Source organism: Yinghuangia seranimata, from assembly GCF_029953285.1.
In the GTDB taxonomy this organism is placed as follows: domain Bacteria; phylum Actinomycetota; class Actinomycetes; order Streptomycetales; family Streptomycetaceae; genus Yinghuangia; species Yinghuangia seranimata.
This window is the reverse complement of sequence record NZ_JASAOI010000002.1, coordinates 284,759-400,101: the sequence shown is the minus strand read 5'-3', so window position 1 is coordinate 400,101 and position 115,343 is coordinate 284,759. Positions and strand designations below refer to the sequence as shown.

Here is a 115,343-nt window from a genome sequence, read left to right as displayed (position 1 = left end):
GTACCAGAGTGTGGCCAGTATCGAGTTCCGGCAGTTCCTGGGGTTCGAGTCGTCGGCGTCGATCATCCGCAACTTCGAACCCCTGGTCGTCCCGGGCCTGCTCCAGACGCGTGAATACGCGAGGGAGGTCCTGGTCGCCGAGGGCAATGGCCCCCGGGTCGACGAGATGGTCGAACTCCGCATGGAGCGCCAGGAGTTGCTGACCCGCGAGGACGCTCCCGAGCTGCACTTCATCCTCGGGCAGGGGGTCGTCGAGCGCGCCGTCGGCGGTCCGCAGCTGATGCGCCGGCAATTGCGGCACATCATGGGCATCGCGGAGTACCCGAACGTCTCCGTGCGGGTGGTCCCGTGGTCGGCGGGGCTGTACCCGAACTACCGGCTGGCGTACGTGGTGTTCGAGTTCCCGGACGCCGCGGACCCGGCCGTGCTGTACGTCGAGGGCGCCAGCGAGATGATCAGTCGCGAGGGCGCCCAGGACACCGACCCCAACGACTTCCTCGCCGCGTTCTGGGAGGTGGAGCAGCTGGCGCCGAAGCACCTCACGGCCGAAAGGGTGCAGGCCGCGTTCGACCGGATGGGGGAGAACGAGTTCCGTGATCAGGAAGTGGACGCGGCCCAGGGGGACTGAGCTCGGCGGAACGCGTCCCAGCTGACGGTGGCGAAACCCAGTACGGGGCTGAACGGATTCTTCGAGTCCCGCACCACAATGCCCTGGACGCGCGCGACCTCGACGCAATTCCCCGAGCCGCTCGCCGAGCTCTTGCGCCATTGCGGCTGCGACCCGACAGAGTTCTCCACCGTGCGCCACTCCCTTGCCGATGCCCGCCGCAAGACGGCGGCCGATACACGCGCAGATTCAACCACAGACTGGACCGCGCCATGACGCAGCAAGCGAACATGTCCCCTGCTTGTGCGCTGTCTGGGTGGTACCTGCTTGCCACCCGTCCGGATGACACATCCGCGTAGGCACTTGGCTACCTGCCACATAGCACTTATGCTGACAGTCGAGGAACATATCCACATGGCGATCGGCTACCGCCATGTGATCGCAAATTGCCCCGCACCGCCGAGGCGGCATATCGGGGCAATTTGCACATTCCGCCACAGGGTTGCGATTTTGCCTATCTCGCCCTTCATTCCGATGTGCCATAATTTCCGCACGGGTTGTTTTCCGCCCGACCGCCGGAAATGATCTCGGGGGCGCTTATGGCGCACTGATCCAGGCACTCGTTCCACCGCGTTCACGCAGGACCGCCGCACCCGGCACTCACCGGGTCGGGCCGCGCATGCCCGTAGTAGCCGACGCAGCATTCGCGGCGGTGGTCCCCCGCTCCGCCGCCCGTACCGATGTCCGGGCGGCGGGCGACCTCATCCCCGCGCACGGGCGCGGGATCCACCTTGCCGAGGCCCGGCGGGTGTCCGGGGCGGGCAAGCGCACGGTTCGGATTACGCGAATGCATTCACACAAGGAAAGGTTCGACTACCGGGGACGGGACTCCGTCGTGGTCTACGTGCCCCGCCGTACGACGTCCGGCGGCGCGTGGATCGGGCTCGCGGCCGTCGTGTTGGCGATCGTCGCCGGCGGGACGACCGACGTGGGCGCCGGATCCAGCGGCGTGCCCGCCGTGGTCCACTCCCCCGGCGGGCTGGCGCTGCGCACGCAGGCCGACGAGGCCTCGGGCGCGGTCGGGCAGCTGGCCGACAACACCACGGTCACCCTGGCGTGCAAGGTCGACGGCCGCGCGGTCGTCGGCCGTACCGGCACCGCCGACACGACGTGGTACCGGGTGACGAAGCAGGGCGCGACGGGGTACGTACCAGGCGCATGGCTGAGCCTGCACGGCGCGGACACGCTCGTGCACGCCTGTTCCGGTGCCTGACGTGCGATAGCTGAAGTACAGCGCGGGCAAGCGGTATCAGCGGGTACGGGCCGCCAGGGACCGGGCACGGCTCCTGGCGGCCTTCGACACGCCGACGTCGGGTCGCGGTCAGTTCGCGGTCAGATCGCGGCCAGGTCGAGCTCAGGCCGGCGGGCGGCCGTGCAGGGCCGCGGTGATGCGGTCGGCAGCGGCCCGCACCTGCTCGCCGAGGGCGGTGACCTCGCGGCCGGCGAGCGGCGCGGGGTGGTCGATGAGGCACAGGACCACCGCGACGGTGCCGTCCACATCGAAGACGGGCGCGTTGACCGACGACGCGCGGTAGGAGGCGTCCGGGTCGATGGCGGCCGGGAGTCCGTCGGCGAGGTCGAAGGCCTTGCCGACCTCGGCCATGGCGCGGCGCAGCGCGGCGGCGCGCCCGCTGGGATCCCAGTCGCCGGTGCCCAGTTCGATCTCCAGGTCACGCACGAGGGTGTCGAGGCGGTCGCGCAGGTGGTCCTGGGTCTCCAGGGCCCAGCCGCGGTCGCGGACGCCGGCGACGGCGGCGGTGAGGCGGACGCGGGCGTCGCCCACAGGGGCGTCGGGGCCGAGGCGGGCGAGCCACGCGTCGACCGCGCGGTCGTCGGCCCACGCGACCGTGACGGCGGCGAGCGGAGGCCGGGGGCTGACGCGGTCGCCGAGGCGGAGCCCGAACGCGCCGTCGCGGCCGGCGGCGGGGCGGATGAGTTCGCCGACCCGCAGGTCGTCCACGTCGGCGGCGTCGCCGCAGGGCACGAGCGCGAGGACGCCGAGCCCGGTGTCGTCGGCGAGCGCGCGCATGACCGGCCTGGCCGTCTCCAGCGGCGTGTCGCCGAGCGCGGCGGCGCGCCCGGCGGCGACGACCGCGGGCCCGAGCCGGTAGGTGCGGCGCACGGGGTGGCGGAGCAGCCAGCCGGCGCGGGTGAGGGTGGTCAGCATCGGGTGCACGGTGGCCTTGCCGACGCCGAGCCCGCGCGCGATCTCGGCGAGGGTGAAATCGTCGGCGGGGCGGGCGGCGAGCAGGTCGACCAGGGCGATCAGGCGGTCGGTCTGCGGGGACGGTCGGCTCATGGTGTGCGGCAGCGTAGCGCACATCCGCCATGTGTTCGCATAGTGCGACTCTTGATTCGCGTATCGCGGCCTGTCAGGGTGACGCTTCGTCAGAACAGCACCGCCCGCGACGACCGGGCGGCGCGCCAGGCAGTTCGCACCATCAGGAGGCGGCCGGTGTCGGCAGTCGACGGTCAGGGTCAGGCCCAGAGCCACGGGATATCCACGGAGGTCGCCGCGGGCGCGCGGTGGCCGCTCAAGTTCGGGGTGTTCCTGGCCCCGTTCCACAAGGCGGGCCGCAACCCGACGCTGATGCTGGAGCAGGACCTGGCGCTGCTGGAGCACCTGGACCGGCTGGGCTACGACGAGGCGTGGGTCGGCGAGCACCACTCGGGCGGCTGGGAGATCGTCGCGTCGCCGGAGCTGTTCATCGCGGCGGCCGCGGCGCGGACCCGGCACCTGCGGCTCGGCACCGGCGTGGTGTCGCTGCCGTACCACCACCCGCTGCACGTCGCCGACCGGATGGTGCTGCTCGACCACCTGACGCGCGGCCGCGTGATGCTCGGCGTGGGCCCGGGCCAGCTGGCGTCGGACGCGCACATGCTCGGCATCGACACCGCGCGGCAGCGGGAGATGATGGAGGAGTCGCTGGACGCGGTCACCGCGCTGCTGGCGGGCCGTGGGCCGGTGACCCGCAAGACCGACTGGTTCACGCTCCAGGACGCGCAGTTGCAGCTGCGCCCCTACCAGGAGCAGCTGGAGATCGCGGTGGCGGCGACGTTCTCGCCGGCCGGGCCGCGCACGGCGGGCCGGTTCGGCGCGGGGATGCTGTCGATCGCGGCGAGCCAGGAGGGCGGCTTCGACGCGCTGGGCTACCACTGGAGCGTCGCCAACGAGGTCGCGGCGCAGCACGGCCAGAGCGTCGACCGCCGCAAGTGGCGGCTCATGGGCATGATGCACATCGCGGAGACCGAGGAGCAGGCCCGCCGCGAAGTGGCGTACGGGCTGCGGGACATCCAGGACTACCAGGCGAAGGTGCTGCCGATCCCGTACGACGCGGACACCCCGCTGGACGCGCGCCTGGACCACGGCAACGCGACCGGCTCGTTCATCTGCGGCACCCCGGAGATGGCGGTGCGTCAGATCGAGCGGCTGTGGCAGAAGTCGGGCGGCTTCGGCACGTACCTGTTCATGGGCGCGGACTTCGCCGACGCGGAGGCGACGCGGCGTTCGTACGAGCTGATCGCCCGCGAGGTGGTCCCGCACTTCACCGGCCAGTCGGCGGGCCCGCTCGGGTCGCAGGACTGGCAGGTCGGCCTGTCGGAGACGTGGCGCGACCAGACCGCGCAGGCGGTCGGCAAGGCGATGAAGGACTACGAGGCCGACAAGGCCGCGGGCAAGGGAGCGGGCGCGTGAGCACGGTCGGCACCACGGGGCGGATCGCGGGCAAGGTCGCGCTCGTGACCGGTGCCGGCGCGGGCATCGGCCGGGCGGTCGCCGAGCGGTTCCTCGCCGAGGGCGCGTCGGTGGTGGCGGGAGACATCGACGCGGCCGCGCTGGACAAGCTCGTGGACGAGCTGGGCGGCACGTACGGCGCGGACCGGATCGCGGCGCTGCAGGGCGACGTGACGGTCGAGGCGGACGTCGAGGCGCTGGTCGCGCTCGCGGTCGAGCGGTTCGGCGGCGTGGACGTCGCGGTGGCCAACGCGGGCGGCGGCGCGGCGGCCGAGCTGGTCGACCACGACTACGCGGTCTGGCAGCGCGTGGTGAACCTGTGCCTGAACGGGGTGTTCCTCACGGTCAAGCACGCCGGGCGCGCCATGAAGCAGGCCGGCAACGGCGGTTCGATCATCAACATGGCGAGCCTCAACGCGGTGCAGCCGGGCCGCGGCATGGGCGCGTACTGCTCGGCGAAGGCCGGGGTGCTGTCACTGACGGAGGTGGCGGCGCTCGAGCTGGGTCCGCACGGGGTACGCGTGAACGCGGTCACGCCCGGCCTGGTCCGCACGCAGGCGACGTCCGGCATGTGGCATGTTCCGGGCGTGGTCGAGGAGTACGTGGAGAACGCCCCGCTGGGTCGGTTCGCCGAGCCGGAGGAGGTGGCCTCGGTGGTGCTGTTCCTGGCGTCGGACGAGGCCGGGTTCGTGTCGGGCAGCGTCTACGGCATGGACGGCGGCGCGCGGACCCGCCGGTACCCGGACCTGATCGGCGCGATCGAGCGGCTGTCGCAGGGCTGATCGGGCGGGGCCCGACCGGCACGGCCGAACCACGACGAGAGGAGCACCCGGATGCGGGCGGCTGTTCTGTACGACGCGCACGACCTGCGGATCGAGGAGGTGCCGGACCCGGCGCCGGGCCCCGGCGAGGTGCTGCTGCGGCCCCGGTTCACCGGGCTGTGCGGGTCGGACCTGCACTTCTGGGAGGGCGGGCTGCGGCAGGTGCTCGCCGACCCGGTGATCCTCGGGCACGAGTTCTCGGCCGAGGTCGTCGAGGTCGGGCCCGAGGTGGCCGATCCCCGGCTGCGCCCGGGGGCGTTGGTCGCCGTCGAGCCGATGTGGACGTGCGGGCGGTGCGCGCCGTGCCTGCGCGGCACGTACAACCTGTGCCGGAACCTGACGTGGCACGGGCTGTCGGCGAAGGGCGGCGGCATGTCGGGCCTGACGGTGGTGCGCGCGGACATGGTCCACGTGCTGCCGGAGGGTCTGACCGCGGAGCAGGGCGCGCTGGTGGAGCCGGTCTCGGTCGCGCACCAGGCCGTGACGCGGGCCCAGATCGCGCCGGGCGGAACGGCGTTGGTGCTGGGCGCGGGTCCGATCGGCATCGCGACGTTCCTGGACCTGCGGGCGCGGGGCGTCGAGCGGGTGGTCGTGTCGGAGCCGTCCGCGCAGCGCCGTGAGGCGATCGCGGCGCTGGCCGAAAAGACGGGCGGCGGCGCGGAGTTGGTGCTGGACCCGGCGGCGGTGGACGTCGTCGCCGCGGTGCGGGAGCTGACCGGCGGGGACGGCGCGGACGCGTCGATCGACGCGGCGGGCGTGGAGCCGGCGTTCCACGCGGGCCTGGCGGCGACCCGGCCCGGGGGCCGCATGGTGACGGTCGCGGTGTACATGAAGCCGGTCACGTTCCATCCGATGGCGGCGTTCCTCGGCGGCGTGGACGTCGTGGCAAGTTGCGCGTACTGCAACGATTTTCCGGCGGTCATCGACGGGATGGTGAACGGTTCGTACCCGCTCGACGGCTGGGTCCGACCGATCCCGCTGAGCGGCGCGGCGGAGGGTTTCACCGCTCTCGCGGCGGGCAGAGAACTCAAGCTGCTGGTCGACGTCCAGGGCTCCTGACACCCGGACGTCGCGGCCCCGAGCGGCGACGTGCGCCGACGGCCGGGATACTCCCCCGTGCCCGGTCGTCGGCCCCGCCGTCACGATGATCAACAGCTGTCCGGATAGTGTGGCGGCATGTCCGCACATGTCACCCCGTACGCCCGTGTCGCCCTCGTCACCTGCGCCGAGCTGCCGCAGCTCGACGACGACGAGGTCGTGCCGATCGCCCCGCTCGCCGAGCGCGGCGTGGCCGCGGAGCCGGTGGTGTGGAACGACCGCGGTGTCGACTGGGACCGGTACGACCTGGCGGTCATCCGCTCGACGTGGGACTACATCGACCACCACCCCGAGTTCCTGGCGTGGGCGGAGACGGTGCCCCGGCTGGCCAACCCGGCGGACGTCGTGCGGTGGAACACCGACAAGACCTACCTGCGCGACCTCGCCGCCACGGGCGCCCGGGTCGTGCCGACGACGTGGCTGGAGCCGGAGAGCACCGTCACGCTTCCGACGAGCGGCGTCTACGTCGTCAAGCCGTCCATAAGCTGCGGGTCGCGCGACACCGGCCGGTACGACATGGCCGACGGCCAGCAGCGCGCGCTCGCCGCCGGGCTGGCCACGCGCCTGCTCTCCGAGGGCCGCACGGTCATGGTCCAGCCCTACCTCGAGGCGGTCGACACCGCGGGCGAGACGGCGGTGCTGTTCTTCGGCGGCCACTACAGCCACGCGATCCGCAAGGGCGCGATGCTTGAGGGCCCGGCGGGCGACGTCGAGCTCTACAAGGAGGAGCGGATCGCGGCGCGCACCGCGACGGACAGCGAGCTGCACGTCGCCCAGCAGGTCCTCGCCGCGGTCCCGGGCGGCGCGGAGCGGCTGCTCTACGCGCGCGTCGACCTCATCCCGGACGCGGACGGCCATCCCACCCTGCTGGAACTGGAGCTGACCGAGCCGTCGTTGTTCCTCCGCTACGACGAGGGCGCGCCGGAGCGGTTCGCGGACGCCGTCGTCGCGTACCTCAAGCGCTGAAAGGCCTCCATGACCGGCACGCCTCCGGAGCCCGCGGGCTCGATCGTCCTGATGTCCGACCCGCGGATCGCCGCTACGCCGGTGGTCGAGTGCGGCGAGCCGATGGTGGACGTGCCCGGGGACGGCCTGCTGCTGGTCGACGAGCGCAAGCGCGACGACGCGGGCGCCTTCGGGCATCTGCGCCGGGGCGTGTACGAGCGGCTGCTCGCTGCCGAGGCCGCGCTGCCGGACGGGCTGTGCCTGCTGTTCGTCGAGGGCTACCGCCCGCCGGCCCTGCAACGGGCGTACTTCGAGGAGTACGGGGACGAGCTGCGTGCCGCCCACCCGGAGTGGTCGCCTGCTGAACTGCGCGCCGCGACCAGCCGCTACGTCTCCCCGCCCGAGATCGCCCCGCACAGCGCGGGCGCCGCGGTCGACCTCACCCTCGCGGACGCCGACGGCCGCGAGCTGGACCTCGGCTGCCCCATGAACGCGGGCCCGGAGGAGAGCGACGGCGCCTGCTACACGGACGCGCCGAACATCACCCCGGAGGCCCGCGCGAACCGCGCGGTGCTGGGCCGCGCGCTGGAAGCGGCCGGCCTGGTGAACTACCCGACCGAGTGGTGGCACTGGTCGTACGGCGACCGGTACTGGGCGCTGGGCACGGGTGCGCCCGCCGCGCGGTACGCCGCCGTCGAGCTCGGCTGACCGCCCGTCCGCCCGGATCCGCGAACCCCCTTGCCCGACAAGGGGGTTCGCGGATCATGATCGTCATCACCGGATGTCTGCATCCGGTGTCATCAGGCATTGACGAGCGGTGTGCAGGGTGGGACGGTGGGAGCGTCCAACCGGTTTCGCGGTCGGCGAGGAGGCCGTGCGCGCGGCGTTCACCCCCGCCGCCGCCCGTCGGCGCATTTCACGCGACCCCCGCACCGGAATTCGTAATACCCGCCCGGAATTACCGGAGAATTCCGCTCGCAAATTGACACGTGTCACCACCGGGCAGGTATTGACCGGCTTTTTCTGGGGATCACGCCGCGCGCTTTCGGCCGACCTCCGCGCGAAATACGACACCACGCCCGCGCAGCTGCGTCCGGGAAACTCCCCGCGCATTCCAAAGCGCCCCGGGCCCCGTCCGGAGACGGCACCCGGGGCACCCCCGCGCGCACCCGGCGCCGAGCCGGATGTTGTAGCGTCATGCCCCCGTGTCACCCGGCCGGCGCGCGACGCCGGTGCGGCGTGCGGGGGCCGAGAGCGCCCGCCGTTCTGTCCGTATTAGGCGTACGGACAGCCCGTGCGGGCGCTCGAGGCCCCGCCCCGCACCGCCGTCAGATGCCGCCGCCCGGCCACGACGACGACACCTTGGTGCAGGTGATGGTGACGCCCGGCGGGGTGACGACCAGGACGACGGTGGACGGCGCGCTGGGCAGCGCCGGGCTGTTGGCCTTCTCCACCACGACCGGGGCGCCCGGCCCCTGTGGGCTGGTGTTGCTGACGCTGCCGATGTCGGCGGGCGTGCCGCCCCACTTGAGCGTGGCCACCAGGCCACCGGTGCCGATGGTGGTGCCCGGGGCGATGTCCGCCGTGACGGTGAGGTAGTTGGCGCCGTTGCGCTGGAACTCCACGTCGACGTTGGGGAACGAGAACCCGCCGCCGCTGCAGTTGTAGACGCCCGTGCCGGTGCCGGCCGCCGCGGCCGGGCCCGCGACGGCCACGAGGCCCGCCGTCACGCCGGCGGCGCAGGCCGCCGCGAGGGCGGCCCGTCTGGTCTTGCGCATCCGCTACTCCTTTTCGGTCCGGAGGCATGGCCGCACCACCGGATGTGGCAATGCGGCTTCCCAAGAATTCCCCGAGAGAGGCCCGTCGCGTCAAGAGCTACCGGCGAGAAACATTCCACTCCCGGGAAATTCACGGCGCCCCGCATGTCATTGATCACGAGCCCGCCGGGTGACACGTGTCGAGCGAATTAGCGGAGCGCGCCCTATTGATTTTCTCGGGATTAGCGGCCAAATTCCGGGAGGGCTCTCGGCCCCCGTGCCGCGCCGCCACCGGTGCTCGACGTCCGGCGAGGCGGTCCCCCAAGGCGGTTGCGGGCGACCTCACGCGCCCCCGACGCACGTGGGGTCCGTTCACGTCAGTTCACGTCAGTTCATGTCTGCTCACGAAGGAGCACAGTGCTGTCATTTCGAAGAGGCGTGCCGCGGCGGCCGCGCACGCGGGCAAGGTGACCCCGACGGTGTCGTGTGTGCTGCCCGCCGGGCAGGGCACGTTCACCGGCCCCCAGGACGTCACTATGGCGCTCGACAAGGCGACCGTCGCGCCCGGCGGCGCGCTCACGGGGACGGTGACACTGGGGGCCAGCCCGGCGGTCAGCAACTTCTCGCTGTCGATCTGGGCGACGCCCTCGATCACGCTGAACATGCGCGGCGCGGCGACGGGTTCGGTGACGATCACCGGGCCCGAGCAGAAGATCGACGTGGTGGCGGGCCAGTCGCCGCCGATCCAGCCGTACCAGGGCGCGTTCAACGTCCCGGTGGGCGCGACGGCCGGCGGCAAGGTCGAGTTCACGGTCGTCAAGATGGTCACCGACGCGCGGCTCGCGCCGGGGTCCGACCCGCTGCCGACGGTGTGCACGGTCACGGCGGGCGGCGACGCCGCGGTCGCGGACGTGTCGGTCGAGGGCTCGGCGGGGCAGCCGGCCACGGTCAACGCCCCCGACGGGGACGTGCGTCCGGGCCAACCGCTCACCCTGACGGGCTCCGGGTTCACCCCGAACGCGGCGGCGCAGGCGGCGTTGTGCGACGCCGACGGCGGCAACTGCCTGACGGAACGATTCGTCTCGCAGGCGCTGTCGGTCGACGGCCAGGGCAACCTGTCCGGCACGGCCAAGCTCGCCACCGCCGGCCTGCCCGACGGCGCGTACGTGCTGCGGGTGACCGGCGGTGACAAGGAGGGCCGCGACGGGCTGTCCGTCAAGGCGTTCGTGCCCACCGACCCGCGTGCGGCGCAGGCGGTCCCGAACACCGGGCCGCTCGGCACCGTCACCGCGGTCTCGGGCACGAACTGGACGCCGAACGCCAGCGTCAACCTCGTGCAGGTCGACAAGGACGGGCTGGCCGGCAGCGGCACCATCACGGTCGCCACGGACTACAACGGCGCGTTCACCACGCCGTACACGGTGACCGACGCCGCGACGACGCAGATCCGGGTGCGCGAGGGCATCTCGTCCAGCAAGCGCGTGTTCGTGCCGTTCACGGTGGCGACGGGTCCCCCGCCGCTGCCGCAGCCGACCACCGTCACCATGGCGCCGGGCGCGCTGACGATGACGCAGGCCGGCGGCGGGATCAGCTTCGGCACGGTCACGCTGAACGGCACCGTTCAGCAGGTCAAGGCGCCGCTCAACCAGATCACCGTGGTCGACGCCCGCGGCGGCACCCTCGGGTGGTCGCTGACCGGCACGATGACGGACCTGGTCGCGGCGAACGGCGTCGACAAGATCCCGGCGGGGAACATCAGTTGGGTCCCGGCGTGCGCCGCGGCCCCGACCAGCCTCTCGCCGGTCACCACCGGTTCGCCCGGACCGCTGGGCACCACCGCGGTGACCCTGTGCGGCCAGAACCCCGACACGGGGAAGGCCACCGGCGGAAGGTTCACGGCGGATGCCGAACTCACTTTGAGCACCCCTGAGTTCGCCGCCGCCGGCACCTACGGCGGAACGCTCACGATCACCCTGGTCTGACGTTCCGCCGACGCCGCAGCTCAGAGGTTCCACCGGCCCCCGGCACACGGTCCCGGATCCGCCCCGATCGACGGATCCACGCCGGGGGCCGGCCCGCCCCACCCCACGACGCGCAGCCCTGAACTCCCCAATTCCGCAAGCACATTGCCCGCGCCCAGGAGGAGCGACGTGTCCACTACCGCCAGGCCAGGAACCAGACGTCCCGCACGCCGCGCCACCGGCTCACTCACGGCCGCCGCCCTGCTCGCCGCCGGTCTCGGCACGGCCCTGCTACCGACGGCGGCGCACGCGGGGACGGTCACGCCGAGCGTGCACTGCGTGCTACCCGCCGGCCAGGGCGAGGCCACCGGCCCGCAGTCGATGAACGTCGTGCTGACCCCCGCGAGCGCGGCCCCGGGCTCCAGCGTGCACGCCGTCGTCACCCTCGGCACCGGCCCGGCGAACAGCACCGTGTCGCTCAGCCAGGTGCCCACAACCCCGTCCCTCGACCTGGCGATGAGCGGCGGCGCGACCGGCAGCGTCACGGTGACCGGGCCCACCGTCAACCTCGACACCGTGGCCGGGCAGCCGGTGCAGATCCCGGTCTACGAGGGCGACTTCATGGTGCCGGCGAACGCGTCCGGGCTGGTGTCGTTCGCTCCCACGCGCACCGTGACCAAGACCGTCGTGTTCGGCAGCACGTACACCACGCCGTGCGACGTCGTCTCCGGCGGCGGCGCCATCGGCACCGTCGACGTGCAGGGCCCCGGCTCGGGCTCGCCCACGCTGTCGTCGCCCACGGGCACCGTCCGCCCCGGGTACACGCTGCCGTTCGCGGGCCTCGGTTTCCCCGCCGGTGCGGCCGCGACGCCGTCGTTGTGTCCGGCGGACGGTTCGGCGTGCCTCCCGGCCGCCTTCGGCGCGTCCAATCTGAGTGTGTCCGCGTCGGGCGAGCTGTCGGGCACGGCCACGCTGGCGACCACCGGCGTCCCGGACGGGTCCTACCTGGTCAAGGCCTCGGCGGGCGGCAAGGAGGCGTCGTCGCCGCTGACCGTCGAGGCGTTCGTGCAGAGCGGCGACCGGGTGGCGACGGCGACGCCGTCGTCGGGACCGCTCGGCACCGTGGTCACCGTGACCGGCTCGAACTGGACCGCCAACACCACCGTCAACATCGTGCAGACCGACGCGGGAGGCCTCGCGGGACCGGGCACGGTCAGCGCGACCACCTCGCCGGACGGCACCTTCACCGTCCAGTACCCCGTGACCGACGCCGCGACCACGCAGATCCGCGTGCGCGAGGGCATCTCGTCGACGAAGCGGGTGTTCCTGCCGTTCACCGTGACCGTGGACCCGCCGTCGGTGGTCGCCGCGCCGGCCGTGACGCACCGCGGCGGCGTGGTCGCCGTGTCCGGCGCGCACTACCCGGCGGGCGCGGCCGCGACCGCGGTGCTGTGCGACGCCTCCGGCGGCAGCTGCGGGGCGGCGGCGCTGTCCGGCACCGCCCTCTCCGTGGCGGCCGACGGCACGCTCAGCGGCACCGTGACCGTGGCCGGGAACGCGGCGTTCGGCTCGTACCTGCTCAAGGTCACCGCGGGCGGCGCGGCCGCGACGACGCCGCTGACGATCCAGCAGCGGTGGATCACGCTGACGCCCGACGCGGGCCCGGTCGGCACCTGGACGACCATCACGGGCACGGACTACGCCGACTGGGCGTGGATCAAGCTGGTCGGCGTCGACGCGACCGGCAAGGCGACCTCCGACTACAGCTACGCGGCCGCCGACGGCGCGGGCAACTGGCTGACGTGGATGGAGGTCAAGGACCCGCGTACGACGGCGATCGTCGCCTCCGAGACGTTCCACCCGAGCAAGTCCGCGCGGGCCCCGTTCACCGTGACGCCGTAACCGCCGCGACCCGCACCACGTCAGGCCGCGACGCCGGGGGCCGCCGGGGGGCCTTCGGCGTCGCGTGGTGCGGGGCGGCGGGCGTGCGTCCTCCCCGTCCGGGCCAGGCCGCGAAGGGCCCGGACACGGCGGCGGCCGGCCCCCCGACGAGGGGCCGGCCGCCGTCACGGCGAGAACACCGAGCCGGACGAGACGATCGCGGACCGCCGCGCGCCGCAACGGACGAGGCGATCGCGAACCTCGCCGTCACCTACGCCGATCGGACCGAGCGCGATGCCTGGGCGTGCTCGCCTCGACACCGGTCAGGCCAGGGCCGCTATGCCGGCCTCGGCGACCGCACATCGTCCGACCAGTGGCCGCCGCTCACGCCGATCGCACCGATCGTCCGGCCGTCGACGGTGATCGGGAGGCCGCCGCCGAAGGCGACCAGCCGGTCGATGCCCGTCAACGCGCCCACCGCCAGCGGCGCGTCGTCCTTGATGAAGTCGTGCCAGCCGTCGGTCGGCAGCCCGAACCCGGCGGCGGTGTAGGCCTTGTCCTGCGCGATCTGGCTGGCCGGCAGCGGCGCCGTCCATGCGGGCGAACGCGTTGAGGTGGCCCGCCGCGTCGACGACCGCGACCGCGAACACCCCTCCGGAGGCGGCGGCTTCGGCGACGGCGGCCGCGACGACGGCGCTCGCGGCGGCGTTGGTGATGGTCGCGGTGTGCTGGACGGGGGCGGCAGTCATGGTGGTGTCCACGGTGGCGGGTGTCCTTCCGGTCGTTCGTTGTCGGGACGGCACGGCTCAACGGACCGCAGCGGCCCCGGTGTTGTGGGTCGCGGCTCGATCGGGGACGGCGGTCCCGTCCTTCGACCGCGCGGTGTCTTGCGGCGTCACCTCTCCGGTGCGGCGTTCGCCCCGCACCGGTATGACGGTCATCGCGATCAGGCGGAAAGCGGCGGCCACGGCGAAGGCGATGCTGTAGCCGGCGCGCCCGATGACGACCGCCATGACCGCCGGTGTCGCGGCGGCGGCGACGGCGTTCTGCGCGGTGTTCTGGATGCCCAGGGCCTTGCCGGCCCAGGAGCGCCCGGCGTACTCGGCGACGGCTGCGTCCCGCCGCTGACGGAGCGGGTCCGCGATCGCCGCCGCGCTTCGCCGAAGGCTTCAGGTGCCGCGCGACACCGTGCCGTCGGCGTCCAGGCCGAAGCGCAGCACCTGCTCCCAGTGGCGCGCGTCAGCGGTGTTCCGGATGCGCACCAGGTACCGCGCGACGCCGTCGTCGCCGCCGTCCAGGGCCGCATGGGCCAGCCGGTCGGCGGCGTCCAGGTCCCCTGCGTCCTCGCACATGCCCGCCCAGTCGTGCAGCGCGCCGGCGTGCCCGGCCTCGAGCGCGGACTGGTACAGCCGTGCGGCGCCGCCCAGGTCGCCGACCCGCTCGCGCAGCCGTGCGAGGTCCCGCAGGACGTCGGTGTCCCCGGCGTCGACCGCGGCCTGGTAGAGCCGTCGCGCGGCGCCGAACTCCCCCGCGAGCTCACGCATCTGTGCGAGCACTCGTGCCGCGAACGGGTCCGCCGTCGGGTCGGCGAGCAGTGTGGCCGGGGCGGACGGGTAGGTTCCCGTCCCCGCGAACTCGGTCGGCCACGCCGTCTCCGCGGCGGCGTGCGCGGTCACGTCGTCGTCCGCCGCGTCGGTCGCCGACGCGAACGGCTCACCGCGCAGCCGGAGCATGTGGCGTGCGGCGTACGGGTCGCCCGCGTCCACCGCGGCCTGGTACAGCAGTTCGGCGCTTCCGGTGTCCCCCGCATCCTCGCGGCTCCACGCCAGGGCGCGCAGGACGTCGGGCAGTCCCCGCTCGGCGGCGGACCGGGCCAGCCGCTCGGCGCCGTCACGGTCACCGACGTCCTCTCGCATCCAGACCAGCGCGGGCAGCGCGTTGACGTCGCCGGCCTCCGCGGCGGCCGCGTACAGCCGCTCGGCGTCGTCCCGCCGCCCGGCCTTCTCACGCAGTCGGCCCAGGCGCCGCAGCACCATGCCGTCGCCGTTCTCGGCGGCGAGCCGCGCCGCGCGCTCGGCCCCGGCGTGGTCGCCTCGTTCCTCGCGCCCCTCGGCGAGGACGCGCAGTGCCGGAACACCGGCCGCCACAGCCGCGCACGCCCAGCGTTCCGCCTCCGCGTGGTCGCCCAACGCCTCGCGCACCCGCGCGAGGTCGTGGTTCGCGAAGGAATGGCCCGCGTCGACCGCAGCCTGGTAGCAGCGCGCGGCGTGGCGCAGGCGCAGGCGCGTTTCGGCCTCGAACCCGAGGGCCCGCAGCACGGCGCCGCCGGCGTGGCCGAGCGGGGCGTCCCAGAAGGACGCGGGAGGGCAGCTGAACCGCCGGGTGGCCCGCCCGTGCTGTTCGAGGTAGTCCGCCAGCACGTAGCCGGGTTGCGCGGCGGGCTTGCGGCGGCCCCCGCGCGTGGGCCGCGGACGGGTCCTGGTCAGCGGCCCCCGGACGCCGTGCCGCGTCTCGGCGCAGTAGGCGAGCGCCTGTTCGAGCCAGTCGTCGCCCAAGGCGTCCCATTCGCGGTCGGTGAAGTAGCCCTCGGCCGCCTCCGCCAGCAGGTCGAGGGGCAGCGCCGGGGGATGCCCCATGCGGCGGTAGTCCATCGCGGCCTGGAGCAGCGCGCGGGCGCCAGGGGACGCGTGCTCGTATCTGGCCAGCAGGTAGGGGGCGCCGGCGAGGAACTGGGCGATCTCGCCTTCGCTCGCGTGCGCCGCGGCGAGGCGCAGGCGCGCGTCGTGCGCGCCCGCGCCGTTGAGGACCGCGAGGTCGGCCGTGTCGAACGTGCGCGGGACCGCCTTGTGCACGCCCACCCCGGTGAGGAGTTCGCGTTGCAGGCCGTACACGTCGCCGTCCTCGTGCGCGGTGAGGGTGTTCCAGTGCTCGGGCCAGAGCGTCGCCAGCACCAGCACGGGGCCGGAGCCCGAACGGGCGCGCGACAGCAGGCCGCGCAGGGCGACGGCCACCTCGCGGCCGGTCCCGACGGCGGGTTCGAGCAGGTACCGCTGGGCTTCGTTGAGCCAGACCACGGTCCGCGGACCGACGACGTCGACCGCGTCGAGGAGCGCGCGGGCCGGGTCGGCGGCCAAGGGGTGCCAGACGTGCCAGCCCTCGGGCAGCGCGGTCACCGCCTCCCAGCAGGCGCGTGTCTTGCCGGTGGAGGAGTCGCCCACCAGCGTCGCCATGGCGCAGGTTCCGGCCACGGCCTCGGTCACGACGCCTGACAGCCAGCGGTCGTGCTCGCGTGCCACGTACGGCGGCAGCGTGCGCGCTCCCGGCGAGGCGTCGCCAGGGGCGGCCACCGCGGGGTGCACTTCGAGTTCGAACGGGTCGGCGTCCGCGATCGGCACACCGATCCGGGTGCCGCCCCATGCGTCGCCGCCGTCGAGAAACGCCGCCCCCGTGATCGTCATCCACCTATCGTCTCTCCCGCAGGTCGCGGGCGGCACCGAACCCGGGACCGCGCCGCCGCTGTTGGGCGATCACACTACGAGGGGGACGCCGTGGACGAATGGGTGACCGCGACAATCGGCGCCGTCGGCGCGTTGGTCGGGGCGCTGCTCGGCGGCGTGTTCGCCGTGCGCGGCGCGCGGCGTCAGGCGGAGGCCACCGTCGACGCGGCCGTGCGGCAGGTCACGGGCCAACTCGTCGTCATGCAGGAGACGTTCCGCGACCAGGCCGCCGTCGCGCAGCGCGAGGTGCGGCGTGCCGCGTACGTGGCGTTCCTGGCGCGCGTCGACCGGGCCCGGCGGGCGCAGACGGCGTACGCGTCCGCCGCACCGCCCACCACCGCACTGCGCGACGCCTGGGTCGCGGCGGCGGACGGGATGGACGAGGCGCTCAACGTCGTCCTGCTCGAAGGCCCCGACGCGGCGGCCGGGAAGGCAGCGGGACTCGCCGACCGGGTGCGACCCGGCGCGCCCACCGGCGGGTATCCGCAGGCGCATGCGGATTTCCTCGCCGCGGCACGCGACGCTTTGCGTCCCGCGGTGTGAGCCGGGCCCGACCGCGGGCGGCCCCGGGGCGCGGGTGGTCGGGTCGGCGCGCCCCGGGGGTGTTGGGTCAGTGGGACGCGCGCAGGGCCTTGTCCATGAATTCGGCCAGGCGGCGTGGTAGTTCGTCGGTAGGGAGGCGGACGACCAGCATCCACGAGAGCACGGTGCCGCCGAACATCGCGTGGAACAGGTCGATGTCCGGGAGGCGCGCCAACTCGCCGCGTCTGACGGCGCGTTCGAGGACGGCGGCGTTGCCTTCGCGTTCGACCTCGATGAGGGCCGAGCACAGGGCGTGGCCGAGGGACGTGTCGGCGCCGGCCTCGGCGAGGAGTCCCATGAGGGCGGGGGCGGCGGCTGGGTTGCCCAGGTGGGCGACGATCACGCGGGCCAGCGCCTCGAGGTCGCCGAGGAGGGAACCGGTGTCGGGCGGCGGCTCGAGTTCGACGCCGTGGACGGCGGCCGCGAACACCAGGGCCTGCTTGGTGGCGTGCCGCCGGTAAATGGCGGCCTTGCCGACGCCGGCGCGCGCGGCGACGGCGTCCATGGTGAGCCCGGCGTAGCCGACCTCGGCGAGCAGGGCGCGGGCGGCGTCGAGGACCGCCTGGTCGACGCGGGTGTCCCGGGGGCGCCCCACGGGTTGCCTGTTCTCGTTCACGCTGGCAGCATACGAGACTCACAGTTCCGGAACTCTTAGTCTCGTAAGTCGCGCCGGTTCGTCGTTGTGTCGCGTCGGCGTCTCGCCGTTCCGTCCCGCCGTTCTGTTTCGCCGTCTCGTCATGGGGGCTCGATGCACACGACCCTGCTCCACCGCACGCCCGACACCGCCGACCGCCGCACCGCGCTCACCGCCGACGCCGTGCCGCGTTGGGCCGAGGCCGTCGCGTGGGCGACCGTGGTGTGCACCGTCCCGTCCGGCCTGTGGCGGGTCGCGGCGGGCTTCGGCGTGGACGTCGGATTCCGCGGCGAACTCGGAGAGCTGTACCGGGGACCGCAGTTCATCGGGTACGTGTGGATCCTGACCGTGCTCTCGCAGGCCGCCGCCATGCTGACGCTCGGCCTCGTACGGCCGTGGGGCGAGGTCGTGCCGGCCTGGGTCCCGCGCATCGGCGGGCGCGTCGTCCCCGCGTGGCTGGTGGTGGCCGTGGCGAGCGTCGGCGCGGTCGCCGTCACGGCGCTGTGCGCCGCCGTCGCGCTCGCGCCGCACGGGCCGCTGGAGAACCCGGACTTCCCGCACGGCACGGCGGCGAAGGTGATGGTCGCCTGCTACGCGCCGCTGCTGGCGTGGGGGCCGATGGTGCTGCTGCTGACGACGGCGTACGCCCGCCGCCGGGCCCGGCAGGCGGCGCGCGAGCGCGGGCTGTGACGCGCGGGTGCGGCGGGCTGTATGGGTGTCAGGTCTGCGGTGTCGGCGCCGCCAGCAGCGCGCCGCGGACCGCGTCCGCTATCTCGGCCATCGCCGCGCCCGACGTCCGCTCGACGCACCCGAAGCTCGCGAAGCCGTGGAACAGCTCCGCGAAGCGCCGCACCGTCACCTCGACGCCCGCCTCGCGCAGCCGCTCGCCGTACGCCTCGCCCTCGTCGCGCAGCGGGTCGAAGCCGCCGGTGGCGATGTACGTCGGCGGCAGGCCCGCGACGTCCGGGTCGCGCAGCACCGACATCCGCGGGTCCTCGGCGTGCGGCATCATCGACGCGATCAGCCCGCCGGGGCCGGTCCACGTCTCGGTGTCGATGACGAACCCCTTGCCGTACACGCGGCGCGAGGCGTACTCCCCCGCGACGTCCGTCGCCGGATAGATCAGCAGCGTCCACGCGGGCACGGCGGCCTCGCCGCGCAGCGCCGCGTGCGCCACCGCCGCGGCCAGGTTGCCGCCCGCGCTGTCGCCGCCGACCGCGATCCGGCCCTGCTCGGCGCCGAACCGTGCCGGGTCGCCGACCACGTGCCGGTACGCCGCGAGCGCGTCCTCGAACTGCGCCGGGAACGGGTGTTCGGGCGCGAGCCGGTACTCGCACGACAGCACCCGCACCCCGGCCCGCTCGGCGAGGAACAGGCACACCGGGTCGTGGCTCTCCACCCCGCCGAGGACCCAGCCGCCGCCGTGGAAGAACACCAGCAGCGGACCGGGCTCCGCGGCCGCCCCACCCGGCTCGTACAGCCGTGCCCGGACCGGGCCTTCGGCCCCGGGCACCGTCAGGTCCGTGACCCGCAGCGTCCGCCCGACCCGCCCGCTGAGGATCGGCCCGCCCCGCTCGCTGTCGGCCCGCAGCCGGCCGAGCTGGTCGAGGCTCGTGGGCATCTGCTTGCGGATCAGCCGCATCACGGCCCGCGCGGACGCGGGCATCTCGACCGTGCCGTCCTCCGACCGGATCACCGGCCCGGCCATCGGCCTCAGCAGCGGCCGGGGCAGCGCCAACGCGCCGCGCAGCAGTGCCGACACGGCGAGCGCGCCGCGGTGACCGAGCCGGGGTGCGGCCAACGGGCCCTCCGAGACAACGAGGGCTGACACGCTGTCGGCCCGGGTGCGGGCACGGTACCGGACCGGGCGGAAGGAAGGCAGACCGCCCGGCGGGATCGGTGCCGCGCCACAATCGGCCCGGTGGGAGGCGACGGGCCGCGTCGTCGAGCACGTACGCGGCTCTCGACGCCCGGAGGCTCCCGAAGGGTGCCGAACGGCCGCCGCCCGAGCGGCGCTTCCGGGGTACGGGCCGGTCGGCGGCGGACCGGCTCGTCGGCGTACATGTCACGTTCGCTGCGCGCGGCTCACGGCCGCAGGCGTGTCCGGGCGGCTACGCTCGCGGACGTGACCGGAGATTACCTGCCGCCCGAGCAGTGGTACGCCCAGCTCCCCTCCGCGTACGTCGCGGCGTGCGCCTTCTTCACCGACGAACGCGGCCACGTCCTCCTCGTGAAGCCGAACTACCGCGACCGCTGGCTGTTTCCCGGCGGGCACGCGGAGGAGGACGAGTTCCCGCACGTCGCGTGCGCGCGCGAGGTCCGCGAGGAACTCGGCCTGGACGTGCCGATCGGCGACCTGCTCGTGGTGCACTGGTCGCCGTCCGCGCCGCCGCGGCCCCGGCCGATGGTGACGTGGGTGTTCGACGGCGGCGTGCTCGACGCCGCCCGCAGTCCGGAGATCCGGCTGCAGGAGGACGAGCTCGACGCGTCGGCGTTCTTCGAGCCGAAGGAGGCTGCCGACCTCCTCGGCTACACCGGGGTGCGGGTCGCGGCGGCGTTCGAGGCGCGGGCGACCGGGCGGACGGTGTACGTCACCCACGACGAGGTCTACCGGGGCGGCGCGCCGAGCTGACCGGGCCGGCACACCCGCGGCCGCGACGGGGTCAGCCCTGCCGGAGCAGCCACCGCGTCCGCGGGATCGCGAACGCCAGGTGCAGCACGTTGAGCGCGGCCAGGACCACGGCCAGGACGACCGCCCCGGCGGCGGCGAGCAGCACGCAGGCCCCGCCGAAGACCGCGTACTCGACGACGAGCCGCAGCCAACCGGGCACCGGGACCGGCGCCTTGCCGCTGCGGCTCGGGTCGCCGACGACCGCGAACGTCCCCCACGCGGCCATCGCCGCGACGGGCAGCACGACCGCGAGCAGCACGCCCACGATCCCGCCGCCGGCCAGCTCCCAGCCGGCCCAGCCGAACGCCGCGAACGACGCGAGTTCGAGGAACAGGCGCAGGGCGAGGTTCCAGCCCGGAATCGCGGCCTCGTGGTTGATCATCCGCGCAAGCTAGCGGACCGCGGCCGACGGGACCAGAGCGCCCCGGCGTCACGCGACACCGTGCAACCGGCGTGGCCGGGTCACCCGCCGTCCGGCAACCGACGCGAGGCGATCGGCCGTCAGCCGGCCGGGCCCGGAGCGGTCAGGCCGTCAGCCGGTCGAGTTCGGCGGTGATCGCCGCGCGCAGCCCGTCGTGCCGGGGGCCGAGCGCGGTGGCCGGGTCGGACCAGCGTTCGCGCGGGTGGCGCCACACCGGCATCCGCACGAGGTCGTCCGGCTCCCACCCGTACCGCGGCCAGATGTGGGCGTGCAGGAACGGGTCGGTGTTGCCGAGGATCTCGAGGTTGATCCGCCGGAACGCCGGATCGAGGCGCGCACAGGCCCGTTCGACGGCCTCGCCGAGCGCGTCCATGTCCGACAGGAAGGCCGCCCGGCGGCTCCGCGGCAGGTCGGACAGCCGCGTCACGGCGGGGTCGTCCGCGAGCAGGACGCAGTAGCCGGGCAGGAACTGCACGTCGCCGACCACCGCGAAGCCCGCGGCCGTCCTTCGCAGGACGGTCGGGTTCTCGCCTCGGAGCGCGCTGCCGATGCGGTCGTTCCGCCAGTCGTCCGTCATGCGCCACGACCCTAACGACCTTTTCCTGTCGGAGCTGATCCTGGGACCAACAGAGCCAGGATCCGGACCCGCCGGTGACCCGATACTGAACGACGTGGATCGACGAACCGAACTCGGCGCGTTCCTGCGCGGCAGGCGGGCCGGCATACGGCCGACCGACGTCGGCCTGCCGGACGGCGGGCGACGGCGGGTGCCCGGGCTGCGCCGCGAGGAACTGGCGGCACTCGCCGGGATCTCGGCGGACTACTACGCCCGGCTGGAACAAGGCCGCGAGGCGAACGTGTCGCCGCGCACCCTCGACGACCTGGCCCGCGCGCTGCGGCTCGACGAGGACTCGCACGCCCAGCTGTACCGGCTCGCGGCCTCCGCGCGCCCGCCCGGCGCACGCGGCCCGGCCCGGGCGCCGCGCCGACCGGTCCGGCAGGTACGGCCGGGGCTGCGCCGCGTCCTCGACGCGCTCGACCTCGCCCCGGCGCTGGTGATCGGCCGCCGCCTGGACGTCCAGGCCTGGAACCCGCTCGCGGCCGCACTGCTCACGGACTTCGGCGCACTGCCGCCCGCGCGCCGCAACCTGGCCTCGGTCGTCTTCCGCGACCCCCACATGGGCTGCCTGTACGCCGACTGGCACCGCGTCGCCCGCGAGGTCACCGCCCGCCTGCGGGCCGACGCCGAGCAGCACCCCGACGACCCGACACTGGCCGAACTCGTCGGCGAACTGGCTTTGCACAGCGAGGAGTTCCGCACATGGTGGGCGGACCCCGACGTACCCGCGCCGACCCCGTACGGCGTCCACGCGCTACGCCACCCGGTCGTGGGCGAACTGACGCTCGCGTACGAGGTCTTCCACCCTCCGGGCGACCTCGACCAGACGGTGCTGGTGTACACGGCGGAGGAGGACTCGCCGTCGGCGGACGGTCTGCGGCTGCTGGAGATGGTGTCAGGCGGAGCCCCGGCCCGGAAGCGGTAGGCGGGCGTGTGCCGAGGCCCTGATCGATGGCGCGCGACGTCGGCAGCGAGGCGCATCGCGGCCGCCGCCTGTGCCGGTCGCCGTGGCGGCGCTCGCTCGGCACAGTGTGCCCGGGCGGGAACAGTGGCGCGTGCGTGAGTCGCTCGTTCCCCCTCCCGACGAAGCCTGGTTGCGCGCCCGGCACACGAGCTCCGAGCATGAACGCAGCTGCGGTCGCGCGTGTCGCGGCGGCGCCGGCTCGTCGACCGCGCTCGTCCGGGGTGGGAGGCCCGCGAGGCGCGGCCTCGTGCAGTCGCGCGGCCCGCATGGCACCGGGCAGCGGGGGCACGTGGTCGGCCTGGGCCTTGCCCGGTCGGTGAGGCGTCGACGTTCAAGGACGCCGACGTGATCGCGGACCTCCTCGACACCGAGGCCGTCGACTGTCCCGCGTCACATCCTCCTCTCCCGCCCCTCCGCGCGCCCTCGCCGGCCTCCGCCGTGGCCTGCGCCACCCCGGCGGGCCACTGGCGGCGTCCCGAACCGGGTACACCCCACCTGTGGACCACGAACCCGTTGGGGGACCCTACGCGCGGCCGGACGGCCCCGATCCGGCGCGGTTGCGGCGGCGGCTGCTCGACGCGCTGCGTGCGGGCGGCCAGTTGACCGTCCCCGCGGTCTACGCGGCGATGGACGCCGTGCCGCGGGAGGCGTTCATGCCGCCCGGCACCGACCCGCGCGACGCGTACGCCGACCGGGTGATCGTGCTGGCCTCCGACGAGTCCGGTGCGGCACTGAGCACCGTCAGCCAGCCCGCCATAGTCGCGCTGATGCTTGAGCAGTTGGACGTCCGGCCGGGCGACCGCGTCCTCGAAATCGGTACGGGGAGCGGCTACAACACCGCGCTGCTCGCCGAACTCGCGGGCCCGACCGGCCGCGTGACGAGCATCGAGGTCGACGCCGACCTCGTCGGCGGCGCCGCCGCCCGGCTGGCCGAGCTCGCGCCGGGCGGGGGTGCGCCGTTGGACCTGCGGCGCGGCGACGGCTGGCAGGGGGTGCCTGACGGCGCCCCGTACGACCGGGTCGAGTCGACGGTCGGCGTGGACGACGTACCCCCTGCCTGGCGCACGCAACTGGCGGACGGGGGCCTGCTCGTCGCCCCGCTGTGGCTGTGCCCCGGGCTCGAACTGTCGGTCGCGTTCCGCCGCGCGGGCGATCTCCTGACCAGCGAGTCGGTGACCCCGTGCGGGTTCCTGCAGTTGCGCGGCCCGCACGGCGCCGAGCAGCGGGGGCACGTGGTCGGCCTGGACCTTGCCGCGGTCGGCGAGGCGCTGACGCTCAAGGACGCCGACGTGATCGCGGACCTCCTCGACACCGAGGCCGTCGACCTGGGTCCCGCACCGCACCTGACGGAGCGCCGCTGGTGGGGTTTCAGTCTGTCCGACCCGCGGGCGCTGCTGTTCGTGGGACGCCACGGTGGCAACGTCGCGTGGGGCCTGTTCGACTCTGACGGCCCGACCCCGGCGGGCACCGCCGGCCCGGGCCTGGCCCTCGCGTACGACGGCCGCCTGCTGTCCTACGGCTCCCCCACCGCCGCCTACGACCTGCTGACCCGCCTGGAGGCGGCCCCGGCCGTCGACCCGTCGCGCCTCGAGGTGACGGTCTACCCGTCGGACCACCCGGTCCCGCCCCCGCCCCGCGGCGGTGCGACGTGGCGCGTGACGCGGACGCATCACCGCTACCGCGTCCACTGGAGTCCGGCCTGAACCGACCGCGCGGCGGCCGACAGCCGACGGCGTGTCTCAGCCAACCAGCTTGACAACACCCGCGCGTGCGGGCGTCAATGACACGTTTGGTTTTGAAACAGGTTCCACCCGCGTGGCGGCCGCCTCGGCCGTGTGCGACGGAAATACGAGGCGTCCGTCCCAGGACGGCACCGGAAGATCCGAACGCGGACGACCAGACACGCCTTCGGAAGCACGCTCCGGTGCGGTGTTCGACTGCCCCGCTCCCCGGCGGCGGCAGCAGCCCCTGGAAGGGAGCCGCACCATTGAAATTCGTGTCCCGTAAAAGGATCGCCGCGGGCCTCGGCGCCGCGGTGGTCGCAAGTGCTGTGGGCCTGGTGGCGGTCGCCCCGGCGGCCCATGCCGGGACCGGCCGGTACAAAATGCACTGCAATCTGCCCATCCTGGCGGTCGTCATAGACAGCGACCAGGACATCACCGTGTCCCTGGACCCGGCCGTCCAGGCACCAGGCGGCACGATCAGCGCGATGTTCGACCTGGGGCCGATTGCGGTGTCCACCGTCCCGTTCCCGGTCAACGACGTCCAGACGAGCACGTCGGTCACGTTCGATCAGATCGGCGGCGCGTCGGGCCAGGTGACGGTGACGAGCGGGCCGGTCGTCGTGAACGTCCCGGCGAACACGCCCATCGACCCGCCGCCGTCTACGGGCACGTTCACCGTCCCGGCGAACGCGGCCGGCGTCGTGGACCTGGTCCCGGTCCGGACGGTCATACACGCCGTGTCGCCTTACGGCGTGTTCGACGCCGTCTGCGACGTCGTCGGCGGTGCGAACCCCGTGGCGTCGTACACCGCCGCGCCGAGGCCGCGGCAGGCCTCCGTCAATCCGGCGTCCGGCAAGCCCGGCACCGTGGTCACTGCCCACGGCGCCGACTTCACGCCGAACGCGGCGGTCGCGATCGCGGGCGTCGTGGGCGCCGGCCGGTCCACCGACCCGCCGACCATCGTCCAAACCGACGCACAGGGCTCGTTCACCGGCACCTTCACGGTAAACGACCCGAACACGACCGGGATCGCCCTGGCGGAGGTCGCGGACCAGACCAAGGTCGTGGTGACGGGATTCCGTGTCGTCCACGACGCGTCGGACCCCCTGACCCAGTCGCCGACCGGCAACATCAAGCCCGGTGTGCTGAACATGACCCAGACGACCCCGGGGATCACCCTCTCCGAGATCACCCTGAACGGCACCGCGCAGACGATGAACGGCAAGCTGAACCAGGTTGCCGTCGTCGACTTCCGCGGCAGCACCCTGGGTTGGTCGCTCACCGGCCAGATCACGGACTTCACGTCCAACACCGGTGGCACCCTCACCAAGGACAAGTTCAGCTGGACCCCGAAGTGCCAGGTCACCGACCCGGACTCGCCGAGCGCGGTGACCGCCGGTGCGGCCGCCGACTTCGGTGCCACCGCGTCGAAGCTGTGCACCCAGGCGGCGAGCACCGACAACACCGTGACCGGTGGTCAGTTCACCGCTGACGCCGACGTCAAGCTGGCGGTGCCGAAGTACGTCCTCGCCGGCAACTACTCCGCGACGCTGACCCTGTCCCTCTCCTGACGGACAGCCACGCCGCGGAACCGAGGAACGGAGCGAACGTCCGCGAAGCCCGGCCGGGTGCCCGACCCGGCCGGGCTTCCGGCGTGTTCAGGGGTCCGCGCGTGCTCAGCGGCGCGCACGCATCGTCACGGCGTCCGCGGCAGCAGCACCGTCACCACCAGCCCGCCCTCGGCCCGCGCCTCCGCCGTCACCGTTCCGCCGTGCGAGTCCACCACCGCGCGGACGATCGACAGTCCCAGCCCCGCGCCCGCGCCGGGCCCCGCGAGGCGGGCCGCCTCGCCGCGGTGGAAGGGCTCGAACAGCTGCTCCACCGAGGCCGCCTCCAGCTTCGGCCCCGAGTTCAGCACGCGCAGCTCCGCGCCGTGTGCCGTCGTCGACGTGCTGACCTGAAGGTATCCGCGGCCGTCCGCGCCCGGGGTGTTGTGGCGGACGGCGTTCTGGACGAGGTTCACCGCGACCTGTTCCAGCAGCACCGGGTCCCCCGAAGTGCGGGCCTGCACCAGGTCGGTGGTGACGACGACGCCGGCCGCCGCGGCCTGGGCCCGGTACATGTCGACGGCCTCGTCGGCGAGCGCGGCGAGGTCGGTCTCGCGGTAGCTCTCCGGGCCCTGCTGGCCCTTGGAGAGCAACAGCAGGCTGCCGACGAGGCGTTCGCTGCGTTCGGTGGCCCGCAGCGCGCGTTCGATCGACGGCTTGAGGTCGTCGGGCACGCGGCCTTCCGCGAGCGGGATCTCCAGCGCGGTGCGCTGCAACGCGAGCGGTGTGCGCAGTTCGTGGGACGCGTTGGCCGCGAAGCGCCGGTTGGCGGCGAAGGCGCGGTCGAGGCGGCCGAGCATGGCGTCGATGGTGTCGCCGAGTTCCTTGATCTCGTCCTGGGGGCCGACGAGCGCGAGGCGGTCGTGCAGGTTGCGCTCGGAGATCTGGCGCGCGGCGACGGTGACCGCGTGGAGGCGGGCGACGGAGCGTCCGGCCGTCCACCAGCCGAGCGCGGCGGCGACCACGGTGAGGAGGCCGAGGGTGATCAGCGACTGTCCGACCAGCGAGTCGAGGACGACGGACTTGAAGCTCACGAACCGTGCGGTCGCGACCGTCGCGGCCTGGGCGATCTGTATCGGCGTCAGCGGCTGCGCGGGGCTGCTGCCGCTCATCCCCGGCGCGGGCTGCGCCGGGACCACGGGCTGCATCTGTTCGTAGTCGGGGGCGGTGGGCAGCGTCGCCGTGTTCGCCGGGACCGTGGTGACCACCGCGCTGTGGTCGCCCAGGATCCGGGTGACCGCGATGTACTGGACGATCAGCAGCGCGGCGCCGCACAGCACGAACAGCCCGGCGTGCAGCAGGGCGAGCCGGGTGCGGATCCGCAGCGTGTACGGCGGCAGACGGTGCCACCAGCGGGCGCCCCGCGCGCCGTCGCGCCCGCCGACCCCGGCCCCGGCCCCGGCCGCCGTCGCCGCCTTGTCCGTCCCCCCGCTCACAGCCGGTACCCGATCCCCGGGACCGCCTCGATCAGCGGCGGGTCGCCGAGCTTGCGGCGCAGCCCGTGGATGGCGACCTTGACCACCGAGCTGCGCGGGTCGACGGCCTCCTCCCACGCCTCGTCGAGCAGGTCGGCGTGGGTCACGACGCCTCCGTCGGCGGCGAGCAGGAGTTCGAGGATGAGCATCTCCTTGGGGCTGAGCCGCAGCAGCCGTCCGTCGCGCTCGGCGAGGTGGCGCTGGGTGTCGAGGACGACGCCGTGCCGTTCGAGGACGGTCGCGACCGCCGTTCCGCCGCCGCGCCGGGCGAGCGCGTGGATGCGGGCGACGAGCTCGGTGTACGCGAAGGGCTTGGCCAGGTAGTCGTCGGCACCGAGGTTGAGCCCGTCGACGCGGTCGGCCAGCGCCCCGGAGGCGGTCAGCATGAGGATGCGGGCGCCGTTGCGGGTGGCGACCAGGGTGCGGCACACCGCGTCGCCGTGGAGCACCGGCAGGTCGCGGTCGAGGACGACGACGTCGTAGGCGGACGCGGCCGCGCATTCGAGCGCGCGGGCGCCGTCCCGGGCGACGTCGACGGAGAAGCCCTGGCGCCGCAGTCCGTCGGACAGCAGCTCGGCCATCTCCTCCTCGTCCTCGACGATGAGCACCTTCATCCGGCGCGGGCTCCTTCCGTACACACACGCGACGTCGTCCGACGACTGTGCCTGATCCCGGCATACCACCACAAACTCCATACCAGGGCGCCCCCTGCCGCGCCCGACCCGAACCAGGTTCCGTCCCGGCCGGTTAGGACCCGGTTAGCACGGCGCGAACCGGGCGCCAACCGCGCGGCTCGTAGACATGTCCCCTGGCCGGGCGGCAAGGGGCCGCCCCACGGCGAAGGGACCGCGCGATGCGCAACCTGCCTCTGCTCCACCGCACCCGGATGGCGCGCACGATCACGGGGACGGCCGCGCTGGCGATGGCGTCGGCCCTGATGCTGACCGCGTGCGGCGGCGGCGACTCCGGCGGCAAGAAGGACGACAAGGTCGCCTCGCTGGGTGACAAGGGCGGATCCCAGTCCCCGGGCGCGGTCGAGAAGGCCGCCGGCGAGAAGGGCGACATGGTCAAGTACGCCGGCTGCATGCGCGACCACGGGATCGACATGCCCGACCCCTCCTCGGACGGCAGCATGATGGCGCAGGCCATCCCCGCGGACAGCGGCGACAACAAGAAGATGGAGGACGCCTCCAACGCCTGCCGCAAGTGGCTCCCCAACGGCGGCGAGGTCAGCGAGAAGGACAAGGCCGAGCAGCGCGAGCAGAGTCTCAAGATGGCGCGCTGCCTGCGCGAGCACGGCATGAACGTCCCGGACCCGGGCTCCGGCGAGGGCCTGGCCATCGACATGGGGGCGGACAAGGACAAGGCCGACGCGGCGTTCAAGGCGTGCGCCCCGAACGGCGCCGGTGGCGTGACGGTGACCCGCTGATGCGCACACGCACGGTCAGGACGGTGTCGGTGGCCGGGGTCGCCGCGGTCGTCGCGCTCGGCGTGACGGGCACGGTGGTGTTCGGCCCCGACCACGACGGCAAGGCGTCCTCGCAGTCCAAGCAGCAGCCCTCGGGGGCGACGGTGCCGATCGTCCAGGGCGACCTGACGGTGTCGGACGACGTCGACGGCACGCTCGGGTTCGGCGGGACGGGGACGGTGTACGCGCAGGCGAAGGACCCGGGCGGCACAGGCGGTGGCGCGGGGGCGCCCGGCGGGAACGGGGCCGGCGCCGGGTCGGGCTCGGGCGGCGCGGGCAACCCCGCGCCCGGCGGCAGCCCGTCCCAGCCCCCCGGCGGCGGGAAGGACAACGCCAACAAGGACAACAAGCAGGACTCCGGCAACCGGATCTACACCGGCCTGCCCAAGGTCGGCGACATCGTCAAACAGGGCGAGGCGATCTACCAGGTCAACGGCCGCTCGGTCCCGCTGTTCTACGGCGACGCGCCGCTGTGGCGGGCGCTGTCCAAGGGCGTCGCCGACGGCCCCGACGTCCGGCTCGTCAAGCGGAACCTGGTCGCGCTCGGCTTCGGCAAGGGCCTGTCGATCGACGACAAGTTCACCGACGGCACCACCGAGGCGGTCAAGCGCTGGCAGAAGTCGCTCGGCGCGCCGCAGACCGGCACGGTCGACCCGTCCGACATCGCCGTGCAGCCGGGCGCGGTGCGGGTGACCGCGCTGAAGGCCTCGGTCGGCGCGCCCGCGCAGGGCGAGGTGGCGACCGTGTCGGGGACCGGCCGCCAGGTGTCCGTGCCGCTGCCCGTCGACAAGCAGAAGCTCGCGCACAAGGGCGACAAGGTGACCGTGAAGCTGCCGGACGGCCGCACCACGCCCGGCACCGTGACCGACATCGGCACCGTCGCGACCAAGGAGGAGAACAACGGCGGCGGCATGCCCGGCCAGGGCGGCGGCAAGTCGGTCATCCAGGTGACCGTCGCGCTCGACAAGCCCGACGACGCGGGGGCGCTCGACGGCGCGCCGGTCAGCGTCGGGTTCGTCGGCGACTCGCGCAAGCACGTGCTGTCGGTGCCGGTCAACGCGCTCGTCGCGCTCGCCGAGGGCGGGTACGGGGTCGAGGTCGTGGACGACCTGGGCGGCAAGCGCCTCGTCGGCGTCAAGCCGGGGCTGTTCGCGAACGGCCGGGTCGAGGTGACAGGCGACGGGCTCGCCGCCGGGCAGAAGGTGCGGGTGCCGGCGTGACCGGGGCCGAAAAGACCCTCGTCCCGACGCAGTTCGGCGGGCCCGACACGGAGGTGATCACCCTCAGCGAGGCGACCAAGACGTACGCGGGCGGGCTGACCGCGCTCGACCACGCCAGCCTGAGCATCCGGCAGGGCGAACTGCTGGCGATCGTCGGCCCGTCCGGGTCCGGCAAGTCGACGCTGCTCAACCTCATGGGGACGCTCGACCGGCCCAGCTCGGGCACGGTCCGCGTCCTCGGACACGACGTCGCGACGCTGTCCGACCGCCGGCTGTCCGCGGTGCGGGCGCGCTGGATCGGGTTCGTGTTCCAGCAGTTCTTCCTGTCGCCGCACCTGAGCGCGCTCGACAACGTCGCGAACGGCCTGCTGTACCACGGAATCGGGCACTCGAACCGGCGCGAGCGCGCCGCGGAGGCGCTCGAACGCGTCGGGCTCGGACAGCGGTTGGACCACCGGCCGCACGAGCTGTCCGGCGGCGAACGGCAGCGCACCGCGATCGCCCGCGCGGTCGTGTCGCGGCCGCGGATCGTCCTCGCCGACGAGCCGACCGGCGCGCTGGACTCGGCGTCCGGCGCGGCCGTCGTCGACCTGCTGCGGGAACTCAACGCGCAGGGCACGACCATCGCGGTCATCACGCACGACGGCGAGCTGGCGGCGTCGCTGCCGCGCCGGGTGCGGATCAGGGACGGACGGGTCACGGAGGACACCGGCCTCGCCGGTGCCGCGCCGGGCGGGCTGGGGGTGGGCGCGTGACCGCCACCGAACAGTTCGCGCGTACGGCCCCCGCTGCGCCGTCCGAGAAGCTGCCCTCCCCCGCGCGCCTGCGCCCACGCGACATCCTCGCCGTCGGGCTGTCGGGCCTGCGCGGCCGCAAGCTGCGGGCGGTGCTCTCCGCGCTCGGCATCGCGATCGGCGTCGCGGCGATGGTCGCGGTGGTCGGCATCGGCACCTCCAGCCAGGCGCAACTCGCCGACCAGATCGCGAAGCTCGGCACCAACCTGCTCTCGGTCGGCCCCGGCAGCAACTTCGCCGGCGCCGAGGTCAAACTGCCCGAGGACGCCGACGGGATGGTGCAGCGCATCGGACCGGTCGAGTCGGCGACCCAGACCGGCAAGACCTCGGCGACGGTGCGTCGCACCGACAAGGTCGACTCCCGCATCACCGGCGGCATCCAGGTCCTCGCCGCGCGCGACAACCTGCTCGGCACCGTCGGCGGCAAGCTGCGCAGCGGCCGGTTCCTCGACCCGGCGACGGGCCGCTACCCAGGCGTCGTCCTGGGCGCCAAGGCGGCCGACCGGCTCGGTGTCGACGCGCCGGGCGGCCAGGTGTGGCTCGGCGACCAGTGGTTCACCGTGCTCGGGATCCTCGACCCGGTGCCGCTCGCACCTGAGCTCGACAGCTCGGCGATGGTCGGCTGGGAGGCGGCGAAGACCTACCTGGGCTTCGACGGCCACCCGGGCAACGTCTACACACGCACCAAGGAGTCCGCGGTCGAGGCCGTCCGCGACGTGCTGGCCCCCACCGTCAACCCGAAGAGCCCCAACGAGGTCAAGGTCAGCCGCCCCTCCGACGCGCTGGCCGCGCAACTGGCGGCGAAGGACACCTTCAACGCCCTCCTCCTCGGCCTCGGCGCGGTAGCCCTCCTCGTCGGCGGCGTCGGCGTCGCCAACACGATGGTGATCGCCGTCCTCGAACGCCGCCAGGAAATCGGCCTCCGCCGAGCCCTCGGCGCCCACCGGGGCCAGATCAGGACCCAGTTCCTCACCGAAGCCGTGGCCCTGGCCGGCTTCGGCGGCCTCGCCGGAGCGGCCCTCGGCGGCCTGGCCACCTACGGCTACGCGACGGCCAAGGGCTGGCCCTTCGCCATCCCAGCAGGCGCCCTCGCCGCGGCCATCGCAGCGTCGGCCCTGGTGGGAGCCGTCGCCGGTCTCTACCCGGCGGCCCGCGCGGCACGGCTGACGCCGACGGAGGCCTTGGCCACCGGCTGACCATCCGAGAACGGGGAACGGCCGCACGGCCGGTGCGTTGTGGGGCGCACCGGCCGTGCGGCTTTTTCGACGGATAGGTTGGGTTCAAGGGGGTACCCGCCGCCGTCTTCGGGTGAGGAGCGCCGAATCGTGAGCCTTGATCCGGGCGCCGAGGCGCTGCTGCGTGCGTGTGCGCCGCAGGTGCTCGGGGCGCTCGTGCGTCGGTACGGGCACTTCGACCTGTGCGAGGACGCGGTGCAGGAGGCGCTGCTCGCGGCCGCGCAGCAGTGGCCGGCGGACGGGACGCCTGACAACCCGCGGGCGTGGCTGATCACCGTGGCATCGCGGCGGCTGACCGACCGGCTGCGGAGTGAGGAGGCCCGCGAACGCCGGGAGGAGACCGCGTTCGCGCGGACACCGGGCGACGCGTGGCAGGCGCCGGGCGCCGACGAGGAACGCGGGGCCGATCGGGACGACACGCTCACCCTGCTGTTCCTGTGCTGCCACCCGGAGCTGTCCGAACCGTCGCAGGTCGCGCTGACCTTGCGGGCGGTCGGCGGTCTCACCACCGCTGAGATCGCGCGCGCCTTCCTGGTGCCCGAGGCGACGATGGCGCAGCGGATCAGCCGCGCCAAGCAGAAGGTGAAGCAGTCCGGCGCGAAGTTCGTGATGCCGCCGCCGCAGGACCGGCCGGACCGGATGCGGGTCGTCCTGCACGTGCTCTACCTGGTCTTCAACGAGGGGTACACGGCGAGTTCGGGCGACGCGCTGCAACGCACCGACCTGACCGCTGAGGCGATCCGGCTGGGGCGTGAGGTCCGGCGGCTGCTGCCGGACGACGCGGAGGCGGCGGGGCTGCTGGCCCTGATGCTGCTGACCGACGCGCGGCGTGCGGCCCGGACCCGGGCCGATGGGGCCCTGGTGCCGCTGGCCGACCAGGACCGGTCGCGCTGGAACCGGGAGTTCGTGGCGGAGGGCGTCGCGCTGGTGACCGAGGCGCTGCCGCGCGGTGAGGTGGGTCCTTACCAGTTGCAGGCGGCGATCGCGGCGGTGCACGACGAGGCGGCGACGGCGGAGGAGACGGACTGGGTGCAGATCCTCGGCCTGTACGACCTGCTCCGACGCGTCGCCCCGGGGCCCGTGGTGGAGCTGAACCGCGCGGTGGCTTTGGCCGAAGTGTTCGGCCCGAAGGAGGGGTTGGCCGCACTGGACGAACTGGCGGCGACGGGCGCGTTGCGGGGCCATCATCGGTTGGCCTCGGTGCGGGCTCACCTGATGCAGAGGGCCGGCGAGGGGGCGGCGGCGCGGGAGGGGTTCGCGGAGGCGGCGCGCTTGACGACCAGTGAGCCGGAGCGGCGGTATCTGGAGGAGCGGGCGCGGGCTTCCGACGGGTGAGGCCTGGGGTCCTTGGCCTGCACCGTTCCTGACCTGATGTGTGGTTTCGGCCTGACGCCCCTCCCGCTTTGGGATTTTCGCTTGGACGGCCCGCGCGTCAAGGCGCGGTGGGGTCTTCTTCGTGCTGTCGGCCTGTCCCGGGGTTCGGGAGGCGCCTTGACCCGCGGGCCGTCCGCGCTGACTACCTTGGCGATTGGCGGGAGGGGCGCGGGGTGTGGACGCACTTTGTTTGCTTTGCTCCGCCGGGCTGCGGTTTGCGTGGGGTGCGGGCGGGTTTTGTTGCTTGGTTTTGTTGCGCTGCCGGGTTGTGGTTCCAGCGTGGGGCGCGTGACCTTGGACCCCCACCTCACTGTGTCGTCACGTATGCGAATCACCAGAACTCCCTCATCGGGGGGTGCTCGCGTCACACTTGCGTCACCGCGTCCGATGCCCCGTCAGGTCGTTGATTCCTTCGGCGCGTTGCCTGCGGTGAGCGTCGCGGCGAGGCGGTTCGCGACCGTCTCGTCGAGGGGGGCGTGTCCGACCAGCAGTCGGTACCAGAGCACGCCGTAGACCTGGTCGACCATCAGTTCCACGTCCGCGTCCTCGGCGAGTTCGCCTCGGGCGCGGGCGCGTTCCAGCACCGCGTGGAGGGCGGCGCGGCGGACCGCGGTGAAGTCCCGCATCATGGCGGCCAGGTGCGGGTCGTGCGCGGCCTCGCGGACGAGGGTGGTCAGCACGGGTGCGGTCTGGGGTGCGACGGCGCCGGTGTAGCTGGCGCCGATGACGATCTCCAGGTCGTGCGCGAGGGTTCCCGTGTCGGCGTCCGGCACGACGGTGACGGCGTGGTCGGTGAGCGCGTCGAGGAACACCGCGCCCTTGGAGGGCCACCACCGGTAGATCGTCTGCTTTCCGACGCCCGCCTCCTTGGCGATGGTGTCGACGGTGACGGGCGACCCGTCGGCGCGGGCGAGCAGCCGCATCACGGCGTCGAGGATCGCGCGGCGGACCTGCTCGTTGCGCCTGCGGCCGGTATGGGGGCGACCGGCGGCATCCGCGTCCGTCCCGGCGCCGATGTCCGGCTCTTCGGTGGTGCTGTCGGGTCGCGTCGTCATGCCCGCAGTTTATCCCTTGACGAGACTCTGAGTCTCGACAATCATCGACGTTGTCGAGACGAACAGTCTCGGCAACGACGAGAACGAAGGAAGTGCCATGAACCTCACCGGTCAGCGCGTCGTGGTGATGGGCGGCAGCTCCGGCATCGGCGAGGCCGCCGCGAAGCGGTTCGCCGTGGACGGCGCGGAGGTCGTCGTCACCGGACGCGACCAGGCCCGGCTCGACGCGGCGGTCGAGCGGATCGGCGGCAAGACCACCGGTTACCGCCTCGACGGCGCCGATTCCGCGCAGGTGGCCGCGTTCTTCGCGGGTGCGGGGACGGTCGACCACCTTGTGCTGGCGCTCAGCGGCTCCGCCGGCTCCGGCGCGTTCGCCGAGCTGGACCTCGACCACCTCGCCGCCGGCTTCGACGGAAAGTTCTGGCCGTACCTGCGGATCCTGCAGGCCGCGCTGCCGACGCTGCGCCGGGACGGCTCGGTCACCATGGTCACCGCCGCCTCTGCGCGTGCTGCATATGCCGGGTCGTCCGGCCTGGCCGCGATCAACGGGGCGCTTCAGGCGATGGTGCCGCCGCTCGCGGTGGAGCTGGCCCCGCTGCGGGTGAACGCCGTCTCCCCCGGCGTCGTCGACACCCCGTGGTGGGACCGCGTTCCGGAGGCGGCCCGCACCGAGTTCTTCGAGGGCCTGGCCGCGACCACCCCGGTCGGGCGGGTCGGCCACGCGGACGAGATCGGCGACGCGATACGCATGGTGGCCGGCAACGGCTTCATCTCCGGCGTCGTCCTGGACGTCACGGGCGGCGCGAACCTCGCGACCGGACGCTGATCCGGCCGCGGAAACGGCCGCTGATGCGGCCGGCATAGGGAGATCGGCTCCGTGAGATAGGGAGCTTCCACCGATGTCGCGGCATGGTGCCCGCCCCGAGACTCGTGGTCAGAAGGGAGCGTGCACTATGCCGCGATACATCGTTCAGAGGAAGTTCCCCGACGGTCTGGTCATCCCGACCGACGACGAGGGCGCCAAGGCCACGCGCAACACGGTCGCGGGCAACGCCGAGCACGGCGTGACGTGGGTCCAGTCCTACGTCAGCACCGACAAGAGCGAGTCGTACTGCGTGTACGACGGGCCGTCGCCGGAGGCGATCCGCCTCGCCGCGGAGGACACCGGCCTGCCGGTCGACGGGATCACCGAAGTCAGCGTCCTGGACCCGTACTTCTACCACTGACGGTCGGCCTAGGGGGGACTTCAGGGAGGCGGTGGGGCGGGGGGACGCCTCGCCGCCTCTCGGCGTGTGCGCACGCCGAGCTTGGCCAGGACCGCCGACACGTGGTGGTCGACCGTCTTCGGCGCTATGGACAGGCGTTCGGCGATCTCGGCGTTGCGCAGCCCCTCGCGCAGCAGGTCGAGGACGTCGGCCTCGCGCGCCGTGAGCCCGTTCGGGTGGGCGAGTGTGGACCGCCGCGGCGCCCGGCGGCCGAGGTCGCGCAGTGCCTTCGCCACGCGGTCCGCCGCGGGGCGCGCGCCGAGTTGTTCGAACACCCGCAACGCGTCGGTGAGATGCTCCGGGCTCCTGGCCAGGGCCGACGCCGCCTCGTACGGGCAGCCCAGTGCCTCCCAGGCGCGGGCCGCCTCGACCGGGTCCGCGCGGTACGGCGCCGCCGCGGCCTCGGGGGCTTCGGGCGGCTCGAGCCACTGCCCCAGTTCGCCGATCGCCCAGGAGTGGCCGAGGCGTACCGCGAGCCCGTACGTCTCACGCACGAGCGCGTCGGTCGGGCTCCCGGCGAGCCAGGCGAGTTCCGCCCGTCCTGCCGCGACGGGCCAGAGCCGTTGCAGGTCGCCGGTCCGGACGGCCGATTCCCAGGCCTCGTCCAGCACTTCGGCCGCGCCCGGGTCGCCGCGGCGGGTCCGCAGCCGGCCGAGGACGGTGAGCGTGACGATCCTGGTCGGCGCGCGCGCCGCCGCGGCCGCCTGGTCGACCGTGCCCGCCGCCTGCGACCACAGGCCGCGCTCGAACAGGCACCGCGCCAGCCACGCGGTCGCGTACCGCCGGGCTGCGTCCAGGTCGCGCGTCGCACACCAGGCGACGGTCTCGCGCAGCCACCGCTCCGCCGTCTCGTACCGGCGGATCTCCCCCGCGGCCGAGCCGAGGTTGAGCAGCGCGGCGCCGACGGCCGCGTCGTCGCCGATGCGGCGGGCGACGTCCAGGCACCTGCCGAGGGTTTGCTCGGCCGCCGCCGGATCCTGGAACCACTGGGCGGAGCCCATCGCGTTGAGCGCCCTGATGAGCAGGGTCTCTTCCCCGTACCGCTCGGCCAGCCCGATCGCGCGCTGCCCCGCCGACACGGCTCCGGGGATGTCGCGGGCCAGCATGAGCAGGTGCGCCGACCAGGCGAAGACCGCGGCGAGCGCCGGTCCTTCGGGCAGCCGTTCGGCGAGCGCCAGCGCGTCCCGCATCGACGCGTGTGCGGCGTCGTTCTCGCCCACGGACCACAGGTAGTGCGCCCGCCGGGCGAGCAGCGCGGCCTCGCGTTCCGTGTCGTCTTCGGCCCGCCGGCAGGCGAGCGCCTCCAGGGAGGCGGCGACCGCGTCCTCGGCCCGTTCGACCCGACCGCACTCCTCGGCCAGGTGTTCCAGCAGCTCGGCGCGCTGCCGCGCGGGGAGCGCTCCGGCGAACCGCACGGCCTGCGCGTAGTGGTCGGCCGCCTGCCGGTGGGCGCCTACCGCTGAGGCGCGTTCGGCGGCCGATGTGGCGTGCCGGAGCACCGCCTCCGCGTCGCCGGCCGCCTCGGCGTGGTGCGCGAGTACGGCCGCGTCGGCGCCGCGGCGGGCGAGGTCGTCCAGGGCGCGCCTGTGCAGCGCCGCCTTGTGGCCCGGCAGGATGCCGTCCTCGACGGCGAGCCTGGCCAGTTCGTGGCGGAAGCGGACCCGGGCGCCCTCCGCGACGAGCATGCCCGCCGCCACGCACGAGTCGACGGCCTCGGGCGGCGCCTGGACCAGGTCGAGGGGCGCGTGGCCGGGGAAGAGCGCCACCGATTCCAGCGCGCGGCGTTCCTCCGGTCCCAGGGCCGCCGCCCGCGCGAGTACGGCGTCCCGTACGGTCTCGGGCACCGTCGGGTCCGGGTCCGCCAGAACCTCGGTCACGAAGAAGGGGTTTCCGCCGGTGCGGGCGTGCAGTTCCGCGCCGTCCAGACCGCGCGGCCCGGCCAGCGCGCCGACGGCCGCCGCCGACAGGGGCCGCAGCCGGACCCGGCGCACGGACCGGTCGGTCGCGAGGGCACCGACCATCGCCCGCAAGGGGTGGGCGGGGCCGACCTCGTCCTCCCGGTACGTCACCACGAGCACGCAGCGCGTCTCGGCGATCCTGCGCGCGGCGAAGAGGAGCAGGTCGATTGTCGCCTCGTCGGCCCAGTGCGCGTCCTCGACGACGGCCACGCAGTCCCGCTCGGACACGTGGTCCAGGAATGCGGTGAACGCGGCGTGCCGCGGCCCGTCCTCCGCGACCACTTTCGCGAGTTCGCCGCCCGTCTGGCGGGCGATGTCCCGCAGCGGGCCGAGCGGGCGCGGGGTGCGCAGCGCGTCGCACGCACCCCACAGCACCGGGATTCCGGCGCCCTCGCAGAAGGCCCCGACCAGCGTGGTCTTGCCGATTCCGGCCTCGCCGGACACGAGCGCGACATGGCCGGGCGGGCAGCTGCGTAACGCGTCGAGGGGACGCTCCCGCTCCAGCAGCTCCATGGCGTGGATTCTAGGTCGGGGCGGCAACCGAGGGGGCGTCGTCGAAGTACCCGGCCGGCGCCCGGGACTTCACCGCTGCCGGGGCTGCGGGATCCGCACGGAGGCCATGCCCGCCGCCGTGGCGGCCTGGATCCCCATGTCGGTGTCCTCGAAGACCAGGCACTCCTCCGGGGGAACGCCGAGGTGCTCGGCCGCGCGGAGGAAGCCCTCCGGGTCCGGCTTGGCCTTCGCGTAGTCGCCGGCGCACACCAAGACGTCGAACCTGTCGAGGAGCCCGAGCGTGGTCAGCGACGCGGTGACCGAGTCGCGCGTGCTGCCCGACACGACGGCCATCGGTATGCGCTCGTAGCCGTCCTCGATGTGCGCCTCGATGCCCGGGACCGCGGTGAGCTGCGGGAGGCTCTCGCGGTACAGGTCCTCCCTGCGGCGCGCGACCGCTTCCACCGGCATGTCCAGGCCCTGGCTCTCGTTGAGCGAGGCGATGATGTCCGCCACCGTCCGGCCGCCCCAGTCGTAGAAGAGGTCCTCGGGGAACACGCAGTCCCATTCGTCGAGGGCCTGCTTCCAGGCGACGTAGTGCAGGGGCATCGAGTCGGCGATCGTGCCGTCGCAGTCGAACAGGTAGGCACGGAAGTCGCCGGAGGGCAGGGAAATGATCACCGGGTCAGCGTATAGCGCGCTGACCAGGCAGGTTCGCCCTCCACCCCGCCGGGTCCCCCGGTTCGGGCCGTGCCGCCGCCGCGCGGGGCACTAGCGCAGCGCGGCCACGGTCTGCGAGAACCTCGGCGATCCGCTGACCCGCGCCAGCTGCCCCTGCCACTGCACCTCGAGCGGCTCCAGCACGCCCTCGTGCCACCAGTACGTGCGGGTGCTGAACGGGTGCTGCCCGCGCGTGATTTCGTGCCCCGTCTGGTACATCTGCGGCACGACGTCCAGCACGCGCTGGTTGTTCAGCGGCACGACGAGCAGCGTGTTCTCGTCCGGGACGGTGACCAGCGCGCCGTGCGGGACGTCCTCGCCGAGCGCCTCGCCGATCCGCACCAGGTGCGCGGTGCCCGGCCAGCCCTGCCCCGTGAACATCGTCATCGTCACGCCGGCCGCCGTGTCGAACTCGCTGCGCGCGAAGTGCTCGCCGCGCAGGTTGGTCGCGCACTGGAGCCACACGTCCTCGGGGCCCATCCCCCAGGCCTGCGCCATCGGGATCTCCGCCGTGACGATCTGGCCGTCGGGGAGCTTGACGCACGCGACGGCCGCGAGCTCGTCGCCCAGCGGCCACGCGAGTGCGGGCGGGGCCAGGTGCGGCCCGCCGCGGGTCACCGACAGGCGCAGGTCCTGACGCACGCGGTCGACGGGCGCGCCGACCAGCATCTGCCGCACGTCGCCGCCGGGGCCGCCGAAGCCGCCTGGCGCGCCGGGCCCTGGCTGACCGAACTGGCCGGACTGTCCGGGGGCGGGCTGGTTGCGGCGGAACAACGCCATGTCTCGGTTCCTCTGGGCCTGGTGCCTGACCTCGGGGGAAGGGTCCGGCGACGATCGACGGGGGTTGCCCCCTGTGTCTACCCGGCGCCCCCACCGCCGTGCAACCGCCCTTGCCACGGCGCGCCGATTCGCCCGGTGGAAACCGTCCGACGCGGGGCGCCCGCGCAGGTCACCCGGCGTCACCCGGCGCCACGGCCAACGCGTCGAAGACCCTGCGCAGTTCGGCGATCGCCTCGGCCTGCGCCTGCGCGGGGTCGGCCGCGCGCCCGATGCTCTTGGCCGACTCGCTGAGGCCGCCGAACAGCAGCCGTCCGAGCGGCTCGACCGGCCGCGGCGCGATACGCCCGGCCTTCACGGCACGGCGCACGCCCAGGAACATCTGCTGCACGCAGCTCGCGGTCAGCTCGTCGACGACCTCGACGCCGAGCGCGCCCGGCCCGTCGATGAGCAGGATCCGCTGCACTCCCGGGTCGAGGGACATCTCCAGGTAGGCCTTGCAGCCCTCGAACACCGCGTCCCACAGGTCGCCCTCGTGGGTGGCCAGGTACGCGGCCGCGACAGCCTCGGCGATCCGGGCCTCCTCGGCGGTGTAGACCGCGCGGAAGAGGTCCTCCTTGTTGCGGAAGTGGTGGTACAGGGCGCCCTTGCTGACCCCCGCGCGGACGCACACCGCGTCCAGGGACGTGGCCGCGTAGCCCTCGGCGGCGAACAGCTCGCGGGCGGCCGCGAGCAGCTCAGCGGTCGTGGCCCCGGAGCGTTCCTGCTGCGTGCGGCGGGTGCGGGGGGTCGTCGAGGTGCCCATCCGTCTATTCAACCCCACACCCGCCGCACGCCCCTAGAGGACGGGCTCGCGTCCGCCACAGTCGTTGGCTCGGCACAGACGTCGGCTCCAGCGGCCGCTCAGGTGTGCGCAGGTGTGCCCGCCCTTGCGTGCGTCCGCGTGTACATCCGCGCGCCCGCCTATGTGCGTGCTCACGCGCCCTCGCCCACCCGGTTCCCCAGCCGCGCGCCGAGCGCGCGCACGGCGACGGCCGCCGTGTAGGAGTGGCCGCGCCGGTTGCCGTGCAGTCCGTCGCTGCCGTACAGCGACGGGTCGGCCGAGCCCGGGTCGTTGGTGAAGTCCAGGTGCAGCGCCCCGTGGCGCAGTGCGATGTCCCACGTGGCGTCGTTGAGTTCGTGGATGCGCGCGGTCAGCGGGGCGCGGAACTCGTCGGGGATGTACGGGCTGCCCGTGCAGTCGTACAGCCCGACGGTGACGACGTCCGCGCCGGTGGCGGCCAGTGCCTCGACCATCGCCTCGACCTCTGCGGCGACCGGCTCGACCTCGAAGCGGCCCCGCAGCAGGTCGTTGCCGCCGGCGACCACGATCGCCAGGTCGGGGCCGAACGCGAGCGCCGCGTCGAGCTGTGTCTTGCGGACCGCGTCGGCCCGCAGGTCGCGTGTGCCCAGGTTGAGGTACGCCAGGCCCGGCCTGGCCCGGCGGAGCGCGTCGGCGACGGAGTCCGCCCATCCCTGGTCGGGGAAGCCCTCGGTGGCCTCGCCGATCCCTTCGGCGATGCTGTCGCCGAGCACCACGAGGCGTTCCCAGTGCGCGCCGGCCAGCAGCCGGGTCTCGTCGGCGAAGTCGAGCCGGTAGTGGTCGTTGCGGAACGGGGTCGTGGTCATGCGGGGACCTCCTCGATGGCAGACGCGGGGGCGTGCTGAGGCACCACCGCGGCGGGGGCGGCCTGCGGTCGTGTCGGCAGTCCGAGTGCGGCAATGGCCGTGAGCACGGACAGGGCCGCGAACAGGAAGAACAGGTCGGCGAACGCGTCGGTGCCGTGGCCGGCTTCGCGCTGCATGACGGTGGCCAGCACCGCGATGCCGAGCGCGCCGCCGAGCTGCCGGGCGGTCATGTTGAGCCCGGCGGCACCCGCGAACTTGGCCGGGGCGACGGACAGCGTGGCGGCGCTCGACGCGCCGGTGCTGACCGCGCCGATCCCGAGCCCGAGCGTGACGCCGGTGGGCAGCCACAGGGTCACGAACGACGGAGTCTCGGGGACGGCGAGCCCGAGCCACAGCGCGGTGCCCGCGAGGATCAGCTCGCCCGCGATGACGGCTGTGCGCGGGTTGATCTTCTGTGCGAACCGGCCTACGACGAGCCCGGCGAAGGCGGACACGACCGCGCCGTGGGTCATGGCGAATCCGGCACGCAGCTCGCTGTAGTGCCATATCTGGGTGAGGTAGAGGACGCCGAGCAGCATCCACGGGTAGAGCACGACGCCGAACAGGAACGAGACGACGTTGGCGAACGCGTAGGGGCGGTTGCGCCACAGCCCGACGTCCAGGCCGGGCCGCGGGTGCCGGGCGGCGCGCACGACGGCGACGACGAGCAGGACGACGCCGCCGAGCACGCAGGCGAGCGTGCGCGCGTCGGCCCAGCCCCATGCCGAGCCCTGAGTGACGCCGAGGACGAGGGTGCCGATGCCGCCCGCGAGCAGCGCGGATCCGGCGAGGTCGGGGGTGCGTTCGCCGTTGCGGCTGTCTTCGGCGGCGCCGGTGACGAGCAGCAGGCCGAGTCCGATCGGCACGGTGATGAGGAACACCGAGCGCCACCCGAATACGTCGACGAGGATGCCGCCGAGACTGGGGCCGAGCGCGGCGGCGAGCGACGCGGACGCGCCCCACGCGCCGATCGCGGCGGCACGCCGGGCCGGGGGCACCTGCCCGAGGACGATGGCGAGCGAGGCGGGTACGAGGGCGGCGGCGCCGAGGCCCTGGACCGCGCGGGCGGCGAGCAGGGTCGCGAGGTTCGGCGCGGCGGCACAGGCGGCCGACGCGAGGGTGAACACGACGATGCCGACCCGGTACAGGCGGCGGCGCCCGACGGTGTCGGCGAGCCGCCCGGCGGGGGCGAGCAGTGCGGCGAAGGCGATCGCGTACAGCGACATGACCCAGGTCAGGTCGGCGACGGACGCGCTCGTGAAGTCCCGTTGCAGATCCGGGACGGCGAGGTTGGCGATGGTGACGTCGAGCAGTGAGACGAACGATCCCCCGCAGGCGAGCACCAGCACGAGTGCCGCGCTCTTCTGCGTGGTCGGGGTGCTCGGGGTGCTCAGGGTGGTGGTTGGGCTGGTCGAAGTGGTCGGGGTGGCCGGGGGGTTCGGGTCGTGCGGGGCCGTGCCTGGCATCCGGGTCTCCTTTTACATACCGACGGTCGGGATGTTAGGTGCCGCGCCACGAAGCCGTCAACGAGGAGCGGGGCTTTGAGAGACTCGCGGGCATGGAAGACGACCTGCCGCTCAGCGCGCACCTGGACCGCTCTCGGGTCACCGAGTGGGCTGAACTATCGGCATTGGCAGGCTCGTTCGCGACGCTCGACACCGGCGCGACGCTGGTCGTACCGCCGGAGCGAGCCGACGGGACGATCGGTGGATTCCCGTACTACCGCTACAGCGACGGCGTTTCGCACGCCGTCCGACTCCTCGACCGGGTGGGCGCGGTGAGCCCGCACGCCGACTGGCGTGCGCGCGCCGTACCCGACCACACCAAGCCCGGCGGCCTCACACCGGACGAGGCGGTGCTCGCCGCGACCGGCATCGTCCGCGGCGAGCGGTTCTGCGACGGGACGATCGCCGAGGCCGCGCGCACGGGCCTGTTGGAGGCGGTGGTCGTGGCCCTCGCGGTCTGGTACCGCGCCAACGACCGCGATGACGAATTTCCTTAGATCTTCGGCCGAACTCGTACGGAATTCGCCCGAAGATTTCCGGCTGCGACCGACTCGCGTTGAGTGGCTGGTGAGAGCCCGCCCCTACGGTGCTCTCAAGGGGTACGCAAGGGGGGTACGGGGGACGGCGGCGCGAACCGCCGACGGGAGGGGGGAGGTCCGGCGCGAGGCCGACGGGTGCGGGAGACCGCCCCGCCGGAACCGGAACGCCGGGCCACCGCCCGTCCACTCCCCCGTAGCCCCGCCCCCGACCGAACGGCGCCGACGCCCCGGGATCGGTCGTCGCCGCGTCCGGCAACGGGCTCGTAGGCCCATCGACGGCAACGCCGCCACCGACGTCCTGCTGAGAAGCGGCGTCTGCGCACAGGCCTGGTTCAGGAACGGGACAACGACCTACGGCTACTCCGAGCGCCTCCAGGGCCGCCCGATCTGAGACCTGTCCCGCGCCGGCACGGCGGTCGCGACCGCGTTCCGGAACCGGGCGCGAACGCGCCGCGGGCGCCCGCGCGTTACGCCGCGCTCTCCGCCAGTTCGCCCAGTCGGTGCCGGGCCTCGGCGGCGACGTCCGCCCAGCGTTCGCGCGGGCCGACCACCCACTCCTCGGGGCCGGTCTCCGGCAGCAGCACCGCGTCGGCCACGGACAGCAGTTCGCGCAGGGTGCGCGCCTCGGCGCCCGCGTCGCGGCGGGCCGCGGCCTGGCGGGCCCGGGCGAGCGCGCCCTCGGCCGCCGCCACGTCCAGGTAGGAGCCCTCGGGCAGGCGCAGCCGGTACGCGCCGTCCTCGAACGGCACGAACTCCGAGGCGCCGCGCCGCCCGCGCGCCGGCTCCAGGAAGCGGCGCAGCTTGTACACGGCCGTCTGGAGCCGGTGGAACGCCGCGTCCGCCGGCGCGTCCGGCCACAGCGCGAGCGCGAGGACCTCGCGGTGCACGGGGTGGCCGGCGTGCAGCGCGAGCAGCCGCAGCAGCACCCGGCTCTGCGGCGCGAGCGCGAGCAGGTCGAGCGGCTTGCCGGCCAGCCGCACCGCGAAGCCGCCGAAGCAGCGGATGTCGACGGGCGTCGCCTGCGGGTCCGGGCCGCCGCGCCGCAGCCGCAGGAAGGTGTCGAGCCGGATGCCGAGCCGCTCCGCTTCGACGGCGAGGCCGTCGTGGTCGGCGCCCGGCGCGGCCGGGTCCGCGAGCAGCCGGGCGGCCCGTGCGAGGACGACGGCGCCCGGCAGTTCCCATCGTTCGGCCTCGACGGCGGCGCGGTCGGCGTACTCGTGGGCGCCGGAGTCGCCGAGCTGGGCGCGGGCGAGCGCTTCGTAGGTGAGCGCCCACGGCACAGCAGCCGTCAGGCCGGCCGCCTCGAGGCCGCGCGCGGCGCGTTCCAGGGCGCCCGGGTCGGGCTCGCCCCGCAGCACGCCCGCGCACGCCGCGATGTGCCCGGCGATCGCCGCGCCCCACACGTCGCCGAGCCGCTCGCACGCGGCCCGCACCGCCTCGGCCTCGCCCAGGTGTTCGGACGCGCCGGTCAGGGTGAGCGCGGCACGCGCCATACGCGCCAGCCACACCGGGCCGTGGCCGGCGACCCGGGACGCGGCCGCCTCCACGTCGCGCACGTCGCCGCCGTGTCCGCCCAGCAGTCGCGACAGCCACACCATGAGCGCGGCGGCCGCGCCCGGCGCCCCGGCGTGCTCGGCCGCGACCGCGCCGAGCACCCGTTCGGCGCCGCGATAGTCGCCGGAGGCGACCAGCGTGATGCCGTGCAGCATGTCGCCGCGCGGGTCGAACGGCAGCCCGACCGGGGTGCCGAGGGGTCGTTCCACCAGGCCGCTGATGGCCGTTCCGGTGGCGTGCAGCGCGGTGTCGCCGGCCTCGGTCAGCACCCCGAGGTCGCCGACGACCATGCGCGCCGCCTGCCGGTCGACGGGGCGGGCCGGGCCGGCGAACGTCCGCAGCAGCCCGTGCCAGTGCTCCGGCAGCGCGGCGGCAATGACGACCGGGTTGCGGTCCATCAGCTCGCGCAACGCCTCCCGGTCGCGCGCCAGGTAGGCCGCCCACGCGGCGCCGACCGGGTCGTCGGCGTCCCGCATGCGCGGGATCGCGGCGGCGAACACCGCGGGCGCATCCGGGTAGGTGGTCGCCAGGCGGTGCACGAGCAGGTGGCGCAGCAGCTGCTCCCCCGCGTACGCCGCGCCTCGGCGCATCAGGACGCCGTGCCGTTCGCCGCGACGCAGCAGCGCGCCCGCGGCGGCCCGAGCCGCGGGGGTGTCGGCGTCGGCGACGTCGGCGATCGTGCACTCGGTGAGGATCGCGATGCGGGTGAGGAACACGGAGAGTTCGGCGTCGAGGTCGTCGAGGATCTGCCGGTCGAGGTAGCCGGCGGCGAACGGCACGCCGGGCGCGGTGAGTGTCCGCCGCGCCTGACGGGGGCTCAGCTCCCGGGTGCAGAGCAGGAACTCGTGCAGCGGCGCGGCCCACCCGCCGGTCAGCCACGCGGCGTCCCACGCGAGGACGGGGTCGGCGGGCCTCCCGTGCACGTCGGTGAACAGCCGGTCGACCTCCCACCAGCGCAGCCGCAGGTCGTCGGGGCCGACCACGACGGTGTCCGCGAGCTCGGCCCGGGACAGGTTCAACGCGGGCAGCGGCCGCGTCGCGGCGAGCAGGTGCGCGCCAGGCGGCAGGGCCATCGCGAGGTGTTCGAACACGTGCGCGGCGTCCGGGAGGTGGTGCAGGTCGTCGACGACGGCCAGCGTGCCGGGCACGGTGGTCTTCTCGGCGACGCGCGCCCGCACCTCGCGCGGCGTGTCGGTGTCCCCGCGCAGGAACCTGATCCGCACCACGGGCCCGGGCCAGCGCTCGGCGTACTGGTCGAGCAGCGTGGTCTTGCCGTGCCCGGCCGCCGCGGACAGCAGGACGGGCCGCGCGTCGCGCACGGCGTCCAACACCGCGATGAGCCGCGGCCGCACCAACGCCCCGGGCGGCGGCGCGGGCCTCCCCCGCACGGACCTCCGCGTCGCCCCGACCTCGGGGTGGGCCTGGCCGCCGTCGTGCCCGGGCCCGCCGGGCGGGGTGGGACGCGGGAACGGCTCGACCGACGCCCCGGCGTCGATGTGCGGATGCGCAATACGGCCGCCGACCAACCTGCCGCCGGAAGAAGCCTCTTCGCGCGACTGCCGGGACCGTGCCACCGGTGTGGATTCGTCCCCCACCGCACCGCGCGGTGGGGATTCCTCCCGCGCCGCACCGTGCGACCGCGCACCCGGCACCACCGAGCCGCCGCCCGCATCAACCGCGGTACCCCGCAAGTCCGTCCGCGCGCCACCGCCCTCCCCCACCGCCATCACGCCGCGCTTCGCCGACGGCACGCTGGACCGGGAGTCCGCCCCACCGCCCTCCCCCGCCGACATCACGCCGCGGTCCGCCGACGGCACGCTGGACCCGGAGTCCGCCCCACCGCCCTCCCCCACCGACATCACGCCGCGGTCCGCCGACGGCACGCTGGACCTGGAGTCCGCGCCACCGCCCCGAGACCGCGCACCCGGCACGACCCCGCCGTCCGCCGGCTCGCCGCCGTGCCCGCGGCCCCGCCGCCCGGAGCCCGCGCCGGCTGCCGAACCGTCTTGGCCGGCCCGCCCGTTCGCGTCGGTTCCACCGGCCGCCGCGTCCGCCCGCGCGCTGGGCCGGGAGTCCGTGCCTCCGCCCGGAGACCGCTCACCCGGAACGACCCCGCCGTCAGACGACTCCCCGTCGTTGCCGCGGCCCTGCCGACCGGCACCCGCTCCCGTGCCGCCTTGGCCCGCCCGCCGGTTCGCACCGGCCGCGTCAACCGCCACGCCGGCCGCCGCGTCGCCGCTGTGCGCCCGTACCTCGTCGCCGCTGTGCGGCCGTGTCTCGTCGGAGCCCCCGTGCCGTTCGTCCGTTCCACGCGCTTGTACGCCGCGCCCCGGGTCCCCGGTCGCGGCCGAACCCCGTTCCGCCACGTCGGCTTTCTCCCCAGCTCCCCGAGCGCGCCAACCGTCTCGGCCGAGCGGTGTGACGGAGAAGGATTCTGGCACGCGGGAAGGATCTTGAGGAGATGCGTGACCTGAAATTTCCGTTCCGCACCCGTGCCCCGCGCGCATCGTCCTCGGTGTGCGCCGGACGGGTGGCGCGGGCCGCGCGACGGTTGTCTCTCGCGGTGACGGGCAACCAACGCGGGGAGGGCGGAGGTCCCTCGCGCCTCGTGAGGAGGACCGCATGCCCCGCGCCAAGGTCAACGGTGTCACCCTGCACTACGACATCGTCGGTTCAGGCGAGCCGTTGGTGCTCGTGCACGGCTCGTGGACGGACGGCCACACGTGGGGCCTCGTCGTCCCCGCCCTCGCCGAGCGGTACCAGGTGCTGACGTACGACCGCCGCGGGCACACCCGCAGCGAACGCCCGTCCGGCCAGGGCAGTCGCCGCGAGGACGAGGACGACCTCGCCTCCCTCATGGGGATGCTCGACGCGGGCCCCGCCCACGTCGCCGGCAGTTCGTTCGGCGGGTCGACGGCGCTCGGCCTCGCGTCCCGCCACCCGGAGCTGTTCCGCAGCCTCATCGTCCACGAGCCCCCGCTTATGGGCGTCGTCGCCGACGATCCCGCGCTGGCCCCGGCCATGCAGGAGACGGGCAGGCGGATCGCCGGGGTGCTTGAGGCGCTGCGCGCCGGCGACGCCGAGGGGGGCGCGCACAAGTTCGTCGACGAGGTCGCGTTGGGGCCAGGCATGTGGGACCGGCTGCCCGAGGACCAGAAGCAGATGTGCATCGGCAACGCGCCGACCTTCCTCGACGAACAGGCCGATCCGGGCTGGTCGGTCGTCGACCTGGACGGTCTCGGCGGCCTGTCCGCCCCCGCGCTGCTGACACACGGCACGGTGAGCCCGTCGTGGTTCGCCGTCATCATCGAACGGCTGGCCCGCGCCGTGCCCGGCGCACGGGTCCGCACGTTGGAGGGCGCGGGGCACGTCCCGCACGAGACGAACCCGGACGACTACGTCGCGTCGGTGCTGGGTTTCCTCACGGACCGCGGCTGACGACCCGCCCGACGGGCGGTGGTTCAGTCGCCGTCCCGCCGGGCCTGCGCCGCAACCTCGTCGCGGCTCAGGTACGCCGTCCGGTGCTCGTAGTCCGACAGCGCGCCGGTGCGTCCCGCGAGGAACCCCAGTCGAATGAAGTCGTCGCCGGCGACCGCGTGCATCGCCCAGCCCGCGCCGACGCGGGCCCGGGCGCGCAGCGACGGCAGCGCCATGAGGTGGTATCCGCGGGTGATGGCCTGCGCCGGGAGGCCGCGCAGTTCGCGGCCGAGCGGGCGGGCGACCGCCTCGGTGCCGCCGAGGTCGACGACCAGGCCGAGGTCCTTGTGCCGGAACCGGGAGTACGGCTTGCCCTTGATCGCCGCGACGACGTTGTGCGCGGCAATGCGGGCCTGCCGCATCGCGTACTGCGCGGTCGGCGGGCACACCGCGCCGTCGCCCTTGTCGAGGTCGGGCACCGCGGCGGCGTCGCCCATCCCGAACACGTCGGGGCGGCCCGGCACGGCGAGGTCCGCGCCGACGGCCAGGCGGCCGCGCACGGTCTCGGCGCCGAGGGTGGCGATCAGCGGGCTCGGCGCCACACCGGCCGTCCACACGAGGGTGCGGCACGGCAGGACCTGCCCGGTGGTCAGGGTGACGGTGTCCTCGGTGACCTCGTTGACGCTGGTCTCCAGGCGGACGTCCACGCCGCGCTTCGCGAGTATCTCGAGCGCGGCGCGCCCGAGGTTCTCGCCGAGCTCGGGCATGAGGCGCGGCGCGAGGTCGACCACGGTCCACCGCAGCTGCGACGGGTCGAGCCGCGGGAAGTGGTCGAGCGCGGAGCTGGTGACCATCTCCAGGCACGCGGCGGTCTCGACGCCCGCGTAGCCGCCGCCGACCACGACGAACTGGCAGCGGGCGCGGCGCTCGGACTCGTCGGTGCTGGAGTTCGCGAGCTCGAGCTGCGCGATGACATGGTCGCGCAGCGCGACGGCTTCGGCGAGGTTCTTCATGCCGCGGCCGTACTTGTCGAGCCCGGGGATGTCGAACGTGCGTGTGACGCTGCCGGGGCAGATGACGATCTGGTCGTACGGCAGGTTCACGACCTCGCCGGTGATCTTGCGGACCACGCAGACCTTCGCGTCCAGGTCCACCCCGATCGCCCCGCCCGGCACGATGTGCGTGCGCTTGAGCATGCGGTAGAGCGGCACCGCGATCGAGCGGGACGAGATGACGCCCGCCGCGACGTGCGGCAGCAGGGGCAGGTAGAGCATGTAGCCGCCGGGGCTGACGAGGGTGATGTCAGCGTCATGTGGCGACAGCGACTTCTCAAGGCGCCGCACGCATTCGAATCCGGCGAATCCGGCGCCGACCACGACCACCCGGGACTGCTCCATCGGTGCCCCTTGTCGGTAGGCAACCCGGGGCCGCCGGTCAGCGACACCCGGTTTGCTCCAACATATGGCGATTTGCCGCGTGGCACCTCTCGGGGCCGCGTCCGCGCAGGTCAGGGGCGGTCAGGCGGTACGCCGCGCCCGGCCCAGGGCGTAACCCGACACCACGGCCAGCACGGGCAGCACGACCAGGCCTGCCGCGGCATTGAGGCCGCCGTAGCCCGCCGCGGCCAGCACCGAACCGGACAGCGCTCCGCCCGCCGCGCCGGCGAGGTTCATCAGCAGGTCGGACGTCCCCTGCACACTCGGCCGCGCGGCCTGCGGCACCGACTCGGCCAACAGCGACGAGCCCGCCACCATCGAGCACGACCAGCCCACGCCGAGCAGCACCAGGCCGACCATGGTGACCGGCACGCTGTGCCCGGACAGGCCCGCGACCAGCACCGCGCCGAGCAGCACCAGCTGGCCCGCGATGATCACCGGGATCCGGCCGATCGTGTCGGCGGCCCAGCCGACCAGCGGGGACAGCGCGTACATGCCGGCGATGTGCAGGCTGATGGTCAGGCCGACGAGGGTCAGCGCCGCGCCGTGGTCCTTCATGTGGACGGGCGTCATCGCCATCACCGACACCATCACCGCGTGCCCGAGCACCACCGACGCCACCGCGAGCATCGCCGGACGCGAGGAGCGGATCACGGCGAGGGAGGACCGCATCGAGGCGCGGGGCGGCGGCGCGGCCGGTCCCGTGCCGGCGCTGGACGCGGCCAACTCGCGCGCGGTCAGCAGCGGGTCGGGGCGCAGCAGGATCCACATGGTCAGCGCGCCGCCGACGAAGGACAGCGCGGAGAACACGTACGGCCCGGCCAGCTCCGGCAGCCCGAGCGCGCGGCCGACCGCCGCGCCCGGACTGTTGAGGTTGGGGCCGACCACCGCACCGACGGTCGTCGACCACACGACGATCGCGAGCGAGCGAGCCCGGGTTGCGTCGTCGGCGAGGTCGGCGGCCGCGTACCGCGACTGCAGGTTGGCGGCCGAACCGGCGCCGAAGACCACGAACGCGGCGAGCATGAGGGGAAACCAGCCGAGCACGGCCGCGAGGATGACCACGAGCGACCCGCACGCCGCGGTGCTCCAACCGAGCGTGAGCGCGACCCGCCGACCACGCGCGTCCGCCACCCGCGCAAGCGGCAACGCGAACAACCCCGCCCCGAGCGTGATCGCCGTAACCGCGAACCCCGACCACGTCTGCGACCCGGACAGGTCTTCGGCCAGCAGCCCACTGACCGCCAGCGACGACCCGACCCCGATCCCGCCCACGACCTGCGCGAGCACAAGCACCCGCACCGTCCGCCGACGGAGGCGCGGCAGGTCGACGTCGCCACCCGGGCCCGCACCGACCGCGGCCGGCTTGGGGCCGGCCGCCGCGACCGGGTCGCCGGGCATGTCGGCTATTCGCTCGTGCGCGGTCATTCAGGCACCATCGTCGACACCATCACCATTCGAGCAGGTCGGGAGCTATCGGGAGATCATCGCGGACACTCGTACAACACGCCACGCATGGGGTCGCACAGACGCTTCCGCTGCCCGGCCGCACCTGCTCCGGGACGCCCGTCGGGGTCAGCGCAGCGCGGGTTCTCCGGCGCGGATCGCTGCCATCACGCGTTCGACCGTTGCGCGCTTCTCGCCCACGGGGGCCGCGTAGTCGATGGCGTCGCGGGCGGCGGCCTCGCCGACGGTGCGGACCAGGGTCCAGCCGGCGAGGTACTGGGAGGCGAGGCAGCCGCCGGCGGTGGCGATGTTGCCTTCGGCGTGGAAGGGGGCGTCGAGGACTGTGACGCCGCATGCTTCGACGAACGGCCTCGACGTCGTGTCGGTGCACGCGGGCATCGTGTCGAGGAACCCGAGGCGGGCCAAAACGAGGGCGCCCGAGCACTGGGAGCCGATCAGCTGGCGTTCCGGGTCGAGCGGGAGGAGGTCCATCAGGCGGTCGTCGGCGACGACGTCGCGGGTCTTGATGCCGCTGCCGATGAGGACGACGTCGGCCTCGGCGGCGTAGTCGAGCGGTTCCTGGCCGCGTACCTCGACGCCGTTCATCGATGTGACGACCGGCGTCGGCGTGACGATGGTCGCGGTGACACCGTGCGCGTGGGCGCGGTTGATCAGTCCGGACGCGATGAAGCTGTCCAGCTCGTTGAAACCGTCGAAGGTCACCACCGCGACACGCATCTGCATCCGCCCTCTCTGAGCCCCTGAGCCGGCCGACCACGCGGCCGTTCCCGTCAGTCTGTCGGGCCCGTCAACAGGCTGTCACCGGCCAATCGGGACACGGTGGCCTGCGCTTTCACGCCACAACGGCGGATGACACGGGGCCTTCGCGTGGTTGACTCGCGACGAAGCCGAAGATCGTCCACCGAGCCGAGGAGCCAGCGATGAGCAGCAGCACGACCGTTGCCGACAACCCCGACAAGTCCCGCTACGAGATCACGGTCGAGGGCGACGCCGAACCGGCGGGCTTCGCCGAGTATTTCCTGCACGGCGACGAGATCGCGTTCATCCACACCGAGATCGACCCGAAGTTCGGCGGCCAGGGCCTGGGCGGTGTGCTGGCGCGCGGGGCGCTGGACTCGGCGCGCGAGCGGGGGCTCGGGGTGCTGCCGTACTGCCCGTTCATCCGCGGCTGGATCCGCAAGCACCCGGAGTACACGGACCTGGTGCCGGAGGCGAGCCGGGCGAAGTTCGAGCTGTAGTGGGTGGGTCGGGCCCGTGCCGCACCGTCGGCGCGGGCCCGTCCGGGCGGTTATTGGGAGGAACGTTTCGTGGTCGGTGCCTAGGGTGGGGTGCCTATGACTCACGCCGACACGCCCGTACCGTCCGAGCCCCGCGTCGTCCCGGAGATCCCGACGGGTCCGGTCCCGGTGCCGGGCGTCGTGGGCGCGCTCGCGGGCGGGTTTCCGCTGACGCCGGTGTGGGTCAACGAGCTCGGCGGGCTGACCTTCCGTCTCGACGCCGCGCCCGGCGACGTCAGGTACGTCAAGTGGGTCGCCGCCGGAACGCCCGAGATCGACCTGCCGGGCGAGGCGGCGCGGCTGGCGTGGGCGTCGCGGTGGATCCCGGTCCCCGAGGTCGTCGAGCACGGGTCCGACGCGGACGGCGCGTGGCTGGTCACGCGCGCGGTGCCGGGCGTCACGGCCGTCGACCCGCGTTGGTGCGCGGACGCGGCGACGATCACCACGGCGGTGGCCGGGATCGGGCGCGGGCTGCGGCTGCTGCACGACGCGCTGCCGGTGGAGGACTGCCCGTTCGAGTGGAGCGTCGCACAGCGCCTCGCACGCGCGGACGAACGCATCGAGGACGGCGAAGGCCCCGCCGACTGGTCGCCCGAGCACCGCCACCTCACCGTGGCCGGAGCCCGCGCGCTCATCGACACCCCGCCGCCGATCGACCGGCTCGTCGTCTGCCACGGCGACACGTGCGTGCCCAACACCATGCTGCACGCCGACGGTTCGTTCGCCGCCCACGTCGACCTCGGCTCGCTCGGCGTCGCCGACCGCTGGGCCGACCTCGCCGTGGCGGCGTGGAGCCTGGACTGGAACTACGGGACGGGCTACGACCACGTGCTGTACGACGCGTACGGCATCGCGCCCGACGCCGAGCGCATCGCGTACTACCGCCTGCTGTGGGACCTGGGCTGACGCGGCCGACCGCCGGGAACCGGATCGGCCCGTGCGCGTCTCACCTCCGGTAGGCGCGGCCCGCACGGAGGGCCGCCCACGGCGCGTCATGGGGGCGGGCAATGGAACGAGGCAGCATCACACGGGCGGTCGTGGCGGCGGGGCTGGCCGTGTTCGCGGCGGCGGGCTGCGCGTCGTCGGACGATGCGGCGTCCGGCTCCTCCCCCACGCCGACCGCCTCGACGGGCCGGTCGGCGCCGCCGCACAGCGAGCAGATCAACGCCGACCCGGTCCGCTTCGCCGTCGACCTCCCGGCGGGCGGCGCGGTGTCGGACGCCGCCGCGGGGACGTACGTGGCCAAGACCTGCCCGCCGCCCCCGATCCGGGTCGACCTCGACGCGAAGCGCAGCGTGACGTTCATGGCCTGGCCGACGTCGTGCGCCCCGTCGACGCAGAAGCCCGGGAACGGCAACCACGGCGTCTACCGCACCGCCGCGGACGTCCCGGCCGACGCCGCGAACCGCACGACCGTCGCGACCCCGCTCGGCGAGGCGACCGTCTTCGAGCAGCAGTACTACGAGTGCACCAACTCCTGCCACACCTGGACCGAGCCGGTCGCGGTCGTCACCCTGGCCACGCCGCCGGACGCCACGCACACGGCGCTGGTCGCGCTGTCCGCCAAAGGCACGGTGACCGCGAAGGACCTGGCGGAGTTCCTGCGCACCCACCTGCACCCGGCGGCGGGCTGACGACGCGTCAGGCCGCGTCGTGGTGCCACACCATCGCGTGGGCGAAGCCCAGGTCGTCGAACGCGGCGCCGGGGAAGGCCGCGGCGTAGCGGCGCTCGTACTGGCCGCGGGTCAGGTAGCGGTCGCTGAGCAGGTGGTCGAGCCAGCGGCGCCCGGTGCGGAAGCGGAAGAGCCACCAGGCGTCGCGGGGGCCGAGGCGGACGAGGTCGGCGGGGAGCTCGTACACGGCGCCGGTGATGTACGCCCAACGGGCGGGTGTGGGCCGGGGCGACACGTTGTCGACGAGGATGGCGGTGCCGCCGGGGCGGACCAGCGAGCGCAGGTGCTGAAGCGCCTTGTCCAAGTCGGGCACGTGGTGCAGCGTCGCCATGCACACCACGAGGTCGAAGCCGGCCTCGTCGGTGACGTGGTGCAGGTCGAGGGCCTCGTAGCGGACCTTGGCGTGCGGGCGGCGCAGCCGGGCGGTCTCGATGAGGGCGGGGCTGAGGTCGGCGGCGACGACCTCGTCGTACGTGTCGGCGAGGGCCTGCGCGTGGCGGCCCGATCCGCAGCCGGCGTCGAGGGCGCGGCCGCCGTGGAGGGCGAGTTCGGCGAGGCGCGCGGCGAGCCAGTCGCCGAGCGGGTCGTGGAGGTCGGAGTAGCGGTCGTAGTCGCCCGCGAAGGTGTCGAACGACTGCGGGTCGGCAGGAGGTACCGCGTTCCCGCCCCGCATGCCGTGCTGCCTTTCCGCCTGCCCGCCTCTTGACATCGTGCCCCCGTACCGGTGCGCTGGACCGTCATCATTGACACGATCAAGAACACCTGACCCGCGCTCAGCTCGCCGACCGCTCGAGGATGTCGCCCCATGTCGTTTGTGCTCATCGACAAGCCGCGCCCACACGTGACCCTGATCACGCTCAACCGCCCGGAGCGGATGAACGCGATGGCGTTCGACGTGATGGTGCCCTTCCGCGAGGCCCTCGAGGAGGTCAGCGCGGACAACGATACGCGGGTGGTCGTGCTCACCGGCGCGGGGCGCGGCTTCTGCTCGGGCGCCGACCTGGAGAGCTCGGGCCGGATCCCGGGCGTGAAGGGGCTGACCCGCACCAGCATCGCCCGGCGTTCGATGGAGATCCTCGACGACGTCATCCTCGGGCTGCGCAAGCTGCACCAGCCGGTGATCGGCGCGATCAACGGCCCGGCGATCGGCGGCGGGTTCTGCCTGTCGGTCGCGACGGACATCCGGATCGCCTCGGAGGCCGCGTACTTCCGCGCGGCCGGCATCAACAACGGGCTGACGGCGAGCGAGCTCGGCATCAGCTACCTGCTGCCGCGCGCCATCGGCTCGTCGCGCGCGTTCGAGATCATGCTGTCCGGGCGGGACGTCGACGCCGTCGAGGCCGAGCGCATCGGCCTGGTCTCGCGGGTCGTGCCGGGCGAGAAGCTGCTCGACGAGTGCCTCGACCTGGCGGACCGGATCATCGGGTTCAGCCGGGTCGGCGTCGAGGTGACCAAGCGCATGCTGTGGGCGGGCCTGGAGGCCGGGAGCATGCAGGCGCACATGGACGCGGAAGGACACGCACAGCTGTACGTCCGCCTGACGACGCAGAACTTCGAAGAGGCGATCATCGCCCGCAAGGAGAAGCGGGTGCCGGAGTACAAGGACTGACACGTCTGTCGGCGCGGGTCCGGCCGCCTCGAAGGGTTCACCACATTCACCGCAGTAAAACTGTGGTGAAATTACGGCCCGAGGGGCACCGGAGCCGGACCCGCGCGCCTACCGTGCGGAGAAGGGCGGCCGAGCCGGGGAGTCCGGCCGCGCGGAACGCCGGGGGGCGCCATGTCCGCATCGCGTACGCACGTCCGTGGCAGGTGGGCGCACACCGCGGTCGCGCTCGTCCTGGTCCTGGCGCTCGCCGGCTGCGGACTGCTCGCGAAGGCCCGCGACGACCGTCGGCCCGACACCGCCGAACCGACCGCGTGGGACCGGGTGCTGGCCATGGCGGGCCCGCACGGCGAGGTCACCAAGGACATGGCGCTCGCGGCGTTCGCGGCGACGTTCGGCACGCTGCCCGGCGTCCCCGCGCCGCAGGGCGGTCGCGACGGGATCACCTCGGGCAGCGCGGCCGTCCGGTGGCTCGAGGGCTACTGGACCGAGCTGACGCCCGATCAGCGGACGGCGGCGGACCGCTGGTTGCAGGCGGGGACACCGGACGTGGGCGACGGCGAGGGCGACGGAGCCGGGCCGACGGCGAAGCCCTCCACGCCGACGGCCAAGCCCTCGGCGACGGCAACGGCGACGTCGAACGCGGCGCCGTCGCAGAAAGCCGTGCCCCTGCGGCGTTCCGTCCCGGACGCGCCGCCGCTCGCGCCTACCGGCTACACCCCCACGCCGGGCTCCCCCGCCGGGCGCCTGTTCACCTGCCCTGCGGGCACGTCCCGCGACCCGGACATCGACACGCGGGCGTCCTACGAGACCAATCAGCTGGCCGTGCGGATGTCCGCCGCGACGGACCACCTGCACATCCGCGTGTGCCTGGCCGACCCCGCCGCGTTCGACCCGCACGGCGAGGTGGCCCCCGGCGTGCGGGCGTTCGCCGACGCAGGGCACGACGGCACGGAGACCGTTTGCCGTATCGCCGTGCTGCCGCCGTTCCGCTCGGACAGCCGCGCCGACCAGGAGTTCACACTGGTCGAAGAGCTGACGCACTGCTTCAGCATCGCGATCCTGCCCCAGCCCCGGTTCATGCTGATGCCGGCGTGGGTGGAGGAAGGCCTCGCGGCGTGGTGCGCCGCGACGCTCGTAGGATCGATCCCCGGCTACGACCCGTCGTGGCCCACATATCTGACGCCGGTCGCCGACACACCGGACTGGACACCGCTGAACCGGCGCGGCTCGTCGGCCCTCGGCTTCTGGTTCCACCTGTCGACGCATGGCGTCGACCTCTTCCCCGCGATCCGAAGAATCAAGGAGGCGGTGCCGTCCGGCGGCGACGCGGTGTTCACCGCGGCGACGACCACCGCGGGCGGCCCCGGCCGCGCGGCACTGCTCGACGCGTGGATCTCCGCACTCGTCCGGCAGCCCGGGCGCAGCCGCGAATGGGACGCGCGCGGCGTCGGCGTCACCGCGTCGAGCTGGGTTCCGAAGGTGTCGGGCCAGGTGACCGACCACGGCCCCGCGTACACCCAGCTCAGCGGCCCGTTCGGTGGCCAGCTCGGCTCGGTCGACCTCAAGGCCGAGGTGGTGCGGCTGTGGGACGGCGGTTCCGGCTCGGCGCACGGCCGGTTCGGGCCGGGTGCCCTCGACGACTACACGTTCGCGCAGGCGTTCGGGAAGACGTTCTGCACCCGGGGCGCGGCGTGCCGCTGCCCCGACAACAGCCCGGGCGCCGGGACGGCGTTCACCCGGATCGACTCCGGGCCCGCGCTGGTCGCGCTCACGGGCGGAACCGACAGCGCGGCGGTGGTGGTCGGCGGGCGCAGCCTCGCGGACTTCTGCGGCAAACCGGCCGATCCGAGGGAGCCTGCGCCTCACGGCTCTCCGGCGTCCCCAAGCGCGCCGGGGCCGAACGGCCCCGAAGGCCCGCCGTCCGGGTGCGCCGGGTGCGGTGCCGGGTCCAGCTTCGGCGACCCGCACCTGGCGACGTTCGACGGCGACCGCTACGACTTCCAGGCGGCGGGCGAGTTCACGCTCGTCCAGGCGCCGGGCGACGGGATGCGCGTGCAGACCCGCCAGGAGCCGGTGGCCGGTTCGCGCGCGGTCGCCGTCAACACGGCGGTGGCGGCCGACGTCGCCGGGGACCGGGTCGGGTTCTATCTGACGGGCGCGGGTGGTGTGGACGTCCGCCTCAACGGCGGCGCGACCGTGCCGCAGGCCGGGGTGACGGCGCTGCCCAAGGGCGGCCGCCTGACCCGCTCGGGCGCCGCCGCGGCGCCGGCCTACGCCGTCGCATGGCCGGACGGAAGCACGCTGTTCGTCACGCCGATCGGCGGCTATGGCCTCAAGGCGGACCTCGCCGTCGCCGCGGCGCGCGCCGGCGGGCTGTCCGGGCTGCTCGGCGACTTCGACGGCCGACCCGCGAACGACCTTGTCACCGCGGGAGGTTCGGCGCTCGCGCAGCCGCCGGCGTGGGCCGACCTGCACGGCGCGTTCGCCGACCACTGGCGGATCAGGGCCGAGGAGTCGCTGTTCGACTACGCGCCGGGGCGTTCCACCGCGTCGTACACCGACCGGGCGTTCCCCGCGGAGCGCCCTGCCGCCGCGCTGCCGAACCGGCCCGCCGCCGAGGCGCGCTGCGCGGAGGCCGGGGTCACCGACCCGCGGCTGCGTGAGGCGTGCGTCGCGGACGTCGCGCTCACCGGGCACGACGAGTTCGCGCGCAGCGCGGGCGCGGAGCAGAAGTTCCAGGCGGCGGCCGGGCCGGGCGCGGGCGCCGGCCTGCCGGTGGACCCGGCGTGCGTGGTCACGACGCCGGGCGCCGCCAACACCAAGCGGTTCCCGGTCGCGGTCGGCGACACGGTACGCACCGGCGGCACGGGCGCGATGGCCTGCGCGGGCTACCTGCCGGCCGGCGACTGGGACCACGAGTTCGCGTTCACCGGCACGAAGGGCACCACCGTCGACCTGCGCCACACCGGCGACGCCGACTGCCGGCTGCGCTGGTCGCTGTACCGGGACATCGTCGTCCGGTACTCCGAGGCCACGCTGCTGCGGAAGCCGGTGTCGGTGTGCCGGGACCTGGGACCGGTCGTTCTGCCGGCGGACGGCGAGTACTTCGTGGTGGTCGACAAGACCGACGCCGCGGTCGCGGGAACGTACGGCTTCACCGTTGGAAGCGGCGTGTGACGAGGCTGTGACGGAAGTCGGGACAGCGGTCCCGGGTGGCCGGGACAGCGCGTACCTACCGTGAAATCAGAGGGGCCGTCGCGGGGAGACCACCGGCCCGAAGCGTCCGGGGGGACGGCATGCACGCAGCGGGGTTGTCGACGCGGATGAGGGCGGCGGTGGCGGTGCTCGCCGCCGCGCTCATGCTGACGGTGGGGGGTTGCGGCTTCCTCAAGCACCTCACCGACAAGGACGAGAAGGGGGGCGGCGCCAAGGCCGAGCCGACCGCCTGGCAGAAGGTCCTGGCCATGTCCGGCCCCGAGGGCGAGGTCAGCCAGGAGATGGCGCTGGCCGGCTTCGCGGTCGCGTACGGGCCGCTGCCCGGCGTCCAGGCTCCGCAGGCGACGACCTCCGGAGTGCAGTCGGGCACATCGGCCCTGCATTGGATCAGCCTCTACTGGGACCAGTTGTCCGCGGACCAGCGGGCGGCCGTCGCCGCGTTGACCGGGCAGGACGAACCGCGCGCCGTCGCCCTACGCAAGGCCGGCGGGACACGGGGGCCGACGCCCAAGCCGACCACGACGCCGCGCCCGACCAAGGCGTCGCCCGGCGGGACGAAGGGTGCGGCCAAGCCCGCGATGCCGCCCGCCCTCGACCCTGTGATCGCCTCGTGCGGCCCCGGGAGCCGTGCCGACAAGGCCATCGAAACGCAACTCCACGAGCTGTGGGACAAGCTCGCCCCCAACCTGAAGCTCGACACCAGGGTGCACATCGCGGCGTGCCGCCCGTTCAACCAGCGCCCCGACGCCCTCGCCGACGCCACGGGCTGGAACAGCACCACGTCCGGGCAGCAGTGCGAGGTCAACGTGTACCCGGTGACGTTCGCGAAAAAGAAGGACCCGAAGACAGGCAGGACGACCGGCGAAGACTCGTTCACGGCCCGGCAGCGCGAGGAGTTCCTCGCCCACGAACTCGGGCACTGCGCCCAGGGGATGATCCTCGACGACGAGGACTTCTTCGGCCATACCCCCGAATGGCTGACACAAGGCATGTGCGACTGGATCGCCGCCAAGGTCACCGGCCACTACGACCAGCCGTGGGACTGGAAGAAGTACCTCACCCTCGACAAGCTCGATCTCCGCACGATGGACGAGGCCGCGATGGGCTTCTTCAACGAGCTCGAGTACCGCGGCGTGGACGTGTGGTCGGTGATCCGCCCGGCCCTGAACGCCGGCAGCGCCGGCAAGAGACCGCACAACACGGACGCGTTCAACGCGCTGCTCGACGGCAGACGGGACGACGTGCTCACTGCGTGGGGCGCCGGTTTCTACCGCGGCGGCGAGCACGGGCCCGCGTGGAACACCGACGGCATCGGTATCACCGACGACGGCCTGCGCGACGGCAAGGTCGTCATCCCGCTCACCAACGCCCACCAGGTCAACGCGGTCGATCCCGGGGCGTTCGAACCGATGTTCGCGCGACTCGACCTCAATGCGGACATCGTGCGCCTCGAACAGGGCAAGGGCGGCACGTTGTTCGGCCGGTTCGGCCCGGCGCCGGGCTATGACTTCACGTTGCCCGAGCACCTCACGGACGTGTACTGCACGCTCGGGTCCAAGTGCGAGTGCCCGGAGGACAGCCCCGGCTACGGAACGGACTTCACCAAGGTCGACCCGGGGCGCGGCTACCTCGGCGCGACCGGCGGTACGCAGGCCACGCAGGTGCTGATGTACGGCCAGAGCATCAAGGACTTCTGCGGCGACCCGAAGAACAAGCCCAAGCCCGGCGGCGGAGGCGGGGGCGGATCCGGCGGCGGATCCGGCGGGGCCTCGACGCCGTCGTGCACGCCGCCCGCGGGCGGCGGGAAGTCGATGCTTGCGCGGCAGCCGTCCGGTTCGCTGGGACGGGCGAAGCCGTTCCTCGCGCCGACGTGCGGCGGCGGGACCAGCAACGGCGACCCGCACCTGCAGACGTTCGACAAGCTGCGCTACGACCTGCAGTCCGTCGGTGAGTTCACGCTCGCCGCGTCGTTGGACGACAGCCTGCTCGTGCAGTCGCGGCAGAGCCCCTGGGGCAACCTGACCTCGATCAGCGTCAACTCGGCGGTGGCCGCGAACGTCAACGGCGACAAGGTGGGGGTGTATCTGACGACCGGCGCCCAGCCGCGTATCGATGTGCACCTCAACGGCAGGACGATCACCCCGGCGGCAGGCGACACCAAGCTGCCCAAAGGCGGCTACCTCAACCGCACCGGCGACGGGATGGGCGCGAACTACACCGTCGTGTGGCCGGACGGCTCGCACCTCTATGTCACGCCGATCGGGTCGTGGGGCTTCAAGACGGACCTGTACGTCCCCGACTCGCGCAAGGGCCGGCTCAACGGCCTGCTCGGCGACTTCGACGGGAAGCCGGCCAACGACCTGGACACCGGCGGCGGCAGCGTGCTCGCCCCGCCCGCGAAACCGGCCGACCTGCACGGGGCGTACGCCGACCACTGGCGGATCAAGCAGGAGAAGTCGCTGTTCGACTATGCGCCCGGCCAGTCGACCGCGACGTTCACCGACCGGAACTTCCCGCGCGCTGCGCCCGACCCGAAGACGCTGCCGGGGCGCGCGCAGGCCGAGGCGACGTGCAGGGCGGCCGGGATCACCGACGCCGGGCTGCTGGAGGCCTGCATCCTCGACGTCGCGCTCACCGGGAAGAGCGAGTTCGCGGCGGCGGTCGCGCAGCAGGAGAAGACGATGCCGACGACGCCCGCGCCGGGTGGGCTGGACGCCTCGTGTGTGAAGAACGACGTCGACAACGTCAGCTGCACGGGCAAGGTCGACGGCCCGAGCGGCGTCAAGGAGCTGCCGTTCACCGTCACCGGGTACACGCAGCTGACGGTCAAGCAGGGGCCGAAGGCGGACTGCTCGGTGCAGCTGGACGTGGTCCGGGGCGACGGGTCCGAGCTGCTCGGGTACGCGTCGGTGTGCCAGACGCGCTCGGCGCCGATCCCCGCCGACTCCGCGGACTACACGGTTCGGCTGAGGACCGGCGCCGGGGGCGGCACGCCGCCGTACGACGTCGTGGTCAGCGCGTCGGGGTGAGCTCGCCCTCGACGGGCGACGCGGTCGCCGGCGCCTGGGGGGCGGGCGCCGTCGGCCGGGTCGCGAACCACGAGCCGGCCAGGATCAGCGCGGTGCCGGCGACGATCGACCAGGTGAGCTTCTCGTCGAGCACCAGCACGCCGAGCAGCACGGCGACGACCGGGTTGATGTACGTGATGAGCGCGGCCCGCCCGGCGCCCGCCTCGGCGATGAGCTGGTAGAAGGCCAGGAACGCGAGCGCGGTGCACACCAGGCCGAGCGCGGCCAGCGAGCCGAGCGCCTTGCCGCTGGGCATCGAGGTGGGCGCGGTGGCGATCGCGAGCGGGAGCAGCACGACGGTGGTGATGCTCATCGTGGAGGCGACGATGCCGAGCGGCGGGACGTCCGACAGCTTCCGCTTGACGATGAGCGTCGAGCACGCGTAGCCGAGCGACGCGAGCAGCACCATGCCGGCGCCGAGCAGGCCCAGCCGGTCGCCGGTCAGGTCGAAGCCGACGAGCGTCGCGACGCCGCCGAGGCCGACGGCCAGGCCGACGGCGCGGGGGCCGGTGACGCGCTCGCTGGCGTCGATCTTGAGGGCGATGAGCGCGATCATGATCGGCTGCGAGGCGATCAGCAGCGCGGTCAGCGACGACGAGATGTGCACCTCGCCGTAGGTGATGAGCAGGAACGGCCCGGTCACGTGGGTCATCGCCAGCAGCGCGACGATCTTGAACCGGCCGCGCAGCGCGTCGAAGGCCCGGCGGCGCAGCGCGAGGGGCACCAGGACGATCGCGGCGATCGCGGTGCGGGACACGACGACCACCGGCGCGGACATCTCGTCGACGGCGATCTTGATGAAGAGGTACGAGACGCCCCACACGATCGACATCGAGGCGAAGAGGAGCCAGGCTTTCCGTGTCATGCATTCATCGTCCTCGGATAGTGTCGACAGCAGAAGTGATGAACTGCTTAACGACCATTAAGGAGGACTGATGATCGACGTGCATCGGCTCCGCATCCTGCGCGAGGTCTCCGAGCAGGGCAGCTTCGCCAAGGCCGCGGCCTCCCTCCTGCTGACCCCGTCGGCGGTGTCGCAGCAGGTCGCCGCCCTCGAGAAGTCGCTGGGCCGGCCGGTCGTCGAGCGCAGCACGCGCGGCGTCACGCTCACCGAGTCCGGGCGCGTGCTCGTCGAGGCCGCCGAGACCGTCGCCGCCGAGCTGGCCGCCGCACAGGAGCGGATCGACCGGCTCGCCGACGGGCACACCGGGCGCCTCGCGGTGGCCACGTTCACCAGCGCCGGGCAGTCGCTGCTGCCGCCCGCGCTGATCGCCCTCAACGCGCACTACCGCGACGTCGAGCTGACCGTCAGCGAGGCCGAGCCGGCCGACGCCGCCGCCCTCGTCCGCGAGGGCCGCGCCGACCTGGCGCTCGCGTACCACTTCGGCCGCACGCCCGAGGTGCCCGGCCTGGTGTGGACGCCGCTCATGGACGAGCAGATGTGGCTCGTCATGCCGCGCTCGCACCGGCTCGCGCGGCGCCGTTCCCTGCCGATCGCCGAGCTGACCGACGAACGCTGGATCGAAGGCTGCGGCGCGGCCGGCGCGCCGCTCGCGCGCGCGTCCGGCATGGCCGGATTCCAGCCGGACGTGGTGTGCACCAGCACCGACTACCTCTTCAGCCAGTCGCTGGTCGAGGCCGGCGTCGGCATCGCGCTGATCCCGCGCATCGCGCTGGCCACCCACAAGGCCGACAGCCTCGCCTTCATCCCGCTCGAGCACCCGCGCCCGGTCCGGCACATCGGCGCCCTCACCGCCCGCCGGCGCTGGGCGCAGCCGCTCGTCGACACGCTGCTGACGACGCTGAAGGACGCGGTGGGGACGATCACGCCGGACCCGCGCGACGCCTGACCGCTGCGGCTACCGGGTCCGGTGGAACTCGACGATCTCCACGGTCGCCGCGCCGTTCACCACAAACGGGTCGGACGCGACGGCGGCCTCGACCTCCGCGCGCTCCCCCTCGGCGATGATCATCCCGCCGGTCCGCGGCTCAAGCCGGCCCGCCATGCGGACCATGCCCTTCGCGAAGACACCGCCGGGGTTGTTGTAGTGCGCGTCGACCAGCTCGTCGATGGTGGACAGCGGGGCCGTGTACGTAAACATGATCAGGAACATGCGTCCAGCCAACCGCGCCCGGGTCGCCGGGCGCCAAGACCGACCACCTGACCGGGCCATAGGCTGGCACCTATACCGGGTTCCATAGAGAGGCAGCGTGAACGAGGACCGGCAGGACCGACAGGACCGACAGGACCCGCTGAACGGCGTCGACCTCCGCCACCTGCGCTACCTCGCCGCGGTCGCCGACGCCGGCACCGTGACGGCCGCCGCCGAATGCCTGCGCATCGCCCAACCCAGCCTCAGCCAGCAGATCCGGGCCCTGGAACGCCGGGTCGGCGTACCCCTGTTCCACCGACGGCCACACGGCATGGAACCGACCGAGGCCGGCGAACGCCTCCTCCACGGCGCCCGACGCGCCTTCGCCGAACTGGAAACGGCCCTCGCGGCCGCCCGCGGCGTGCCGTCCGAGCCCACGCTAGGCGTCAGCCCAGGCGTCCCGGAACCCGTGCTCGCCGCGGCAACCGCCCTCATCACCGCTGACGGTCAGGCCCGGCCGCGCATCACCCCACTCACAACCCGCAACCAGATCCACATGCTCCGCACCGGCGACCTCGCCTACGGCATCCTCCGCCTCCCCTGCGACGCAACCGGCCTAGCCCTGCACCTCCTCTCCGACGAGTCCCTAGGCGCCGTCCTCCCCACCACCCACCCCCTAGCCGCGCACCCCACCCTCACCTGGACCGACCTGACCGACCAACGCCTCCTCTGGTTCCCCACAGCCAACGCCCCCGAATTCGCCGCAACGGTCCTGGACACCCTCGCCACAAACGGCTGGACCCCAGACCTGATCACCGAACCCCCAGGCAGCCACGCCCAGTTCCGCCTCACCCTCCGCACCACCCCAAACCTCATCGCCCTACGCCCCGCCCCATCCATAGCCGACGACCCAACCCTCACCTGGCGCCCGATCACCCCAAACCCACCCCACGAACGCCTGGCCCTGGCCACCGCCCACCACACCCCCTGGGCCCAAACCCTGCCCACCGCCCCCTGACCACCACCCGTTCCGCAAAACCGATCGCCCACCCAGGCACCACACTGCGATCGTGACCCCCGTGCAGCCAGACGACGCGACCACCCCGCTAACCGGCTGGATCATGCGCCCCAACCTCCGGCCGTTCCTGCGCTGGCTGTGCACCTACGCCGCCTACGACCTCGGCCCCCTCGACCTCGACGCGATCGAGTTCGGCATCGAACACACCGACGACGAGTCCCCGAACGGCTGGTACACCTACCCGATCGTCGGCTCACTCCACGCCGTGGAACTCCACCTCGCCGTAGCCGTCGGATCCGACGTCCTGTCCCTACGCCTCCACGGCGCCCACGACCCCACGCTGCGCACGCGCGTGGAAACCCTGATCAACGTGTTCTCCGAGTACGCCTAGCGCTACCGGCACCGCGCCTAGGCCCTTCGCTGGCCCTCCGGCAACGGCTTGCGTCGGAGCTGCCCAGTAGCGTCCTGGCCGGCCCCGCGTGGACCAGGCGGCGCGGCACGCGGGCGACGGAGGCGAGACTTTCTGACGACCGTCCGTCAACCTTCGTGGTCGGCGAAGTAGACGACGCCGTCGCGGGCGTCGAACCGCAGTTCCGGTGGTTCGGGTGCCAGGGCTTCGAAGGCGTCCGACGAGCACCACTCGGCGTTCTGCGGGGCGGCCTTCTGCACCGCCTTGGGGATGTCGGCGGTGATCACTGTGGTGCAGCGTGTCCAGGTGAATCCGGTTCGGAGGCGTTCCGTGTCGGCCGGGGACAGCCAGGCGAGTCCGGCGAAGCGGTCGTATGAGGCGCCTGGGATCCGGTCTCTGGGGGCGTTCACCATGGAGCCGTAAACCCATGTCGCCCTCTCGAACGCTCCCAGTTGGGGGAACCGCCGTTCGACCGGCTCGCGGTGTGTGTGCCGGGCCGTAGACGCCGGGGAGCCGACGCCCGTCCTCGCCACACGCGGTGACCGCCAGGCCGGCCACTACTGCACATGCGACGGCCGTCGGCCATACCTGTCTCGCCATGCACGCAGTCGATCATGCGTGCGGGGGCCAGAAGTCGCGCTCAGGTAGCGGGTATCGGCGACCCCGGGCTGATGCGTCAGGCCGTCCCGTCGCCGACGACACGACGTTCGTGTGCGGGCTAGGCCGGGTGGTAGGTCCATCGCACGCGTGGGTCGTTGTAGTCGGCGGGGACGGTGAAGGCGACGATCTCGATTCCGTAGGCCTTGGTGACCATCAGCTTCATGCCGCGCGCGAAGTCGGGTGAGATGTAGCCGTTGGCGACGACGAAGCGCTTTTCCTTGTCGTTCGCGTTGCAGGTGGTCCGGTACGCGTAGCGGACGCCCTGGATGTTCTCGGCCCACAGGCAGCCGCCCGCGGCGTTGCGCAGCTGGTAGACGAACTGCCCTTCGTCCACGAACTCGTTGGTCCAGAGCTGGGTCTGGCGGCCCGCCTCGCACGTGGCGAGCCCGATGACGTCGTTGTCCGGGAAGAGCGTCAGGCACTTGCCGTTGGAGGAGCTGACCCAGGTCCCCCACGTGTCGGCGCGGGCCGTGGCCGTGGTGCTCGCGAAGAGCACGCTGCCCAGGCAGAAAAGCGCGGTGGCGGCGGCGGTGGCCGCCCGTCGGAGGGGCTGCATCCTTGGTCTCCTCGGTGACGCCGGGCCGGCGGTGCTACGGGCGGATTCCGTCGCAGGCGATGTGTAGTTGGCGCGGCCCGCGCAGCACGGCGTTCTGTCGGTACGGGGGCGGGTCCTCGATCAGGCGCGGCTTCTCCAGCCGGCGGGCCAGTTCGGACAGGGCGAACTGGGTCTCGAGTCGGGCGAGCGGTGCGCCGAAGCAGCTGTGGATGCCGCTGCCGAGACCGAGGTGCTGGACGTCCGGGCGGTCCGGGTCGAAGCGGTCCGGGTCCTTGAAGCGCTGGGGGTCGCGGTTGCCCGCGGCCAGGACCAGCCACACGGGCGAGCCCTTGGGGATCGTGACGCCGCGGATCTCGATCTCGGCGAGGGTCGTGCGCTGCGGCACCAGCTGCACCGGCGGCTCGTAGCGCAGCAGTTCCTCGACGAGGGGCACCGCCAGCCCCGGCTCGCGACGCAGCCGCTTGAGCACGTCGGGGTGGCGCAGGAGGGTCAGCATCCCGTTGGTGATGAGGTTGACCGTCGTCTCGTGGCCCGCGATCAGGAGCAGCGCCGCCGTGCTCAGCAGCTCCATCGTGGTCATGGGACCGTCCTCGCCCTTGGCGGTCGCCAGCTGCGAGAGCATGTCGTCCCCGGGGTTCTTGCGGCGCTCCTCGATCAGGCCGGCCAGGTACATGCCGAGCTGCATACGCGCCTCGTTCGCGACCTTGCCGCGGTCGGCGGAGTCGGCGTCCGGGTCGGGGTCGAGGCTGGCGGCGAGGGTGTCCGCCCACACGTGGAAGCGCGCCTCGTCCTCCCGCGGCACGCCGAGCAGCCGGCAGATCACCGTCACCGGGAACGGGTACGAGACCTCCTCCACCAGGTCGAACCGGCTGGGGTCGCTGATGCCGTCGATGAGGCCGGTGATGATCTCGCGCAGCTCCGGGCGCATCCCGTCGACGCGGTGCGGGGAGTGCGGCGGGCCGAAGGGCCGGTTCGTCATGCGCCGCAGCCGGTCGTGTTCCGGCGGGTCGAGCTTCAGGAAGCTCGGCGGCAGGGCGGCCTCCTCGTGGGAGTCCCCGCCCAGCGGGTCGGCGGCGCTCCCGGTCCGGTTGCGGGTGTCCGAGCTGATCCGGGGGTCGTGGAACAGGCTGCGGATCTCGTAGTACGTGCTGACCACGTACGGTCCGCCGTCCTCGCGGTAGACGGGCGTCTTCCGCAGCTCCTCGTAGAGCGGGTACGGATTCGACCGGTTGGAGTAGTCCAGGATCTGGTGCAGCAGCGATAGCGTCATGGCGGGTCCTCGTGGCCGTGCGGGTCAGGGCGGGTCAGTGCGCTGGAACGAACGTCATCCGGCGGTCGTCCGGCGCGTACCCGCTGAGGGTCACGGTGGGGCCGTGGGTGGGCACCGAGGGGTCGGGGAAGTCCGCGTCGACCGGCCGCTGTCCGTCCGTGCGCCGGTCGACGGTGGAGAACTCCGGCGGGAACGGGGCGGCCGCCTCGATCTGCTCCTGGTAGAACGGCAGCCACCGGGCGCTGTCGAAGCCGACGGCGCCGATGACGCGTCCCTGGTAGCCGTAGACGCCGACGAACCGGCGGCTTTCGAGCGAGCCCTGCGTGATGAGGATCTCCGTCCCCATCGAGGGCACGCCGACCGACTTGATGTTGATCCCGAACTGCGAGGACCAGAAGGACGGCACCTCCATGTGGGGCACGCGGTCGACGCTCTCGCTGAGCATGTTGTGCGCCGCGATCTCCGCCTGCGCCACGGCGTTGCCCCAGTGCTCCAATGTCAGGAACTGGTAGCCGAACAGCGGGTGCGGGCAGCGCGCGACGTCGCCCGCCGCGTAGATGTCGTCGGTGACGATGCCGCGGATGTCGAACGCGCGGCACCCGGCGTCGCAGGCGATGCCCCGGGGCCCGGCGCCCAGTCCGGACCCGTAGAGCCACTCGGTGTTGCGGGTGGCGCCGAGCGAGACGATCACCACGTCGGCCCGCACGGAGGAGCCGTCGGACAGCTGCGCGGAGCGCACGCGCCCCGCGGCGTCGCCGTCCAAAGCGGTCACCATCACGCCGGTCCGCAGGTCCACGCCGTGTTCGCGCTGGAGTTCGGCGGCGACCGCGCCGACCACGCCGCCGAGGGCGCCGACCAGGGGCGCGGCGGCGCGTTCGGCGACGGTGACATGGTGGCCGCGTTCGCGGCACGCGGAGGCGATCTCCGAGCCGGTGAACCCGGCGCCGATGACGAGGACCCGCCGGGGGCCCGCGGCGAGCATGCGGGAGAGCGCGGCGCTGTCGTCGCGGGTGCGCAGGACGATGACGCCGTCGAGTGCCCCCTCGCCCTCGTGCGGCCACGGCCGCGCCCGGACGCCGGTGGCGATCAGCAGCCGGTCGTACGGCACCTCGTCGCCGTCGGCCAGCCGCACCCGCCGGGCGCCCATGTCGAGGCCGGTGGCGGCAACGCCGAGCCGCCACTTCGCGTCGACGTTCCGGAGCCTCGGCAGCGCGGTGCGGTCGGCGCTCGCCTTGCCCAGCAGCACGCCCTTGGACAGCGGGGGCCGGTCGTACGGTTCGTACGGTTCGTCGCCGACCAGCGTCAGCGACCCCGCGAAGCCCTTGTCCCGCAGGGTCTCGGCGGCGCGCAGGCCGGCCAGCGACGCGCCCACGACGACGATGCGGCCCTTGCGCTTGAGCCGGTCGAGGGTTCCGTCACCGCCCACCGGACACCGCCTTGGCCGGGACGTCCACGGCGTCGACGAGGATGGCCTGGACGGGGCAGGCCGCGGCGGCCTGGAGCAGCTTCTCTCGGTGCGCCTCGTCGACCTCGGGGTTGTAGAGCAGCGCCTCCTCGCCGTGCATGGCGAAGGTCTCGGGGGCGAGGAACGCGCACTGCGCGTACCCCTGACAGCGGTTCAGGTCGACGGCGATTCTCACCACGGCTTCGGTCCTCTCCGACGGCCGGTGCACCTTGCTCCAACCACTCTCCGTGGCCGGAGGGGAGGCGGCGACGCGGAGGCGACCGTTCGAGTGAGGCGCACCCCTTCCGGGTGGAGAACCTGCGCCGTGCGGGTGAAAGGCGCGGTCCCCGCCGGCGTCGCCGGGCGGTCGCGGATGGCAGACGCCCCGTCGATGTGGCCGCCGCATCCGCTGGGGAGGTCGCGGCGCCACGTACCCGTCGGGGAGGCGGTCAGCCTCGCAGATACTTCAGCACGGCCATCACCCTGCGGTGGTCCTCGTCCGACGGCGGCAGGTCGAGCTTGGTGAAGATGCCGCCGACGTGCTTCTCCACCGCCCGGTCGCTCACACTCAGTTGCTTGGCGATGGCGGCGTTGGAGCGGCCTTCCGCCATCAGGCCCAGGACCTCGCGTTCGCGCGGGCTCAGGGTCTCGAGCCCGGCCTCGGCGCGGCGCGAGGCGGCCAGGAGCTGGCCGACGACCTCGGGGTCGAGGGCGGTGCCGCCTGCCGCGACGCGTTTGAGGGCGTCCACGAAGTCGCGGACGTCGACGACGCGTTCCTTGAGGAGGTAGCCGACGCCGGCGGCGTTCTCGGCGAGCAGCCGGGAGGCGTAGCGGGTCTCGACGTACTGGGAGAACACCAGGACGCCGATCGCCGGGTGGGCCCTGCGCAGTTCGATCGCGGCGCGGAGGCCTTCGTCGGTGTGCGTGGGGGGCATGCGGATGTCCACGACGACCGCGTCGGGGCGGTGCTCGTCGACGGCGGCCAGCAGGCCGTCTGCGTCGGGCACGGCCGCGGGGACCTCGTACCCTCGGTCGGTCAGCAACTGGACGAGGCCGTCCCGGAGGACGGCCGCGTCTTCGGCGATCACGATGCGCATGTCTCAGGACCGTACCGGCAGTTCGAGGGTGACCTGCGTGGGGCCGCCGCGCGGGCTGTCGACGGTGAGCGTTCCGTCGACGGTACGGACGCGCTCGGCGAGTCCCGTGAGCCCGCTGCCGTTGTGCGGTGCGGCGCCGCCGACGCCGTCGTCGCCGACCCACGCGACCAGGGTGTCGCCGCGCAGGCGTACTTCTATGTGGATGGCCGACGCCTGGGCGTGCCGGGTGGCGTTGGCGAGGAGTTCGGCGACGCAGAAGTACGTGATGGTCTCGATGGCGGCGGGAGGCCGTTCGCGCAGGTCGACGTTCAGGTCGACCGGGACGGGGTTCCCCGCGGCCAGGGTGGCCAGCGCGTCGTCGAGCCCGTTGTCGAGCGCCGGCGGGTGGATGCCGCGGGCCAGGTCGCGCAGTTCGCTGATGGCGAGGCGGGCGTTGCCGAGCGCGGTGTCGACGTGTTTGCGGGCCTTGTCGAGGTCGACGGGCACGCTGTCGTCGTCGGGGTCGAGGCGCTCCTGTGCCTGGCTGAGGTGCATGGCGAGGGCGACGATGCGGGCCTGCGCGCCATCGTGCAGGTCGCGTTCGATACGGCGCAGGCGGGCGGCGGAGTCGTCGACGGCGATGGCGCGCGTCTCCTCCAGCTCCTGGACGCGCTCGGCGGTCTTGGACGGGCCGAGCAGCACCTTCATGAGCCACGCGTCGACCCAGGCGATGCCGCGCAGGATCCACGGCGCGGCGACGAGCATGAGGAAGCCGGCGACGGCCATCAGCAGCACCCAGTACCACGCTTCCACGTAGGTGTCGCCGAACGAGACGACGGAGTCGTGCTCCTTGCCGTGCGAGTCGACCTGGGTGTTGTCGATCGCCCACCCCCAGAACGGGTAGCTCGCGAAGAGGCCGCCGATCCCGTACAGGAACAGGCCGGCCAGGAACCCGGCGAGCGCGACGGGAAGCTTGACGACCAGGTATGCCAGCCCGCGCCATCCGGTGGCGTCGGCGAGGCCGGACACGAGCCAGCCGAACGTGCCCGAGCGGGTCCGCAGCGGCGGCGGGGGCGGCACGTCGACGTCGAGCAGCCACCGGGCGAGCGTGCGGTGGATGCCGCCCTGGGAGCGCCCGAGCATGACGACCGCGGCGAGCAGCGGGATGCCGACCACGAAGGCCGACGCGGCCACGGTCAGGGCGAACAGGAGGCCGATGACGAACGCCAGGGTGAATCCGAGCGGCAGGGACAGGGCCGAGTAGAGCAGCAGCTTGAGCGTTCTCGGGTGGACGGCTTCGAGGAGCAGGCGTTTCGCGGTCCTGCGGGCGTCGGCGGCGGTGATCGTGGACATGGGTACATCGTGTCGGGCGCCGTCCGGGGCCCGACAGTGCGCGGGCACCCGCCGCGGAGGTACGGCCTGCCCCACCCCCGGCGCCGGGCAACAGAAAAGGCAGGGGTGTGTGGCCCTCTCCCTGCCTGTCTCAAGCTATAGCGCACCGGGGGCCTTGTGGCAAGACCCAGGTGGTGGCGCAGAATCAGCCCTCGACGCCGGAGCCAAGGCAATTAAGCGGGATACGAAGTTCATGTCTTTCTGTTCAGATATGGGCCACGTATCGCGCGGCGACCGGCCGGATTTCAAGCTCGTGGACAGGGGATCTGATGTTCGACGTGATCGTGGTCGGTGCCGGGCCGACCGGGCTGATGCTGGCCGCCGAACTGCGGCTGCACGGCGTCAGCGTGCTCGTGCTGGACAAGGAGGCGCAGCCGACCGTGCAGTCCCGCGCGCAGGGCCTGCACGTGCGCAGCATCGAGGTGATGGCGCAGCGCGGCCTGCTGGACCGGTTCCTCGCCCTGGGCACGCAGTTCAGGGTCGGCGGTTTCTTCGCCGGGCTGGGCAGGACGTGGCCCGAACACATGGACACCGCGCACTCGTACGTCCTCCACATCCCGCAGGAGGTCACCGAGCGCCTGCTGACCGAGCACGCCGTCGAACTCGGCACCGAGATCCGCCGTGAGTGCGAACTTGTCGGCCTCGGCCAGGACGACCACGAGGTGACGGCCGAACTCGCCGACGGCACACGGCTGCGCTCGCGCTACCTCGTCGGCTGCGACGGCGGCCGCAGCAGGGTGCGCAAGCTGCTCGGCGTCGGCTTCCCCGGTGAGCCCTCCAGGACCGAGACGCTGCTGGGCGTGATGGAGGCGGGTGTCTCGCCGGAGGAGCTGGCGGCCGGCGTGGCCGAGGTCCGCAAGACCCAGCACCGGTTCGGGGCGATGCCGATGGAGGACGGCCTGTACCGGGTCATCGTGCCCGCAGAGGGGGTCGCCGAGGACCGCGCGGTCGCACCGACCTTGGAGGAGTTCAAGACGCAGCTGCGGGCTTTCGCCGGCACCGACTTCGGCGTGCACTCGCCGCGCTGGCTGTCCCGTTTCGGCGACGCCACGCGGCTGGCCGAGCGATACCGGACCGGCCGGGTTCTGCTGGCCGGCGACGCGGCGCACATCCATCCGCCGACCGGCGGGCAGGGGCTCAACCTCGGTGTCCAGGACGCGTTCAACCTCGGCTGGAAGCTGGCCGCCGAGGTCCGCGGTTGGGCTCCCGAGGGGCTACTGGACACCTACCACGCCGAACGGCACCCGGTGGCCGCGGCCGTATTGGACAACACGCGCGCGCAGATGCAGCTGCTGTCCCCCGAGCCCGGCATCCAGGCGGTCCGCCGGGTGCTGTCGGAGCTGATGGACTTCGAGGAGGTCAACCGGTACCTGATCGAGAAGGTCACCGCTGTCAGCATCCGCTACGACTTCGGCGAGGGACACGAACTGCTCGGCCGGCGGCTGCGTGACGTGGAGCTGAAGCGGGGCCGCCTCTACGACCTGACGCACGGCGGCCGCGGGCTGCTGCTCGACCCGACCGGCGGTCTCTCGGCGGCGGGCTGGGCGGACCGGGTCGACCATGTCGTCGACGGCGGTGAGGAACTCGACGCGCTGGACGTGCCCGCCGCGCTGCTGCGCCCGGACGGCTACGTGGCCTGGGTCGGCGAGGACCAGGCGGAGCTGGACGGACAGTTGCGCAGGTGGTTCGGCGAGCCGGTCCTGTGAACACGCGGCCGGGGCCCGCAGGAAGGACCTACAGCGCGAACCGCCGAGCCGGCCTTCGCACCCGCACCGCGTTCGAGCTCGGCCTTCACGCTCGGCCTTCACGCTCGGCCTTCACGCTCGGCCGGCGAGCTCCGCGGTCAGCTCGCGCAGGACGCGGACCAGCAGCTCCGCGTCCTCGCGGGTCGTGCGCCAGTTGACGATCGCGCACCGCAGGCCGCGCACGCCGCGGTAGGTCGCGTTGCCGACGTAGACCCGCCCGTCGCGCAGGATCGCCTCGTTCAGACGGGAGTTCAGCTCGTCGAGGTGCTCCTCCGCCACACCCTCGGGCCGGTAGCGGAAGCTGACGATGCACAGCTGCGGCGGCGCCAGGAGTTCGAAGTCGGGCTCGGCGTCGAGGAGGCCGCCGAGGTGGTCGGCGACGTCGAGGTGGCGTTCGACCATCGCGCGGTGGCCGTCGCGGCCGTACGCGCGCAGGGTCGCCCACACCGGCAGGGCGCGGGCCCGGCGCGAGGACTCCGGGCCGAGGGTGTTGTAGTCGGGGTCGCGGCCGTCGGCCTCGGGCAGGTAGGAGACGCCCCAGGGGCCGAACGTCCGTGTTTGGTAAGCGCGTTCGCGGACGAAGGAGAAGCCGCAGTCGTAGGGGACGTTGAGCCACTTGTGCCCGTCGGCCGTAATGGAGTGCGCCCGTTCGACGCCTGCGGCCAGGTGCGCCGTGCGCGGCGAGAGCGTCGCGAACATGCCGAACGCGCCGTCGACGTGGAGCCACGCGCCGTACCGCTCGGCGAGGTCGGCGAAGGCGTCCAGCGGGTCGCATTCGCCCGCGTACACGTCGCCGAGGTTGCCCACGATGACGGCGGGCGCTCCGTCGAGGTCCGCGAGTGCCGCCTCGAGGGCCGGCAGGTCGACACGCCCGGCGTCGTCGCGCGCGAAGGTGCGCAGGGTGTCGCGTCCGCAGCCGAGCACCTGGAGCGCCTTGCGGCTGGTGGGGTGGACGAGCCCGCTGCTGAAGACCGGCATGGCGGGCAGGCCGGCCAGCCCCTGCCCGGCGACGTCGACGCCGTGCCGGTCGCCCCACCAGGTGCGGGCGCAGGCGAGTCCGGTCACGTGGGCGAGGGTCGCGCTCGGGGTGATGACGCCGCCGTACGAGGCGGGGAGCCCGAACAGTTCCTTGAGCCAGCCGAGCGCGACGGTCTCCACGCGCGCGGCGAGCGGCGAGCTGATCTGCAGGCCGCCCGCCTGGTCGAGCAGCGACGCCGTCCAGTCGGCGGCGGTCGCGGCCGGGGTGGCGCCGCCGACGACGAGGTGGAAGAACCGCGGCCCGGTCGAGTGCGTCGCGGCGCGCGTGCCGACGCGCAACAGTTCGTCGACGCTGTCCAGGCTGCCGAGGCCCTTCTCCGGGAGCGGCCCGCCGAGTTCGTCCAGCAGCCGGTCGGCGGAGCGGTCGTGGACGAGACGTTCGGGCAGTGCGTCCAGGTACGGGCCGACGGCGCGGAACACCCTCTCCAGCGCGGCTTCGGCGGTGTCGCGGTCGTGGAGCGGATCGGTCACGGCGGCAGTCAACCAGCACCGGCGCGTCGGCACCACGGCGTTCGCGCGCGGCGGCCACACTGGAGCATGGCCGACTACGCCCTCACCCTCAGCGACGCCGAGGTCGCCCGCTACCGGATCATGGCCGACAGCGCCGAACGGGCCGAGCGCCACCTGTGGACCGACGCGGGCGCGGTGCCCGGCGCTCGTGTCGCGGACGTGGGCTGCGGGCCCGGTGCGGTGTCGGTGCGCCTCGCCGCGCTGACCGCGCCGGGCGGCGAGGTGTGGGCCGTCGACCGCGACCCGCAGGCGCTGGCCATAGCGCGGGCGCTGGCCGACAAGGAGGGCGCCGCGGTCACGACCGTGAACGCCCCTGCGACGGCGACCGGACTGCCCGCGGGGACGTTCGACCTGGTCATGCTCCGGCACGTGCTGGCCCACAACGGCGGTCACGAGCAGGAGATCGTCGACCACCTCGCCGGACTCGTCCGCCCCGGCGGCTCCGTCTACCTCACCGACGTCGACGCCGCCTACCTGAGGTTCCGCGCGCCGATCGACCCGGCCGTCAACGAACTCCACGACCGCTACCGCGAGTTCCACCGCCGCCGCGGAAACGACCTGGAGATCGGCGCCAAGCTCGACCGGCTGCTCACCGCGGCGGGGCTCGAACTCGCCTACTTCCAGGGGCGGATCGACGTCGTCAACCCGCCGCCGGGCATGCGCGGGCCGGCGTGGGCGGCGCGGGACGCGATGGTGGAGGACGGGCTGGCGTCGGCGGAGGACATCGCCCGGTGGGACGCTGCGTACAACGCGATGACCGGGCCGGCGACGTTCTTCGCGCCGTCGTTCACGGCGTACGCGCGACGCCCGGAGAGCTGACGCCGACGGCACGGGAAGAGGGTCCGGCCCGACCTCGGCCGACCCCTCCCCCGCGACTACGTTGGGCGCATGACTATCGCAACCGCCCTGTGGTCATTCACCCTCGTCGCCGCCCTGCTGACACTCAGCCCCGGCCTGGACACCGCACTGATATTGCGCACATCGGCGCTGGGCAACCGGCGCCAGGCCTGGGGCGTGGTCCTGGGCATACAGACGGGCACCCTCACCTGGGGCGTGCTCACGTCCCTCGGAATCACCGCGCTGCTGACGGCGTCGCAGCTGGCGTACACCGTGCTGCGCTGGGTGGGCGCCGCGTACCTGGTGTGGATGGGCGCGCGGATGCTGTACGACACCTGGCGCCGCGTCCCCCTGGCCGACGCCACGGCCGAAGCCGCCGCGCCGGGCGGCCTGTTGACCGCGTGGCGGCGGGGCGCGCTGACGAACCTGCTCAACCCCAAGGTCGGCGTGGTCTACGTGGCGATGCTCCCGCAGTTCATCCCGCCGGGCGCCCCGCACCTGGCCTTCGGCGTGCTGCTGACGTCCATTCACATCGTGCTCGGTCTGGTCTGGTCGGCGGTGCTGATCGGCTTCGCGCGGGTGATCCGCCACCAGCTGGCCAAGCCCGCCGCGCGCCGCGTCCTCGACCGCGTGACCGGCACGATCATCGCCGGCTTCGGGCTGCGGCTGGCCATGAGCGACTGACGGCCGCCCGGGGAGACCCAGGTCACACCCGCGCCATGTCACTGGCGGCCGGGCTGCCCCGTCTCGTGGTTGTAAGCCTCGAACGACCACCAAGGAGCACGCCATGAGCCCGCGACTGGACTTCTTCGCCATCCCGACCGCCGGCAAGACCCTCAAGTACGGCATGGCGATCGGCAAGAGCATCATGGAGTCCCCGCTGCCCGCCACGACGCGCGAGCTGGTCTCCCTGCGCGTCAGCCAGATCAACGGCTGCGCGGCGTGCATCGACATGCACGTCAAGGAGGGCGAGGCGGCCGGCGAGACCGCGGTGCGGCTGCACATGGTCGCGGCGTGGCGCGAGGCCCCGATGTTCACCGACGCCGAGCGCGCCGCGCTCGAGCTGGCGGAAGAGGCCACCCGGGTCGCGGACGGCGCCGGCGGCGTCAGCGACGAGGTGTGGGACAACGCCGCGAAGCACTACGACGAGGAGCAGCTCGCCGCGCTGGTCCTCCTGGTCTGCTTCATGAACATGGCGAACCGGCTGAACGTGGTCACGCATCAGCCGGTCGGCGGCTACGAGCCCGGCCGGTTCCACTGACCTGGCACGATCCGCGGTCCGGGGCCGAACGCGGCCCCGGGCCGCGGATCCGAGATGATCTTCGTAGGCGTCCGTGCCGCCCCCACGGCCGGACGGCGCAACCTCAAGGAACGGGATCCGGCGTGAGCAAGGTCGAGGAGTTCGAGGAACTGCGGCCGCTGCTGTTCTCCATCGCCTACCGCATCCTCGGCGGCGTGGCCGAGGCCGAGGACGCGGTGCAGGAGACGTGGCTGCGCTACGACGGCACGGCGACCCGGCCGGTGTCGCCGAAGGCCTACCTCTCCGCCGCCGTCACGCGGATCTCCATCGACGTGCTGCGCTCGGCGCGCGTGCGGCGCGAGGAGTACGTCGGCCCGTGGTTCCCCGAGCCGCTGCTGAGCGACCCGTACCAGGACCCCGAGCGTTCGGCCGAGCTGGCCGACTCGCTGTCGATGGCTGCACTGCTGCTCCTGGAGCGGCTCAGCCCGCTGGAGCGCGCGGTGTTCGTGCTCCGCGAGGTCTTCGCGTTCGGCTTCGACGAGATCGCCGCCGCGGTCGGGCGCTCGGAGGCGGCGTGCCGCCAACTGCTCGTGCGCGCCCGCCGCCACATGCAGGACGGCCGGCCGCGTTTCGAGGCCGACCGCACGGAACGCCAGGAGCTGGCCACCCGGTTCTTCGACGCGATGAAGAACGGCGACGTCGCCGGCCTGCGCGACCTGCTGGCCGCCGACGCCCAACTCGTCGGCGACAGCGGCGGCAAGACCCCGCGCTTCGCCCGCCCCGTCCTCGGCGCCGAGAACGTGGCCCGCCTGCTCGGCACGGTCATCCCGCTGCTGCTCAGCATCGAGGCCGCCATCGAGCCGCACGAGATCAACGGCCAGCCCGGCGCGATCTTCCGCGACCGCGACGGCAGGATCCTCCAGACGATGGCCCTCGACATCCGCGACAACCGGATCCAGGCCGTCCGCGGCGTCAGCAACCCCGACAAGCTCAGCCACCTCGGCCCGGTCGGCGACGCGTGGGCCGTCAACGACGAGCTGAAAGAGGCCCGCCGCGACGCCAGCGGAGTGTGACGGCGGGTCAGGAGACCTTCCACACCCGGATGCCGTGGGTGTTGCGGCCGGGCGGCCTTCGCTTGGCGTCGTGCGCGGTCAGCCGCCGGCGCGTGTCGTCCAGCGCGATCACGGTAACGGGGCGTCAGGGAAGCCGGTCCGGCCGAACCCTACGCGCCGTTCAGGTAGGTGAGTACCGCGCGGACGCGGCGGTTGGTGTCGTCGTCGTCCGCGAGGCCGAGTTTGGTGAACATCGACGTCGTGTACTTGCCGACGGCGCTCTCGCTGAGGAAGAGGCGGCGGCCGATGGCCTTGTTGGAGAGGCCTTCGGCCATCAGGCCCAGGACCTCGTACTCGCGCTCGCTGAGTTTGTCGAGGGCGGCGTTGCCGGTGCCGCTGGTGAGGAGTCTGGCGATGACGGCCGGGTCCATCGCGGTGCCGCCGGCCGCGACGCGTTCGAGGGAGCCGATGAACTGGTCGGCGTCGAAGACGCTTTCCTTCAGCAGGTAGCCGACGCCGCCGGTGCCGTCGGCGAGGAGCTCGCGGGCGTAGAGCTGTTCGACGTGCTGGGACAGGATGAGCACCGGCAGGCCGGGGGTTTCGGCGCGGGCGGCGAGCGCGGCGCGGAGGCCCTCGTCGGTCTGGTTCGGCGGCATGCGGACGTCGATGACGGAGACGTCGGGGCGCCACGTGCGGAGCGCTTCGAGCGTCTCGGGCCCCGTGGCGGCCGTGGCGACGACCTCGTGGCCGCAGGCTTCGATGAGGCGGACCATCCCGTCGCGCAGGAGGTAGAGGTCTTCGGCTACAAGGATTCGCATGGCACGGTCATCCTCGCACGCGTCGGTCCGCCCGGCGGGCTGGTGATCTCCAGGGTGCCGTCGAACGCCGCGAGCCGGCGCCGCAGTCCGGCGAGCCCGCCGCCGGGGCGGAGGTCGGCGCCGCCGCGGCCGTCGTCCTCGACGTCGACGACGAGGCCGTCGTGGTCGCGGCCGAGGACGACGCGGGCCCGCGACGCCCGCGCGTGCTTGACCGCGTTGGTCAGCAGTTCCGCGACGCCGAAGTAGACGGCGGCCTCGACCGGCGGGTCGAGGCGCAGGTCCTCCTCCGCGCTGACCGCCACGTCGAGCGGGACGTCGAGCGCGAGCGCCCGCACCGCCTCGGCGAGGCCGCGCTCGTTGAGCACCGGCGGGCTGATGCCCCGGATCAGGTCCCGGAGTTCGGCGAGGGACGCGGTGGCGCCGGCCTGCGCGTCGCGCATCAGGGCGCGGGCCTGGTCGGGGTCCTTGTCCATGAGCTTCTGGGCGGTCGCGAGGGACATGCCGAGGGCCACGAGGCGGGCCTGCGCGCCGTCGTGCAGGTCGCGTTCGATGCGGCGGATCTCGGCGGCCTGCGCGATGGTGGTGTCGGCGCGCCGCGCGGTGAGTTCGTCCACCCGCTCGGCTAGGGCCATCGACCGCGACGGGCGCAGGAGCCGGACGGCGACCCGCTCGAGGACGCGCCACGCGTAGGGCGAGGCGGCGACGGCGGCGACCAGGCCGAGGGCTCCTGCGACGCGGGCCCCCGCGCCCGACGAGCTCAGGCCGACGACGGCGACGGCCGCCCCCGCCGGGGGCACCGCCGCGACGACGCCCGCCGTGAACGGCAGGACCGCTGTGAACCTCAGGTCGCGCCACGTGGCTGGGTCCTTCGCCCACAGCCGCCACCGCTGGTCCATCAGCGCGTCGCGGCGGGTGCGTTCGTAGCCGAAGCCGTTCCACCAGAAGCCGGTGGCCATCCGCGTGACGGGCGCGGCCTTCATGTATCCGCCGGGGACGGCGGTGCCGGTCCACCGCGCGACGAGGGCCCGGACGGCCTGGCACACCGGTCGGGACAGCGCGAGCGTCCCGACGCACACCAGCACGACCGGCATCAGCCACGACCACGGGTTCTGGGCACCCCACGCGATCCCCCACGCCACGGCGCCCGCCCACACCGCCGGGACCGCCAGGCCGACGCCCGCGACGACGCACGTCCGGACGAAGCCCATCCCGACCCGCGTCGCCCACGCACCCAGCTGCTTCATGCCGCATTCCTCCGCTTCCCGTTCGCTGCCCCTACTGTGCACCGTCCGGTAGGCGGAAAGGGCCTGGTCAGGCCGGGAGTGGGGATAGCCCTACCGGGTTGTGCGCCCAGACCGACACGCGGCGTGCGGGGGGCGAACGGACCTCGGCGACGCGGACCTCGGACGGAGGCCCGGAGGGAAGGCCTTGCCGCGACACCCCCGTCGTCGCGGCAAGGCCTGAGCCTCCGCCGGGACTTGGCGGAGGTTCGTAATCATGGCCGGTTCCCGCCGCGAACGCCAACCGCGAAGTCGGTGTGTTGCCGACGGCGTGACCTGTCGCATCGCCAGAGCCCCATACAGGGTGAGGGGGCGCCGCATCAAGTGAATCAACCCGTTGATTCAGCCGCCGAGTTGCCGACATGCTGAACAACGCCGCGGAGAACCGTTTCAGGACGTCGCGCGGCGTAGATGGACCACGGGGGCAACACTGCATGGCCGTAAACGGGATCACACCACTCGACGCCGCCGATCCGGTGCGACTCGGCACCTACCGACTGCTCGGCCGGCTCGGCGCGGGCGGCATGGGGCGTGTCTATCTTGCGCGTTCGACGGACGGCTCGCTCGCGGCGGTCAAGACACTGCTCACGGAAGGCGACGTCGCCGACACCGACCGGCGGCGCTTCGCCCGCGAAGTCGCCCTCGCACGGCGGGTCGACAGCCCGTTCACGGCGCGCGTACGCGACGCCGACCCGGACGCCCGCCGGCCGTGGATGGCCATCGACTACATCGCCGCGCCGCCGCTCACCGAACTCGTCCGTTTCGCCGGGAAGTTGCCCGCGTCGGCCGTGAGGTGGACGGCCGCCGGGACGGCCCGCGCGCTGATCGCGCTGCACGACGAAGGCGTGGTGCACCGCGACGTCAAGCCGCAGAACATCCTGCTGCCGCTGAACGGTCCGCGCCTGATCGACTTCGGGATCTCGCACGCGACGGACATGACCCGCACGGCCCTGACCCTCGGCACGATCGCGTTCACCTCGCCCGAGCAGTCCGTCGGGCAGCCGTCCACCGAGGCGTCCGACGTGTACTCGCTGGGCGCCACGCTGTTCTACACCGCCGTGGGCCGCCCGCCGTACGCCGACGAGAGCGACATGTTCCGGCTCCTCGAGTACGTGCGGACCGCCGACGTCCAGCTCGACGGCCTGCCCCAGGAGCTGTACCCGCTGATCAGCGCGTGCCTGGCGCGCGACCCCAACGACCGCCCCGGACCGCGCGACCTCCTCGACTACTTCGCCCGCGACCTCGACCGCGCGCCGACGTCGCTGGGCGGCGACCGCTGGCTGCCGGGCCGGTGGAGCGACCTCATCGAGGAGTACGCCAAGCACGGCCGCGAACTGGCCGACAACCCCGAGCGGTTCATGGAGACCGTGCAGGCGGGGACGCGTGTCGGCAAGCCGCCGAAGCAGGATAGGAAGCCGCCGGAGCCGAAGAAGAGGGCACCGAAGCAGGACGAGACGCCGAAGAAGGAGCCGGCGAAGAAGGACGCGGCGAAGAAGGCGTCGGCGAAGCGGGTGCCGCTGAAGGCGGAGGCACCGAAGGCCGAAGCGCCGAAGAAGGAGCCCCCGAAGGCGGAACCGCCGAAAAAAACCGAACCGCCGAAGAACAAGTCCGACGACGGCTGGGGCGTCATGCTCGTGATCCTCGCCGTCATCGGGCTCGTCATCTGGCACCCCTGGAGCCGTGGCGACGACAGCAACAAGAGCAACACCTCGTCCACGCGGTCGCCCTACAGCTACGCCAGCTCCGGCCTGACCAGCGGCGGCTCCACGTCCGGCGGCTCCACCTCCGGCAGCTCCACGTCCGGCAGTTCGTCGTCCGGCAGCAACGCCTACGGCACCGGCGGGAGCGGCAGCAGCGGAGGCAGCAGCAGCACCAGCGGCGGCGGCGCCGCCCCCCGCACCACCCCCGCCCGCACCCAGAGTTCCGAGGACAAGGCGTTCGCCGCAATCTCCGCGGGCGACTGCCTCGACGCCTACTCGGACGGCTACGGCAAGTGGAGCAGCAGCGTCCCGAACGACGTCAGCTGCGGCGGCGCGAACGCGTACCTGCGCGTCTCGTCCGTCCGTTCGAGCTCGGGCGCGTGTGCGGCCGGCGCAGGGCAGTCGGTGTGGTGGCACGTCAACGACGACATATCGACGACCGCCCTGTGCGTGGAACGCCAGTTCCGCTCTGGCCAGTGCTTCCTCGCGGAGAAGTCGGGCGACACGGTGGGTTCCGCAAACCTGATGACCGTGTGGAACTGCAGCGCCGACAAGGTACCGGTCGCGTTCGACTACATCATGCAGATCACCGCGGTGTACGCGGCGGGCACCACCACCAGTTCGTGCCCGAGCGTGCCCAACCACTACTCGTATTCGTGGACGGCGTGGGACGGCCGCCTCATCTGCGCGAAGGTCGCCTAGAGCGAGGGCTCCGGCCGTCCGATCGAGCACACGATCTCGCCGTCCTTCGCGTCGGCGACGATCTCGTCGCCCGGCAGGGCCTCCCCGCCGAGCAGCAGGTTCGCGACGCGGTTGTCGAGTTCGGTCTGGATCGTGCGGCGCAGCGGCCGGGCGCCGAACTCCGGCTTGTGGCCGAGGGTGACGAGGAGGTCCTTCGCGGCGTCGGTGACGCGCAGTTCGAGGCTCTGCGCGCGGAGCCGGCGGCGGCTGCCGTCGAGCAGCAGGCCGACGATCTCGGCGAGGTCGTCCTTGTCGAGGCCGTGGAAGACGATGATCTCGTCGATGCGGTTGAGGAACTCCGGTGGGAACCGGGCGTGCAGGTCGCTCATGAGGTCGTCGCGGATCTCGCTGACGTCGCCGTGGTGGACGAGGATGCGGTGCGCGCCGATGTTGCTGGTCATGATGACGACGGTGTTGCGGAAGTCGACGGTGCGGCCCTTTGCGTCCGTCAGGCGGCCGTCGTCGAGGACCTGGAGCAGTGCGTTGAACACGTCCGGGTGGGCCTTCTCGACCTCGTCGAAGAGCAGCACGCTGTAGGGGTGGCGGCGGACCTTCTCGGTGAGCTGCCCGGCCTCGTCGTGTCCGATGTATCCGGGCGGGGCGCCGATGAGCCGGGAGACGGTGTGCTTCTCCTGGAACTCGCTCATGTCGAAGCGGATCATGCGGTTCTCGTCGCCGAAGAGCACTCCGGCGAGGGCCTTGGCGAGCTCGGTCTTGCCGACGCCGGTGGGGCCGAGGAAGAGGAACGACCCGACGGGGCGGTCCGGGTCGCCCATGCCCGCGCGTGAGCGGCGCACCGCCTGGGCGACGGCGACGACGGCCTCGTCCTGGCCGACGACCCGTTCGTGGAGGGCGTCCTCGAGCCTGAGGAGGCGTTCCTTCTCGTTCTGGGTCAGTTGCGCGACGGGGATGCCGGTCTTGCGGGACAGCACCTCGGCGATGTCGGCCTCCCGCACCGCGGCGACGCCCTCGCGGCGTTCCTCGACGCCGGCCGACGTGCCCTCGATCTCGGCGATCCGCCCCTTGATCTCGCCCGCGCGTTCGAAGTCCTCGGCGGCGACGGCCTCGTCCTTCTCGCGCCGCAGCGTGGCGAGTTCGTCCTCGCGGTCGGCCTCCGCCGTGCTGCGGCCCAACGAGGCCAGCCGGACGCGGGCGCCGGCCTGGTCCATCAGGTCGATCGCCTTGTCGGGCAGGAACCGGTCGCTGATGTAGCGGTCGGACAGCTCGGCGGCGGCGACCAGCGCCTCGTCGGTGAAGCGCACCTGGTGGTGGGCCTCGTAGGCGTCGCGCAGCCCTTCGAGGATCTGGATGGTCTCGTCGACGGACGGCTCGGGGATCAGGACGGGCTGGAAGCGGCGTTCCAGCGCGGCGTCCTTCTCGATGTACCTGCGGTACTCGTCGAGGGTGGTCGCGCCGACCGCGTGCAGTTCGCCGCGGGCCAGGGCGGGCTTGAGCATGTTCCCGGCGTCCATCGCGCCCTCGCCGCCGGCGCCCGCGCCGACGACGGTGTGGAGTTCGTCGATGAACAGGATGGTGGAGTGCTCGGCGGCCTTGACCTCGTCGATGACCTTCTTCAGGCGCTCCTCGAACTCGCCGCGGTACTTCGAGCCGGCCACCAGGCCCGGCAGGTCGAGCGCGACGACGCGCTTGTCCTTGAGCGGCTGCGGGACGTCGCCGGACACGATGCGCTGCGCGAGGCCCTCGACGATCGCGGTCTTGCCGACGCCGGGCTCGCCGATGAGCACCGGGTTGTTCTTGCTGCGCCGGGACAGGATCTCGACGGTCTGTTCGATCTCCTCGGCGCGGCCGACCACGGGGTCGAGGCGTCCGGCGCGGGCGTCCTCGGTCAGGTCGCGGCCGAACTCGTCGAGGGTCGGCGTGTCGGACTCTTCGGGCGGCTGCGGCGCGCCCTCCCCGCGGGCGACCCGCGCGACGCCGGAGGCCAGCGCGTCGGTGTCGACGCCGCGGGCCTTGAGCAGCTTGGCCGCGCCGGTGTCGGGGTCGCCGAGCAGCGCGCCGAGGATGTGCTCGCCGCCGACGTACGTGCCGCCCGAGGCCCGCGAGAGGGCGTGCGAGCCGATGAGCACGCGCTTGGCCGCCGGGGTGAGGCCGGGCTGCGCGGACGGAACGCCGCCCTCGCGCGGCAGCACGTCTGCGAGGTCGCGCGCGAGCCGGTCCGGGTCTGCGCCGACCTTGTCCAGCAGGGTCCGCGTGGGCTCGGTCTGCGTGGCGGCCCACAGCAGGTGCTCGGTGTCCAGGTCCGACCCGCCGTCCTCCTCGGCCTTGGCGGAGGCCCGCGCGAGCAGCTCGCGCGCCGACTCGGTCAGCAGCTTGCCGATCGGCACCCGCTGCACGGCCGGCGGCGACGCCGCGGGCGACATGCCGAAGAACCGGTTGAGCAGGTCGCCGAACGGGTCGGACGGGCCGAAGGAGCCGTACGAGGGGACGGACATGGCGCGGGCCTCCAGTGCCGGAACAGGATTTCAGTCCAACAACCGCCGCAAGGTCCCGCAAAGGCACAGGCACCGGGCTAGCCAGCACGGGTGACCCGCCCGGTCCGCCGCCACCTCGCGCACCCCCTGGGCCCGCCCCCGCAACGCCCCCACACCAACCGTGCCGACGCCGCCGCACGCCACCCCCACCGACCCGCCACTACGGCGAACGGGTGACCGTTCACCATCCGCCGGCCAGGTGACGCCCCGCCGACACGCGGACGGCCCCGTCCAGCGGGTGCCGACCGGGCCGACCCGGCATAGCCTGCGGATGGGTATGCCGTTCCACCGGAAGGGACGCCGGCGATGCACGAGATGCGACTCCACACAGGCAGCGACGCCCAGCCCCGCGCCTGGCACATCACCCCGACCGGAGCGGTCACACCGTTGTGCGGCCTCCCGATCGAGCCGGCCGTCACCACCGCCCAGGACGACGGCGCCGACGCCCCGCCCTGCGCCGAATGCCTAGCGGCCTACGGCAACCTGCTGGCGGCGGGCCCGGCCCCCTCCGGCACGTAACCACGACGGCTGGGGCACACGCGCCGCCGCACGCCGCCGGGCCTGGACGAACGCCAGTGCGATCGACGCGGAACGGCTCGTGAGGTGCCGCATGCCGCGCAGACCGCCGCTGACGACCGCCCGGGCCCGCGCACCGCAGATCACGGCACTGGCGGTTCGCGGGATTAACCCGCGCGCCCCCGCCAACCACGCCGGACGCGCCGCGCCGACCTCGCCCTGCTGCGCGCCCTCGCCGCCGCCGAACCCGGCCCCGCTGTGGCGCGTCCGACCGGTGGCGACGGAACCCGTCGCCACCCCGGACCCCGCACCGCCGGGTCCGCGCGGCCAGGGCGTGCCTGGTGGATCTCTTCGGATGAGCCCCGTCGTGTGGCACGCGCGCGCCCGACCTGGAGTCCCACTGGACGCGCCCTGACCTCGGAGGCCGAAGCGGTTGCCGTCGGCGTCCACCGCACGCCGGAGGCGACTTCGCCCGGCGCGCTGCGCTCGCGCACCCACCGCCGGCAGCGCGGTACGGGCGGCGTCGACGTCGGTGAACGTCGCCGGCACGTTGGACCGGTCGCCGTGCGCGTTCTCGTCGGTGTGCGGGGCGAAGCCTGCCGCCGCGGCCGCCTCCCGCAACGGGCCGGACCGTCCGGTGTCGCGCCTGGCGGCGACGACCGTCCCCCGCCGGCGCGGACCGCGCTCCAGGCAGGGCCGCGCGGGCCCGGCTCCCCCGTGGCCGGGGCCGCGCGTCGGGTGTCCGGGTCGGACGTCCGGCGTCAGACGAACACCAGTGCGGTCAGGCCCAGGTAGATCCCGCCGGTGACGTAGGCCATCTGCTGGGCGCGGCGTGGGGTGCCGCGGAGGGTGCCGGTGAGGGCCGCGCCCAGCGCCGCGTAGCCGAGGTCCAGGGTGAGCGCGATGGCGAGGAACACCAGGCCGAGGACCAGCATGTGGGCCCGCGTCTCGCCTGCCGACAGGTCCCGGGGCAGGAACTGCGGGAAGAAGGCCAGGAAGAACAGCACGACCTTCGGGTTGAACAGGTTGACCAGGACCGCGTCGCCGTAGAGCCGCCGCAGTCGGCGGCGCGTGGGAGGAGTGGCCGGGTCGGCCTCCTCCCCCACCGCCGTCGGCCGCGACATCAGGGCCCGTACGCCCAGGTAGGCGAGATAGGCCGCCCCGGTGTACCGCAGGAGGGTGAAGGCCAGCGGGTGGTCGGCGATGACGGTCGCCAGTCCGCCGACGGCGGCGAGGACGTGGACGAGCGTCCCGGTCTCCACCCCCAGCGCCGACACGATGCCGGCCCGCCGCCCGTCCTCCACGCTGCGCGTGACGATGTAGATCAGGTTGGGCCCCGGTATGGCGACCAGCGCCAGTGAGGCCAGGACGAACGCGGCGAGCGAGGTCATCCGCGTTCCAACGCCGTCTGGAGCAGGCCGAGCGGCGGAGCGCCGAGGTCGAACATGGCGGTGTGGAAGCGGCGGAGGGTGAAGCCGGAGCCCCAGCGCTTCATGGCCTGTTCGCGCAGGTCGACGACGGCGAACTTGCCCCAGGTGTAGCGGCCGTAGGTGGGGTCGAACAGCCCGCGCTCGGCCTCGTGCACGGCGGCGGGGCCGGAGAGCGACACGTCGTCGACGAACCGTGCCGTCGCGTCGGCCAGCGTCATGCTGCCGGTGTGGAGGCCGATCGCGCACGCGAAGCGGGTGACGCGGCGCAGCGCGTCCTGGGCGACGGCGACGGCGACCCGCGGCCCGCCGCCGCGGAAGCCCTGTTCGAGGGCGAGTTCCTCGCAGTAGTGGGCCCAGCCCTCGATGAACGCGTCGGAGTGGAGCGTGCGGCGGACGTCGCTGCCGGCCCGACGCAGCGCCGTGAAGTGGCTGGCGTGTCCGGGGGCGACCTCGTGGATGGCCATGTTGGGCATGAGGGTGCGGTTGAAGCTGCCGGACAGCCACTGGTCCCGCTCCGCCTTCGACCACGCGCTCCCCGGGAGGCTGACCCGGAACGCGGCGGGCGTCTCCGGCTCGTACGGGGCGGACGCGAACAGGCCTGCGAGTGCCCGGCGTTGGGAGTCCGGCATGGGCAGGACGTCCACCTCGAGGTCGTGATACGGCACGAGATCGCGTTCGGCGGTCCACGCGATCGCCTCGTCGACGAGTCCCTCGAACTCGGCCAGCAGGCCGCCGGCGTCGGGGTGGTCCGCCTGGAGCGCGCGGACGGTTTCGGCGGTGGGCGCGTCGGGGTCGATGGCGCGCAGGGACTCGTCGAGCAGTTCGCGGAGGCGGTCGCGTTCGGCGTCGACGCGGAGCGACAACGCGGTGAGGTCGACGGTGAGGGCCTCGGCCGAGCCGAGGAGCCGGGCGAGCGCGGGGGCACCGAGTGCGGCGTCCGGCGGGCCGTCCGTTGAGGCGATCAGGAGGTGGGCGACGAGGCGGGCGTGGGCGCGTTGGGCGGCCTTGTGGATGGGGCCGCCGCCCGGTTCGAAGGCGGCGGTCAGGCCGATGGCCATGGGTAGCGTGGCCCCCGCCAGCGGTGCGGGGACGCGGTCGAGGGATTCGATGGCGGCGTCCACGGCGTCGGGCCAGAGGCGCAGGTGGGCGGTGCGGGCGGCGTCGCGCTCGGGCTGGGGAGCGTAGGCGCGGTCGTAGCAGGACACGTCGAGGTTCTCGATGTGCCACAGCGGGTTGCTGCGGTGCAGTTCGAGTTCGCCGAAGCGGGCGCGCAGGGCGTCCTCGGCGGCCGAGGCGTGCGCCTCGTCGTGCGGGTCGGCGTAGGCCTGCGTGCCGGCCGGCCCGCCGAGGGCGGCGAGGCCGCGTCGTACGCCGTCCGGGGACAGGTCCTGGACGACGCCGTCGTACTGGTGCAGTCCCGCGCTGTCGCGTGCGGCGAAGACGGACAAGTCGCACATCGCCGTAAGGCGGGGGTCAAGATCGTATTCGGATGCCATGCCGTTAGCCTCGGGCCACGGCGGCGCGGACTCCCGTGCCAATGGAGGGGCAAGTGGACCGGAATCCTGACACATCCGAGCCGGCCGGGCTGATCGACCTGCTGGGCGACTGGAGCGCGGGCGAGGGGCCGCTCTACCGGCGGCTGAGCGGCGCGTTGGCGCGCGCCGTCCGGGTCGGGGACCTGCGCGCCGGGGACCGGCTGCCGGCCGAGCGGCGGCTGGCCGACGCGCTGTCGGTCAGCCGGGCGACGGTGGTGGCCGCTTACGACGCGCTGCGCGGGGCGGGTCTGGCCGAGGCGCGTCAGGGCAGCGGGACCCGGGTGTCGGACGCGGCCGCCGCCTCGCGCGTCCCGGCGGACGGCCGGGTGCGCGGCGGGCAGGCCACGGCGGTGATCCAGCGGCTCGTGGCGCAGCCGCCGAACGTCATCTCCCTGGGCCAGGCGGCCGAGCCGGGCGGGCCCGACCTGGGGCGGGCGCTGCTCGACCTGGTGGCCGACGACCTGCCCGCGCTGCTCGGCGACGTGGGCTACCACCCGGCGGGCCTGCCCGCGCTGCGTACGGCCGTCGCCGCCCACCACACCGCGCACGGGCTGCCGACGGACGCCGACCAGGTGGTGGTGACGACCGGGGCGACGCAGGCCGTCACGCTCGTCGCGCAGCTGTACCTGGGGCGCGGCTCCACGACGGTCGTGGAGTCGCCGGGCTGGCCGGGCTGTCTGGACGTGTTCCGGGCGGCGGGGTCACGGCTGGTCGGGGTCGGACTCGACTCGGACGGCATCAGGATCGACCGGCTTGCGGCGGAACTCGCCGCGCACAAACCGGCGTTGCTGTACGTCATGCCGACCTACCACAACCCGACCGGCACCCTGATGTCCGCCGGGCGCCGCCGCCGGGTGGCCGAACTCGCCGCCGAGCACCGCCTCCCGGTCCTCGAGGACAGCGCCCACGCGGCGGCGCTGGCGCCCAAGGACATGCCGCCCCCGATCGCCGCGTATCCGACCGGGGCGACGGTACTGACGGTGGGTTCGCTCGCCAAGGCGGTGTGGCCCGGCCTCCGCATCGGCTGGATCCGCGCGCCTAAGGACACCGTCGCCAGGCTGGCCCGACTCAAGGCACTGAACGACCTCGGCAGCCCGCTGCTCGACCAGGCCCTCGCGGCCCGGCTGCTGCCCGGGCTCCCCGCCCTCGCGCCGGAACGCGAACAGCTCCGGCGCGCCCGGCTCGCGACCATGAGCGAACTGCTCGCGGCGCGCTTCCCGGAGTGGCGGTGGCAGACCCCGGACGGCGGCTCCGTGCTGTGGATCCGCATGCCTGAGGGCACCGACGCGCGCGTCTACGCCCAGGTGGCCCTGCGCCACGGGGCCGAGGTCATCCCCGGCCCCACGATGGACACGACGGGCGCGCACGACAACTACATCCGGCTGCCGTACGCGTTCCCGAGCGAGACGACCGGGGAACTGGTCCGCCGCCTGGCCTCGGCGTGGGCCGAACTGCGTCCGGGCAACGGGCCCTGACCGCGCGTCAGCCGCGCAGCGCCGAGGCGAACAGCTTCGGCAGCGCCGACCAGCGCGGCGCGGCGGCGAACTCGACGAGGCGGCGGCCGGTCGTGGCCCCGGTCCGGTTGGTCACGAACCACGGGGGCTTCGGGGAGATCGCCTTCTCGCCGCGCAGGAGCGAGCGCGGGGCGGGCCGGAACGGGCCGCGGATGACGGTGCGTTCGGGCGCGTCGAGGAGCACCGCGTTGTGGACGACGCCGATGCCGCTCTGCACGTCGGCGAGCGTGTGCCCGGGGAAGGCTCCCCAGCTCGCCGTCGGCGTCAGGTAGCCGACGCCGGTCCAGGCGTTGACGGCCACGCAGCCGTACCGCAGTTCGGCGAGGGCGGCGTCGAAGTCGGGGCCGAGTTCGGCGATCGTGCGCGGGTCGGCGATGACGTTGACGCCGAGGGTTCCCGCGAACTCCTCGTTGGCGGCCTGGACTGCGGACCCCAGGAACTTGCCGGCGTCGCCCGGCAGTTCGAGGACGCCCAGCACCGGCGCGAAGTACTCCGTGGTCAGCGCGGGCCCGGGCCACGCCGGGTCGAGCCCGCTGAGGAGCACCCGGCCGCCGATGACCTCGGCGTCGCGGTAGGACTCCAGCGCCTGCGCGACCCGGCCGTCGCTGCCCGGGTAGTACGCGTCCCGCGCGGGCGCTTCGGCGAGGACGGCGCGCAGGTGGGCCAGGAACCGCTCTTTCTGCGGCCAGTCCGCGCCGACGACCACGACCTGGCCGGCGATGCAGTTGTAGCCGCCGTTGTGCAGCCGCTGGGTGGCGACGTGCTCGGCCTGGTAGCGCAGGTCGGCGTCCGTCCACCGCCCCGGCACGACGATCGTCGGTGAGACGCCGCCGAGTTCGCTCGTGACCGGCTTGTCGAGCACGGGCGTTCCGGCCTGCTTGCGCGCCGCGCCCTCCTCGCCCGCGCCGAACACGATCGCGTCGTGGGTGGCCGCGCTGCCGGTCATGTGGACGTGGCCGATCTGCGGGTGGTGCACGAGGTGCTCGCCCGCGTCCGCGCCGCCGGTGACGATCCGCACCGCGTCGACCGCGATCAGCGGTGCGAGGACGGCGGTGAACACGTCGAGCAGCCCGTCGGTGACCGGGTTGAGCTTGAGCACGACGACGCGGTTGTGGGCGTACAGCTCGTAGAGCACGTCCAGCACCGGGATGGAGGTGATATTGCCCGCGCCCAGCACGACGCCGACGCCGCCGCTCACGTCGGGGGTGCGCAGGCCGAGCCCGGCGCGTTCGCGTACCTCGTCGGCGGTGACGCCCGGCGGCATCCACACCTCGGCCGTGAAGCCGCCGAGGAGGAGCCGGTCCCACGTCGTGTGCGGCAGGACCCGCACGGAGACCCGCCCGCCCGGCGCGCCGCCGAAGGAGAACGCGTCGACGGGGCTCTTGCCGGCCTCCAGTGCCCGGGCGCTCTCGGCCAGCGACGCCGTGGCCATGAGGACCGCGTACGGCCCGGACATCCACTCCTCGCCCAGCAGCGGGCTGTCGTCGGGCAGCCGCTTGTACGCCGCAGCGGCCCGCACCCACGCCTCGGCCTGCGCGGCGGTGGCCGCATGCACCTGCTCGAGCAGGTCACGGCGCCGTGCGACCCCGCACGCCGCCCACGCCTCCTCGCCCCGGACGAGGTCGGCCACCGCCCGGTCGAGCGTCTCGGTGTTGCTCATGCGATCCTCCGAAAGACAGCAGGCGCCGATTGTGCGCTCGCCGCATCGTGCGGCCCCGGCGAAACACGCTGACCCGATGATCACGGGGTGAGCGGCGTCCCTGCTATAGGCCGTCGGCGGGAATCCGGACCGCCGCATTGTGCCCCTGCACAAAAGCCTGCCACTTAGAATGCGGCGGTGACGACCGACGCCGGCGCGGCCGGGACCAGGGCGACCGACGACCGCATGGCGGCCGTCTTCGGGCTGCTGCTGGCCGAGGTCGACCCCCTGGCCGACGCGCTCACCGCCGAGATCCTGGACGGCGAGTGGGCGTACGCGGAGAGCACGCTGCTGGACCGGGGCCAGCTGCGCGGCGCCGTGCACGACAACCTCCGCGCGCTGCTGTCGACGTACCTCGGACAGCCGCCCGACCTCGACGCGCCCCGCGCCGCCGGACGCCTCAAGGCCGAGCAGGGCATCCCGCTCGCCGCGCTGCTGCACGCGTACCGGCTCGCCGGGCGCTTCATCTGGGACCGGCTGCTCGCGGTCGCCGTCGACCAGGACAGCACGAGCGAGCTGCTGCACATGGCCTCGGACATGTGGGTCGCGATCGACGAGTACTCCAGTGCCGCGGCCGAGGCGTACCGCGCGACGGTCGAGGAGCGGTCCCGGCGCGACGCGGCGGCGCGCGGCGCGATGCTCGCCTCGTTGCTCGACGGGCGTGCAGGGAACAGCGGATGGGAGACGGTGCGCATCCTCGGCCTCGACCGCCAGGGGCCGCTCGTGGTCGTCTGCGTCGAAGGCGGCGACGAGCGCGAGCCGTTGGCCGCGCTGGAGACGCGGCTGCGGGCGCAGGACGTCGGCTCGGTGTGGCTGCAGCAGGCCGCCGCGCGGGTCGGCCTGCTGGCCTTCGCCGACGGGCGTGCCGTCGCGGACGTCGTCGAGCGGCTCGCCGCGGCGACGGGTTCGCGTATCGGCGTCAGCCGCCCGTTCGTCTCCCCCGTCCACGCGCCGCACGCGTGGCACGAGGCGCAGCTCGCGGTGCGTTGCCTGCCGCCACGCACCAACGGGTCTCATGTGTACGGGAGTTCACCGGTCGCCTTGATGACCGCCGCCGCCCCCGACGCGGCCGGCGAGGTGGTGCGCGCGGTCTTCGGCCCGCTGCGCGACCTGCCCGAACAGGAGCAGGCGGTGCTGCTCGACACCCTCGAGGCCTGGTTCGCGAGCGGCGGTTCGACCGCGCTGGCGGCGACGCGGCTGCACTGCCACCGCAACACGGTGCTGTACCGGCTGAACCGGATCACCGACCTGACCGGCCGCCGCACGTCCGACGCCGGGGCGGCCGCCGAGCTGTACATCGCGCTCCACGCCGTCCGCCAGGGCGTCCAGTAGGTTGAGCCCGCCGACGCGGGGATGTACAACAGGCACCCGCCTCGCGTTGACCGAGACGGGTGCCTGTCTCCCAAATGAGCGTCAGCGGGTGTGCACCGCACGGGCGTTGTTGAAGATGTCGTAGGGCTGCGTCCCCACCAGAATGCCCTTCTTCGCCAGCGTGGTGACCAGCCGCAGCAGCGCCGAGAGCACCGAGTAGTTCTCCTGGCCGATGGTCACCCACCCGGTTCCCGTGCCCGGCCGGTAGCCGTTGTTGACGTTCGCCGTCGTCACGTTGACGACCACGTCGCCGTAGCTGCCGCCCATCGTCGTGGTGGCCGCGCCGACCGGAGCGCCGAGGGCGAGGCATGTGGTGGTGCCGCCGACGTCAGACGTGATCCGCACCGACATGGACTTGTTGAACACGTCCCATCCCGGGGTCGGGAACTTGCCGCGCCCGGCCATCATTCCGACCAGTTGCAGCATGACCTCCAGCGGCGTGTACGAGTCGTTGGTCACCGCGACCCAGCCCGTCCGCGGCGTCTGCGTCGGCCGGAAGCGGCTGTCGGAGTCGGCCTGCGTCACGCCGGTGAACAGGCCCGCGAAGTTGTCCGCCGGTGCGCCGTTGCCGCAGGTTCCGCCCGGGGTCGTGCCCAGGCACAGGCAGCTCAGCGGCCCGCCTCCCCCGGTGTCGCGGATCTGGGTCGGCGCCGCGAAGACCGCGAACGCCTCGGGCGGGGTCAGGAAGCCGCCCTGGGTGAGCGCGCCGACGATCTGGCCGAGCACCGCGACGTGTCCGGCCTTGCCGGGCACGACGCCCACCCACCCGGTCCGGTTCGGCTGGACCCGGGCCGGCATGAACACCGTGTCGAGCTGCGCCTTCGCGATGCGCGAGGCCACGCCGGTGAACGACTCCGTCGGCGCGCCGTTGCCGCACGCTCCGCCGGGGGTCGTGCCCAGGCACAGGAGGGTGTAGCCGTTCTGCACCACCGGCACCGCCGCCGACCAGGGTGCCGCGGCGTACGTCGCCGAGCTGACCTTGATCGTGTACGGCACGCCGGCCGTCACGTCCGGGAACGTGAGCGACGGCGTGGTGCTCGTGGGCGTCGCGACCACGTGCCCGCCCGGGTCGACGATTTGCACCCGGTAGGTCGTCGCACCCTGTACGGGCTGCCAACTCGCCACGATCGCGGTGCCGTTGTACGACGCGGTGATGCCCGTCGGCGGGTCCACCGCCAGCGTGATGGAGCCGGGCGCGGACGGCCGCGAGGTGGTCGCGCCGTACCGCGTCGCCACCGTCACCGTGTACGGGACCCCGTGGCGCAGGGCGGTCGCGGCGAAGGCGGTGGTGTTCGTCGTGGTCTGGCTGCTGGTCACGACTGCCCCGCTCGGGTCGTACAGCGTCGCCGTGTAGCCGGTGACCCCCGGCACCGCCGGCCACGTCGCCGCGACGGACGTTCCGTCGAATGTCAGCGTGGGTGCCTGCGGCGGGTCGGCGAGCACCACCGTCGCCGGGCCGGACGGCCTCGAGGTCGTCTGCCCGATGACGGTGGCCGCGACGACGGTGTACGGCACGCCCCGTGCGAGCCCGGTGGCGGCCAGCGCGAAGCTGGTCACGGTCCCGGTCGGCGTGTCCTGCACGGTGCGCCCGGTCTGGTCGCGCAGCGTCAGCCGGTAGCTCTGCGCGCCGGGCGCGGCGGTCCAGTTGACCCGGATCTGGCTGCCGTCGTACGCCGCCGCGAGCCCGGTCGGCGGGTCGGCCACGGTCACCTGCACCGGCCCGACGGGTGTCGAATTGCCGGTCGGGGTGGTGCTGTTCGCGGTGACCGCATAGGTGATGCCACTGGCCAGAGCGCTCGCCGCGATGGACACGCTGGTGGTGGCGCTGTGCAGGTGGATCTGCTGGCTCGAGGGCCCGCTCGCGGGTGTCAGGGTGATGTCGTACCCGGCGGCGCCGGGGGCCGCGGTCCAGGTGATCGTGACCGCGGTGCCGTTGTAGGTGGCCCCCAGCCCGGTCGGCGGGTCGATCACCGTGACGGGCACCGGCGCCGACGGCCGGGAGGTGGTGGACCCGGCGATCGCCGCCACCGCGACCTGGTACACCGCGCCGCGGGTGAAGCCGGTCGCCGGGAGCGCGGTCTGCCGTCCGCTCACGCGTACCGTGTTGACGACGCGTCCGCTCGGATCGGTGACCGTGACCGAGTACGCGCTCGCTCCGGCGGCCGCGAACCAGTTCGCCGAGACGACGTCGGCGGCGTAGGTCGCGCCGACCCCGCCCGGCGGGTCGGCGAGCGTGACCGAGGCGGGCTGCGACGGCACCGACGTCGCGGAGCCGACCTGGGCCGTCACGGTCACGGTGTACGGCGTGCCGCGGGTGAGCGCGGCGGCCGGGAAGGCCGCCGTGGCCGCGGTGACGGTCTGGGTCCCGGCGACGGTGCCGCCGGCGTCGCGCAGCACGGCGGTGTAGCCGGTCGCGGACGCGACCGCCGTCCAGCGCGCGGTGACCGCGGTGCCGTCGTAGGTCGCCGTGACCCCGGTCGGCGGGTCGACCGGCACGGTGATCGCGACGGGTTGCGACGCCGCGGAGTTCGCGCCGTTCCGCTGGGTCTGCACCCGCACGGTGTACGGCACGCCGCGCAGCAGTCCGGCGACGCCGAGCGGGATCGGCGGCTGCGTGACGGTGACCTGGGCGGTCTGCGCGCCGCCCGGGTCGGTCAGCGTGACCACGTAGTTCGTGGCGTAGGGCAGGGCCGTCCAGTCGACGTGGATCTCTCCGGCCGAGATGGCGGCGGTGACGTTGCCCGGCGGGTCGAGCAGCACCACCTGCACCGGCGGCGCCTCCACCGCCGTGGTCGGGGCGGCCAGGGCCGTGACGGTGAGCCGGTACTCGTCGCCCCGGACCAGGCCTGCCGCGGGGATCTGCGCGGTGGGCACCGTGACTTCGGCGGAGTACACCCGTGCGGCGAGCGGGTCGTCCAGCGTGACGCGGTAGCCGGTCACGCCGCCCTCCGCGCGCCAGGTCGCGGTGACGCGCGTGCCGTCGTAGGCGGCGCGGACGTCCTGCGGGGCGTCGACCAGCAGGACCGTGACCGGTGCCGACGGGACCGAGAGCGCGGTTCCGCATTCGGTGACGACGGTGACGGTGCAGGGCACGCCCCGGGTGAGCCCGGCGGTGGAGAAGCGGGCGAGGGTGCCGTCGCTGACGCGGGAGACGCGGTCGGAGCCGGTACCGGGGTCGGTCAGCCTGACCGAGTATCCGGTCGCGCCGGCGACCGCGGTCCACGTGGCGGTGACCTCCGCGCCGTCGCTGTGCACGGTGAGGCCGGTCGGCGCGTCGACCGCCGCCACGGGGACGGGTGGGCTCCACGCGCCGGCCGAGTCGCCGATCCGGCCGCGTATGCGCACCTCGTAGGCTCCGAACGGGTGCCCGGTGAGCGGGAGTTCGGCGGGCGATGCCACGGCGACGCGGTCCAGCGTCTCGGGGCCGGTGGCCTCGATCTCGTAGAACTCGGCGTCGGGCGCGGGCGGTTCGGCGGGGTCGAAGGCGACGGTAACCACGGACTGGGCGTACGTCGCCGCGGTGATATGCGGCGTCCCCAGCAGCGTGACCTGCGCCGACTCGGCCCACGGGCTGCTGTGCCGGGGCAGCATGGCCATCACCATCACGGTGTAGACCTCGCCGGGCCGCGGTTCGCGCCCGTCGTGCCGGACGAGGCGCACGCTGGTGCCGGTGATGCCGACTTCGGCGCCGGCCTCCATGCCCCACTGCACCAGGGCCACGTAGTACTCGACCGGCCCGGTGAGCGGCGCGGGCACCGGGGGTTCGGTCCACGACGCGGTGAGCGTGCCCCCGTCGGCGGTCAGCCGCACCTCGGTCGGAGCGTCGAGCGTGACGGCGTCCAGCGGGTCGGACGTGATCCAGGGGCCGGCGTTGCCGTCGATGACGGCGCGGAGCCGCACGGTGTACATCGTGCCGGGTGGGAGCGCGGTGCCGTCCGGGGGCCGCAGGTCGGAGCCGATCTCCTGGACGCCGTGCTGCGTCGCGATGACCTGGTCTCCGGCGAGCAGTTCGAGGTCGTAGGAGGCCGAGGGCGCGCCGTCGAGCCGGACGGACGGCCAGGAGACCGCCACGAAGCCCTCCCGGTCGCTGATGCCCACGCTGTCGGGGGCGGGCGGGTCCCAGACCGTGAAGTCCCGGCTCTCCCAGGGGCTCACGGCGTTGGGGCCGAGGGTGCGGACCTGCGCCTGGACGGTCGTCCCGCTCGCCGCCGCGGCGGCCAGCACCGCGGTCGGGTCGGCGGTCGTGGCGTGCGCCGCGACGACGCCGTCCACGACCACCCGCACCTCGAACTGCCGTGTGGGTGTGCCGTCTTCGACGGCAGGGGTCCACGCGACGGTGAAGGAGCCGTCCGCGCGGGTGACGGAGTCGACCGCCGGAGCCGGCAGCCACACGATGTCCAGCGTCGGCCGTTCGCTCCAGGATCCGGGCAGTTGGTCGGTCACCTCGGCGCGGAGCACGGCCGAGTAGAGGCCGGTCGCCGGGTCGGGCAGCGGCACGGAGGCCGTCTGCGTCGTCCCGGGCAGGGTCTGGTCGGGCGCGATCCGGATGCCGTCCGGGTCGAGGAAGGACACGGTGTACTTGGTCGCGCCGCTGTCGGCCCAGGTGGCCGTCAACTGGCCCTCTGCGTAGGACAGTTCCGGTGTCGGGCTGACCGGTTTGGTCAGCGGCCGGGTCCCCCAGGCGCTGGTCTGGTCGCCGCGGGTGCCGCGGACCTCGGCCTGATAGGTGCCGGGCGGCAGCGGTTCGGGGTCCAGCGGCAGGGTGCCGTTGAGGACCATGCCGTAGTCGTGGGTGGCCACGATGGTCCCGTCGGGCCTCGCCAGGGCGAAGGTGTAGCCGGCGGCGCCGCGGGCGGCGTCCCAGTCGCCGGAGACGAGTCCGCCGCTGTAAGTGACGCTGCGCAGGTGCGGGGACTCGACGGTGGTGGTTCCGCCGCCGCTGCCTCCACCGCTGCCACCGCCGCCGCTTCCGCCGTCGTCGCCGCCTCCGCCGCCACCTCCGCCACCTCCGCCACCTCCGCCACCGTTGCCGCCACCGCCGCTGTGGTGTCCGGAGGCGATCAGGGAGGTGGTGATCGCGGTCGCCGCCGCACTGACCGCGCCGACGGCCAGCGCCCCGCCCGCGTCCACGATGGCGGCCGCGCCGGCCTCGGCGGCCGCCGCGACGGCGCCGTCCACCAGGCCGTTGCAGGCCAGTTCGGCGGCGGTCTGCATCGCGTAGGGGCCGCTGACCATGGCCAGGAACATCGCGATCTTGTCGGGGTCGTTCAGCAGGTCGCGCGCGAACGTCGCCGCGCCGTTGGCGAATCCGACGGCCAGCACCTCGGGGACGTCCTCCCAGCGGGTGCTGCTGGGGACCTCGACGGGGAACGCCGGGAAGTCCATCTCCACGAACGGTCCGCCGAGCGCGTCGACGACCGTGAGCTTGTAGTGGCCGGTGAGGCTGAAGACCAGGTTGCTGCCGGACACGCGGACGTCCGGCGTGACCCAGAACTGGCTGGTGAAGGCGTTCTTGACGAGGAAGTGGGCCAGTTGCCCGCACAGCGAGCCGTCGCTGGTGTCGGCCAGGTCCTTGATCGCCTGGACGAAGTCGACGAGGTCGCGGACCCAGTCCATCTCCGGCCAGCCCTCGAGGACGAACTCGTCGTCGGCGTCCGGATGCGTGACGTAGCTGAAGCCCTGGTCGAACACGCCGAACGGGTAGAGCTCGCCGGGTGCCGTCAGCTGCCCGTGGAAGACCGTGCCGCCGTCGTCGCCTTCGGCCACGGTCACGTCGAAGGCCACGAACGGGGAGCCGAAGAAGTTGAGGCCCGCGGCCAGTTCGAACTTCTTGTCGTGGCCGCTCCCGAACGCCATCAGCGGTCCGCCGGTGTAGGGCTGCCCCTGGGCCGGCTCGGTCTTGGACGCCACCTCGACGAAGACCAGGTCGATGGGCTCGTCCAGTTGGATCGCGGCGCTGACGCCGGTGTACTCGTCCGTGTCGGAGTCGTGGGCGACGCGGATGACACCGTGCAGGCTGAGCGTCTCGACGAGCGTGACGCGGATCTTGGCGTCGAGCGTGAAGCCGTCCGGCGGTCCGGCCAGCGTGCCGTGCGGGTCCTTGTCCGCGGCGTAGTAGGTGAACCTGGTGCCGGCGGCGAGGGTGATCTCGATGAACTCCCCCGGCCAGTCGGCGCCGGAGCCGGTGACGCACTGGGCGATGAACGCGCCGAGCGAGAAGTCCCGGTCGAGCGCGACCCCGAACAGCGCGGGGGCGCCGTCGATCAGGTCGAGTTCGGCGTCGCAGGAGAAGCGCTGGTCGGTCTGTCCGGCGGCGGGCTCGGGGCCGAGCAGGACGTGTCCGCTGAACCCGTACGCGGAGGTCTGCGGCGCGGTGTCGGTCGCCCACGTGTAGTGGACCTTGAGCGCCAGCTTGGACAGCTCGATGCCCGGGATGCCGAACGGCCGGTCGATGGCCTGGCTGGTCTGCACGACGCCGGCGTCGAGCTGTGTGTCGTCGGCGGTGAGCGTCACGCGGAAGGTGTAGTCGTGGCCGAACACGCCGGTGAGCGCCATGTTTCCGGTGAGCTCGAACAGACTTGCCCGCTCGGGCGTGTAGCCGAGTTCGATCCCCGAGAACACGATGGTCTGGATGACCGTGATCTGCGGCAGCCGGGCCTTGAACGTGGTGTTCGTCGGCTCGGCGTTGTCGATGAGCGCCGACAGCCAGACCTCGGGCGGGGTGTGGTCGGTGCCGATCTCCAGGATGTGCGCGAAGAGCGTGACCGGCGCGAAGTCGATCCTGGCCATGAACAGCGCCCCGTTGGACAGCGCGAGCTCCTGGTCGTCCAGACCGTCCAGCGGGTCGTGGAACCCGGGGGTGAGCTGCTGGAGCAGCGGGGTGGTGGACGCGCTCAGGTCGGCCAGCGGCGTTCCGTTCAGGTCGCAGACGACCATGCGTGCCTCGGCCACCTGGACGTAGTCGTCGACGACGCTCAGCACGGCCAGCAGCGAGCCGAACCGGAACCCGTCGCCGAGGCTCGCCGCGACGGCGTAGTTCCACACCGCGTCGGGTGCGGCGAGGTAGACGTAGCCGTCGAGGGCCGGGCCGGTTCCGCAGACGAGCGAGCCGTAGACCACGAACTGCGATCCGGTCAGGTCGAGGTGGACGGCGGCCTCGCGGAAGGTGAGGCCGGCCAGCCCGGCGGGCACGACGGAGGCCCATTTCTCGGCGTCGGTCGGGGCGCCGATGCCGTCGGACAGCTCCGGCACGTTGATGGCGGCGGGGTTCTCGACCACGCCGGTGAGGACGGTCTTGTCGTCGGCGCCGCCGAGGGCGAGGCCGAGTTCGACGTCCAGGCCCGCGAACTCGAGGTTCCCGATCACCTTCGCGGCGACCGGGCCGCCGCCGGCCGGGACGTCGAGGACGCCGCCGATGGACTTCACGGCGAGTTCGGCCGTGCCGAGCGTGATCTCCCAGTCGAACTCGGCGCCGCCCTTGACGTGCACGAACCCGGTGTCGGGCACGGCCCGCACGCTGGCCTCGGTGATGGTGATCGACGCGGGGAGCCCGTAGGTCACGGCGTCGGTCGGCAGCACGGGGACGGCCTCGCTGAGATCCGCGGCGGCCTTCGCCAGGTCGAAGGTGACGCCGCGCAGCAGCGAGCCCGCGAACTCCCAGTGGCTTCCGGTGTCCGGCTTGGCGGCCTCGACCGCGATGGCCACACCGCCGAGTGTCAGGACCGCGGACACGGTGCCGACGACGTCCGCGGCGACCACCGGGTAGGGCATCCGCAGGCTCGCGGCGATGTCGCTGAGCTTGAGGTAGTCGTCCAGGATCGGCCACAGGTCGTCGACGAAGACGGAGAAGCCGAACCGCGTGAGCGCACCTCCGGCGTCGCCGGCGAAGACGAGCGACACCTGGCCGACCTCGAAACCGTCGCTCAGCGGGAGTGTGCCGGGCAGCGCCGCCTCGGCGTCGCCGCCGGACAGCCAAGCGTCGAGGTCGGCGAACGCGTCGACGAAGACGAAGTCCTCGTCGGCGGCGTAGACGAGCCAGTCGCCCTCGGGCTCGTTCTTGACGACGCTGATGTCGACGGCGCTGCCGCACAGGATCAGGTCACCGCGCAGCGTGCCGGTGACGCCGACCGGGTCGGTCCCGGTGTGGAGCGCGAAGGCGGCGTTGAGGCCGCTGACCGACAGCTGTCCGGGGATGATGTCCCAGTCGGTGGACTGCGAGAAGCCGAAGGCGACATGCTCCAGCGTGGCGGCGCCGGGGTCGACGGACACGGTGAACAGGCTGAGTTCGAGCCCGCCGAGGCTGGTGATGCCGACGGGCAGCGCGGCCGGGTCGGTGCCGAGCAGTGCCAGCACCTGGCCGATGGTGGGGATCTCGACCGGCTCGGTCAGGGACAGCGTCCACAGGGTGTCCTCGCCGATCGGGACCGGCAGGCGGATCGCGACCGCGGTGTGGGCGTCGCCGGCCGCGAGCTGGACGGTGCCGGCGAGCTCCCCGGAGGTGCCCCAGCCTTCCTTGCCCTGGGCGATCTCCAGGTCGACGGTCCAGTCGGACACCGTCAGCAGGCCGCCGACCAGGGGCCACGGCGCGGTCTGCGCGATGGTGAACGCCACTTCGCTCAGCGTCTGCTCGTCGGGGTCGACGAGCACGCCGACGCGGCTGAGGGTGAACGACTCCCCCAGGTCGAGGAGGGTGGACGGCAGCACGCCGGTCACGTCGTCGTCCGAGAGCCCGGCGAGGCCCGCCAGCACGGTCAGCGTCGGGACGGTGCCTGTGTCGGTGATCGTCAGGTACCACGGGCCGGACGGCGGGATGCCGGCCGTCACCGCGTACCGCCCCTCGCCCAGTTTCAGCGTGCCACGCAGTTCGCCGCCGTAGGAGATCTGCGGGTCCGGGGACGCCGGGCCGGGTGCGCGGAGCACCGTGAGTCGCAGTTCGAGGTCGGTGAGCGCGAGGACGGGCTCCGGGTCGGTGGACTCGGGGTCGGAGACGAGCGTCCAGGGGCCCGCGGAGAAGGTGACGGAGGTGCTGGTCGCTCCCAGGCCGTCGGGGGCGAAGTCCATCGTCCATTCACTCGGCCGCACTCCGGCCAGGTCGAGGAGAGTGGTGGGCAGTGTGGTGCCGAACACGTCCGTGACGCCCGAGCCGTCCAGCACGCTGGTGACGGTGGTGCCGTCGATCGCCGGATCGGCGGCGCGCAGGGTGAGTTCCGGGGTGAGCGGGGTGGGCAGGTCGACGGTGGCGGCGCCGAAGGGCAGCCGGCCGGTGATGGTGAGCGTCTCGGTGCCGTCCGGGGCGTAGCCGAGGGCGATGACGCCGTCGTCGAAGGTCAGCGCGTCCTGGCCGACGCGGGACGCGGTCAGCGGTTCGAGCGTCTCCGGGGCGGTCCAGGCGAACTCCGGGACGGCGTCCGCGGTGACGGTGAGCGGGCCGCCGATACCGGTGGAGCGCGCGGTGGCGGTGCCGGTGCCCGCGGGCCTCAGGTCGCTCTGGACGGTCGTCGTCGCGTGGAACGACAGGCCGGGCTCCAACGGGAACGGGAAGGCCTCGTCCGGGTGCGCGAAGGTGGTCGCGGCGAATCTGGGACCGGCCATGGGCACGTACTCGAGCGCGGTGCCGCCGAGCACGGGGAACGCGTCGGCGAGGTTCCAGGGTTCGGGCGGCACCGCGGTCCAGGTGGCCTGGAGCACGTCCGCTCCGGAGACCGTGAAGACCAGGGTGACGACGGTGGCCGGGTCGTCGGTGAGCGCGGCCGAGGTACCGGTGAGCACCAAGGCGCCGTCGGTCAGTTCGGGCGCGGTCTCGGAGGTGACCGTCAGTCCGGACTGGGCGAGCGCGGTCTCCAGCGCGACCCGGACGGCGTCCTGGTCGGCGAGGAAGACGGTCTCGTCGAGCGGGTAGACCGAGTCGACCTCGGCGGCGATCATCCGGTCGCGCAGCGCCGACAACACCTGTGCGCCGGAGGGGACTTCGATGGTCGCCGGCTCGCTCGGCGGGCCTAAGGCGGTCACCGTCACGGTGTAGCCGAGTCCGGGTTCGCCGGTGAACTCGTACCGCGGTTCGGTGACGTCCACCGGCTCGCTGCCGGAGACGTCGACGCGGTAGCCGGCGGCGCCTTCGACCGGCGGCCAGGACGCGGTGACCGTGGTCCCGGAGAGCGTGAGGGTGACCGTGGGCTGCAGTTCGCTGGGCATGCGTGCCGTCCCTCGGGTCGGGGTCAGTCGTCCTGGCCGGCCGCGACGTCCCGGCCGTCCTTGTCGACGAAGCGGAGCCGCGCCGCGGTGGTGAACTGCTCGCGCTTCATCGCGGCCTTGGTGAAGTTGGAGGTGTCGATGCTGCCGCCGCCCAGTTCCTGGCGCGCCTCGTTGTAGCGGTTGAGGACGGGCAGCAGGGGGAAGGCGTCGGCCGCGACGGGCTCGCGGATGGCGGAGACCGTGATCAGGCCGGTGTCCTCGTCGTAGTCGAGCAGCGCCGACCACTGGATGCCGGGGAGCATCGTCCCGGTGGACAGGTCGCGGCTGTGCCGCCCGTAGCGCAGGGAGACGGGCATCGACCAGTACTTGATCTCGATGGCGGGGCCGGCGTTCAGGAGGTACGGCGCGCGGTTGAGGCCGCTCGCGCCGCGGCCGGTCGGCGGGTCGAGGTCCCGCCGGGACGCGGGCGTGAGGTTGTTGTCGAGGAGGTACGACTTGAGCCGCCACAGCGTGTCGCGGGCGGCTTCGGCGTCCAGGTCCGCGGCGTCGTAGCCGGAGATCACGTACACCTCGACGTCCGTGCTGGTCGGGAAGGTGCGGACGACCACGGTGTCCCCGAGGTCCTCCGGGTCGGGCAGGCCGAGCAGCACGTAGTCGCCGATGACCTGCGCGGTGACCTTCGACTCGTCCAGGCCGGCCAGCCAGGCCGTGGTCTGTCCCGTCAGGGGCTCGGTCTCCAGGCGGGTCAGCGCGGCGCGGTACCCCTCGAGGAGGGCCTCGTCGCCGCTGCGCGTGAAGACCAGGACCGGGGCGAGGCCCTTGAGGGCGTCGTCGACCTGTTCCTTGGTGACCATCCCGACGGAGACCTCCGCGGCCAGGGACGCGACGAGGGACTGGCCTGTGCCGATGACCGACGGGCAGAAGAGCGATCCGTTGGTGAGCGGCTGCTGGTAGAAGCGCACGTTCGAATTGAGGGGCGTGATGGTGGTGTCCGTCAGCATCGCGTTGTACGGGTAGTACGGCATGAAGATGTTGCGCGCCCCGGCGTCCGACGGGCCCATGAAGTCGAGCGTCTCGAAGCGCTTGCCGGCCATGTACGGCTGGCGCTCGGCGAACCGCCCGCCGAACTCCTTCGGCGGGATCGGGACACCCAGGAACTCGATCGCCGTGAACTGCATGTAGCCGATGTGCTGGACGCTGCGGTCGCCCGGGCTGCCCGGGAGGCCGTGCGCCCCTTTCGCCAACTCGGTCCGGGCCTTGGTGTCGAGCGTCGGGTCGTAGTAGGCCCGGACCACCACCGGATCGGCGAACCGGTCGTCCACTCCGAACCAGTGCGCGCCGACCTGCTTGTACCAGCGGCCGAGCGGCGCCAAGGCGGTCGAACCGCGGGCGGTGCCCGCGAGCATGTACTGCCCGTCCACCTGCGTGTCGGACACGGTGACTGCCATCGTTCCCCCCTATGGCGCGTGCCGTGTGGCACGCGCCGCGTGTCCCACTAGTGCGTGTCCTCGTGCTCCCAGGGCCCCATCGGGTACGTGCTCCCGGACGCGTTGACGTCCCGGGCGTCGAGGTCGCGCAGCGCGTTGCGGTTCGAGAAGCGCGCGGTCTGCTTTCCGGTGCCGTACACCTGCACCCGCAGCTTCGTCCCGGACTCGATCGCGTCCTGGCAGGCGGTCACGGTCCCGTCGACGGGGCGGACCACGATGTCGCCGATGATCTTGCCGTCGTAGAGGTCCGTGTCGAACTCCCCGCCGTGGTAGGTCTCCGCGCACTCGGTGACATAGACCTGCGCCACGGTGTTGTCCACCATCGTCGTGCCGTCGCGCAGCTGCCACTTGGCGGTGTGGCTCGCGGTGGCCCGGTTGATCGTCTCCTTCGTGGGGTGGCCGTGCGGCCGGGACTTCACGCCGGAGTTGACGATGAACAGCAGCGGGCGCAGTGTCCCGAACAGGTGGATGTCGCAACTCGACGAGCTCGCGTGGTGGTTGGCCTTCATCACCGTGGCGTAGCCGTTGTGGAGGAAGATCGGCTCGCCCGGCGGATAGATGAGGCGCTTGGGGGCCTTGGGGGCCTTGGGGTCCGTCGGGGTGACCGTGTCGGGGACGAGCTTGGTCTTCGGGAAGGACGCTTCGAGCGCTTCGCCGAGGTCCGTTTCCACATTCGCGTGCTGCGAGTAGCTCTTCTTCTTCGACGTGTCCACGGCGCAGTCGAGGAAGTTTCCGCCCGCCGCGCCGCCGTTGCCGGCGATGTCGCCGCCGAGGAAGTAGCGGAACGAGCCGTATTGCAGGACGCCCACGATCGACCGGTCGTTCTGGTCGACCTTGGTCTTCCCGCCCTTCTTGCGTTTCTTCCCCTTGGTGGATGTGGATGTCTGCGCGCCGACCGTCGCTATTTCCTTGATCGTGCCCGTCTGCGCGTTGTGGACGCCCTGACCCGAGGCGATCAGCGTCAGGTCCACCGAAATTCCGTTGATCTTCCCGAGGTTGATCTTCGTCGGATTGCGGGAGTCGGCGCGCCCGCCCTTGAGCACGTGCACCAGCTTGGTGCCCGGCTTGGCGGTCGTGGCCTTGTCGATGTCCTCCACCAGCAGTTTCCAGGTCTTGGACGTCGGGTCGGTGTCTTTGTGCGGCAGCTCCTTGTAGAGCACGGCGGGCCGCATGTAGTCGACGTAGGTGACCTTCCGGCCCTTCGCCGGGTCGACCCGCTGCTTGAAGATGCTGCGTATGCCGGCCATGTGGTCCTGGTGCGGATGGCTGATCAGGACCTCCAGCAGGGGCTGGTAGCCGAACCCGGCCACCACCCCGTGCTGCTTCAGGTAGCCGACGACGTCGCCGCCGAACTGTGTGTCGCCGGCGTCGATGAGCAGGGCCTTCTTCACGGTCCCGGACATGTCGCGCTTCAGGCGGATCGCCTCGGGCACGTAGTCGATCGGATCGTCCGGGACGGAGCCCGGTGGCAGGAGCTTCTCCACCTCGTCCAGATCACGAATGACGATCAGGACCGAGTCGCCCTGGCTCACGTTGATGTGATGGATCTCCAGGCTTGCGCTGTCGGGCATGGTTGTCCCCCCGGACGTCGTTGCTCGACTTCCCCCCAGGCGGCGTCTGCCGCGAATTCCCCCAGGCGGACCATAGACCCGAGCAAATACCGAACACCAGACCCGAGTTCCTGGGAAACAGCTGATCCGGCACGGCGCTTTGCGACGCCGTACGGGCAGATCTCCCCGCCGCTGTTTGGCTGGTTTCGGCCCTTCGTCGGACGCCGCGCGGTGCGCCTTCCGGGGACCCGCCGTAAGGCACGTGAAGATGGCCGAATTCGAATGCCGGAAAAGACGACGCAAGGCGAACGAAAAGGATCTCGATATGCCCGTGCCCGACGACGACGTGCCGGTGCTGATCGTCGGCGGTGGGCCCGTCGGGCTCACCGCCCGCGCGCTGCTGAGGCGCTGGGGCGTGCGGACGGTCCTGGTCGAGAAGCACCGGGAGCTGTCGCCGTTCCCGCGCTCGCGGCTGGTCAACGTGCGTTCGATGGAGGTCTTCCGGCACCTCGGGCTCGGCGCCGTGGTCGCGGACGCCGCGTTCGCCCCCGAGTACGGCCGGATCCGCTTCCGCGACACGCTGCACGACCGGGACTTCGCCACCGCGGCGATGGTCGGGGTCCACGACCCGGTCCCCGAGAGCCCGGTGACCGGCGTCGTCACCTCACAGGACCGGCTGGAGCCCATGCTGCTCGCCGCGTCGGACGCGCCGCTGCGGTTCGGGGTCGAGCTGGTCGGCCTCGCCGAGGACGCCGACGGGGTCGTGGCACGGCTGGTCGACCGCGACAGCGGGGCGGAGACGCAGGTCCGCGCCCGGTACGTGCTGGCCGCCGACGGCGCGCACTCGACGGTCCGCGACCTGCTCGGGATCGGCGTCACCGGGCCGGGAGAGCTGGGCGGTTTCACGACCGTCGTGTTCGACGCCGACCTCGACGGCCGGCGCGGCCGGGAGCCCGCGGGCGTGTACCTGACCGCGCACGGAACCCTCATGCCGCTCTACCCCGAGGGCGGCTGGGCCTGGCTGGGCCCCACACCCGAGGACGCCGCCACGCGCGACGGCTGGGACGACCTCGTCTCGCGCGCGCTCGGCCGCCCGTTCGCGGACGTCGGCGCCGACGTGCTGCGGGTCCAGCACTGGGTGATGAACGCGTTCGTCGCGGACCGGTTCCGCGGCGGCCGGGTCCTGCTGGCCGGGGACGCCGCGCACGCGGTCCCGATCATCGGCGGCCTCGGGATGAACGCGGGCGTCGCCGACGTGCACAACCTGTGCTGGAAGCTCGCGGGCGTCCTGCACGGGTGGGCCGGGCCGCGTCTTCTGGACACGTACGAGCCGGAGCGGATGCCGGTCGCCCTCGAGACGCTCCGGCAGACGGTGGCCAACACGAAGCTGGTGGTGGAGGTCCAGACGCGGCGCCGCGAGCAGTTGGAGGCCGACGGCGGCGCCGACGCCCCGATCGACCTCCCGTGGACGGAACGCTACTTCGCCCAGCTGGGCCTGGTGCTCGGGGTGGCGTACGACTCCGACGCGGTCCTCGCCGACGGCGGCGCGGCCGCGCCCGAGCGGTCCGGCGACGGCACCGACTACATCCCGGTCCCCGAGCCGGGGCACCGCATGCCGCACGCGTGGCTCACCGGGTACCGCTCCACCCTCGACGCGTGCGGCGAGTGGTTCACCGTGCTCACCCCCGATCCCAAGCGCTGGGAACCGCGGTCGGGCGGGCCGTGGCCGCTCCGCCTCGAGCGCCTCCCGGAGGAGCACATGGCGCTGTGCCGCCTCGGCTGGACGGGGGCCCTCCTCGTCCGCCCGGACGGCCACATCGCCGCGCGCTGGACCGACCGTCCGGCTGACGACGGCGTGCTCGAACACGCCCTGGCGGCGGTCACGGGCGTGCCCGTCGGCTGAGTCCGCCGGATTCCCGGCGTTGTCTCACGAAATTCTCATGCGGCTCGTACGGTCCTCAGAGGTTGGCTTGCCAGGCTGACAGCTCATCCAGAGCTTTCGTCCGACCTGGACAACCGAGAGGGGGCCGAGCCGTGGCCACGACCGCGTACGGGCACCGGACCACCACGGTCCCGACCCCGCCCGCCCGCATACCCGCGCGCCTGGTGGTCGGCGCCTCGCAGGCCGCGATCTGGGCCGGCGCCGGGGCGGTGGTCGCGCTGTGGTGGCGCGACACGGCCGCGGTGGTCGGGCCGGCCGGGTGGCTGACCGGGGCGGGCCGCATCACCGGGCTGCTGGCGGGATACGCGTGCGCGGTGCTGCTGGCGCTGATGGCCCGGGTGCCCGTGCTCGACCGGCACGTCGGGTCCGACCGGCTGGCCCGCTGGCACGCGGTCGGCGGCCGGTACACGATCTCGCTCGCGGCCGCGCACGTCGCGCTGGTCATCGCGGGCTACTCGCTGACCGACCACACGGGGGTGGTCGACGAGACCGGGGACCTGGTCTTCCACTACCCCGACCTGCTCAAGGGCACGGTCGGGTTCCTCCTCCTGGTCGGCACCGCGGTCGTCTCCGCGCGCGCGGCCCGGGCCAGGATGCCGTACGAGGTCTGGCACGTCCTGCACTTCGCCACCTATCTCGCGGTCTTCCTGGCGTTCTTCCACCAGCTGTCCAACGGCGCGGACTTCGTCGGGAACGAGGCGGCCACGTTCGCCTGGTACGCGCTGTACGTGGGCGTCGCGCTGCTGCTGGTCTGGTACCGGTTCACGGTGCCCGTACGCCGCGCGCTCCGCCACCGGCTGCGCGTGGCCGGGGTGCGTGCCGAGGCGCCGGGGGTGGTGTCGGTGTACGTCACGGGTCGGCACATGGAGGAACTCCAGGCGCTGCCGGGGCAGTTCTTCCGCTGGCGGTTCCTGGCGCCCGGGCTGTGGTGGGCGGCCAACCCGTACTCGCTCTCGGCGCCCGCGCATCCGCAGGGGCTGCGCATCACGGTCAAGGCGGCCGGCGGGCACAGTGCGGCGCTGGCGCGGCTCGCGCCGGGCACCCGGGTGTGGGCGGAGGGGCCGTACGGCGCGCTGACGCCGAGCCGGCAGACCCGCGACAAGGTGCTGCTGATCGCGGGCGGCGTCGGTATCACGCCGCTGCGCGCGCTGTTCGAGACGCTGCCGGGCCGGGTCACCCTGGTCTACCGGGCGCGGCGCGTCGAGGACCTGGCGCTGCGCGGGGAGCTGGACGCGATCGCGGCGGCGCGGGGCACGGCCGTGCGCTACGTGCTCGACGCCGACGTGCGCGCGGACCCGTTCTCGCCGTCCGAGCTGCTGCGGCTCGTGCCGGACGCGGCGGAGCACGACGTGTACGTGTGCGGGCCGCCCGGGATGACGGCCGCCGCCGTCGAGGGGCTGCGCGCGTGCGGGGTGCCGGGGCACCGCATCCACCACGAGTCCTTCGCGTTCTGACGGGCGCCTGTCCTCCGCACCCGACGACCTCACGGGTCTCACGGATCTCACGAAAGGAGCCGCTCCATGAGCCGAGCCGCACTGGGCACCGCCTCGCTGGTGGCGGCCGTCGTCCTGCTGCTGGCGCTGAAGCCGCACCATGCCGCGGTCCCGACCGCCGCGCCGGCCGCGCCGCGCGCCGACGCCGGTACCACGTCGGGTGCGGGGGCCGGCGGGACCGGCGGGACCGGCGCGTCGACGTCCGGCACGTTCACCGGCGACGCCGTCAGCACCCGCTACGGCGCGGTGCAGGTCGCCGTGACGCTCGACCAGGGGAAGATCACCGGCGTCACGGTGCTCCAGTCCCCCACCGCCGACCGGCGCGACCGCGAGATCTCCAGCCGTGCGCTGCCCCGCCTCACCCAGGAGGCGATCAGCGCGCAGAACGCGGAGATCGACGCCGTCTCGGGCGCGACGTACACCAGCGAGGGCTATATCCAGTCCCTCCAGAGCGCATTGGACCAGGCCGGTGGCTGACGACGCCGGGCGCGGGCTGCGCCATGTCGAGCACGTGATGGGCACGGTGTTCTCGTTCGACGTCCGCGACCGTGCGACCGACCGGATCCGGGCGGCCGTGCGCGAGGGCGTCGCGTGGCTGCACCACGTCGACGCGGAGTTCTCCACGTACCGCGCGGACAGCCGGGTCAGCCGCATCCGGCGCGGCGAGCTGGCCGTGGCGGACGCCGGTCCCGAGGTCGCCGAAGTCCTGGGGCTGTGCGCCGATGTCGCGGAGGTGAGCGGTGGCTGTTTCAGCCTCACCTATGCGGGTGCGCTGGACCCGACGGCGCTGGTGAAGGGCTGGGCGATCGAACACGCGTCCCGTCTGCTCGCGGATGCGGGCGCCACGAACACCTGTGTGAACGGCGGCGGCGACCTGCGCGCCCGCGGTGAGTCGGCGCCCGGCCGACCGTGGCGCGTCGGCATCGCCGACCCGCTCCGCGCCGGTCGTCTCGCGACCGTCGCCGTCGGCGGCGACTTCGCGGTCGGCACCTCCGGCACCGCCGAGCGCGGCCACCACATCGTCGACCCGCGCACCGGCCGGCCCGCCCTCGACCTCGCGTCGCTGACCGTCACGGGGCCGAGCCTCACGCTCGCCGACGCGTACGCGACCGCCGCCTTCGTGATGGGCCCCGCCGCCCGCGGATGGATCGAAACCCTGGACGGCTTCGAGGCGTTCGCGGTCCTGCCGGGCGGACGGACCTGGGAGACGACTGGGTTCTCAAGGGCCGCCGGCACCGCCCGCGTAGGCAGGAAAGCGCCTTGACGCTAGGGGATCCGGCCGCTCCGGGCTTGGAAGTATTTGACCTCGGCGGCTCGGCCTCGGGGCAGGAAAGCTGATCCCGGCGTGCCTTGACCATCGCCACCGCCTGGGGTGTGATCGTCGCGAATCCGACGCGGCACACGTCCTCCCGAAGCCCGGCAGCACCGCTGCCCGGCGGCCTCGGGCTGCCTGCCGCGTCCCATCGTCCTTCGATCGGGGGATCAGCGTGACCGAGCTCCACCCTTCCCGGCGCGGCGTCCTGAAGGCCTTCGGCGGCACCGCGGCCGCGCTCGCCCTCGGGGGCGCGGGCGTCGTCGCGGCGGCCTCGTCCGCGAGCGCGGTCGGCGACGGCTTCGGGCTGCAGATCATCGACAGCAACGAGAGCGACCCGCGGCTGAAGTACTACCGGTTCAAGACCGCCGAGATCGGCTGGCCGACCGGCCCCGGCGTCAACGTGGTGGTGCCCGCGGACTACGCGACCAGCGGCAAGCGGTACCCCGTCCTGTACCTGCTGCACGGCGGCGGCGAGGGCAACGACTTCCGGTGGTGGGACACCTTCGCGGACATCCGCACGTTGTCGGCGGGCAGGGATCTGATCATCGTCATGCCCGACGGCGGGTACGCCGGCTGGTACTGCAACCCGGTCAGCTCGTTCATCGGGCCGCGGAACTGGGAGTCGTTCCACATGAACCAGCTGGTTCCGTGGATCGACGCGAACTTCCGCACCCACGCCGAGTTCGCCGGGCGCGCCGTGGCCGGGTTCTCCATGGGCGGCTTCGGGGCGCTGAAGTACACCGCCAAGTACTACGGCCACTTCTCCTCGGTCAGCGCCTACTCCGGGCCGGCCGACATGCGCGGCTACAACGGGCTGCTCACCCACTGGGCGAACTTCTCGTCGATGCACGACCTCGCGGGCGGGATGGTGTACGGAGCGCCCTGGGCCGAGGCCCGCGTCAGCGCAGACAACCCCATGGAGAACATCGAGCGCTACCGCGGCAAGCGCATCTTCCTCAGTGCCGGGGACAGCACCCAGGTGACGGTGACGCTCCCGTTCTTCAACGAGATCACCGAGGCCAAGGTCCTGCAGAGCCAGAAGGACTTCGGCGCGAAGCTCGACCAGGCCGGCATCCCCTACGAGCTGAAGCCGATGATCGGCGAGGGCCACGCCATCCACACCTGGATCGTCGCCGCCGACATCGAGGCCATCGTCGCCCATCTGCGGCCGGCGGAGTAGCCGGCCGACGTACCTGCACCGCCGCGGCCGCTGCGCGATGATGTGCTGCAACACGCGGGAAAGGCGGTCGTCCATGGGTACGGAGATCGAACGCAAGTTCCTCGTCGACGGCGAACCGCCGTTGCCCGCCGAGGGGAAGGCGGTCCGGCAGGGCTACATCGCGCCGGGCGACCCCGAGGTGCGCGTGCGCGGCATGGGCGGCACCCACACCATCTGTGTGAAGACCGGGTCGGGACTGGTCCGCGGAGAGACCGAAGTGGAGATCTCCGCGGACCAGTTCGCCGCGTTGTGGCCGACGACCGAGGGTGCGCGGGTCGAGAAGACACGGTTCAAGGTCGACGTCGGGGGCGTCACCGCCGAGGTGGACGTGTACGAGGGCGCGCTGGCGGGTCTGAGGACGGTCGAGGTCGAGTTCGCGTCCCTCGGCGAGGCCGACGCCTTCTCCCCGCCCGCGTGGTTCGGGCGCGAGGTGACCGGCGTCGACGCGTACGGCAACCGCAATCTCGCACGACACGGGGTCCCGGCCGAGTAGGGCTTCAACGGAATCCCGCCGGAGCAGGGCTTCACCCGACCGGCCCGGTGCGTCACCCCGGACGGCGGGCGCTCGACACCGATGATCGTCACGGAGCGACCGCCGTGGCGCCATCGGAGGAGACCACCCCATGCGAGCACCGTCCACGATGCGCCGCGCCCTCGCGGCCGGGGCCCTCGCCCTGGCGGCTCTCCTGCCCACCGCCCTCCCGACGCAGGCCGGCGCCGCGCCCCGCGGCCTCGCCGACCGATTGGATGCGGCCGTTCGGCAGACCATGGCCGAGGCCGGGATCCCCGGCGTCGTCGTCGGGCTGTGGCGGCCCGGGCACCGTGACTACGTACGCTCCTTCGGCGTCGCCGACACGGCCACCGGCCTGCCGGTCGACGAGGACATGTACTTCCGGATCGGCAGCGAAACGAAAACCTTCACCGTCACCGCGCTGCTGGAACTCGTCGACGACTGCGTGATCGGCCTCGACGATCCCATCTCCAAATACATCGACGGCGTTCGCGACGGCGAGCACATCACCCTGCGCCAACTCGCCGAAATGCGCAGCGGCCTCTTCTCGTACACGAGCGACGCCGACCTCCTCAAGGCCTATCTCAGCGCCCCCGAACGGCAGTGGGCGCCGGAGCAACTCCTCCCCTACGGGATGAAGCACGACAACCTCTTCCCGCCCGGCACGGAGTTCGACTACTCCAACTCCAACCTGCTGCTGCTCGGCCTGGTGATCGAGAAGGTCACCGGCCGCGACCTGGCGTCCGTCATCCACGACCGCGTCCTGCGCCCGAGCCGTCTCCACCGGACCCTGTTCCCGTCCGGCGCCGAGTTCCCGACCCCGCACCCGCACGGCTACAGCAACCAGACCCTGACCGGCGAGACCGCCGACACCACGAACTGGAACCCCAGCTGGGCGTGGTCCGCCGGCGCGATGATCTCCACGCTGCACGACCTGCGGGTCTGGGCCGAGGACCTCGCCACCGGCACCCTGCTGAGCGCACGGACCCAGGCCCAGCGGCTGAACGGACTGCCCACCGGCATCCCGGACACCACCTACGGCCTCGGCATCTTCAACACCCACGGCTGGATCGGCCACGACGGCTCGATCCCCGGCTACGAGAGCGTCGCCGTCTACCTGCCGGACGAGGACGCGACCCTGGTCGTCCTGCTGAACACCGACTCCCAGCACGGCGGCAAGGCACCCAGCAGCCTCCTGGCCAAGGCGATCACCACCCTGGCCACCCCGAACCACATCTACGGCGGCTGACCGGGACCGGCGCTCACCACAGCAACTTGACGACGAGCACGCCGATCGCGACCACGGCGGCCCAGTACAACGCGGACAGCAGCGCGAGCCCCAGAAACACGGGCGCGTTGTGGAGCAGGTCCCGCCGCGACAGGCCAAACCTCGGCCACTGGCCCTTTTTGCTGCGGAATCCGCGTTTCAGGTCGCCCATGGGGCCCGGCGACGCATGGGCGTAGCCAAACGCGTCTCCCCCTCCTGACGTCCCTCCCCCTCCTGACGGACGGCCCATGTACGGGGGCGGCGGCCACGGGGGCGGCGGCCATGGCGGCGGTTGCTCGTTCGGACCAGAGGACATAGATGCCTCGCACGCGATTCAGATGCGCCGTAGGAACCGGTCCGTCCCAGAATGACACCGCCGATTCAGACGGGCCCAGCGCGGCCTGGTAACGCTTTGCCCTACGCGGCCGAGGCGTCGGGGGTCGGGACCGGGCGGCGGAGGAGGTAGATGCCTGCGGTTGTGACGAGGAGGGCCATGCAGGCGATGAAGACGAGGCCTGCGCCTTCCAGGCCGATGGGGCTTACCAGGAGGCCTACGCCGATGACCGGGATCGAGATTCCGGTGTAGGCGACGACGAAGAGGGCTGAGATCACGGCGGCGCGGCGGTCTGGGGTGGTGGCGTCGGCTACGGCGGACATGGCTCCGCGGAAGGAGAGGCCTTGGCCGCCGCCGCCGATCAGGGCGCTCAGGATGATCAGCGGAAGGAGGTCCCAGGCCAACGCGCCTGCCAGCAGGGCGAGTCCCGCGAGGAGTGCGGCGCAGCCCACGGGGAGGGACAGGACGACGCCGACGCGGCCGACGGCCCATTGGCCGGCGGTCGAGGCGAAGAACGCGAGGGCGACGACCAGGCCGGTGACCGCGTGGTTGTGGACGTCGAGGGACTCGGCGAGGAAGGCCGGGCTGACGGATGTGAACACGCCGAACAGGGCGAAGCCCACGAAGGAGGCGATCGCTGCCGGGGCGAACACCGGTCGTACCGATGGGGGTAGGGCGGGCCGTTGCGGGCGGACGGTGCGCAGCGGCTGCCGGT

Annotated in this window: 93 protein-coding genes and 1 pseudogene (2 of these 94 running past the window's edge); 49 read left to right on the top strand and 45 right to left on the bottom strand. The window is 73.2% G+C overall.

Translation table 11 applies throughout. The annotated features are described in order from the left end of the window. Positions 1–628: the 3' portion of a helix-turn-helix domain-containing protein gene (locus tag QI554_RS02000; protein WP_281465077.1), read on the top strand. The gene continues 272 nt to the left of window position 1, outside the view; the window shows 628 of its 900 coding nt (coding positions 273–900); the start codon falls outside the window, past its left edge; it ends in the stop codon at positions 626–628. Here QI554_RS02000 and QI554_RS43355 read toward each other — a convergent pair. Further along, positions 598–987: a DUF397 domain-containing protein gene (locus QI554_RS43355; protein WP_343230745.1), complete on the bottom strand. Its 390-nt coding sequence runs from the start codon at positions 985–987 to the stop codon at positions 598–600. The genes QI554_RS02000 and QI554_RS43355 overlap by 31 nt on opposite strands. A gap of 467 nt (positions 988–1,454) precedes the next feature. Between QI554_RS43355 and QI554_RS01990 the strand changes: the two genes are divergently transcribed. Continuing rightward, the gene (locus QI554_RS01990; RefSeq protein WP_281465073.1) at positions 1,455–1,880 is read left to right on the top strand and encodes an SH3 domain-containing protein; all 426 of its coding nucleotides are present in this window, start codon (positions 1,455–1,457) and stop codon (positions 1,878–1,880) included. Positions 1,881–2,021: 141 nt separating this feature from the next. Here QI554_RS01990 and QI554_RS01985 read toward each other — a convergent pair whose 3' ends face one another. Next, complete coding sequence (locus QI554_RS01985) at positions 2,022–2,966, bottom strand: helix-turn-helix domain-containing protein (RefSeq protein WP_281465071.1); 945 nt, start codon at positions 2,964–2,966, stop codon at positions 2,022–2,024. 156 nt (positions 2,967–3,122) lie between these two features. On the opposite strand from QI554_RS01985, the gene QI554_RS01980 reads away from it, so the two are divergent. From QI554_RS01980 to QI554_RS01960, 5 genes are all read left to right on the top strand, one after another. Next, positions 3,123–4,361, top strand: a complete 1,239-nt coding sequence (locus tag QI554_RS01980; RefSeq protein ID WP_281465069.1) for an LLM class flavin-dependent oxidoreductase — start codon at positions 3,123–3,125, stop codon at positions 4,359–4,361. Next, positions 4,358–5,182 (top strand): SDR family NAD(P)-dependent oxidoreductase, encoded by an 825-nt coding sequence (locus QI554_RS01975; RefSeq protein WP_281465068.1) that lies wholly within the window; start codon positions 4,358–4,360, stop codon positions 5,180–5,182. Before QI554_RS01980 ends, QI554_RS01975 begins: the two co-directional genes overlap by 4 nt. 51 nt (positions 5,183–5,233) lie before the next feature. Next, a complete protein-coding gene (locus QI554_RS01970; RefSeq protein ID WP_281465066.1) occupies positions 5,234–6,280 on the top strand; it encodes an alcohol dehydrogenase catalytic domain-containing protein in 1,047 nt (348 codons plus the stop codon). Positions 6,281–6,397: 117 nt separating this feature from the next. Continuing rightward, positions 6,398–7,285, top strand: coding sequence for an ATP-grasp domain-containing protein (locus tag QI554_RS01965; protein ID WP_281465064.1), 888 nt, complete (start codon positions 6,398–6,400; stop codon positions 7,283–7,285). 9 nt (positions 7,286–7,294) lie between these two features. Next, positions 7,295–7,972 (top strand): M15 family metallopeptidase, encoded by a 678-nt coding sequence (locus tag QI554_RS01960; RefSeq protein ID WP_281465061.1) that lies wholly within the window; start codon positions 7,295–7,297, stop codon positions 7,970–7,972. 620 nt (positions 7,973–8,592) lie between these two features. Here QI554_RS01960 and QI554_RS01955 read toward each other — a convergent pair. Next, entirely contained in the window at positions 8,593–9,042 is a 450-nt protein-coding gene (locus tag QI554_RS01955; protein ID WP_281465060.1) for a hypothetical protein, read from the bottom strand. A 446-nt stretch (positions 9,043–9,488) separates the two neighbouring features. On the opposite strand from QI554_RS01955, the gene QI554_RS01950 reads away from it, so the two are divergent. Both QI554_RS01950 and QI554_RS01945 read left to right on the top strand, forming a co-directional pair. Beyond that, the gene (locus QI554_RS01950) at positions 9,489–11,003 is read left to right on the top strand and encodes a hypothetical protein (RefSeq protein ID WP_281465058.1); all 1,515 of its coding nucleotides are present in this window, start codon (positions 9,489–9,491) and stop codon (positions 11,001–11,003) included. 168 nt (positions 11,004–11,171) lie between these two features. Continuing rightward, positions 11,172–12,884: a hypothetical protein gene (locus QI554_RS01945; protein WP_281465056.1), complete on the top strand. Its 1,713-nt coding sequence runs from the start codon at positions 11,172–11,174 to the stop codon at positions 12,882–12,884. A gap of 316 nt (positions 12,885–13,200) precedes the next feature. On the opposite strand, the pseudogene QI554_RS01940 reads toward QI554_RS01945, so the two are convergent. The 3 genes and pseudogenes from QI554_RS01940 to QI554_RS01930 form a co-directional block, all read right to left on the bottom strand. After that, positions 13,201–13,612, bottom strand: a pseudogene (locus QI554_RS01940) (GlcG/HbpS family heme-binding protein). Between the two features lie 57 nt (positions 13,613–13,669). Further along, positions 13,670–13,876, bottom strand: coding sequence for a hypothetical protein (locus QI554_RS01935; protein WP_281465054.1), 207 nt, complete (start codon positions 13,874–13,876; stop codon positions 13,670–13,672). A 156-nt stretch (positions 13,877–14,032) separates the two neighbouring features. Then, positions 14,033–16,321 (bottom strand): tetratricopeptide repeat protein, encoded by a 2,289-nt coding sequence (locus tag QI554_RS01930; RefSeq protein ID WP_281465052.1) that lies wholly within the window; start codon positions 16,319–16,321, stop codon positions 14,033–14,035. Positions 16,322–16,411: 90 nt separating this feature from the next. Here QI554_RS01930 and QI554_RS01925 point away from each other — a divergent pair, with 90 nt between their 5' ends. Further along, a complete protein-coding gene (locus QI554_RS01925) occupies positions 16,412–16,903 on the top strand; it encodes a hypothetical protein (RefSeq protein WP_281465050.1) in 492 nt (163 codons plus the stop codon). Between the two features lie 67 nt (positions 16,904–16,970). Here QI554_RS01925 and QI554_RS01920 read toward each other — a convergent pair whose 3' ends face one another. Beyond that, positions 16,971–17,558, bottom strand: coding sequence for a TetR/AcrR family transcriptional regulator (locus QI554_RS01920; protein WP_281465048.1), 588 nt, complete (start codon positions 17,556–17,558; stop codon positions 16,971–16,973). Between the two features lie 132 nt (positions 17,559–17,690). Between QI554_RS01920 and QI554_RS01915 the strand changes: the two genes are divergently transcribed. Further along, positions 17,691–18,266: a hypothetical protein gene (locus tag QI554_RS01915; RefSeq protein WP_281465046.1), complete on the top strand. Its 576-nt coding sequence runs from the start codon at positions 17,691–17,693 to the stop codon at positions 18,264–18,266. Positions 18,267–18,294: 28 nt separating this feature from the next. On the opposite strand, the gene QI554_RS01910 is transcribed toward QI554_RS01915, so the two are convergent. Beyond that, on the bottom strand, positions 18,295–19,377 hold the full coding sequence (locus QI554_RS01910) for an alpha/beta hydrolase (RefSeq protein ID WP_281465044.1): 1,083 nt from the start codon (positions 19,375–19,377) through the stop codon (positions 18,295–18,297). Positions 19,378–19,701: 324 nt separating this feature from the next. On the opposite strand from QI554_RS01910, the gene QI554_RS01905 reads away from it, so the two are divergent. Next, positions 19,702–20,208, top strand: coding sequence for an NUDIX domain-containing protein (locus QI554_RS01905; RefSeq protein WP_281465042.1), 507 nt, complete (start codon positions 19,702–19,704; stop codon positions 20,206–20,208). Positions 20,209–20,239: 31 nt separating this feature from the next. Here the strand turns inward: QI554_RS01905 and QI554_RS01900 are convergent, their stop codons facing one another. Further along, entirely contained in the window at positions 20,240–20,629 is a 390-nt protein-coding gene (locus QI554_RS01900) for a YrdB family protein (RefSeq protein ID WP_281465040.1), read from the bottom strand. Between the two features lie 142 nt (positions 20,630–20,771). Beyond that, the gene (locus QI554_RS01895; RefSeq protein ID WP_281465038.1) at positions 20,772–21,245 is read right to left on the bottom strand and encodes an HIT family protein; all 474 of its coding nucleotides are present in this window, start codon (positions 21,243–21,245) and stop codon (positions 20,772–20,774) included. A gap of 94 nt (positions 21,246–21,339) precedes the next feature. Here QI554_RS01895 and QI554_RS01890 point away from each other — a divergent pair, with 94 nt between their 5' ends. The 3 genes from QI554_RS01890 (at position 21,340) to QI554_RS01880 (ending at position 25,546) form a co-directional block, all read left to right on the top strand. After that, entirely contained in the window at positions 21,340–22,212 is an 873-nt protein-coding gene (locus QI554_RS01890; RefSeq protein WP_281465036.1) for a helix-turn-helix domain-containing protein, read from the top strand. A 536-nt stretch (positions 22,213–22,748) separates the two neighbouring features. After that, complete coding sequence (locus tag QI554_RS01885; RefSeq protein WP_281465034.1) at positions 22,749–23,954, top strand: rRNA adenine N-6-methyltransferase family protein; 1,206 nt, start codon at positions 22,749–22,751, stop codon at positions 23,952–23,954. 293 nt (positions 23,955–24,247) lie between these two features. Beyond that, on the top strand, positions 24,248–25,546 hold the full coding sequence (locus QI554_RS01880; RefSeq protein ID WP_281465032.1) for a WxL domain-containing protein: 1,299 nt from the start codon (positions 24,248–24,250) through the stop codon (positions 25,544–25,546). A gap of 125 nt (positions 25,547–25,671) precedes the next feature. Here QI554_RS01880 and QI554_RS01875 read toward each other — a convergent pair whose 3' ends face one another. Further along, positions 25,672–27,018: a sensor histidine kinase gene (locus QI554_RS01875; RefSeq protein WP_281465030.1), complete on the bottom strand. Its 1,347-nt coding sequence runs from the start codon at positions 27,016–27,018 to the stop codon at positions 25,672–25,674. Next, positions 27,015–27,671, bottom strand: coding sequence for a response regulator transcription factor (locus QI554_RS01870; protein ID WP_281465027.1), 657 nt, complete (start codon positions 27,669–27,671; stop codon positions 27,015–27,017). The genes QI554_RS01875 and QI554_RS01870 overlap by 4 nt, the downstream gene beginning before the upstream one ends. Before the next feature lie 239 nt (positions 27,672–27,910). Here QI554_RS01870 and QI554_RS01865 point away from each other — a divergent pair, with 239 nt between their 5' ends. From QI554_RS01865 to QI554_RS01845, 5 genes are all read left to right on the top strand, one after another. After that, entirely contained in the window at positions 27,911–28,486 is a 576-nt protein-coding gene (locus tag QI554_RS01865) for a hypothetical protein (RefSeq protein WP_281465025.1), read from the top strand. Continuing rightward, on the top strand, positions 28,486–29,745 hold the full coding sequence (locus QI554_RS01860; RefSeq protein WP_281465023.1) for a peptidoglycan-binding domain-containing protein: 1,260 nt from the start codon (positions 28,486–28,488) through the stop codon (positions 29,743–29,745). Before QI554_RS01865 ends, QI554_RS01860 begins: the two co-directional genes overlap by 1 nt. Continuing rightward, positions 29,742–30,500, top strand: a complete 759-nt coding sequence (locus QI554_RS01855) for an ABC transporter ATP-binding protein (protein ID WP_425527897.1) — start codon at positions 29,742–29,744, stop codon at positions 30,498–30,500. Before QI554_RS01860 ends, QI554_RS01855 begins: the two co-directional genes overlap by 4 nt. Further along, complete coding sequence (locus QI554_RS01850) at positions 30,497–31,735, top strand: ABC transporter permease (RefSeq protein WP_425527896.1); 1,239 nt, start codon at positions 30,497–30,499, stop codon at positions 31,733–31,735. The genes QI554_RS01855 and QI554_RS01850 overlap by 4 nt, the downstream gene beginning before the upstream one ends. 129 nt (positions 31,736–31,864) lie before the next feature. Further along, complete coding sequence (locus tag QI554_RS01845) at positions 31,865–33,109, top strand: RNA polymerase sigma factor (RefSeq protein ID WP_281465021.1); 1,245 nt, start codon at positions 31,865–31,867, stop codon at positions 33,107–33,109. A 434-nt stretch (positions 33,110–33,543) separates the two neighbouring features. Here the strand turns inward: QI554_RS01845 and QI554_RS01840 are convergent, their stop codons facing one another. Then, entirely contained in the window at positions 33,544–34,203 is a 660-nt protein-coding gene (locus QI554_RS01840) for a TetR/AcrR family transcriptional regulator (RefSeq protein ID WP_281465019.1), read from the bottom strand. Between the two features lie 97 nt (positions 34,204–34,300). Here QI554_RS01840 and QI554_RS01835 point away from each other — a divergent pair, with 97 nt between their 5' ends. Further along, positions 34,301–35,029 (top strand): SDR family oxidoreductase, encoded by a 729-nt coding sequence (locus QI554_RS01835; protein ID WP_281465017.1) that lies wholly within the window; start codon positions 34,301–34,303, stop codon positions 35,027–35,029. Between the two features lie 127 nt (positions 35,030–35,156). Next, positions 35,157–35,429, top strand: coding sequence for a DUF4242 domain-containing protein (locus QI554_RS01830; protein ID WP_281465015.1), 273 nt, complete (start codon positions 35,157–35,159; stop codon positions 35,427–35,429). 20 nt (positions 35,430–35,449) lie between these two features. Here QI554_RS01830 and QI554_RS01825 read toward each other — a convergent pair whose 3' ends face one another. From QI554_RS01825 to QI554_RS01800, 6 genes are all read right to left on the bottom strand, one after another. Then, positions 35,450–37,939, bottom strand: coding sequence for an ATP-binding protein (locus tag QI554_RS01825; RefSeq protein WP_281465013.1), 2,490 nt, complete (start codon positions 37,937–37,939; stop codon positions 35,450–35,452). Between the two features lie 69 nt (positions 37,940–38,008). Beyond that, complete coding sequence (locus QI554_RS01820) at positions 38,009–38,599, bottom strand: HAD family hydrolase (RefSeq protein ID WP_281465011.1); 591 nt, start codon at positions 38,597–38,599, stop codon at positions 38,009–38,011. A gap of 90 nt (positions 38,600–38,689) precedes the next feature. Further along, positions 38,690–39,418, bottom strand: a complete 729-nt coding sequence (locus QI554_RS01815) for a hypothetical protein (RefSeq protein ID WP_281465009.1) — start codon at positions 39,416–39,418, stop codon at positions 38,690–38,692. A 169-nt stretch (positions 39,419–39,587) separates the two neighbouring features. After that, positions 39,588–40,220: a TetR/AcrR family transcriptional regulator gene (locus QI554_RS01810; RefSeq protein WP_281465007.1), complete on the bottom strand. Its 633-nt coding sequence runs from the start codon at positions 40,218–40,220 to the stop codon at positions 39,588–39,590. 170 nt (positions 40,221–40,390) lie between these two features. After that, positions 40,391–41,083 carry an SGNH/GDSL hydrolase family protein gene (locus QI554_RS01805; RefSeq protein WP_281465005.1) on the bottom strand — a complete coding sequence of 231 codons (693 nt, stop codon included), beginning with the start codon at positions 41,081–41,083 and terminating at the stop codon, positions 40,391–40,393. Further along, entirely contained in the window at positions 41,080–42,588 is a 1,509-nt protein-coding gene (locus tag QI554_RS01800; RefSeq protein WP_281465003.1) for an MFS transporter, read from the bottom strand. The genes QI554_RS01805 and QI554_RS01800 overlap by 4 nt, the downstream gene beginning before the upstream one ends. 92 nt (positions 42,589–42,680) lie before the next feature. On the opposite strand from QI554_RS01800, the gene QI554_RS01795 reads away from it, so the two are divergent. After that, on the top strand, positions 42,681–43,124 hold the full coding sequence (locus QI554_RS01795; protein ID WP_281465001.1) for a DUF6508 domain-containing protein: 444 nt from the start codon (positions 42,681–42,683) through the stop codon (positions 43,122–43,124). Positions 43,125–43,633: 509 nt separating this feature from the next. Here QI554_RS01795 and QI554_RS01790 read toward each other — a convergent pair. Further along, positions 43,634–46,294, bottom strand: a complete 2,661-nt coding sequence (locus tag QI554_RS01790) for an AfsR/SARP family transcriptional regulator (RefSeq protein WP_281464999.1) — start codon at positions 46,292–46,294, stop codon at positions 43,634–43,636. 1,048 nt (positions 46,295–47,342) lie between these two features. On the opposite strand from QI554_RS01790, the gene QI554_RS01785 reads away from it, so the two are divergent. After that, positions 47,343–48,158, top strand: a complete 816-nt coding sequence (locus QI554_RS01785; RefSeq protein ID WP_281464996.1) for an alpha/beta fold hydrolase — start codon at positions 47,343–47,345, stop codon at positions 48,156–48,158. Between the two features lie 23 nt (positions 48,159–48,181). On the opposite strand, the gene QI554_RS01780 is transcribed toward QI554_RS01785, so the two are convergent. From QI554_RS01780 to QI554_RS01770, 3 genes are all read right to left on the bottom strand, one after another. Next, on the bottom strand, positions 48,182–49,534 hold the full coding sequence (locus QI554_RS01780) for an NAD(P)/FAD-dependent oxidoreductase (protein WP_281464994.1): 1,353 nt from the start codon (positions 49,532–49,534) through the stop codon (positions 48,182–48,184). Between the two features lie 120 nt (positions 49,535–49,654). After that, a complete protein-coding gene (locus QI554_RS01775; RefSeq protein ID WP_281464992.1) occupies positions 49,655–51,001 on the bottom strand; it encodes an MFS transporter in 1,347 nt (448 codons plus the stop codon). Positions 51,002–51,148: 147 nt separating this feature from the next. Continuing rightward, entirely contained in the window at positions 51,149–51,757 is a 609-nt protein-coding gene (locus QI554_RS01770; protein ID WP_281465177.1) for a DJ-1/PfpI family protein, read from the bottom strand. Between the two features lie 203 nt (positions 51,758–51,960). Here QI554_RS01770 and QI554_RS01765 point away from each other — a divergent pair, with 203 nt between their 5' ends. The 3 genes from QI554_RS01765 (at position 51,961) to QI554_RS01755 (ending at position 53,951) form a co-directional block, all read left to right on the top strand. Then, on the top strand, positions 51,961–52,278 hold the full coding sequence (locus QI554_RS01765) for a GNAT family N-acetyltransferase (protein ID WP_281464990.1): 318 nt from the start codon (positions 51,961–51,963) through the stop codon (positions 52,276–52,278). A 96-nt stretch (positions 52,279–52,374) separates the two neighbouring features. Beyond that, the gene (locus QI554_RS01760; RefSeq protein ID WP_281464988.1) at positions 52,375–53,223 is read left to right on the top strand and encodes an aminoglycoside 3'-phosphotransferase; all 849 of its coding nucleotides are present in this window, start codon (positions 52,375–52,377) and stop codon (positions 53,221–53,223) included. A 101-nt stretch (positions 53,224–53,324) separates the two neighbouring features. After that, positions 53,325–53,951, top strand: coding sequence for a hypothetical protein (locus QI554_RS01755; RefSeq protein WP_281464986.1), 627 nt, complete (start codon positions 53,325–53,327; stop codon positions 53,949–53,951). Positions 53,952–53,958: 7 nt separating this feature from the next. Here the strand turns inward: QI554_RS01755 and QI554_RS01750 are convergent, their stop codons facing one another. Next, positions 53,959–54,663, bottom strand: coding sequence for a class I SAM-dependent methyltransferase (locus QI554_RS01750; RefSeq protein ID WP_281464984.1), 705 nt, complete (start codon positions 54,661–54,663; stop codon positions 53,959–53,961). Between the two features lie 132 nt (positions 54,664–54,795). Here QI554_RS01750 and QI554_RS01745 point away from each other — a divergent pair, with 132 nt between their 5' ends. From QI554_RS01745 to QI554_RS01735, 3 genes are all read left to right on the top strand, one after another. Then, entirely contained in the window at positions 54,796–55,599 is an 804-nt protein-coding gene (locus QI554_RS01745; protein WP_281464982.1) for an enoyl-CoA hydratase, read from the top strand. Between the two features lie 171 nt (positions 55,600–55,770). Then, complete coding sequence (locus tag QI554_RS01740) at positions 55,771–58,776, top strand: VWD domain-containing protein (RefSeq protein ID WP_281464980.1); 3,006 nt, start codon at positions 55,771–55,773, stop codon at positions 58,774–58,776. 119 nt (positions 58,777–58,895) lie between these two features. Continuing rightward, positions 58,896–61,844 carry a VWD domain-containing protein gene (locus QI554_RS01735; protein ID WP_281464978.1) on the top strand — a complete coding sequence of 983 codons (2,949 nt, stop codon included), beginning with the start codon at positions 58,896–58,898 and terminating at the stop codon, positions 61,842–61,844. Here the strand turns inward: QI554_RS01735 and QI554_RS01730 are convergent. Beyond that, entirely contained in the window at positions 61,828–62,748 is a 921-nt protein-coding gene (locus QI554_RS01730; RefSeq protein ID WP_281464976.1) for a DMT family transporter, read from the bottom strand. The genes QI554_RS01735 and QI554_RS01730 overlap by 17 nt on opposite strands. 70 nt (positions 62,749–62,818) lie before the next feature. Between QI554_RS01730 and QI554_RS01725 the strand changes: the two genes are divergently transcribed. Further along, entirely contained in the window at positions 62,819–63,733 is a 915-nt protein-coding gene (locus QI554_RS01725; protein WP_281464974.1) for a LysR family transcriptional regulator, read from the top strand. A gap of 9 nt (positions 63,734–63,742) precedes the next feature. Here QI554_RS01725 and QI554_RS01720 read toward each other — a convergent pair whose 3' ends face one another. After that, the gene (locus QI554_RS01720) at positions 63,743–63,985 is read right to left on the bottom strand and encodes a YciI family protein (RefSeq protein ID WP_281464972.1); all 243 of its coding nucleotides are present in this window, start codon (positions 63,983–63,985) and stop codon (positions 63,743–63,745) included. Between the two features lie 109 nt (positions 63,986–64,094). Here QI554_RS01720 and QI554_RS01715 point away from each other — a divergent pair, with 109 nt between their 5' ends. Continuing rightward, entirely contained in the window at positions 64,095–64,994 is a 900-nt protein-coding gene (locus QI554_RS01715) for a LysR family transcriptional regulator (RefSeq protein ID WP_281464970.1), read from the top strand. A gap of 52 nt (positions 64,995–65,046) precedes the next feature. Next, positions 65,047–65,385 (top strand): hypothetical protein, encoded by a 339-nt coding sequence (locus QI554_RS01710; RefSeq protein ID WP_281464968.1) that lies wholly within the window; start codon positions 65,047–65,049, stop codon positions 65,383–65,385. 146 nt (positions 65,386–65,531) lie between these two features. Here the strand turns inward: QI554_RS01710 and QI554_RS01705 are convergent, their stop codons facing one another. The 7 genes from QI554_RS01705 to QI554_RS01675 all read right to left on the bottom strand — a co-directional run bounded on the left by QI554_RS01705 (position 65,532) and on the right by QI554_RS01675 (position 71,762). After that, positions 65,532–65,813, bottom strand: a complete 282-nt coding sequence (locus QI554_RS01705; protein WP_281464966.1) for a hypothetical protein — start codon at positions 65,811–65,813, stop codon at positions 65,532–65,534. A gap of 308 nt (positions 65,814–66,121) precedes the next feature. After that, positions 66,122–66,619: a hypothetical protein gene (locus QI554_RS01700; RefSeq protein ID WP_281464964.1), complete on the bottom strand. Its 498-nt coding sequence runs from the start codon at positions 66,617–66,619 to the stop codon at positions 66,122–66,124. Between the two features lie 34 nt (positions 66,620–66,653). Beyond that, entirely contained in the window at positions 66,654–67,889 is a 1,236-nt protein-coding gene (locus tag QI554_RS01695) for a cytochrome P450 (protein WP_343230744.1), read from the bottom strand. A gap of 34 nt (positions 67,890–67,923) precedes the next feature. Next, positions 67,924–69,315 carry an NAD(P)/FAD-dependent oxidoreductase gene (locus QI554_RS01690; protein ID WP_281464962.1) on the bottom strand — a complete coding sequence of 464 codons (1,392 nt, stop codon included), beginning with the start codon at positions 69,313–69,315 and terminating at the stop codon, positions 67,924–67,926. Then, positions 69,305–69,529 carry a ferredoxin gene (locus QI554_RS01685; protein ID WP_281465175.1) on the bottom strand — a complete coding sequence of 75 codons (225 nt, stop codon included), beginning with the start codon at positions 69,527–69,529 and terminating at the stop codon, positions 69,305–69,307. The genes QI554_RS01690 and QI554_RS01685 overlap by 11 nt, the downstream gene beginning before the upstream one ends. Positions 69,530–69,782: 253 nt before the next feature. After that, complete coding sequence (locus QI554_RS01680; protein WP_281464960.1) at positions 69,783–70,430, bottom strand: response regulator; 648 nt, start codon at positions 70,428–70,430, stop codon at positions 69,783–69,785. Between the two features lie 3 nt (positions 70,431–70,433). Then, a complete protein-coding gene (locus QI554_RS01675; RefSeq protein ID WP_281464958.1) occupies positions 70,434–71,762 on the bottom strand; it encodes a sensor histidine kinase in 1,329 nt (442 codons plus the stop codon). A 308-nt stretch (positions 71,763–72,070) separates the two neighbouring features. On the opposite strand from QI554_RS01675, the gene rox reads away from it, so the two are divergent. After that, a complete protein-coding gene (gene rox, locus QI554_RS01670; protein ID WP_281464956.1) occupies positions 72,071–73,507 on the top strand; it encodes a rifampin monooxygenase in 1,437 nt (478 codons plus the stop codon). A gap of 111 nt (positions 73,508–73,618) precedes the next feature. On the opposite strand, the gene QI554_RS01665 is transcribed toward rox, so the two are convergent. Then, positions 73,619–75,055 carry a pyridoxal phosphate-dependent decarboxylase family protein gene (locus tag QI554_RS01665; RefSeq protein WP_281464954.1) on the bottom strand — a complete coding sequence of 479 codons (1,437 nt, stop codon included), beginning with the start codon at positions 75,053–75,055 and terminating at the stop codon, positions 73,619–73,621. A gap of 66 nt (positions 75,056–75,121) precedes the next feature. Here QI554_RS01665 and QI554_RS01660 point away from each other — a divergent pair, with 66 nt between their 5' ends. From QI554_RS01660 to QI554_RS01645, 4 genes are all read left to right on the top strand, one after another. Continuing rightward, positions 75,122–75,913, top strand: coding sequence for a class I SAM-dependent methyltransferase (locus QI554_RS01660; protein ID WP_281464952.1), 792 nt, complete (start codon positions 75,122–75,124; stop codon positions 75,911–75,913). A gap of 69 nt (positions 75,914–75,982) precedes the next feature. Then, on the top strand, positions 75,983–76,615 hold the full coding sequence (locus QI554_RS01655) for a LysE family translocator (protein WP_281464950.1): 633 nt from the start codon (positions 75,983–75,985) through the stop codon (positions 76,613–76,615). A gap of 103 nt (positions 76,616–76,718) precedes the next feature. Then, positions 76,719–77,192, top strand: a complete 474-nt coding sequence (locus tag QI554_RS01650) for a carboxymuconolactone decarboxylase family protein (RefSeq protein WP_281464948.1) — start codon at positions 76,719–76,721, stop codon at positions 77,190–77,192. Between the two features lie 122 nt (positions 77,193–77,314). Beyond that, positions 77,315–78,244, top strand: coding sequence for an RNA polymerase sigma-70 factor (locus QI554_RS01645; protein ID WP_281464947.1), 930 nt, complete (start codon positions 77,315–77,317; stop codon positions 78,242–78,244). A gap of 149 nt (positions 78,245–78,393) precedes the next feature. Here the strand turns inward: QI554_RS01645 and QI554_RS01640 are convergent, their stop codons facing one another. Together QI554_RS01640 and QI554_RS01635 are read right to left on the bottom strand one after the other, a co-directional pair. After that, entirely contained in the window at positions 78,394–79,041 is a 648-nt protein-coding gene (locus QI554_RS01640; protein ID WP_281464946.1) for a response regulator transcription factor, read from the bottom strand. Next, a complete protein-coding gene (locus tag QI554_RS01635; RefSeq protein WP_281464945.1) occupies positions 79,026–80,285 on the bottom strand; it encodes a sensor histidine kinase in 1,260 nt (419 codons plus the stop codon). The genes QI554_RS01640 and QI554_RS01635 overlap by 16 nt, the downstream gene beginning before the upstream one ends. 470 nt (positions 80,286–80,755) lie before the next feature. Here QI554_RS01635 and QI554_RS01630 point away from each other — a divergent pair, with 470 nt between their 5' ends. Continuing rightward, positions 80,756–82,723, top strand: a complete 1,968-nt coding sequence (locus tag QI554_RS01630) for a serine/threonine-protein kinase (protein WP_281464943.1) — start codon at positions 80,756–80,758, stop codon at positions 82,721–82,723. On the opposite strand, the gene QI554_RS01625 is transcribed toward QI554_RS01630, so the two are convergent. Then, positions 82,720–85,215, bottom strand: a complete 2,496-nt coding sequence (locus QI554_RS01625; protein WP_281464941.1) for an ATP-dependent Clp protease ATP-binding subunit — start codon at positions 85,213–85,215, stop codon at positions 82,720–82,722. The two genes, QI554_RS01630 and QI554_RS01625, sit on opposite strands and share 4 nt — an antisense overlap. 345 nt (positions 85,216–85,560) lie before the next feature. On the opposite strand from QI554_RS01625, the gene QI554_RS01620 reads away from it, so the two are divergent. After that, entirely contained in the window at positions 85,561–85,773 is a 213-nt protein-coding gene (locus QI554_RS01620; RefSeq protein ID WP_281464939.1) for a hypothetical protein, read from the top strand. Positions 85,774–86,531: 758 nt separating this feature from the next. Here QI554_RS01620 and QI554_RS01615 read toward each other — a convergent pair. Both QI554_RS01615 and QI554_RS01610 read right to left on the bottom strand, forming a co-directional pair. Further along, complete coding sequence (locus QI554_RS01615) at positions 86,532–87,161, bottom strand: LysE family translocator (protein ID WP_281464937.1); 630 nt, start codon at positions 87,159–87,161, stop codon at positions 86,532–86,534. Next, the gene (locus QI554_RS01610; protein ID WP_281464935.1) at positions 87,158–88,696 is read right to left on the bottom strand and encodes a DUF885 family protein; all 1,539 of its coding nucleotides are present in this window, start codon (positions 88,694–88,696) and stop codon (positions 87,158–87,160) included. The genes QI554_RS01615 and QI554_RS01610 overlap by 4 nt, the downstream gene beginning before the upstream one ends. Before the next feature lie 53 nt (positions 88,697–88,749). Between QI554_RS01610 and QI554_RS01605 the strand changes: the two genes are divergently transcribed. Then, a complete protein-coding gene (locus tag QI554_RS01605; RefSeq protein ID WP_281464933.1) occupies positions 88,750–90,210 on the top strand; it encodes an aminotransferase-like domain-containing protein in 1,461 nt (486 codons plus the stop codon). A gap of 7 nt (positions 90,211–90,217) precedes the next feature. On the opposite strand, the gene QI554_RS01600 is transcribed toward QI554_RS01605, so the two are convergent. Next, positions 90,218–91,909, bottom strand: a complete 1,692-nt coding sequence (locus QI554_RS01600) for an aldehyde dehydrogenase family protein (protein WP_281464931.1) — start codon at positions 91,907–91,909, stop codon at positions 90,218–90,220. A gap of 177 nt (positions 91,910–92,086) precedes the next feature. Between QI554_RS01600 and QI554_RS01595 the strand changes: the two genes are divergently transcribed. Then, positions 92,087–93,280, top strand: coding sequence for a PucR family transcriptional regulator (locus tag QI554_RS01595; protein WP_281464929.1), 1,194 nt, complete (start codon positions 92,087–92,089; stop codon positions 93,278–93,280). Positions 93,281–93,361: 81 nt separating this feature from the next. On the opposite strand, the gene QI554_RS01590 is transcribed toward QI554_RS01595, so the two are convergent. The 3 genes from QI554_RS01590 to QI554_RS01580 are packed head-to-tail and all read right to left on the bottom strand — an operon-like array spanning position 93,362 to position 106,568. Further along, entirely contained in the window at positions 93,362–103,510 is a 10,149-nt protein-coding gene (locus tag QI554_RS01590; protein WP_281464927.1) for a fibronectin type III domain-containing protein, read from the bottom strand. 23 nt (positions 103,511–103,533) lie between these two features. Continuing rightward, complete coding sequence (locus QI554_RS01585) at positions 103,534–104,958, bottom strand: hypothetical protein (protein ID WP_281464925.1); 1,425 nt, start codon at positions 104,956–104,958, stop codon at positions 103,534–103,536. 47 nt (positions 104,959–105,005) lie between these two features. Further along, complete coding sequence (locus QI554_RS01580) at positions 105,006–106,568, bottom strand: ComEC/Rec2 family competence protein (RefSeq protein WP_281464923.1); 1,563 nt, start codon at positions 106,566–106,568, stop codon at positions 105,006–105,008. A 304-nt stretch (positions 106,569–106,872) separates the two neighbouring features. Here QI554_RS01580 and QI554_RS01575 point away from each other — a divergent pair, with 304 nt between their 5' ends. The 7 genes from QI554_RS01575 (at position 106,873) to QI554_RS01545 (ending at position 114,276) form a co-directional block, all read left to right on the top strand. Beyond that, positions 106,873–108,450, top strand: coding sequence for an FAD-dependent monooxygenase (locus QI554_RS01575; RefSeq protein ID WP_281464921.1), 1,578 nt, complete (start codon positions 106,873–106,875; stop codon positions 108,448–108,450). A 131-nt stretch (positions 108,451–108,581) separates the two neighbouring features. Beyond that, positions 108,582–109,943 carry a ferredoxin reductase family protein gene (locus QI554_RS01570; RefSeq protein WP_425527895.1) on the top strand — a complete coding sequence of 454 codons (1,362 nt, stop codon included), beginning with the start codon at positions 108,582–108,584 and terminating at the stop codon, positions 109,941–109,943. Between the two features lie 66 nt (positions 109,944–110,009). Continuing rightward, positions 110,010–110,459 (top strand): FMN-binding protein, encoded by a 450-nt coding sequence (locus tag QI554_RS01565; protein WP_281464920.1) that lies wholly within the window; start codon positions 110,010–110,012, stop codon positions 110,457–110,459. A 37-nt stretch (positions 110,460–110,496) separates the two neighbouring features. Beyond that, complete coding sequence (locus QI554_RS01560) at positions 110,497–111,246, top strand: FAD:protein FMN transferase (protein ID WP_281465171.1); 750 nt, start codon at positions 110,497–110,499, stop codon at positions 111,244–111,246. Positions 111,247–111,469: 223 nt separating this feature from the next. Then, complete coding sequence (locus QI554_RS01555) at positions 111,470–112,477, top strand: alpha/beta hydrolase (protein ID WP_281464918.1); 1,008 nt, start codon at positions 111,470–111,472, stop codon at positions 112,475–112,477. 73 nt (positions 112,478–112,550) lie between these two features. Next, positions 112,551–113,009, top strand: a complete 459-nt coding sequence (locus QI554_RS01550; protein ID WP_281464916.1) for a CYTH domain-containing protein — start codon at positions 112,551–112,553, stop codon at positions 113,007–113,009. Positions 113,010–113,139: 130 nt separating this feature from the next. Further along, positions 113,140–114,276 (top strand): serine hydrolase domain-containing protein, encoded by a 1,137-nt coding sequence (locus QI554_RS01545; RefSeq protein ID WP_281464914.1) that lies wholly within the window; start codon positions 113,140–113,142, stop codon positions 114,274–114,276. Between the two features lie 13 nt (positions 114,277–114,289). On the opposite strand, the gene QI554_RS01540 is transcribed toward QI554_RS01545, so the two are convergent. Together QI554_RS01540 and QI554_RS01535 are read right to left on the bottom strand one after the other, a co-directional pair. Beyond that, the gene (locus QI554_RS01540; protein ID WP_281464911.1) at positions 114,290–114,466 is read right to left on the bottom strand and encodes a hypothetical protein; all 177 of its coding nucleotides are present in this window, start codon (positions 114,464–114,466) and stop codon (positions 114,290–114,292) included. 245 nt (positions 114,467–114,711) lie between these two features. Next, positions 114,712–115,343, bottom strand: the 3' portion of a protein-coding gene (locus tag QI554_RS01535) for an MFS transporter (RefSeq protein WP_281464909.1). The gene runs 571 nt beyond the window's last position; 632 of the gene's 1,203 nt are visible here — the last part of the coding sequence; the start codon falls outside the window, past its right edge — the gene reads right to left on this strand; its stop codon occupies positions 114,712–114,714.

Coding starts and splice junctions, on each gene's coding strand:
- QI554_RS43355 (WP_343230745.1), bottom strand. CDS start 987: ATGTGGCAGGTAGCCAAGTGCCTACGCGGATGTGTCATCCGGACGGGT.
- QI554_RS01990 (WP_281465073.1), top strand. CDS start 1,455: ATGCATTCACACAAGGAAAGGTTCGACTACCGGGGACGGGACTCCGTC.
- QI554_RS01985 (WP_281465071.1), bottom strand. CDS start 2,966: ATGAGCCGACCGTCCCCGCAGACCGACCGCCTGATCGCCCTGGTCGAC.
- QI554_RS01970 (WP_281465066.1), top strand. CDS start 5,234: ATGCGGGCGGCTGTTCTGTACGACGCGCACGACCTGCGGATCGAGGAG.
- QI554_RS01965 (WP_281465064.1), top strand. CDS start 6,398: ATGTCCGCACATGTCACCCCGTACGCCCGTGTCGCCCTCGTCACCTGC.
- QI554_RS01960 (WP_281465061.1), top strand. CDS start 7,295: ATGACCGGCACGCCTCCGGAGCCCGCGGGCTCGATCGTCCTGATGTCC.
- QI554_RS01955 (WP_281465060.1), bottom strand. CDS start 9,042: ATGCGCAAGACCAGACGGGCCGCCCTCGCGGCGGCCTGCGCCGCCGGC.
- QI554_RS01935 (WP_281465054.1), bottom strand. CDS start 13,876: ATGGCGGTCGTCATCGGGCGCGCCGGCTACAGCATCGCCTTCGCCGTG.
- QI554_RS01930 (WP_281465052.1), bottom strand. CDS start 16,321: ATGACGATCACGGGGGCGGCGTTTCTCGACGGCGGCGACGCATGGGGC.
- QI554_RS01915 (WP_281465046.1), top strand. CDS start 17,691: ATGCACACGACCCTGCTCCACCGCACGCCCGACACCGCCGACCGCCGC.
- QI554_RS01900 (WP_281465040.1), bottom strand. CDS start 20,629: ATGATCAACCACGAGGCCGCGATTCCGGGCTGGAACCTCGCCCTGCGC.
- QI554_RS01895 (WP_281465038.1), bottom strand. CDS start 21,245: ATGACGGACGACTGGCGGAACGACCGCATCGGCAGCGCGCTCCGAGGC.
- QI554_RS01870 (WP_281465027.1), bottom strand. CDS start 27,671: ATGAAGGTGCTCATCGTCGAGGACGAGGAGGAGATGGCCGAGCTGCTG.
- QI554_RS01865 (WP_281465025.1), top strand. CDS start 27,911: ATGCGCAACCTGCCTCTGCTCCACCGCACCCGGATGGCGCGCACGATC.
- QI554_RS01860 (WP_281465023.1), top strand. CDS start 28,486: ATGCGCACACGCACGGTCAGGACGGTGTCGGTGGCCGGGGTCGCCGCG.
- QI554_RS01840 (WP_281465019.1), bottom strand. CDS start 34,203: ATGACGACGCGACCCGACAGCACCACCGAAGAGCCGGACATCGGCGCC.
- QI554_RS01835 (WP_281465017.1), top strand. CDS start 34,301: ATGAACCTCACCGGTCAGCGCGTCGTGGTGATGGGCGGCAGCTCCGGC.
- QI554_RS01830 (WP_281465015.1), top strand. CDS start 35,157: ATGCCGCGATACATCGTTCAGAGGAAGTTCCCCGACGGTCTGGTCATC.
- QI554_RS01825 (WP_281465013.1), bottom strand. CDS start 37,939: ATGGAGCTGCTGGAGCGGGAGCGTCCCCTCGACGCGTTACGCAGCTGC.
- QI554_RS01815 (WP_281465009.1), bottom strand. CDS start 39,418: ATGGCGTTGTTCCGCCGCAACCAGCCCGCCCCCGGACAGTCCGGCCAG.
- QI554_RS01810 (WP_281465007.1), bottom strand. CDS start 40,220: ATGGGCACCTCGACGACCCCCCGCACCCGCCGCACGCAGCAGGAACGC.
- QI554_RS01805 (WP_281465005.1), bottom strand. CDS start 41,083: ATGACCACGACCCCGTTCCGCAACGACCACTACCGGCTCGACTTCGCC.
- QI554_RS01800 (WP_281465003.1), bottom strand. CDS start 42,588: ATGCCAGGCACGGCCCCGCACGACCCGAACCCCCCGGCCACCCCGACC.
- QI554_RS01795 (WP_281465001.1), top strand. CDS start 42,681: ATGGAAGACGACCTGCCGCTCAGCGCGCACCTGGACCGCTCTCGGGTC.
- QI554_RS01785 (WP_281464996.1), top strand. CDS start 47,343: ATGCCCCGCGCCAAGGTCAACGGTGTCACCCTGCACTACGACATCGTC.
- QI554_RS01780 (WP_281464994.1), bottom strand. CDS start 49,534: ATGGAGCAGTCCCGGGTGGTCGTGGTCGGCGCCGGATTCGCCGGATTC.
- QI554_RS01775 (WP_281464992.1), bottom strand. CDS start 51,001: ATGACCGCGCACGAGCGAATAGCCGACATGCCCGGCGACCCGGTCGCG.
- QI554_RS01770 (WP_281465177.1), bottom strand. CDS start 51,757: ATGCGTGTCGCGGTGGTGACCTTCGACGGTTTCAACGAGCTGGACAGC.
- QI554_RS01765 (WP_281464990.1), top strand. CDS start 51,961: ATGAGCAGCAGCACGACCGTTGCCGACAACCCCGACAAGTCCCGCTAC.
- QI554_RS01760 (WP_281464988.1), top strand. CDS start 52,375: ATGACTCACGCCGACACGCCCGTACCGTCCGAGCCCCGCGTCGTCCCG.
- QI554_RS01755 (WP_281464986.1), top strand. CDS start 53,325: ATGGAACGAGGCAGCATCACACGGGCGGTCGTGGCGGCGGGGCTGGCC.
- QI554_RS01750 (WP_281464984.1), bottom strand. CDS start 54,663: ATGCGGGGCGGGAACGCGGTACCTCCTGCCGACCCGCAGTCGTTCGAC.
- QI554_RS01745 (WP_281464982.1), top strand. CDS start 54,796: ATGTCGTTTGTGCTCATCGACAAGCCGCGCCCACACGTGACCCTGATC.
- QI554_RS01740 (WP_281464980.1), top strand. CDS start 55,771: ATGTCCGCATCGCGTACGCACGTCCGTGGCAGGTGGGCGCACACCGCG.
- QI554_RS01735 (WP_281464978.1), top strand. CDS start 58,896: ATGCACGCAGCGGGGTTGTCGACGCGGATGAGGGCGGCGGTGGCGGTG.
- QI554_RS01730 (WP_281464976.1), bottom strand. CDS start 62,748: ATGACACGGAAAGCCTGGCTCCTCTTCGCCTCGATGTCGATCGTGTGG.
- QI554_RS01725 (WP_281464974.1), top strand. CDS start 62,819: ATGATCGACGTGCATCGGCTCCGCATCCTGCGCGAGGTCTCCGAGCAG.
- QI554_RS01720 (WP_281464972.1), bottom strand. CDS start 63,985: ATGTTTACGTACACGGCCCCGCTGTCCACCATCGACGAGCTGGTCGAC.
- QI554_RS01700 (WP_281464964.1), bottom strand. CDS start 66,619: ATGCAGCCCCTCCGACGGGCGGCCACCGCCGCCGCCACCGCGCTTTTC.
- QI554_RS01695 (WP_343230744.1), bottom strand. CDS start 67,889: ATGACGCTATCGCTGCTGCACCAGATCCTGGACTACTCCAACCGGTCG.
- QI554_RS01680 (WP_281464960.1), bottom strand. CDS start 70,430: ATGCGCATCGTGATCGCCGAAGACGCGGCCGTCCTCCGGGACGGCCTC.
- QI554_RS01675 (WP_281464958.1), bottom strand. CDS start 71,762: ATGTCCACGATCACCGCCGCCGACGCCCGCAGGACCGCGAAACGCCTG.
- rox (WP_281464956.1), top strand. CDS start 72,071: ATGTTCGACGTGATCGTGGTCGGTGCCGGGCCGACCGGGCTGATGCTG.
- QI554_RS01660 (WP_281464952.1), top strand. CDS start 75,122: ATGGCCGACTACGCCCTCACCCTCAGCGACGCCGAGGTCGCCCGCTAC.
- QI554_RS01655 (WP_281464950.1), top strand. CDS start 75,983: ATGACTATCGCAACCGCCCTGTGGTCATTCACCCTCGTCGCCGCCCTG.
- QI554_RS01650 (WP_281464948.1), top strand. CDS start 76,719: ATGAGCCCGCGACTGGACTTCTTCGCCATCCCGACCGCCGGCAAGACC.
- QI554_RS01640 (WP_281464946.1), bottom strand. CDS start 79,041: ATGCGAATCCTTGTAGCCGAAGACCTCTACCTCCTGCGCGACGGGATG.
- QI554_RS01635 (WP_281464945.1), bottom strand. CDS start 80,285: ATGAAGCAGCTGGGTGCGTGGGCGACGCGGGTCGGGATGGGCTTCGTC.
- QI554_RS01630 (WP_281464943.1), top strand. CDS start 80,756: ATGGCCGTAAACGGGATCACACCACTCGACGCCGCCGATCCGGTGCGA.
- QI554_RS01625 (WP_281464941.1), bottom strand. CDS start 85,215: ATGTCCGTCCCCTCGTACGGCTCCTTCGGCCCGTCCGACCCGTTCGGC.
- QI554_RS01620 (WP_281464939.1), top strand. CDS start 85,561: ATGCACGAGATGCGACTCCACACAGGCAGCGACGCCCAGCCCCGCGCC.
- QI554_RS01615 (WP_281464937.1), bottom strand. CDS start 87,161: ATGACCTCGCTCGCCGCGTTCGTCCTGGCCTCACTGGCGCTGGTCGCC.
- QI554_RS01610 (WP_281464935.1), bottom strand. CDS start 88,696: ATGGCATCCGAATACGATCTTGACCCCCGCCTTACGGCGATGTGCGAC.
- QI554_RS01600 (WP_281464931.1), bottom strand. CDS start 91,909: ATGAGCAACACCGAGACGCTCGACCGGGCGGTGGCCGACCTCGTCCGG.
- QI554_RS01590 (WP_281464927.1), bottom strand. CDS start 103,510: ATGCCCAGCGAACTGCAGCCCACGGTCACCCTCACGCTCTCCGGGACC.
- QI554_RS01585 (WP_281464925.1), bottom strand. CDS start 104,958: ATGGCAGTCACCGTGTCCGACACGCAGGTGGACGGGCAGTACATGCTC.
- QI554_RS01580 (WP_281464923.1), bottom strand. CDS start 106,568: ATGCCCGACAGCGCAAGCCTGGAGATCCATCACATCAACGTGAGCCAG.
- QI554_RS01575 (WP_281464921.1), top strand. CDS start 106,873: ATGCCCGTGCCCGACGACGACGTGCCGGTGCTGATCGTCGGCGGTGGG.
- QI554_RS01565 (WP_281464920.1), top strand. CDS start 110,010: ATGAGCCGAGCCGCACTGGGCACCGCCTCGCTGGTGGCGGCCGTCGTC.
- QI554_RS01560 (WP_281465171.1), top strand. CDS start 110,497: ATGGGCACGGTGTTCTCGTTCGACGTCCGCGACCGTGCGACCGACCGG.
- QI554_RS01550 (WP_281464916.1), top strand. CDS start 112,551: ATGGGTACGGAGATCGAACGCAAGTTCCTCGTCGACGGCGAACCGCCG.
- QI554_RS01545 (WP_281464914.1), top strand. CDS start 113,140: ATGCGAGCACCGTCCACGATGCGCCGCGCCCTCGCGGCCGGGGCCCTC.
- QI554_RS01540 (WP_281464911.1), bottom strand. CDS start 114,466: ATGGGCGACCTGAAACGCGGATTCCGCAGCAAAAAGGGCCAGTGGCCG.